This is a genomic window from Ruegeria sp. CH10 (genome assembly GCF_056537125.1).
This window is the reverse complement of sequence record NZ_JBQFQY010000002.1, coordinates 502,269-611,781: the sequence shown is the minus strand read 5'-3', so window position 1 is coordinate 611,781 and position 109,513 is coordinate 502,269. Positions and strand designations below refer to the sequence as shown.

General features: G+C 59.2%; 118 protein-coding genes, 2 tRNA genes and 1 pseudogene (1 of these 121 running past the window's edge). 64 read left to right on the top strand and 57 right to left on the bottom strand.

All coding sequences use genetic code 11. The features are described 5' to 3' along the window. From ACRZ94_RS09400 to ACRZ94_RS09350, 11 genes are all read right to left on the bottom strand, one after another. Positions 1 to 736 carry the 5' portion of a tetratricopeptide repeat protein gene (locus ACRZ94_RS09400; RefSeq protein ID WP_480797192.1) on the bottom strand. 116 nt of this gene lie to the left of the window's left edge, so the window shows 736 of its 852 coding nt (coding positions 1-736); it begins with the start codon at positions 734 to 736; its stop codon lies beyond the left edge, outside the window. 11 nt (positions 737 to 747) lie between these two features. After that, positions 748 to 1,290 carry a tetratricopeptide repeat protein gene (locus tag ACRZ94_RS09395; RefSeq protein WP_480797191.1) on the bottom strand — a complete coding sequence of 181 codons (543 nt, stop codon included), beginning with the start codon at positions 1,288 to 1,290 and terminating at the stop codon, positions 748 to 750. A gap of 61 nt (positions 1,291 to 1,351) precedes the next feature. After that, a complete protein-coding gene (locus ACRZ94_RS09390; RefSeq protein ID WP_480652592.1) occupies positions 1,352 to 2,341 on the bottom strand; it encodes a type II secretion system F family protein in 990 nt (329 codons plus the stop codon). Between the two features lie 10 nt (positions 2,342 to 2,351). Continuing rightward, positions 2,352 to 3,320, bottom strand: coding sequence for a type II secretion system F family protein (locus tag ACRZ94_RS09385; protein WP_480652590.1), 969 nt, complete (start codon positions 3,318 to 3,320; stop codon positions 2,352 to 2,354). 14 nt (positions 3,321 to 3,334) lie between these two features. Further along, positions 3,335 to 4,768, bottom strand: a complete 1,434-nt coding sequence (locus ACRZ94_RS09380; protein ID WP_480652588.1) for a TadA family conjugal transfer-associated ATPase — start codon at positions 4,766 to 4,768, stop codon at positions 3,335 to 3,337. 25 nt (positions 4,769 to 4,793) lie between these two features. Further along, on the bottom strand, positions 4,794 to 6,023 hold the full coding sequence (locus ACRZ94_RS09375) for a CpaE/TadZ family protein (protein WP_480652587.1): 1,230 nt from the start codon (positions 6,021 to 6,023) through the stop codon (positions 4,794 to 4,796). Positions 6,024 to 6,221: 198 nt separating this feature from the next. After that, positions 6,222 to 6,848: an OmpA family protein gene (locus tag ACRZ94_RS09370; RefSeq protein WP_480797190.1), complete on the bottom strand. Its 627-nt coding sequence runs from the start codon at positions 6,846 to 6,848 to the stop codon at positions 6,222 to 6,224. A gap of 16 nt (positions 6,849 to 6,864) precedes the next feature. Then, on the bottom strand, positions 6,865 to 8,271 hold the full coding sequence (locus ACRZ94_RS09365; protein WP_480652583.1) for a type II and III secretion system protein family protein: 1,407 nt from the start codon (positions 8,269 to 8,271) through the stop codon (positions 6,865 to 6,867). 191 nt (positions 8,272 to 8,462) lie between these two features. After that, positions 8,463 to 9,338 (bottom strand): Flp pilus assembly protein CpaB, encoded by an 876-nt coding sequence (cpaB, locus tag ACRZ94_RS09360; RefSeq protein ID WP_480797189.1) that lies wholly within the window; start codon positions 9,336 to 9,338, stop codon positions 8,463 to 8,465. Positions 9,339 to 9,499: 161 nt separating this feature from the next. Then, positions 9,500 to 9,703, bottom strand: a complete 204-nt coding sequence (locus ACRZ94_RS09355) for a hypothetical protein (RefSeq protein WP_480652579.1) — start codon at positions 9,701 to 9,703, stop codon at positions 9,500 to 9,502. A gap of 94 nt (positions 9,704 to 9,797) precedes the next feature. After that, on the bottom strand, positions 9,798 to 10,007 hold the full coding sequence (locus tag ACRZ94_RS09350) for a Flp family type IVb pilin (RefSeq protein WP_480652577.1): 210 nt from the start codon (positions 10,005 to 10,007) through the stop codon (positions 9,798 to 9,800). A gap of 353 nt (positions 10,008 to 10,360) precedes the next feature. Between ACRZ94_RS09350 and ACRZ94_RS09345 the strand changes: the two genes are divergently transcribed. Next, entirely contained in the window at positions 10,361 to 11,227 is an 867-nt protein-coding gene (locus ACRZ94_RS09345) for a lytic transglycosylase domain-containing protein (RefSeq protein ID WP_480797188.1), read from the top strand. Positions 11,228 to 11,279: 52 nt separating this feature from the next. Here the strand turns inward: ACRZ94_RS09345 and ACRZ94_RS09340 are convergent, their stop codons facing one another. From ACRZ94_RS09340 to tldD, 5 genes are all read right to left on the bottom strand, one after another. Continuing rightward, a complete protein-coding gene (locus ACRZ94_RS09340) occupies positions 11,280 to 11,906 on the bottom strand; it encodes a 3-oxoacid CoA-transferase subunit B (protein ID WP_480797187.1) in 627 nt (208 codons plus the stop codon). Beyond that, positions 11,906 to 12,610: a CoA transferase subunit A gene (locus tag ACRZ94_RS09335; RefSeq protein WP_480797186.1), complete on the bottom strand. Its 705-nt coding sequence runs from the start codon at positions 12,608 to 12,610 to the stop codon at positions 11,906 to 11,908. Before ACRZ94_RS09335 ends, ACRZ94_RS09340 begins: the two co-directional genes overlap by 1 nt. Before the next feature lie 92 nt (positions 12,611 to 12,702). Beyond that, positions 12,703 to 15,327, bottom strand: coding sequence for a type I DNA topoisomerase (gene topA / locus ACRZ94_RS09330; protein WP_480652569.1), 2,625 nt, complete (start codon positions 15,325 to 15,327; stop codon positions 12,703 to 12,705). Positions 15,328 to 15,476: 149 nt separating this feature from the next. Further along, the gene (gene dprA / locus ACRZ94_RS09325; protein ID WP_480652567.1) at positions 15,477 to 16,604 is read right to left on the bottom strand and encodes a DNA-processing protein DprA; all 1,128 of its coding nucleotides are present in this window, start codon (positions 16,602 to 16,604) and stop codon (positions 15,477 to 15,479) included. Between the two features lie 228 nt (positions 16,605 to 16,832). After that, complete coding sequence (gene tldD, locus ACRZ94_RS09320) at positions 16,833 to 18,254, bottom strand: metalloprotease TldD (RefSeq protein ID WP_480652565.1); 1,422 nt, start codon at positions 18,252 to 18,254, stop codon at positions 16,833 to 16,835. A 176-nt stretch (positions 18,255 to 18,430) separates the two neighbouring features. Between tldD and coxB the strand changes: the two genes are divergently transcribed. From coxB to ACRZ94_RS09265, 11 genes are all read left to right on the top strand, one after another. Beyond that, positions 18,431 to 19,342 carry a cytochrome c oxidase subunit II gene (gene coxB / locus ACRZ94_RS09315; RefSeq protein WP_480652563.1) on the top strand — a complete coding sequence of 304 codons (912 nt, stop codon included), beginning with the start codon at positions 18,431 to 18,433 and terminating at the stop codon, positions 19,340 to 19,342. A gap of 73 nt (positions 19,343 to 19,415) precedes the next feature. Further along, positions 19,416 to 20,372 (top strand): heme o synthase, encoded by a 957-nt coding sequence (gene cyoE / locus ACRZ94_RS09310; protein WP_480652561.1) that lies wholly within the window; start codon positions 19,416 to 19,418, stop codon positions 20,370 to 20,372. Further along, positions 20,369 to 20,530 (top strand): hypothetical protein, encoded by a 162-nt coding sequence (locus ACRZ94_RS09305; RefSeq protein WP_480652559.1) that lies wholly within the window; start codon positions 20,369 to 20,371, stop codon positions 20,528 to 20,530. The genes cyoE and ACRZ94_RS09305 overlap by 4 nt, the downstream gene beginning before the upstream one ends. Then, positions 20,530 to 21,105 (top strand): cytochrome c oxidase assembly protein, encoded by a 576-nt coding sequence (locus ACRZ94_RS09300; RefSeq protein WP_480652557.1) that lies wholly within the window; start codon positions 20,530 to 20,532, stop codon positions 21,103 to 21,105. Before ACRZ94_RS09305 ends, ACRZ94_RS09300 begins: the two co-directional genes overlap by 1 nt. Positions 21,106 to 21,127: 22 nt before the next feature. Then, on the top strand, positions 21,128 to 21,943 hold the full coding sequence (locus tag ACRZ94_RS09295; RefSeq protein WP_480652555.1) for a cytochrome c oxidase subunit 3: 816 nt from the start codon (positions 21,128 to 21,130) through the stop codon (positions 21,941 to 21,943). A gap of 153 nt (positions 21,944 to 22,096) precedes the next feature. Further along, positions 22,097 to 22,774, top strand: coding sequence for an SURF1 family protein (locus ACRZ94_RS09290; protein WP_480652553.1), 678 nt, complete (start codon positions 22,097 to 22,099; stop codon positions 22,772 to 22,774). Then, positions 22,771 to 24,159 (top strand): threonine synthase, encoded by a 1,389-nt coding sequence (thrC, locus tag ACRZ94_RS09285; protein WP_480652551.1) that lies wholly within the window; start codon positions 22,771 to 22,773, stop codon positions 24,157 to 24,159. Before ACRZ94_RS09290 ends, thrC begins: the two co-directional genes overlap by 4 nt. Further along, positions 24,156 to 25,418, top strand: a complete 1,263-nt coding sequence (locus ACRZ94_RS09280; protein WP_480652549.1) for a M16 family metallopeptidase — start codon at positions 24,156 to 24,158, stop codon at positions 25,416 to 25,418. The genes thrC and ACRZ94_RS09280 overlap by 4 nt, the downstream gene beginning before the upstream one ends. After that, complete coding sequence (locus tag ACRZ94_RS09275) at positions 25,418 to 26,002, top strand: GNAT family N-acetyltransferase (RefSeq protein WP_480652547.1); 585 nt, start codon at positions 25,418 to 25,420, stop codon at positions 26,000 to 26,002. The genes ACRZ94_RS09280 and ACRZ94_RS09275 overlap by 1 nt, the downstream gene beginning before the upstream one ends. Before the next feature lie 103 nt (positions 26,003 to 26,105). Continuing rightward, the gene (locus ACRZ94_RS09270) at positions 26,106 to 26,924 is read left to right on the top strand and encodes an MBL fold metallo-hydrolase (protein WP_480797185.1); all 819 of its coding nucleotides are present in this window, start codon (positions 26,106 to 26,108) and stop codon (positions 26,922 to 26,924) included. A 38-nt stretch (positions 26,925 to 26,962) separates the two neighbouring features. Further along, positions 26,963 to 28,369 (top strand): FAD-binding oxidoreductase, encoded by a 1,407-nt coding sequence (locus ACRZ94_RS09265; protein WP_480797184.1) that lies wholly within the window; start codon positions 26,963 to 26,965, stop codon positions 28,367 to 28,369. A gap of 39 nt (positions 28,370 to 28,408) precedes the next feature. Here ACRZ94_RS09265 and ACRZ94_RS09260 read toward each other — a convergent pair whose 3' ends face one another. The 3 genes from ACRZ94_RS09260 to ACRZ94_RS09250 form a co-directional block, all read right to left on the bottom strand. After that, positions 28,409 to 28,891 (bottom strand): fasciclin domain-containing protein, encoded by a 483-nt coding sequence (locus ACRZ94_RS09260; protein ID WP_480652541.1) that lies wholly within the window; start codon positions 28,889 to 28,891, stop codon positions 28,409 to 28,411. Between the two features lie 168 nt (positions 28,892 to 29,059). After that, positions 29,060 to 29,599 carry an adenine phosphoribosyltransferase gene (locus ACRZ94_RS09255; protein WP_239336031.1) on the bottom strand — a complete coding sequence of 180 codons (540 nt, stop codon included), beginning with the start codon at positions 29,597 to 29,599 and terminating at the stop codon, positions 29,060 to 29,062. Between the two features lie 79 nt (positions 29,600 to 29,678). After that, complete coding sequence (locus tag ACRZ94_RS09250) at positions 29,679 to 29,813, bottom strand: hypothetical protein (protein ID WP_480652538.1); 135 nt, start codon at positions 29,811 to 29,813, stop codon at positions 29,679 to 29,681. 106 nt (positions 29,814 to 29,919) lie between these two features. Here ACRZ94_RS09250 and ACRZ94_RS09245 point away from each other — a divergent pair, with 106 nt between their 5' ends. Continuing rightward, entirely contained in the window at positions 29,920 to 30,093 is a 174-nt protein-coding gene (locus ACRZ94_RS09245) for a hypothetical protein (protein ID WP_480652536.1), read from the top strand. A gap of 3 nt (positions 30,094 to 30,096) precedes the next feature. On the opposite strand, the gene ACRZ94_RS09240 is transcribed toward ACRZ94_RS09245, so the two are convergent. Both ACRZ94_RS09240 and ACRZ94_RS09235 read right to left on the bottom strand, forming a co-directional pair. After that, a complete protein-coding gene (locus ACRZ94_RS09240; protein ID WP_480652534.1) occupies positions 30,097 to 30,726 on the bottom strand; it encodes a LysE family translocator in 630 nt (209 codons plus the stop codon). 51 nt (positions 30,727 to 30,777) lie between these two features. Beyond that, complete coding sequence (locus ACRZ94_RS09235; protein WP_480797183.1) at positions 30,778 to 31,812, bottom strand: DUF418 domain-containing protein; 1,035 nt, start codon at positions 31,810 to 31,812, stop codon at positions 30,778 to 30,780. 215 nt (positions 31,813 to 32,027) lie between these two features. Here ACRZ94_RS09235 and ACRZ94_RS09230 point away from each other — a divergent pair, with 215 nt between their 5' ends. Continuing rightward, positions 32,028 to 32,897 (top strand): alpha/beta hydrolase, encoded by an 870-nt coding sequence (locus tag ACRZ94_RS09230; protein WP_480652530.1) that lies wholly within the window; start codon positions 32,028 to 32,030, stop codon positions 32,895 to 32,897. A gap of 5 nt (positions 32,898 to 32,902) precedes the next feature. Here the strand turns inward: ACRZ94_RS09230 and ACRZ94_RS09225 are convergent, their stop codons facing one another. Continuing rightward, on the bottom strand, positions 32,903 to 33,775 hold the full coding sequence (locus ACRZ94_RS09225; RefSeq protein ID WP_480652528.1) for an S-methyl-5'-thioadenosine phosphorylase: 873 nt from the start codon (positions 33,773 to 33,775) through the stop codon (positions 32,903 to 32,905). A gap of 77 nt (positions 33,776 to 33,852) precedes the next feature. Beyond that, positions 33,853 to 34,410, bottom strand: a complete 558-nt coding sequence (locus tag ACRZ94_RS09220; protein ID WP_480797182.1) for a hypothetical protein — start codon at positions 34,408 to 34,410, stop codon at positions 33,853 to 33,855. Positions 34,411 to 34,577: 167 nt separating this feature from the next. On the opposite strand from ACRZ94_RS09220, the gene ACRZ94_RS09215 reads away from it, so the two are divergent. Continuing rightward, positions 34,578 to 36,212, top strand: coding sequence for a SulP family inorganic anion transporter (locus ACRZ94_RS09215; protein ID WP_480797181.1), 1,635 nt, complete (start codon positions 34,578 to 34,580; stop codon positions 36,210 to 36,212). 135 nt (positions 36,213 to 36,347) lie between these two features. On the opposite strand, the gene ACRZ94_RS09210 is transcribed toward ACRZ94_RS09215, so the two are convergent. Beyond that, positions 36,348 to 36,953, bottom strand: coding sequence for a flavin reductase family protein (locus ACRZ94_RS09210; RefSeq protein WP_480652522.1), 606 nt, complete (start codon positions 36,951 to 36,953; stop codon positions 36,348 to 36,350). A gap of 72 nt (positions 36,954 to 37,025) precedes the next feature. Here ACRZ94_RS09210 and ACRZ94_RS09205 point away from each other — a divergent pair, with 72 nt between their 5' ends. From ACRZ94_RS09205 to ACRZ94_RS09185, 5 genes are all read left to right on the top strand, one after another. Further along, positions 37,026 to 37,520: a GNAT family N-acetyltransferase gene (locus tag ACRZ94_RS09205; RefSeq protein WP_480652520.1), complete on the top strand. Its 495-nt coding sequence runs from the start codon at positions 37,026 to 37,028 to the stop codon at positions 37,518 to 37,520. 53 nt (positions 37,521 to 37,573) lie between these two features. After that, on the top strand, positions 37,574 to 38,317 hold the full coding sequence (locus ACRZ94_RS09200) for an EcsC family protein (protein WP_480652518.1): 744 nt from the start codon (positions 37,574 to 37,576) through the stop codon (positions 38,315 to 38,317). A 121-nt stretch (positions 38,318 to 38,438) separates the two neighbouring features. Beyond that, a complete protein-coding gene (locus ACRZ94_RS09195; protein WP_480652516.1) occupies positions 38,439 to 38,900 on the top strand; it encodes an NUDIX hydrolase in 462 nt (153 codons plus the stop codon). Between the two features lie 70 nt (positions 38,901 to 38,970). Then, on the top strand, positions 38,971 to 39,426 hold the full coding sequence (locus ACRZ94_RS09190; RefSeq protein ID WP_480652899.1) for a DUF1178 family protein: 456 nt from the start codon (positions 38,971 to 38,973) through the stop codon (positions 39,424 to 39,426). A gap of 2 nt (positions 39,427 to 39,428) precedes the next feature. Continuing rightward, positions 39,429 to 40,067 carry an SDR family NAD(P)-dependent oxidoreductase gene (locus ACRZ94_RS09185; RefSeq protein WP_480652514.1) on the top strand — a complete coding sequence of 213 codons (639 nt, stop codon included), beginning with the start codon at positions 39,429 to 39,431 and terminating at the stop codon, positions 40,065 to 40,067. On the opposite strand, the gene ACRZ94_RS09180 is transcribed toward ACRZ94_RS09185, so the two are convergent. Then, on the bottom strand, positions 40,061 to 40,417 hold the full coding sequence (locus ACRZ94_RS09180) for a hypothetical protein (RefSeq protein WP_480652512.1): 357 nt from the start codon (positions 40,415 to 40,417) through the stop codon (positions 40,061 to 40,063). The genes ACRZ94_RS09185 and ACRZ94_RS09180 overlap by 7 nt on opposite strands. Before the next feature lie 163 nt (positions 40,418 to 40,580). On the opposite strand from ACRZ94_RS09180, the gene ACRZ94_RS09175 reads away from it, so the two are divergent. The 6 genes from ACRZ94_RS09175 to ACRZ94_RS09150 all read left to right on the top strand — a co-directional run bounded on the left by ACRZ94_RS09175 (position 40,581) and on the right by ACRZ94_RS09150 (position 49,381). Further along, positions 40,581 to 41,819 carry an aspartate kinase gene (locus tag ACRZ94_RS09175; protein WP_480652509.1) on the top strand — a complete coding sequence of 413 codons (1,239 nt, stop codon included), beginning with the start codon at positions 40,581 to 40,583 and terminating at the stop codon, positions 41,817 to 41,819. A gap of 45 nt (positions 41,820 to 41,864) precedes the next feature. Next, positions 41,865 to 44,108 (top strand): phosphoenolpyruvate--protein phosphotransferase, encoded by a 2,244-nt coding sequence (ptsP, locus tag ACRZ94_RS09170; RefSeq protein WP_480652507.1) that lies wholly within the window; start codon positions 41,865 to 41,867, stop codon positions 44,106 to 44,108. A 141-nt stretch (positions 44,109 to 44,249) separates the two neighbouring features. Further along, positions 44,250 to 45,695: a glucose-6-phosphate dehydrogenase gene (zwf, locus tag ACRZ94_RS09165; protein ID WP_480652505.1), complete on the top strand. Its 1,446-nt coding sequence runs from the start codon at positions 44,250 to 44,252 to the stop codon at positions 45,693 to 45,695. A gap of 2 nt (positions 45,696 to 45,697) precedes the next feature. Then, positions 45,698 to 47,503: a phosphogluconate dehydratase gene (gene edd / locus ACRZ94_RS09160; protein WP_480652503.1), complete on the top strand. Its 1,806-nt coding sequence runs from the start codon at positions 45,698 to 45,700 to the stop codon at positions 47,501 to 47,503. 3 nt (positions 47,504 to 47,506) lie between these two features. Continuing rightward, positions 47,507 to 48,139: a bifunctional 4-hydroxy-2-oxoglutarate aldolase/2-dehydro-3-deoxy-phosphogluconate aldolase gene (locus ACRZ94_RS09155; RefSeq protein ID WP_480652501.1), complete on the top strand. Its 633-nt coding sequence runs from the start codon at positions 47,507 to 47,509 to the stop codon at positions 48,137 to 48,139. 51 nt (positions 48,140 to 48,190) lie between these two features. Then, entirely contained in the window at positions 48,191 to 49,381 is a 1,191-nt protein-coding gene (locus ACRZ94_RS09150) for a pyridoxal-phosphate-dependent aminotransferase family protein (RefSeq protein WP_480652499.1), read from the top strand. A 76-nt stretch (positions 49,382 to 49,457) separates the two neighbouring features. On the opposite strand, the gene ACRZ94_RS09145 is transcribed toward ACRZ94_RS09150, so the two are convergent. Continuing rightward, positions 49,458 to 50,567, bottom strand: a complete 1,110-nt coding sequence (locus ACRZ94_RS09145) for a pyridoxal phosphate-dependent aminotransferase (protein WP_480652497.1) — start codon at positions 50,565 to 50,567, stop codon at positions 49,458 to 49,460. A 122-nt stretch (positions 50,568 to 50,689) separates the two neighbouring features. Here ACRZ94_RS09145 and ACRZ94_RS09140 point away from each other — a divergent pair, with 122 nt between their 5' ends. Continuing rightward, complete coding sequence (locus ACRZ94_RS09140) at positions 50,690 to 51,472, top strand: crotonase/enoyl-CoA hydratase family protein (protein ID WP_480652495.1); 783 nt, start codon at positions 50,690 to 50,692, stop codon at positions 51,470 to 51,472. Continuing rightward, positions 51,469 to 51,837, top strand: a complete 369-nt coding sequence (locus ACRZ94_RS09135; RefSeq protein ID WP_480797180.1) for a VOC family protein — start codon at positions 51,469 to 51,471, stop codon at positions 51,835 to 51,837. Before ACRZ94_RS09140 ends, ACRZ94_RS09135 begins: the two co-directional genes overlap by 4 nt. A gap of 3 nt (positions 51,838 to 51,840) precedes the next feature. Here ACRZ94_RS09135 and ACRZ94_RS09130 read toward each other — a convergent pair whose 3' ends face one another. Next, entirely contained in the window at positions 51,841 to 53,004 is a 1,164-nt protein-coding gene (locus ACRZ94_RS09130; protein ID WP_480797260.1) for a benzoate/H(+) symporter BenE family transporter, read from the bottom strand. A gap of 131 nt (positions 53,005 to 53,135) precedes the next feature. Beyond that, positions 53,136 to 56,189, bottom strand: coding sequence for a valine--tRNA ligase (locus ACRZ94_RS09125; RefSeq protein WP_480797179.1), 3,054 nt, complete (start codon positions 56,187 to 56,189; stop codon positions 53,136 to 53,138). A 140-nt stretch (positions 56,190 to 56,329) separates the two neighbouring features. On the opposite strand from ACRZ94_RS09125, the gene ACRZ94_RS09120 reads away from it, so the two are divergent. Continuing rightward, a complete protein-coding gene (locus ACRZ94_RS09120) occupies positions 56,330 to 58,621 on the top strand; it encodes a xanthine dehydrogenase family protein molybdopterin-binding subunit (protein WP_480797178.1) in 2,292 nt (763 codons plus the stop codon). Further along, the gene (locus ACRZ94_RS09115) at positions 58,599 to 59,675 is read left to right on the top strand and encodes a DUF2235 domain-containing protein (RefSeq protein WP_480797177.1); all 1,077 of its coding nucleotides are present in this window, start codon (positions 58,599 to 58,601) and stop codon (positions 59,673 to 59,675) included. The genes ACRZ94_RS09120 and ACRZ94_RS09115 overlap by 23 nt, the downstream gene beginning before the upstream one ends. A 1-nt stretch (position 59,676) precedes the next feature. On the opposite strand, the gene ACRZ94_RS09110 is transcribed toward ACRZ94_RS09115, so the two are convergent. Both ACRZ94_RS09110 and ACRZ94_RS09105 read right to left on the bottom strand, forming a co-directional pair. Then, positions 59,677 to 60,321, bottom strand: coding sequence for an NUDIX hydrolase (locus ACRZ94_RS09110; protein ID WP_480797176.1), 645 nt, complete (start codon positions 60,319 to 60,321; stop codon positions 59,677 to 59,679). 5 nt (positions 60,322 to 60,326) lie between these two features. Continuing rightward, a complete protein-coding gene (locus ACRZ94_RS09105) occupies positions 60,327 to 60,902 on the bottom strand; it encodes a GcrA family cell cycle regulator (protein WP_480797259.1) in 576 nt (191 codons plus the stop codon). Between the two features lie 125 nt (positions 60,903 to 61,027). Here ACRZ94_RS09105 and ACRZ94_RS09100 point away from each other — a divergent pair, with 125 nt between their 5' ends. After that, positions 61,028 to 61,831: an ABC transporter permease gene (locus ACRZ94_RS09100; RefSeq protein ID WP_480652481.1), complete on the top strand. Its 804-nt coding sequence runs from the start codon at positions 61,028 to 61,030 to the stop codon at positions 61,829 to 61,831. Here the strand turns inward: ACRZ94_RS09100 and ACRZ94_RS09095 are convergent. Continuing rightward, positions 61,813 to 62,703 carry a DMT family transporter gene (locus tag ACRZ94_RS09095; protein ID WP_480652479.1) on the bottom strand — a complete coding sequence of 297 codons (891 nt, stop codon included), beginning with the start codon at positions 62,701 to 62,703 and terminating at the stop codon, positions 61,813 to 61,815. The genes ACRZ94_RS09100 and ACRZ94_RS09095 overlap by 19 nt on opposite strands. A 289-nt stretch (positions 62,704 to 62,992) precedes the next feature. On the opposite strand from ACRZ94_RS09095, the gene ACRZ94_RS09090 reads away from it, so the two are divergent. Beyond that, positions 62,993 to 64,180: an acetylornithine transaminase gene (locus ACRZ94_RS09090; protein WP_480652477.1), complete on the top strand. Its 1,188-nt coding sequence runs from the start codon at positions 62,993 to 62,995 to the stop codon at positions 64,178 to 64,180. Positions 64,181 to 64,255: 75 nt separating this feature from the next. After that, positions 64,256 to 65,182, top strand: coding sequence for an ornithine carbamoyltransferase (argF, locus tag ACRZ94_RS09085; protein ID WP_480652475.1), 927 nt, complete (start codon positions 64,256 to 64,258; stop codon positions 65,180 to 65,182). Here argF and ACRZ94_RS09080 read toward each other — a convergent pair. Together ACRZ94_RS09080 and ACRZ94_RS09075 are read right to left on the bottom strand one after the other, a co-directional pair. Then, on the bottom strand, positions 65,179 to 65,775 hold the full coding sequence (locus ACRZ94_RS09080; RefSeq protein WP_480652473.1) for a ferric reductase-like transmembrane domain-containing protein: 597 nt from the start codon (positions 65,773 to 65,775) through the stop codon (positions 65,179 to 65,181). The two genes, argF and ACRZ94_RS09080, sit on opposite strands and share 4 nt — an antisense overlap. Before the next feature lie 6 nt (positions 65,776 to 65,781). Next, a complete protein-coding gene (locus ACRZ94_RS09075) occupies positions 65,782 to 66,270 on the bottom strand; it encodes a twin-arginine translocation pathway signal (protein WP_480652471.1) in 489 nt (162 codons plus the stop codon). A gap of 176 nt (positions 66,271 to 66,446) precedes the next feature. Between ACRZ94_RS09075 and ACRZ94_RS09070 the strand changes: the two genes are divergently transcribed. The 5 genes and pseudogenes from ACRZ94_RS09070 to ACRZ94_RS09050 all read left to right on the top strand — a co-directional run bounded on the left by ACRZ94_RS09070 (position 66,447) and on the right by ACRZ94_RS09050 (position 69,555). Then, a complete protein-coding gene (locus ACRZ94_RS09070) occupies positions 66,447 to 67,283 on the top strand; it encodes a phytanoyl-CoA dioxygenase family protein (protein WP_480797175.1) in 837 nt (278 codons plus the stop codon). Positions 67,284 to 67,394: 111 nt separating this feature from the next. Beyond that, positions 67,395 to 67,547: pseudogene (locus ACRZ94_RS09065) on the top strand (pirin family protein); the annotation flags it as partial. Between the two features lie 241 nt (positions 67,548 to 67,788). Then, on the top strand, positions 67,789 to 68,187 hold the full coding sequence (locus tag ACRZ94_RS09060; protein ID WP_480652468.1) for a recombinase family protein: 399 nt from the start codon (positions 67,789 to 67,791) through the stop codon (positions 68,185 to 68,187). A 60-nt stretch (positions 68,188 to 68,247) separates the two neighbouring features. Continuing rightward, on the top strand, positions 68,248 to 68,505 hold the full coding sequence (locus tag ACRZ94_RS09055; RefSeq protein WP_480652466.1) for a hypothetical protein: 258 nt from the start codon (positions 68,248 to 68,250) through the stop codon (positions 68,503 to 68,505). Between the two features lie 66 nt (positions 68,506 to 68,571). Next, the gene (locus tag ACRZ94_RS09050) at positions 68,572 to 69,555 is read left to right on the top strand and encodes a 2-dehydropantoate 2-reductase (RefSeq protein WP_480652464.1); all 984 of its coding nucleotides are present in this window, start codon (positions 68,572 to 68,574) and stop codon (positions 69,553 to 69,555) included. Here the strand turns inward: ACRZ94_RS09050 and ACRZ94_RS09045 are convergent. The 3 genes from ACRZ94_RS09045 to hrpB form a co-directional block, all read right to left on the bottom strand. Further along, entirely contained in the window at positions 69,548 to 71,017 is a 1,470-nt protein-coding gene (locus ACRZ94_RS09045; RefSeq protein WP_480797174.1) for an inorganic phosphate transporter, read from the bottom strand. The genes ACRZ94_RS09050 and ACRZ94_RS09045 overlap by 8 nt on opposite strands. A 97-nt stretch (positions 71,018 to 71,114) precedes the next feature. After that, the gene (locus tag ACRZ94_RS09040) at positions 71,115 to 71,573 is read right to left on the bottom strand and encodes an NUDIX hydrolase (protein WP_480797173.1); all 459 of its coding nucleotides are present in this window, start codon (positions 71,571 to 71,573) and stop codon (positions 71,115 to 71,117) included. Between the two features lie 109 nt (positions 71,574 to 71,682). Further along, complete coding sequence (gene hrpB, locus ACRZ94_RS09035; protein ID WP_480652457.1) at positions 71,683 to 74,124, bottom strand: ATP-dependent helicase HrpB; 2,442 nt, start codon at positions 74,122 to 74,124, stop codon at positions 71,683 to 71,685. 120 nt (positions 74,125 to 74,244) lie between these two features. Here hrpB and meaB point away from each other — a divergent pair, with 120 nt between their 5' ends. From meaB to ACRZ94_RS09010, 5 genes are all read left to right on the top strand, one after another. Continuing rightward, positions 74,245 to 75,222, top strand: coding sequence for a methylmalonyl Co-A mutase-associated GTPase MeaB (gene meaB / locus ACRZ94_RS09030; RefSeq protein WP_480797172.1), 978 nt, complete (start codon positions 74,245 to 74,247; stop codon positions 75,220 to 75,222). A gap of 105 nt (positions 75,223 to 75,327) precedes the next feature. After that, positions 75,328 to 76,512, top strand: a complete 1,185-nt coding sequence (locus ACRZ94_RS09025) for a Hint domain-containing protein (protein ID WP_480797171.1) — start codon at positions 75,328 to 75,330, stop codon at positions 76,510 to 76,512. A 119-nt stretch (positions 76,513 to 76,631) separates the two neighbouring features. Continuing rightward, positions 76,632 to 76,919, top strand: coding sequence for a 50S ribosomal protein L28 (gene rpmB, locus ACRZ94_RS09020; protein ID WP_085794823.1), 288 nt, complete (start codon positions 76,632 to 76,634; stop codon positions 76,917 to 76,919). 426 nt (positions 76,920 to 77,345) lie between these two features. After that, positions 77,346 to 77,672 (top strand): hypothetical protein, encoded by a 327-nt coding sequence (locus tag ACRZ94_RS09015; RefSeq protein WP_480797170.1) that lies wholly within the window; start codon positions 77,346 to 77,348, stop codon positions 77,670 to 77,672. Positions 77,673 to 77,709: 37 nt separating this feature from the next. After that, complete coding sequence (locus ACRZ94_RS09010; RefSeq protein WP_480797169.1) at positions 77,710 to 78,189, top strand: copper chaperone PCu(A)C; 480 nt, start codon at positions 77,710 to 77,712, stop codon at positions 78,187 to 78,189. 89 nt (positions 78,190 to 78,278) lie between these two features. On the opposite strand, the gene ACRZ94_RS09005 is transcribed toward ACRZ94_RS09010, so the two are convergent. Both ACRZ94_RS09005 and ACRZ94_RS09000 read right to left on the bottom strand, forming a co-directional pair. Beyond that, positions 78,279 to 78,887: an HdeD family acid-resistance protein gene (locus ACRZ94_RS09005; protein WP_480797168.1), complete on the bottom strand. Its 609-nt coding sequence runs from the start codon at positions 78,885 to 78,887 to the stop codon at positions 78,279 to 78,281. A gap of 69 nt (positions 78,888 to 78,956) precedes the next feature. Beyond that, entirely contained in the window at positions 78,957 to 79,652 is a 696-nt protein-coding gene (locus ACRZ94_RS09000) for an NAD-dependent deacylase (RefSeq protein ID WP_480652896.1), read from the bottom strand. 28 nt (positions 79,653 to 79,680) lie between these two features. Between ACRZ94_RS09000 and ACRZ94_RS08995 the strand changes: the two genes are divergently transcribed. Beyond that, positions 79,681 to 80,124: a low molecular weight protein-tyrosine-phosphatase gene (locus ACRZ94_RS08995; protein ID WP_480652445.1), complete on the top strand. Its 444-nt coding sequence runs from the start codon at positions 79,681 to 79,683 to the stop codon at positions 80,122 to 80,124. Here ACRZ94_RS08995 and ACRZ94_RS08990 read toward each other — a convergent pair. Both ACRZ94_RS08990 and ACRZ94_RS08985 read right to left on the bottom strand, forming a co-directional pair. After that, positions 80,121 to 81,062, bottom strand: coding sequence for a LysR family transcriptional regulator (locus tag ACRZ94_RS08990; protein ID WP_480652443.1), 942 nt, complete (start codon positions 81,060 to 81,062; stop codon positions 80,121 to 80,123). The two genes, ACRZ94_RS08995 and ACRZ94_RS08990, sit on opposite strands and share 4 nt — an antisense overlap. Positions 81,063 to 81,128: 66 nt before the next feature. Further along, entirely contained in the window at positions 81,129 to 81,437 is a 309-nt protein-coding gene (locus tag ACRZ94_RS08985) for a hypothetical protein (RefSeq protein WP_480652441.1), read from the bottom strand. Between the two features lie 62 nt (positions 81,438 to 81,499). On the opposite strand from ACRZ94_RS08985, the gene ACRZ94_RS08980 reads away from it, so the two are divergent. Next, positions 81,500 to 82,228 carry an RNA ligase family protein gene (locus ACRZ94_RS08980; protein WP_480652439.1) on the top strand — a complete coding sequence of 243 codons (729 nt, stop codon included), beginning with the start codon at positions 81,500 to 81,502 and terminating at the stop codon, positions 82,226 to 82,228. 86 nt (positions 82,229 to 82,314) lie between these two features. Then, positions 82,315 to 84,114, top strand: a complete 1,800-nt coding sequence (gene lepA, locus ACRZ94_RS08975; RefSeq protein WP_480652437.1) for a translation elongation factor 4 — start codon at positions 82,315 to 82,317, stop codon at positions 84,112 to 84,114. A 22-nt stretch (positions 84,115 to 84,136) separates the two neighbouring features. Here the strand turns inward: lepA and ACRZ94_RS08970 are convergent, their stop codons facing one another. Then, the gene (locus tag ACRZ94_RS08970; protein ID WP_480797167.1) at positions 84,137 to 84,724 is read right to left on the bottom strand and encodes a hypothetical protein; all 588 of its coding nucleotides are present in this window, start codon (positions 84,722 to 84,724) and stop codon (positions 84,137 to 84,139) included. Between the two features lie 118 nt (positions 84,725 to 84,842). After that, on the bottom strand, positions 84,843 to 85,586 hold the full coding sequence (locus ACRZ94_RS08965) for a DUF488 domain-containing protein (RefSeq protein WP_480797166.1): 744 nt from the start codon (positions 85,584 to 85,586) through the stop codon (positions 84,843 to 84,845). A gap of 168 nt (positions 85,587 to 85,754) precedes the next feature. Between ACRZ94_RS08965 and ACRZ94_RS08960 the strand changes: the two genes are divergently transcribed. From ACRZ94_RS08960 to ACRZ94_RS08950, 3 genes are all read left to right on the top strand, one after another. Beyond that, positions 85,755 to 85,934, top strand: a complete 180-nt coding sequence (locus ACRZ94_RS08960; protein ID WP_480797165.1) for a CTP synthetase — start codon at positions 85,755 to 85,757, stop codon at positions 85,932 to 85,934. A gap of 130 nt (positions 85,935 to 86,064) precedes the next feature. Then, entirely contained in the window at positions 86,065 to 86,514 is a 450-nt protein-coding gene (locus ACRZ94_RS08955; RefSeq protein WP_480797164.1) for a hypothetical protein, read from the top strand. A gap of 97 nt (positions 86,515 to 86,611) precedes the next feature. Beyond that, the gene (locus ACRZ94_RS08950; RefSeq protein WP_480797163.1) at positions 86,612 to 86,869 is read left to right on the top strand and encodes a hypothetical protein; all 258 of its coding nucleotides are present in this window, start codon (positions 86,612 to 86,614) and stop codon (positions 86,867 to 86,869) included. Positions 86,870 to 86,950: 81 nt separating this feature from the next. On the opposite strand, the gene ACRZ94_RS08945 is transcribed toward ACRZ94_RS08950, so the two are convergent. Further along, a complete protein-coding gene (locus tag ACRZ94_RS08945; protein ID WP_480652427.1) occupies positions 86,951 to 87,088 on the bottom strand; it encodes an entericidin A/B family lipoprotein in 138 nt (45 codons plus the stop codon). A 139-nt stretch (positions 87,089 to 87,227) separates the two neighbouring features. Beyond that, entirely contained in the window at positions 87,228 to 87,569 is a 342-nt protein-coding gene (locus ACRZ94_RS08940; protein ID WP_480652426.1) for an ArsR/SmtB family transcription factor, read from the bottom strand. Between the two features lie 301 nt (positions 87,570 to 87,870). Between ACRZ94_RS08940 and ACRZ94_RS08935 the strand changes: the two genes are divergently transcribed. From ACRZ94_RS08935 to ACRZ94_RS08910, 6 genes are all read left to right on the top strand, one after another. Next, on the top strand, positions 87,871 to 88,503 hold the full coding sequence (locus ACRZ94_RS08935) for an ATP-dependent Clp protease proteolytic subunit (RefSeq protein WP_480652424.1): 633 nt from the start codon (positions 87,871 to 87,873) through the stop codon (positions 88,501 to 88,503). Between the two features lie 135 nt (positions 88,504 to 88,638). Further along, entirely contained in the window at positions 88,639 to 89,904 is a 1,266-nt protein-coding gene (gene clpX, locus ACRZ94_RS08930; RefSeq protein ID WP_480652422.1) for an ATP-dependent Clp protease ATP-binding subunit ClpX, read from the top strand. Between the two features lie 62 nt (positions 89,905 to 89,966). Continuing rightward, positions 89,967 to 90,350 carry a Rid family hydrolase gene (locus ACRZ94_RS08925; RefSeq protein ID WP_480652420.1) on the top strand — a complete coding sequence of 128 codons (384 nt, stop codon included), beginning with the start codon at positions 89,967 to 89,969 and terminating at the stop codon, positions 90,348 to 90,350. Positions 90,351 to 90,420: 70 nt separating this feature from the next. Further along, positions 90,421 to 90,804 carry an NADH:ubiquinone oxidoreductase subunit NDUFA12 gene (locus ACRZ94_RS08920; protein ID WP_480652418.1) on the top strand — a complete coding sequence of 128 codons (384 nt, stop codon included), beginning with the start codon at positions 90,421 to 90,423 and terminating at the stop codon, positions 90,802 to 90,804. A 12-nt stretch (positions 90,805 to 90,816) separates the two neighbouring features. Continuing rightward, a complete protein-coding gene (gene mlaD / locus ACRZ94_RS08915; RefSeq protein ID WP_480652416.1) occupies positions 90,817 to 91,269 on the top strand; it encodes an outer membrane lipid asymmetry maintenance protein MlaD in 453 nt (150 codons plus the stop codon). Beyond that, entirely contained in the window at positions 91,266 to 91,634 is a 369-nt protein-coding gene (locus ACRZ94_RS08910) for a DUF2155 domain-containing protein (RefSeq protein WP_480652414.1), read from the top strand. Before mlaD ends, ACRZ94_RS08910 begins: the two co-directional genes overlap by 4 nt. On the opposite strand, the gene aat is transcribed toward ACRZ94_RS08910, so the two are convergent. The 4 genes from aat to ACRZ94_RS08890 all read right to left on the bottom strand — a co-directional run bounded on the left by aat (position 91,589) and on the right by ACRZ94_RS08890 (position 94,815). Then, positions 91,589 to 92,221, bottom strand: a complete 633-nt coding sequence (gene aat / locus ACRZ94_RS08905; RefSeq protein ID WP_480797162.1) for a leucyl/phenylalanyl-tRNA--protein transferase — start codon at positions 92,219 to 92,221, stop codon at positions 91,589 to 91,591. The two genes, ACRZ94_RS08910 and aat, sit on opposite strands and share 46 nt — an antisense overlap. 48 nt (positions 92,222 to 92,269) lie before the next feature. Beyond that, positions 92,270 to 93,619, bottom strand: a complete 1,350-nt coding sequence (gene accC / locus ACRZ94_RS08900) for an acetyl-CoA carboxylase biotin carboxylase subunit (RefSeq protein ID WP_480652410.1) — start codon at positions 93,617 to 93,619, stop codon at positions 92,270 to 92,272. Positions 93,620 to 93,628: 9 nt separating this feature from the next. After that, positions 93,629 to 94,129, bottom strand: a complete 501-nt coding sequence (gene accB / locus ACRZ94_RS08895) for an acetyl-CoA carboxylase biotin carboxyl carrier protein (RefSeq protein ID WP_480652407.1) — start codon at positions 94,127 to 94,129, stop codon at positions 93,629 to 93,631. Between the two features lie 149 nt (positions 94,130 to 94,278). Further along, positions 94,279 to 94,815, bottom strand: coding sequence for a LuxR C-terminal-related transcriptional regulator (locus ACRZ94_RS08890; protein WP_480652405.1), 537 nt, complete (start codon positions 94,813 to 94,815; stop codon positions 94,279 to 94,281). A 205-nt stretch (positions 94,816 to 95,020) separates the two neighbouring features. Between ACRZ94_RS08890 and ACRZ94_RS08885 the strand changes: the two genes are divergently transcribed. From ACRZ94_RS08885 to ACRZ94_RS08865, 5 genes are all read left to right on the top strand, one after another. Beyond that, on the top strand, positions 95,021 to 96,316 hold the full coding sequence (locus tag ACRZ94_RS08885; protein WP_480797161.1) for a short-chain fatty acyl-CoA regulator family protein: 1,296 nt from the start codon (positions 95,021 to 95,023) through the stop codon (positions 96,314 to 96,316). A 78-nt stretch (positions 96,317 to 96,394) separates the two neighbouring features. Beyond that, positions 96,395 to 96,775, top strand: coding sequence for a response regulator transcription factor (locus ACRZ94_RS08880; protein WP_480652401.1), 381 nt, complete (start codon positions 96,395 to 96,397; stop codon positions 96,773 to 96,775). Continuing rightward, entirely contained in the window at positions 96,772 to 97,086 is a 315-nt protein-coding gene (locus tag ACRZ94_RS08875) for a hypothetical protein (RefSeq protein ID WP_480797160.1), read from the top strand. Before ACRZ94_RS08880 ends, ACRZ94_RS08875 begins: the two co-directional genes overlap by 4 nt. Beyond that, positions 97,074 to 99,752: an ATP-binding protein gene (locus ACRZ94_RS08870; RefSeq protein ID WP_480797159.1), complete on the top strand. Its 2,679-nt coding sequence runs from the start codon at positions 97,074 to 97,076 to the stop codon at positions 99,750 to 99,752. The genes ACRZ94_RS08875 and ACRZ94_RS08870 overlap by 13 nt, the downstream gene beginning before the upstream one ends. 78 nt (positions 99,753 to 99,830) lie before the next feature. Continuing rightward, positions 99,831 to 100,931: a FliM/FliN family flagellar motor C-terminal domain-containing protein gene (locus tag ACRZ94_RS08865; RefSeq protein ID WP_480797158.1), complete on the top strand. Its 1,101-nt coding sequence runs from the start codon at positions 99,831 to 99,833 to the stop codon at positions 100,929 to 100,931. A gap of 4 nt (positions 100,932 to 100,935) precedes the next feature. On the opposite strand, the gene ACRZ94_RS08860 is transcribed toward ACRZ94_RS08865, so the two are convergent. Genes ACRZ94_RS08860 through ACRZ94_RS08845 form a run of 4 tightly spaced genes read right to left on the bottom strand, consistent with a single transcriptional unit; the run spans position 100,936 to position 103,111 of the window. Continuing rightward, complete coding sequence (locus ACRZ94_RS08860) at positions 100,936 to 101,367, bottom strand: protein tyrosine phosphatase family protein (RefSeq protein ID WP_480652394.1); 432 nt, start codon at positions 101,365 to 101,367, stop codon at positions 100,936 to 100,938. Between the two features lie 9 nt (positions 101,368 to 101,376). Continuing rightward, a complete protein-coding gene (locus ACRZ94_RS08855; RefSeq protein ID WP_480652392.1) occupies positions 101,377 to 101,808 on the bottom strand; it encodes a DUF6691 family protein in 432 nt (143 codons plus the stop codon). Then, positions 101,808 to 102,230 carry a YeeE/YedE family protein gene (locus ACRZ94_RS08850; RefSeq protein WP_480652390.1) on the bottom strand — a complete coding sequence of 141 codons (423 nt, stop codon included), beginning with the start codon at positions 102,228 to 102,230 and terminating at the stop codon, positions 101,808 to 101,810. The genes ACRZ94_RS08855 and ACRZ94_RS08850 overlap by 1 nt, the downstream gene beginning before the upstream one ends. Before the next feature lie 17 nt (positions 102,231 to 102,247). Further along, positions 102,248 to 103,111, bottom strand: a complete 864-nt coding sequence (locus ACRZ94_RS08845; RefSeq protein WP_480652388.1) for an MBL fold metallo-hydrolase — start codon at positions 103,109 to 103,111, stop codon at positions 102,248 to 102,250. A gap of 243 nt (positions 103,112 to 103,354) precedes the next feature. On the opposite strand from ACRZ94_RS08845, the gene ACRZ94_RS08840 reads away from it, so the two are divergent. After that, positions 103,355 to 103,570, top strand: a complete 216-nt coding sequence (locus ACRZ94_RS08840) for a hypothetical protein (protein ID WP_480652387.1) — start codon at positions 103,355 to 103,357, stop codon at positions 103,568 to 103,570. Between the two features lie 9 nt (positions 103,571 to 103,579). Here the strand turns inward: ACRZ94_RS08840 and ACRZ94_RS08835 are convergent, their stop codons facing one another. After that, positions 103,580 to 103,798, bottom strand: coding sequence for a hypothetical protein (locus tag ACRZ94_RS08835; RefSeq protein ID WP_480652385.1), 219 nt, complete (start codon positions 103,796 to 103,798; stop codon positions 103,580 to 103,582). A 163-nt stretch (positions 103,799 to 103,961) separates the two neighbouring features. Here ACRZ94_RS08835 and ACRZ94_RS08830 point away from each other — a divergent pair, with 163 nt between their 5' ends. Beyond that, a complete protein-coding gene (locus ACRZ94_RS08830) occupies positions 103,962 to 104,231 on the top strand; it encodes a DUF2312 domain-containing protein (protein WP_480652383.1) in 270 nt (89 codons plus the stop codon). Positions 104,232 to 104,355: 124 nt separating this feature from the next. On the opposite strand, the gene ACRZ94_RS08825 is transcribed toward ACRZ94_RS08830, so the two are convergent. Continuing rightward, a complete protein-coding gene (locus tag ACRZ94_RS08825; protein ID WP_480797157.1) occupies positions 104,356 to 105,231 on the bottom strand; it encodes a hypothetical protein in 876 nt (291 codons plus the stop codon). Between the two features lie 182 nt (positions 105,232 to 105,413). Between ACRZ94_RS08825 and ACRZ94_RS08820 the strand changes: the two genes are divergently transcribed. Continuing rightward, positions 105,414 to 105,489, top strand: a tRNA-Thr gene (locus tag ACRZ94_RS08820). A 437-nt stretch (positions 105,490 to 105,926) separates the two neighbouring features. Here the strand turns inward: ACRZ94_RS08820 and ACRZ94_RS08815 are convergent. Then, the gene (locus ACRZ94_RS08815; protein WP_480797156.1) at positions 105,927 to 107,132 is read right to left on the bottom strand and encodes a hypothetical protein; all 1,206 of its coding nucleotides are present in this window, start codon (positions 107,130 to 107,132) and stop codon (positions 105,927 to 105,929) included. A 538-nt stretch (positions 107,133 to 107,670) separates the two neighbouring features. Here ACRZ94_RS08815 and ACRZ94_RS08810 point away from each other — a divergent pair. After that, positions 107,671 to 107,756: transfer RNA gene (locus ACRZ94_RS08810), tRNA-Leu, on the top strand. Between the two features lie 73 nt (positions 107,757 to 107,829). Here the strand turns inward: ACRZ94_RS08810 and ACRZ94_RS08805 are convergent. Both ACRZ94_RS08805 and ACRZ94_RS08800 read right to left on the bottom strand, forming a co-directional pair. Beyond that, positions 107,830 to 108,327: a hypothetical protein gene (locus tag ACRZ94_RS08805; protein ID WP_480652340.1), complete on the bottom strand. Its 498-nt coding sequence runs from the start codon at positions 108,325 to 108,327 to the stop codon at positions 107,830 to 107,832. After that, positions 108,320 to 109,087 carry a helix-turn-helix transcriptional regulator gene (locus tag ACRZ94_RS08800; protein WP_480797155.1) on the bottom strand — a complete coding sequence of 256 codons (768 nt, stop codon included), beginning with the start codon at positions 109,085 to 109,087 and terminating at the stop codon, positions 108,320 to 108,322. The genes ACRZ94_RS08805 and ACRZ94_RS08800 overlap by 8 nt, the downstream gene beginning before the upstream one ends. Positions 109,088 to 109,513 lie beyond the last annotated feature (426 nt).

Genomic DNA, 109,513 nt, shown 5'->3' with positions numbered 1-109,513 from the left:
CTGAGATGGCCATGGTGTTCAACAGCATCGCCCGTTCGACCTGAGACATGGGAACAACCGGCAGGCTGTAATTTCCCTGCGCCGCCCGCGCCAGAACCAGGTTGTTCTTTGCGGTGAACAGGGAATTGTCCTGACGGATCGCATCAGTAAACAGACGTTCGGCTTCCGCATATTGGCCTCGGGTCAGTTTGGAATAACCCCAGTTGTTCATCACGCTGCCGGGGCGCGTGGTCAGGCCAACGGCGGTTTCATAGAAATGATCCGCCCGTTTCCAATCCTGATTTGAGTCCGCCACCACGGCCTCAAGACGATAGCGTTTGAAGCTTTCATAGGTGGGGGGAATGGCGTCCAGAACGGTCTTTGCCTGTTTCCAGTTTCCCGACCGCACCAGCGCATCGGCATATTCGACCCGGTCGATATTCGACACGCCCGACATGGTGGTTACCTTTTTCCACGCCGCGGCAGCCTCGGTGGTGCGTTTGGCGCGGGTCAGGGAAATGGCCAAGCCCCGCTGCAGATCAATCCGACCTGGGTTCTTGGCCGCGGCGCCCTGGAAATATGTTACAGCTTCGTTGGGGTCGGCTGCAGTCAACAGGACTTCGCTCAGGTTGGTTTCGTCAATGACGTCGACTTCCTGAAAGGTCCGTTCGACCTTTTCATCCTCGGTCTCTTTTTCGCATGCGGACAGGATAACCCCGCACACCAGCATTGGTGCAATCAAGAATTGTTGGCGCATTTTTGCGTCCTTTACTGCTCTTGCTCATCTTGTGGGAGCTTGCGAAGCGTGAATTGCCCGTCGCCTTGCTGCTCCAGCGTATATTCTTGCTTTTCTGCCTTAGTATTAACAGGAATTTCCATTTTTGCGAGTGCTAAGCGCAGATTGTCCCGAATTGCGTCACTTTCGCCATCGTTCAGCGCATAGGCGCGTTTAAAGACCTGCGCAGCCTCGGGGAATTCGCCTTGCTCGATCAACAAAACACCCAGATTGTTCCACGCCGCGGACCAGTCCGGATCTTCCTTGACGGCGCGGCGCAACAGGGGTTCTGCCTGCCCCAACCGCCCCAGGCCCAGATTGGCGGTGCCCATCGATGTGAGGATTTCCGGTGTCAGCCCCTGGTCGAGGGCAGCTCGGGAGTAGGATTTCAAAGCCAGTTCATACTCTCCGGCAGCCATTAAACGATGACCGACCGCAATTTCATCAGCACTTTGGCCGTTTCGATCAACGCCGGGGGCTTCGAGGTCGTTAGACAGCCCTGTTTCCGTGCAAGAGGCCACCATGGCGAAAACCACAGCGGCCTTTACAATATGGGGTATCCCGGACGGGAGCCGCCTGTGCCTGAGTGTCATGTGGTTAACCAGAGCCACCTTGATTGACGAAGTCTTCGATCCCTTTTGCCGAAGGGCCAACCAGAATGACCAGCAATGGCGGAACCGTCAGAATCATTGTGGCAAGTGTCATCTTCGTTGGCAACTTGTTCGCGGCCTCTTCGGCGCGCATCACGCGTTTGTCACGCATTTCGCTGGCATAAACCCGAAGTGCTTCGGCAATCGAGGTACCAAAGGTCGCCGACTGGATCATCACCGTCACGAACGAGCTGACATCCTGCACGCCGCATCGGGTGCCAAAGTCGCGCAGAACCGTGTCTTTGTCTTTACCGGCTTTCAATTCATACGCGACGATTTCGAATTCCTGAGCGATATCCGGGTAGGAGACCTTCATCTCGCCAGCAACACGCACAATTGCCTGATCCAGAGACTGACCCGCTTCGACACAGACCAACATCAGGTCTAGCGTATCGGGGAAGCCGGCAGTGATGGCCTCATGCCGTTCAGCGACGCGACGGGTGATCCAATAACGCGGAAGGAAATAGCCCGCTGCAGCTGGGATCAGAACACGGATTGCAACCTGGCTTCCTGTGAATTCCTCACCACCAGACAAAACAGTCACCAGCATCACACCGATCAAAATGCCCACGATACCCAATGCAAATTGTGCAAAATGGAAAAACCGTACAGCGTCTTTCGAATGATAACCCGCCTGACGCAGAGTGAGCTGCATTGCAGACAGCTGTTCTTCATTCTGCGGCTCAAGGAAGTTCGCGAACTTTTCCAGCTGCTCATTGCGACCGGTTGTGCGCAACTTGTCCTTTTTGGATTTTTTGTTGCTTTTCGGCGCCGCGTTGGACTTTTGCAGCTTTTTTAGCGGATCTTCGGGCTGATTCATCATCAGCGATACCGCGATCAGGATCAGGAACAGCCCCAGAACGCCGATGACGATCAGTGGTCCGAACTCACCTAAATGCTGTTTAATCAGGTCATTGATTTGGTTGATAAATTCCATCTCGATACCCTTAAACCTTAATGTTGGTGAGTACACGCATCACGATCAGGTTCAATGTCAGCATGATGCCCACAAAGAAACACAGAGGGATAAACAGCGCGTGATCCAGCACCTCGTCGTAGTAGGTGGGGTCTGTTACCAGAATGAAGAGCAGACAGAACAGTGGGAAGCCGGACAGGAATTTACCGGACCACTGCGCCTCGGCTGTGATTGCTTTTACACGGCGGAACAGGCGGAAACGGGCACGGATCACCTGGGCAAGACCGGCTAGAATCTCTGCAAGGTTACCACCAGATTGTTGCTGAATGCCGACGGCGACCGACAAAAAGCGCATATCCTGCATGTCCAAACGTTCGGCCATGTCTTTCAGCGCCTCGCCCACGTCACGGCCATAGGCGCATTCGTCAGCTATGATGCCGAATTCGGTGCCCAGTGGGTCCTGAATCTCATTCGCGACGATCTGGACCGAGGAGACAAACGGGTTGCCCACGCGTAGCGAGCGTACCATCAGTTCAACCGCATCTGGCAGTTGCTCTTCCATCATGGACAGACGCTTTTTGGCCTTACGGCTCACCCAGGTGTAAACACCGCCGACGCCAATGCCGACCGACAGCGCGATCCGCAAAAGCATTTCCGTTGCCGTGCCGATGGTGAGCGCAACAAAGGCGAAGCCGGACAACAGAACCATAATCATGATCAGCTGCCGTGGAGAGAAGGCAATCGCCGCTTTCTGTGCCTTGTCAGACAGCAATGAATAGAGCGGTATGCTCTGAGACTTCATATGCTGCTGCATTTCCTTGCGCAGCTGTTCCAGAACCTGCTCGCGGCCGACGCCCTTGTCCAGCATGTCCAGACGGCGGTTCACCTTGCTGTTCAGGCTGATGGATTTGCCGAAAGCAACCAGGTAGATGCCTTCGACCAGAGCGAACACTGCGACGAAGATCACGACATATATGAGTGCCTCGATAGGCAATTGCATGATCAGATCTCCTACTACATTGTCGTTGCTTCGTAGATCGAAGCAGGCAGGTCAAAGCCCCACAGGCGGAAGCGCTCGGAATAGTGGCTGCGCACGCCGGTGGCCGTAAAGTGACCGATGATCTTGTTGTCCGGGGTCAGGCCAACACGTTGGAATTTAAAGATTTCCTGCATCGAAATCACGTCGCCTTCCATCCCGGTAATCTCAGTGATCGAGGTCATTCGACGCGAACCATCCTGCAGACGGCTGGCCTGAACGATCAGGTTCACAGCGCTTGAGATCTGGCTGCGGACCGCTTTGATCGGCATTTCGATGCCAGCCATCGCGATCATGTTTTCCAGACGCGAGATCCCGTCACGGGCCGAGTTGGCGTGGATCGTGGTCATCGAACCGTCGTGGCCGGTGTTCATGGCCTGCAACATGTCGATCACCTCGGCGCCACGCGTCTCGCCCACGATGATGCGGTCAGGGCGCATACGCAGGGCGTTTTTCAGACAGTCGCGCGGGCTGACTTCGCCTTTGCCTTCAACGTTGGGTGGGCGGCTTTCCATCCGACCCACATGGGTCTGTTGCAGCTGAAGTTCCGCCGTATCCTCGATGGTCAGGATGCGCTCGGCGTCGTCGATAAAGCTGGACAGGGCGTTCAGCGTGGTCGTTTTACCCGAACCCGTACCGCCCGATACGATGATGTTCAGACGGGTGGACACAGCGGCCTGCAGATAAGCGGCCATTTCTTCGGTGAACGCGCCGAAATTGACCAGATCGTCAATGCCCAACTTGTCCTTTTTGAATTTACGAATCGAAACCAGCGAACCGTCCACCGCAATCGGCGGAACCATGGCGTTGAAACGCGAACCATCTGCCAGACGGGCGTCAACATACGGATTGGATTCGTCGACACGACGACCCACCGCGGATACGATCTTGTCGATGATCCGCATCAGGTGTTTTTCGTCTTTGAACGTGATGTCGCTGATTTCCAGCTTACCATCGCGTTCTACGAAAATCTGCTGAGGGCCATTCACCAGAATATCGTTGACCGTATCGTCCTGCAGCAAGGTTTCAAGCGGGCCTAGGCCCGTGACCTCGTCATACAATTCCTTGTTCAGCTGCGTGCGGTCTTCGCGGTTCAGAACGATGTTACGCGCTTCGAGAATTTCGTTGGAAATGGCGCTGATCTCCGAGCGCAACTCGGACTCGCCAGCATTTTCCAACGCGGCGAGGTTCAGGTTTTCCAGCAATTCGCGGTGAAGCTCGATCTTGATCTCGCCCAGGCGTTCTTTGCGTTTGCGGTCTTTGTCCGCCGCGACCGGCTCGGCCGCTTTCTTCTGCGCGGGTCGGCGCGCCACAGCGTTGGCAGTGGGCGCTTGTTGGGCCGCAGGTTTGGGTGCTGCGGCCGGGGTTTGAACCGGCTGCGCCTCAGACTGTTTCTTGTATCTTGAAAACACGGCGGCTCTCTCCCTTTAAAACTCTTTACGCGGCTTCGGCGTCGCTGCTGCCCAGGCTGTGCAGAGATTTCGCAAGTTTTGCGATTTCACGACGCAGCGGGTTTTTAGCGGCCGCATTTGCCAATGGTTGCCCGTGGTCGCCGCTCTGCATGACCGGCTTGCCACCATCGGGCAGTTGTAAATCAATCGAAATTCCCAGGCTCTCGCCCATACGTTTGACCCGGCCTTTGCCATTCAGGTCGGTAAATTTGGGGGCGCGGTTCAAGGCAAACCGCAGCTTGTTGAACGGCAGTTCCTCTGCCTGCAGCGCGCGTTTCAGGCGCAGCGCATTCTGGGCCGAGCGCATATCTAGCTCGATCATCGCGAAATAGACATGAGCGGCCTGCAAAACGGTCTCGGACCAATGCACAAGGGTCGACGGCATGTCGACAACCACATAATCGAAATGCCTGCGGGCCGTGTCGATCACGCGCTCAATATCTTCAGGGGTGATCAGGTCCAGCGGCACCATATCGGAGGGCGCGGTCAGAACCTGCAATTTGTCTTCATAGCTCTGCAACGCCGTGGCGAAGACTTCCTCGTCCATCGAGGCGGTGTCGGACAACATCTCAAACACAGTCTCGCGGCGCGGCAGGTCCAAATAAGTGGAAACCGTGCCGAATTGAAGGTCCAGATCCAACAGGCACACTGACGGCGCCTCTTTGTCGGATACCGTGGCCAGTTCCCAGGCGAGGTTCACGGCCATTGTGGTCGAACCTACGCCGCCAGCCAGCCCGTGTACGACAAAAAGAGCAGCCTCCTTGGATTCGCCCTGTGTCAGCGGCGCAGCTTGTTGAACGGCCACCGGATCGGGCTGGTTCATCCGGGCGATAGCTTCCTGCAATTCACCTTCGGGCAGAGGGTAGGGGACAAATTCATCCGCCCCTTTGCGCAATAGCTGGTGCAGCGCAGCTGGTGTGACATCCTCGGCGATCAGAACAACTTTGATCCGCTTTTCCTTGGCGCGGGTGATGATCTCACCCATCAGCGACAGGTTGTCTTCGTCTTCGCCGTCAATCGCAAGAGCAACGAATTCCAGTGATTCGGCATCAGGCTGGCTGAAGAACGCCAGAGCCTCGGCAAATCCCAGATCACCCCATCGCTCGCCAAGTGCGGCCTCCATGTCCTCGATCAACAGATCGAAATTCTGGACATCGCGGCTGATGGTACAGGCCTGGATGGCATTTTCATCGTTTCGTGGCGATCCGCTCGTCATAGACACAATCCTCATCGCAGGTGCAGGCAAACGCAGTAAGCCTGATGGCTTTGACTGGTTCGCTTTTGCCCCGGTGCGACCACGATCGGCCGCAAGACACCTAATTGTTGAAAAACTGGCTTGGAACTTAGGCAAGATTTAGGCGCAAAAGAACCAATTGTAGGGAAATGGGCGACGATGCCGCCCATTTCCTAGGGATTATTGTTCACCTGAGGAAGAATCTTCACGCTCAATGTAGCTGTCGCGCTCACCGCTTTCTACATATTCGCGATAGATCACCTCGGCGTATTTGCCATCCAGCAATTGCGGCGCGCGATCAACAAAGCCCGAAACCTCAGTCACCGTGCGGCGGTTGCGACGATCCCGGTTCGGCGTGTCGATCAAAGGCTGCGATTTGCCAAAGGACACGACGGCCTCAAGCCGCGAGCGCGAGATGCCCTGCCGTGTCAGGAAGGCGACGGCCGCATTGGCGCGGCGCTGACCCAGTGCCCTGTTATAGGCAGTCGATCCAACAGCGTCGGTATGGCCGAATACACGGAACCGCGCCTCTGGGAACTGTTTGATCCAGTCCGCTTGACGCAACAGAACCCGCTGTGCCGTTTCATCCAGCTGAGCGCTGTCGAAGGCAAAGTTGATTTGCGTCGGAACTTCGGCCGCGAATCGCTGGCTCAGGATCTGGGCGTAGGTCAGTTCGCCGTTCAACACCTGGGTGTTGTTCAGGGTCGCATTCCCGAAAGCCCCCTGGTCGAGCTCGTACCCGGCCTCACGTGTACACGCGGTGACAGCAACCGAAAGACCCAGTGTAAGTAATGTCCACTTCTGCATTGGTCCTATCCTCCTATCAATCCAGAACGTAGCCGTAAGAGTTGCCAAAGTCCTGTTTGGCTACTTCCGAGGCTGCGCCGGAACCCGGACGCGTTGTACGAGCGGTTTTACCGTTCACGAACAGATCGAATTCGCTGGGTGGTTTCACCCGATCCGTCGGCAGCGCCAGCGCTTCGCCGCGTGTCGGCGAGACCAGATGCGCAGTGACGATGATCACCAGTTCGCTTTGATCACGCTGGTATTCCGCGCTGCGGAACAGGGCACCCAAAATTGGAACATCACCGATCCAGGGAAGCTGGCTGTTCAGGTCCGTGAAGTTGTCCTGAATCAAACCTGCAATCGCAAAGCTTTCGCCATCTCTCAACTCAACCGTGGTTTTTGTATCGCGGCTGATGAAAGTCGGTACGTTGTTGCCGGCAATTGTGAAGCTGGAATTCGGATCAATGCTCGATACCGATGTACCCAGTTCGAGGTTGATCAGATCTCCATCGACCACCCGGGGTGTAAACAGAACCTGAACACCAAAGGCACGGTACTCGATGGCAATGTTGCCGTCATCTGCAGGAACCGGAATCGGCACCTGACCACCGGCTAGGAACTCAGCCTCTTGCCCCGAAAGGGCAGATAGGTTGGGCTCTGCCAGGCTGCGGGCAAGTCCTTTGGATTCAAGAGCTTCAAGCAACAGACGAACCTGTGTCGACCCAGCGCCGAAGCCAAAAAGAATGGCACCTGTGTTTGTCTGCTGGAGCGGGATGTTGTTGTTCAATGCGTTGGCCAAAGCACCGGCATTGTTCAACGTATTGATACCGCCGGTTACATCGCTGCCGCCAAAGCCGAGCGACGCGGTCAGACTTTTCGCGACCGAGCGGTTCATTTCCGCAAAGCGCACTTTCAGCATCACCTGCTGAACACCGCCAACCGACATCAGGTTAGACACGCGTTCTGGTGCATACCGTTCGGCCAGCTCAAGTGCCCGCGCCATCTTTGCGCTGCTGGAAATCGTACCGGAAAGCACGATGCCGTCATTGGCTGTGCGCACTTCAATGGGCTCACCCGGCAGAATCTGCCGCAGACGCTCTTTGAATTCAGACACATCCGGGGACACGCGAACGCGGACGTTTGCCAGCAAACTACCGGTTGCATCAAACAGTGTCAGCGTGGTCAGGCCCGGAGCCTTACCCAATACATAAATCGTCCGATCCGACAGCGACGAAATATCCGCGATGCCCGCATTTGCAATGCTGAGTTCGGCGAAGGGTTCTTCGCTTTCAACGACAATTGCGCGGTTCATGGGAACGTCCAGCGTTTCGGCCGTCCCGTTTTTCACCACGCGCAAAGTTTCAGCCCAAGCCGTATGGCCGACCGGACCAACTGTAAGCGCCAACCCCAGAAGGGTTGCGCTAATCCAAGATGTTATTTTCATGTGACCTGCCTCTCCGATCACGCCTCGTTTTAGGTCTAATGCCCTATGCTCACTAACACTGCGCGAATTACGAATTTATTGCAATAATCAATGGTTTCTGGAATTTTCCTTATGTGGACAATCCGCAACAACCCCAAAAAAACAAGCCGCGCAATTGGCGCGGCTTGATACTGTAACGTTCTGATTTAACGTCAGTTTGTGCAGGGGATTTCCGTTTGAACGGTTTCCGCTCCGCGACGGATGTTGGTATAGCATTTACGCTCTTCAGCTTGGACTGGTTCAGGTGCAATTTCCTTGAGTCCCAACAGTTTCCGTTGGTCTACTTCGACAGCGCTTGCAACTGTGTTGTCCAACACTCCGACCAGAGCGAGCGACAGCCGTCCGGTGTTTTGCGCCTGTGCCAGCGCTGCAATCTCTTCTGGAGTTGCTGCTACCGTTACGGTGCGTGCGATTGTTGCTCCTGCCAGGTCAGAGCCTGCGGTCTGATCGACGGCAATGATTTCGATGTTCGTCTGAATCAGACGGGTAATTTCGCCGCCAGCGCCCTCAAAGTCGCCCCGAATCGAACCTGTCCAGTATACGTCCACATTGTCGCCCGGACGCAAAAATCCAGACACACCAGAGGAAACGTCAACGCTGATAGCAAAGGCGCGTTTGCCTTCCGCGATACGCGATGTCAGGCCGGCGGCCTCCCCAGGATTGGTGACTTTCACCTCCATCAGGGCTTCATCTTTTTCCATTGTCCGCAGCACATAACGATCCCCAATGGCATCTTCGGGGAACAATGCTGCCATGTCGGTGAAGGTGCCTTCTGGGATTGCATCTTCGGGCCAGTTCACGATTCGAACATCCTCGGCGATGATGCGTTCACCGTATTTCATGGGGCGATTCGACACGATGACTCCGACAGTTGGAACCGATTTAACGTTTGCCAGTGCATCCTGTGTGGCCTGACGTTCCGCGGCGAGTTGGGCCTGGTGCTGTGCGATATAGTCGCGCGCCAAGTATACGGCGCCCCCGGCCAAAGCTACCCCGAGAATCAGGACAAGTCCAAATACCAAACGCATTCGCGTCCCCTCATATTATTGGTTTCTGTTTGATCGCTATAGAGTTACCGCGATGATTGACTGATATTAGAGGGAGATTGTGTCGAAAAGGGGGACAATGTCCGTTTTTTTCCGTCTGGCGCTTTTTCAGCACGCTGGGAAATGTATCAGTCGGCGACGGGTTAGTCGAAAGTTATTGTGATCTGCTCCGCCACGTCGATGCTGCGAATCGCAGCTCCGTTTTTGGCGTCGAAGTCTTTTACTGGTTGGCCGAAGAAGACGAAAATGCTTGCAGCAATCCCGACAATAGCAGCTGTCAGAACAACCCAGTCGACGGTTACAGCGCCGTCTTCGTTTTGCAGGAACGCTTTGAAGATGTGTGTCATGGAGCCGCCAGCTTGCAAGTGGTTGCATAAAAAGAGGGGCCCGGCCAAAATTAGCCAGGCCCCACCAAATAATTTTCAGATCAAGCAGTAAAATTTACTGCGGGTTGATCTGAACGCTGCTGACAGCAGTACCAGCAGTGGAGGTCAGAGCAGCGCCGACGTTGTCAGCGATATCTTTGGTGCCGTTACCGATCTGGGTGTAGGCAACTGCGGCCAGGCCAACGATGGCTGCGGTCAGAACAACCCAGTCAACTGTTACGGCGCCGTCTTCGTCTTTGCGGAAGTTCTTGATGAACTTGATCATGGTACGTCCCTCCTAAAGGATCAAAAAGTAATCAAACCTCGGTGTCTAACAGAGCTTTCTCTCTCAGTCCGCTCCCGACCGTCTCGGTGTGGCATTATGTTTGCATGTCAGGCATGGCAGGAATTGGGCCAAACAGCATTTTTTTCCTCCAGAGTTTAACTTTTTGGTAGTTTTTCGGCTAACATGCTGAAAAATAATAAATAAAAACTTGCATTGCCCAGCGGTGCCTTGTGATCTCGGTGCAAAATTACGCCAAATGAGGCGAAATTGCCCCAATTCGACGTGTTTTTCTGGCATTTCAAAGGGATTCGAGGTTCAACTTGTTGAAAAGACGAAAACACGAGGCAGGCAAAATGAAACTCCGGTTCGCAATCACATGCGTCGGCGTTATGGCGTCGATGATGTCGGTGCCGATCTCCGCCGTAGCGACCGAGGTCGAACCGCGCGGTGTATATAAACGTGTAAAAGCGGCGAAGCCCGGCGTTCGGTCCAGACCTCTCGTGCAGATCTCGCCCGAGGAACATGCAGCAGCGCCCTTTGCACCAAGCACTGGCGCAGAAATCGAAGTGCCTGAGATCATCACCCGCACAAAGGTTGTCCCCCCCAGTGTTCCGGGGGCGACCCCCAAGGGCAAACCGGTCGGTTCCTACAAAGCATTTTGGGACAAAATCTCACCCGCGTTGGCCGATTCCAGCACCGGGCGTCTGCCCGAAGCCATCAACGCCCTGGCGGCGACTAATGTGGCGTCCCCACGTCTGCAGACACTGCAGAATATCGCCGAGAAACAGGGGGTCGAAATTCTGCGCTCGACGGTCGGCACCGAAGTTTCGCCCGCGCTTGTTCTTGCGGTCATTTCAGTTGAATCGGCAGGCCGGGTTGACGCCGTCAGTTCAGCCGGGGCGCAGGGGTTGATGCAGTTGATGCCCGCCACGGCCCGTAGATTTGGCGTAAAGGACAGCTTTCATCCGTCGCAGAACATTTCCGGTGGCGTGAAATACCTGAACTGGCTGATGGAGGAATTCGGCAATGACCCGATCATTGTTCTGGCCGGGTATAACGCGGGCGAAGGGTCGGTGCGCAAACATGGTGGCGTTCCCCCATTTGCGGAAACGCGGGACTATGTGCCCAAAGTTCTGGCCGCCTTTCAGATTGCCAAAGCGCTTTGTTCAACCCCGCCAGAGTTGATTTCAGACGGGTGCGTGTTTCAGACGCTCAATTGAAAAAGGCCCGCCGAAACTGGCGGGCCTTTTCCTTTGAAAGCCTGAGAGGCGCTCAGTTGACGATATTGGCCTCCGTCGCGGCGCGAATCTCATCTTCGGTGACGCCTGCGGCGATCTCGACGATCTTGAGCCCGCCCTCAACCACATCAAGAACACCCAGGTTGGTGATCACGCGGTTGACCACCTTTTTGCCTGTCAGAGGCAGGGTGCACTTCTTCAGCAGCTTGGATTTGCCGTGCTTGTTGGTGTGATCCATCACAACGATCACACGGCCCACACCGGCCACCAGATCCATCGCGCCGCCCATGCCTTTGACCAGCACACCGGGGATCATCCAGTTGGCCAGATCGCCTTCTTCATCGACCTCCATCGCGCCCAGCACGGCGGCGGCGATCTTGCCGCCCCGGATCATACCAAAGGACGTGGCGCTGTCGAAATAGGCGGTGCGGGACAGCTCGGTGATTGTCTGCTTGCCTGCGTTGATCAGGTCTGGATCTTCCTCACCTTCGAACGGGAAGGGGCCCATGCCCAGCATGCCGTTCTCGGACTGCAGCGTGATGTCCTTTTCACCCACATAGTTCGCCACCAGCGTCGGAATCCCGATGCCGAGGTTCACATACATGCCGTCTTCCAGTTCCTCAGCCGCGCGTGCGGCCATCTGATTGCGGTCCCAAGGCATTATGCGTCCTCCTTCTTACGAGTGGTGCGCTGTTCGATGCGCTTTTCGTGGCTGCCCTGAATGATGCGGTGCACATAGATGCCGGGCAGGTGGATCGCGTCGGGGTCCAGCGAACCACGGGGCACGATTTCCTCAACCTCGGCCACGCAAACCTTGCCGCAGGTTGCGGCGGGTACGTTGAAATTCCGGGCGGTCTTGCGGAACACCAGATTGCCGGTGTCGTCGGCCTTCCATGCCTTGACGATGGCGAGGTCGGCAAAGATGCCTTCCTCCATGATATAGGTCTCGCCGTTGAAGTCCTTGTGTTCCTTGCCTTCGGCGATCACGGTGCCCACGCCGGTTTTGGTATAGAAACCGGGGATACCGGCGCCACCGGCGCGCATCCGCTCGGCCAGGGTGCCTTGTGGGTTGAACTCCAGCTCAAGCTCTCCGGCCAGATACTGACGCATGAATTCAGCGTTCTCACCTACGTAAGAGCTGATCATTTTCTTGACCTGCTTGGTCTGCAGCAGGATGCCGATGCCGAAATCGTCGACGCCCGCGTTGTTCGACGCAAAGGTCAGGTTCTGCGTGCCCGCATCCTTGATGGCCTCAAGCAGCAGTTCCGGTATACCGCAGAGGCCAAATCCACCTGCCGCGATGAACATGTCGTCATGCAGCAGCCCATCCAGCGCCTCGGCCGCATTTGCATAGACTTTTTTCATGAAAAAACTCCCCCAATGACATGGTGATGGGCAGGTTGTGCCGCCACGTCACGGGGAAGTCAACGAATCCAACGGGGTGGTGGTATTTCTACCTAAGAGGCCGCCTTCTTGGTTGTTTTCTTGGCCGCCGCTTTTTTCTTGGGGGCGGCTTTCTTTTTGGTGCCTTTCTTGGCGGCGCGTTCGTTGACCAGCTCGATGGCCATTTCCTGCGTCACGTCCTCGGGCTTGATGTCTTTGGGGATGGTCGCATTGACCTTTTCCCATTTCACATAAGGCCCATAGCGCCCGTCCAGAACCTGCATCGCGCCCCCGTCGGGGTGGTCACCCAGTTCCTTGAGCGGCTTGGCCGCCGCCCGCCGCCCACGCCCCGGATTGGCGCGTTTTTCGGCCAGCATCTCAACCGCGCGGTTCATGCCGATTTCAAAGACGTCATTGGGGTCTTTGACGTTGACATAAACGGGTTTCGCCTCTTCGGGCAGCTGGTGCATGATATACGGCCCGAACCGCCCAAAGTTCGAGCTGATCATGCCGCCCTCGGGGTGTTCGCCGATCTGGCGGGGCAGCGACAACAGCGTCAGCGCCTTGTCCAGATCCATGTCATCTTTGCTCCATCCACGGGGCAGGGACGCGCGGGGCGGCTTCTTGTTCTCGGGCGTCGGCTCGCCGCGCTGAACATAGGGACCAAACCGGCCGGATTTCAACCAGATCTCATCACCCGCATCCTCGCCCAGCAGACGCTCATCACCCTCGGCACCTTCGCCCGCGATGGGGCGGGTATAGGTGCATTCGGGATAGTTGCCACAGCCAACAAACCCGCCTGTGCGCGAGGTTTTCAGGTGCAACTGACCCACACCGCATTTCGGGCAGACGCGGGGGTCGGACCCATCCTCACGCGGGGGGTACAACTGAGGCGCAAGCGCCTCATCCAGCTTGTCCAGCACCTCGGAAATGCGCAGTTCCGAGGTCTCGCCAATCGCGGCTGAGAAATCGCGCCAGAACTTGCCCAGCAGGTCTTTGTAGTCACGCTCACCGGCGCTGACATCGTCCAACTCGCCTTCCAGATTGGCGGTGAACTCATAGCCGACATATTGCCGGAAGAAATTCAGCAAAAAGATCGTGACGATCCGGCCTTTTTCTTCGGGGATCAGCCGGTTCTTGTCCTTGCGCACATATTCGCGGTCCTGAATCGTGGTCACGATCGAGGCATAGGTGGACGGGCGCCCGATCCCCAGCTCTTCCATCCGTTTGACCAGCGTGGCCTCGGTATAGCGCGGGGGCGGCTGGGTGTGGTGTTGCAAGGCCAGCACGGCCTCATTCTCGGACAGCACCGCCTGTTTGTCGTCGCTGGTGGCCTTGGTGAATTGATCCTTCAGAGAGGTCTTGGCGAACCGCGCCGGATCGCCTTGCATGATCTGCGGCAGGCGTTTGTCGTCGTCATCGGCCACGTCATCGCGGCCTTCCTCATAAACGCGCATGAACCCGTCGAACATCACCACCTGACCGGTGGCGCGCAGGCCAACCTGACCATCGTCGCTGCCGATCTCGACCGTGGTGCGTTCCAGCCGTGCGGCGGCCATCTGACAGGCGATGGTGCGCTTCCAGATCAGGTCGTAAAGCTTGCGCTGATCCTCATCCGTAACCTTCAGGTCGCTGGCATCGCGGGCCATATCCGTGGGGCGGATACACTCGTGGGCTTCTTGCGCGTTTTTGGCCTTGTTCTTATAGATACGCGGGCTGTCGGGCACATATTCCGCGCCGTACCGGTCGGCAATCGCATCGCGCGCGGCAGCGACGGCCTCGGGCGCCATATCGATGCCGTCGGTTCGCATGTAAGTGATGTAGCCCGCCTCGTACAGCCGCTGGGCCACCTGCATCGCGTGGCGCGCGCCCATGCCGAACTTGCGGCTGGCCTCTTGCTGCAAGGTCGACGTCATGAACGGGGCCGACGGGTTGCGCGCCGCGGGTTTGGCCTCGACCGAGGTGACGCTCAGCGCGCGGCTGGTGATCGCCTGAACGGCCAGTTCGGCTTGTGTGGCGTTTTTCAGGTCATGCTTGTCCAGCTTGTTCCCGGCCAAGGTGACCAGACGCGCCTCATAAGTCTGGCCGCGTGGAGTTTCGAACAGCGCTTTGACCGACCAGTATTCAACCGGTTTGAACGCCTCGATCTCCATCTCGCGTTCAACGATCAGGCGCAGGCAGACCGATTGCACGCGACCGGCTGATTTCGCGCCGGGCAGCTTGCGCCACAGGACCGGCGAAAGGTTGAAGCCCACCAGATAGTCCAGCGCACGGCGGGCCAGATAAGCCTCAACCAAAGGCATATCGACTTGACGCGGGTTCTGCATCGCCTCGGTCACGGCGTCCTTGGTGATGGCGTTGAAGGTGACGCGGCTGACCGGCGTATCCTTTTTGATCGAGCGGCGTTTGGTCAGCGCCTCTTGCAGGTGCCAGCTGATCGCTTCGCCCTCACGATCGGGGTCGGTGGCGAGGATCAGGGCGTTGTCTTCTTTGAGCGCGTCGGCGATGGCTTTGACATGCTTGCGGCTGTCGTTGCCAACCTCCCACTTCATCTCGAATTCGTGTTCGGTATCGACCGATCCGTCCTTGGGAGGCAGGTCCCTCACGTGGCCGTAAGACGCCAAAACCGTGTAGTCAGGGCCAAGGTATTTATTGATTGTCTTGGCCTTGGCAGGGGATTCTACAACAACTACAGGCATTTAAGGGGAAACCTCGCTCGACGAATTGGGCGCCTTCTATGATGGTGCAAAATGTGTAGGGCAAGAGGGAATTGTCAATGCGTTCCTTTACAAACCCTAAAATCATGGCGATTTCAGAGCGCTAGGGGGTGGAATCTGTAGCGTGCGGATCAGGCCGACAAGGACAGCAGCCCGCCCGGCTGGCGTTGAATGCGGCCGTCCAACTCCAGATCGACCAGTGCCGGGCCGATCTCACCGGCTGAGGCGGCGACGTCGCGGATCAGCTGGTCTTCGGCGATAGGAGAAGGTCCGAGGCAGGACAGGATCTGCTGGTGCAGCGAGCCAGAGGGGCGCACGGGTTCCGGCGGGGTTTCCGGCTCGATCGGCGTGAACATTTCGGCTTGCCGCTTTGGCAGGGCTTCGATCACATCGTCGGCAGAGCGGATCAGGGTCGCCCCGTCGCGGATCAGCAGGTTGCACCCGGCGGCACGGGCGTCGAACGGGTGGCCGGGAACGGCCAGAACCTCTCGCCCCTGATCCAGCGCGTCGCGCGCGGTGATCAGGCTGCCGGATTTGGCAGCGGCTTCGACCACCACCACCGCCTGCGCCAAACCCGAAATAATCCTGTTGCGGCGCGGAAAATGCCGGGCCTGAGGGGTGACGCCCATCGGCTGTTCCGACAAGCGCAAGCCGGATTTGGCGATATCATGGGCCAGATCGGTGTTTTCGGCGGGGTAAATGACATCAACCCCTCCGGCCATGACCGCCACCGTCCCGGTTTCCAGTGCGGCCATATGCGCCGCGGTGTCGATGCCGCGGGCAAGCCCCGAAACGATGACGTAGCCGTGCTGCCCAAGATCGCTTGCCAATCCGCGCGCCATCCGCGCGCCGAGCGATGAACAATTGCGCGCGCCGACCATGGCGATGGACGGTTTTTGCAGGATCGACACATCGCCCACGGCCCATACCATAGGCGGCGCGTCGTTTAGATCATTCAAAGCCACGGGAAACTCAGCGGACCCAAGGCACAAAAGCCGCGCATTGGCGGCTTTTGCGGCCTTGAGTTCCGCCTCAATCACGCCGGGCGGGCAAACTTCATACCCTTTTATTCCGGCGGCGCGTGCCATTTCAGGCAGCGCGGCCAGCGCGTTCTGCGCTGAGCCATGTTCCCGCATCAGCCGACGAAATGTCGCCGGACCAACCTTGCGAGAGCGCAACAGACGAAGCCAGGAAAACCGATCCTCTTCCGTGGTGGGTGGGAGTGTGGGGTGATAGGAAGAATGCTGCTCTTCGGTCATCCGTCGCTCCGCCTGATTGCAGAACTGGTTTACGGCTGCAGGGGTTAACAGCGTGTAAATCCCGTCAAATTATTCGGATAATTTTCCTGAAATGAGCTGAAGATCCGTTTAGGCGGCTGAAAACAATAAAGAATAAAACGCCCGGCTGAGGGCTCACCTCAACCGGGCGTTGTGCAATGCGCGCTGGATGGCGGTGCTGGGTTAACCCTAATCGCACCCGATTCTGTGTCAGGCCGCCGATCCGCCAACCGTTAGCCCGTCCATCAGAACCGTTGGCTGGCCGACACCGACAGGCACCCATTGGCCGTCTTTGCCACACGTGCCCATGCCCGGATCAAGCGCCATGTCATTTCCCAGACCCCGGATACGTTTGAGCGCCGATGGCCCGTCACCGATCAGCGTTGCGCCCTTGACCGGTGCACCGATCTTGCCGTTTTCGACCCGATACGCCTCGGTGCAGGAAAACACGAATTTGCCGTTGGTGATGTCGACCTGACCGCCGCCAAATCCCACGGCCCAGATGCCATCCTTGATATCCGCAACCAGCGCGGCCGGGTCGGCATCGCCACCCAGCATCACGGTGTTGGTCATCCGCGGCATGGGTTTATGCGCATAGCTCTGACGCCGCCCATTACCGGTGGGCGCAACACCCATCAGGCGCGCATTCTGGCGGTCCTGCATATAGCCGGTCAGGATGCCATCTTCGATCAGAACGGTGCGCGAACTGGGCGTGCCTTCGTCATCGACAGAGATCGAGCCGCGCCGGTCTGCAATCGTCCCGTCATCCACCACGGTCACCCCTTTCGAGGCGATCTGCTGCCCCATCAGCCCGGCAAAGGCCGAGCTTCCCTTGCGGTTGAAATCGCCTTCCAGCCCATGCCCAATAGCTTCGTGCAGCAGGATACCGGGCCAACCGGGGCCAAGCGCGACCTCCATCACACCCGCAGGGGCAGGGATGGCGTCCAGATTGACCAGAGCGATCCTCAGAGCCTCACGCGCTTTGTCCTGCCAATCGGTGGGGTCGATCAACCCGTCCAGACCGACGCGTCCGCCACCGCCTGCCGAGCCGCTTTCGCGGCGGCCATTCTGCTCGACGATGACCGAGATATTCAGACGGGTCATCGGCCGCACATCGCGGACATGGACACCGTCGGGGCGCAGGATTTCGACCTCTTGCACTGCGGCTGTGATTGTTGCGCTGACCTGCACAACGCGCGGGTCCAGATCACGGGCGAAGGCGTCGATCTCGCGCAGCGTTTCGATTTTGACAGGGAAATCCGCAGATTCGATTGGATCTTCGTCCGTATACAGGCGGGTGTTGGTGGCGCGTGGTGCCTCGGCCAGTGTGCCGCCACCATCGCCCACCGCCAGCCGCGCGGTTTCAGCCGCCCGCTTGAGCGCCCCGATCGAGACATCCGTGGAATGCGCATAGCCAGCCACTTCGCCCTGTACTGCGCGCAGGCCGAATCCTTCGGAGGCGTCGTAGGATGCGGTCTTCAAACGCCCGTCATCAAAGACCAGCGCTTCGGATTTCCGGCGCTCGACGAACAGTTCGCCGTCCTCGGCACCAGCAGTGGCGGACTGCAGAACCGCAAGCGCCTCATCACGGGGAAGGGCGCTTTCAAACGGGCGAAACGGGTCGTTGGGCATCAGTTGGGACCTTTCGAGTTTGATCCAGATCAAAAACAGCGTCTGTTTGACGCAAGCATTTTGCTTTATCTACCCTCCGGAATATGGTTTTTAACGCTGCCAAAGACAACGGGATAGGTGCGACCGATTCACACCTTTTCGCCAGGGACGCAAAGATCAAACGATCAGGACAGAACATGAAGAATGCTTTGATGCTTTCGGGCTTTATGACAGCCCTCTCCAGCCTTCCCGCCATGGCTCAAGAACTTGAGATCATTGGCAAACCGGTTGATGGCGGCATGGGTTTTCAGCCCGCAGCCACCGATCTGGCCACCGGGATTCATCGACTGGACGGAATGATTCTGGTGATCATCACCGCAATCTGTATTTTCGTTGCGGGTCTGCTGATTTACTGCATTGTGCGCTACAACCAGCGCGCCAACCCCACACCGGCACGTTTTTCGCACTACACCCCGGTCGAGATCGCCTGGACCCTGGGCCCAATCCTGATTCTGGTGTTCATCGGGGCTTTCTCGCTGCCGGTTCTGTTCAAACAGCAGGAAATTCCGGAAGGTGACGTTGTCATCAAGGTTGTCGGAAACCAGTGGTACTGGACCTACGAATATGTCGATCACGACTTCGCGTTTGACAGCTACCTGCTGGGTCACCCGGCGACGCTGGACGAAGGCGCGCGCCCTGCGGATGCCGACGTGACCCCGTTCGTGCTGGATGACGCGATGCGGGCAAAGCTGGCGGACGCGGGCTACAGCGATGATGAATGGCTGCTGGCCACCGATACCGCCGTTGTTGTGCCGGTCGGCAAGGTCATCGTGATGCAGGTCACTGCATCGGACGTGATCCATTCCTGGACGATCCCCTCATTCGGGGTGAAGCAGGACGGTGTTCCGGGTCGTCTGGCCGAGCTGTGGTTCCAGGCTGACAAAGAAGGTATCTATTTCGGCCAGTGTTCCGAGCTGTGCGGCAAAGACCATGCCTACATGCCGATCACCGTCAAAGTGGTCAGCCAAGAAGCCTATGACGAATGGCTGCAAGGCGCTCTGGAAGAGTATGCCGGTCAACCTGTGCCGTATCAGGTTGCCTCGAACTAAGCCGGTTTCGGTCTAATTCCAAACATGCTAGCTGCGCGGGTTTCGCGCAGCTTTCGCCCCAAAAGGACCCGACATGAGCGACGCAAGCATCAACGCCAGCACCGTTTCTGCGCAGGCCCGCGCGGACGAGGCCAGCTTTGGCGATTATTTCGCCCTGCTGAAGCCTCGGGTGATGTCATTGGTCGTGTTCACCGCGCTGGTGGGCCTGCTGGCTGCACCGGTGCCGGTGCATCCTGTTGTGGGCTTTTGCGCCATCCTGTTCATCGCCATCGGCGGAGGGGCGTCTGGTGCCCTGAACATGTGGTGGGATGCGGATATCGACCGCGTTATGAAACGCACCAAGAACCGTCCGATTCCAGCCGGCAAGGTACAGGAAGGCGAGGCGCTTTCGCTTGGGCTGGCGCTGTCGGGTCTGTCGGTGATCATGCTTGGCTTGGCGACCAACTGGTTTGCCGGGGCTTTTCTGGGCTTTACCATCTTTTTCTACGTCGTGATCTATACGATGTGGCTCAAGCGGTCGACGCCGCAGAACATCGTGATCGGCGGTGCGGCAGGGGCATTTCCTCCGGTCATCGGATGGGTGGCTGCAACCGGATCTATGTCGATTGAGCCATGGCTGATGTTCGCCCTGACCTTCATGTGGACGCCGCCGCATTTCTGGGCGCTGGCGCTGTTCATGCGCTCGGACTACGACGATGCGGGCGTGCCGATGCTGACCGTGACCCATGGGCGTCGCGCAACCCGCTGGCATATCCTGATCTATACCGGTCTGCTGGCGCTTCTGGCCGTTGGCACCGCATTTTCGGGCATTGGCGGCCCGGTCTATCTGACCGTTGCCGTGGTGATGAACGCCCTGTTCCTGCGCGGTGCTTGGCAGATTTCCCGCCGGACCGAAGACGATTCCGAGGCGGACAATTTCAAGGTTGAACGCAGCTTTTTCAAATTGTCGCTGTTGTACCTCTTCCTGCATTTCGGTGCGATTCTGGTTGAAGCCTTGTTGAAGCCTTACGGGCTGGGAGGCTGGTCATGAGCCTGCGCAAGAGCCACGAGTTGCACGAGCGTCGCTTTAGCCGCAACCTTGGGGTCGGCCTGACACTGGCCGCCTTTATCGTGATCATTTTCGGCCTGACGATTGTAAAGGTTTCGGGCACGAGCCTGGGACAACCCGTGCAGGAGGTGCAAAACTGATGGCTTTGTCCGGTCCGCAGAAGACAGTTGCGCAAACCGTGGGTGTGGTTGTTCTTATGGGCAGCCTCGCGTGGGCGGCGGTGCCGTTTTACGACTGGTTCTGCCGAGTCACGGGCTTTGGCGGCACCACCGGCGTGGCCGAAGCAGCGCCTGAGGATATTCTGGACCGTACCGTGACCGTGCGCTTTGACGCCTCCAAAGCCAAGGATATGGCCTGGGAGTTCAAACCGGTCGAGCGCGAGATGGAAGTGCGCATTGGTGAGACCGGTCTGGCCTTCTATGAGGCGTATAATCCCACAGACCGGCCGATCGCGGGGCAGGCGTCTTATAATGTCGCGCCCTATTCGGCGGGCGGATACTTCCAGAAAATCGCCTGTTTCTGTTTTGAAGAGCAGGTGCTTGAACCCGGCGAACGGGTTCAGATGCCGGTTTCATTCTTCGTCGACCCGGAAATGGTTGACGATCTGGAAGCGAAATATGTTCATACGATCACTCTGTCGTATACATTCTACGAAATTGACCTGCCCGAGGGCTATGCCGCCTTGGATGCGCAGGCTGATACAAACACGAACTAACGCCTTTAGGTGAGGGACGCAGATGGCACACGCTAAAAACCACGATTATCACATTCTGCCACCATCGGTCTGGCCATTGTTCAGCGCAGTGGCCGGTTTTGTGATGCTGTTCGGCGCCGTCCTTTGGATGCACGGCGTAACATCGTTTATGTTCTGGGGGGGCCTTGTTGGCGTCCTGTACTGCATGTTCGCCTGGTGGTCGGACGTGGTGGCCGAAAGCCGCGCCGGGGATCACACGCCGGTTGTCCGCATCGGGTTGCGCTATGGCTTTATCCTGTTCGTGATGTCCGAGGTGATGTTCTTCTTTGCCTGGTTCTGGTCGTTCTTCAAACATCGCATGTATCCGATGTACGACTATGCAGGTACCGAGTACATTCAGCCTGACATTCACGCGGTTGACCCGTTTCACCTGCCGCTGATCAACACTCTGGTCCTGTTGCTGTCGGGTTGTGCGATCACCTGGGCGCACCACGCGCTGGTGCATGACAATGACCGCAAAGCGCTGATCAATGGTCTGGCCATCGGTATCGTTCTGGGTATCCTCTTCACTGCGCTGCAGGCCTATGAATATTATGAGCTGCTGGCGCATGAAGGCTGGGAATTCGGTGGCGACCAGTTCTATTCGAACTTCTTCATGGCGACGGGTTTCCATGGTGCCCACGTGATCATCGGGACGATCTTTCTGACTGTCTGCCTGATCCGGGCCTTACGCGGGGACTTTACGCCCGAGAAGCATGTCGGTTTTGAAGCGGCCGCCTGGTACTGGCACTTTGTGGACGTGGTCTGGCTGTTCCTGTTCTTCGCGGTCTACATCTGGGGTCAGGCCCCGCTGTTCTGAGCCGGTCAGAGGATCCAAATGCAAAAGCCGCCCTTGGGGCGGCTTTTTCTCTATTTGGGCGCAAGATTGCGCCCGATACAATTGCGTGGTTGCATTCTCGACCGCTCCGCCCTTAACAAGACGCCGGTTTCTGCAACAAGGTTTCACCAGACTATGCGTCGCATTCTGTTCCTGCTGATCTTTGGGCTCGCCGGTTTGGGCGTGCTGCTGTCACTGGGCGTCTGGCAGGTGCAGCGGCTGGCCTGGAAAGAAGGTATTCTTGCCGAGATCGACGCCCGTATCACCGCAGACCCCGTGAGCTTGCCGCAGACCCCATCCGAGGAGGCAGACAAGTATCTGCCCGTCACGATCTCGGGCGACATGGAGCCGGGGGAGATCCATGTGCTGGTTTCTGTCAAACAGGTTGGGGCAGGGTATCGGATCATTCAAGCGTTTAGCACTGATGACCGGACCATTCTGGTGGATCGGGGATTTGTGCCGACCACCGCAAAGCAAACGGATCGCTTGATTGGCCCGATGGAGGTCACGGGAAATCTGCACTGGCCGGATGAGATCGACAGCTACACCCCCGAGGCGGATATCGACGCGAACATCTGGTTTGCACGCGATGTGCCCAATCTGGCTGCCGCGCTGGGGACAGAGCCTGTCTTGTTAATCGCGCGTTCGCAAACCGACACTGGCATTACGCCATTGCCCGTCGATACGGCGGGCATTCCCAACGATCATCTGCAATACGCAATCACATGGTTTGGTCTGGCTCTGGTCTGGGCCGCAATGACCGGTTATTTCCTGTGGCGCAACCGCGCCCCTGCACAGAGTGAAGAGCAATGAAATACATCTCGACCCGTGGCCAAGCGCCTGAACTGACCTTTGAAGAGGCGATGCTGACGGGCCTTGCCCGCGACGGCGGCTTGTACCTGCCCGCCGAGATCCCGGTGATGAGCCATGATGAGATCGCCGCGCTGGCCGGTCTGTCCTATGAAGAGATCGCATTCCGCGTGATGTGGCCCTATGTCAGCGGTTCATTCACCGAAGATGAGTTCAAGGATATCATTGCCCGCGCCTATGCAGGGTTCGGCCACGACGCCCGTGCGCCATTGAAGCAGTTGAACGAGAACCACTTCTTGCTGGAGTTGTTCCACGGTCCGACATTGGCATTCAAGGACTTTGCAATGCAGCTGATTGGCCAGTTGTTTCAGGTGGCCCTGAAACGGCGTGGGGATCGCGTAACCATCGTGGGCGCGACCAGTGGGGATACAGGTTCGGCCGCAATCGAAGCATTCCGAGGACTGGACGCGGTGGATGTGTTCATTCTGTTCCCCCATGGCCGTGTGTCCGAGGTGCAGCGCCGCCAGATGACCACGCCGGCCGACAGCAATGTGCACTCGCTCGCTGTGGATGGCGATTTTGACGATTGTCAGGCCGCGCTGAAGGATATGTTCAACGATTTCGATTTTCGTGACGGGGTGAAACTGGCCGGAGTGAACTCGATCAACTTCGCACGGGTGCTGGCGCAGATCGTGTACTATTTCTCGGCGGCTGTTAGTGCTGGTGCACCGCATCGCAAGGTCAGCTTTACCGTGCCGACCGGCAACTTTGGCGATATCTTCGCGGGCTATCTGGCCAAGCGTATGGGTTTGCCCATCGACCGTCTGGTTGTCGCGACCAACCAAAACGACATTCTGCATCGTTGCCTCTCGGGCGAGGGGTACTTCAAGGGCGATACAATCCCGTCGATCAGCCCGTCGATGGATATTCAGGTCAGCTCGAACTTTGAGCGTGCGCTGTACTATGCCTATGGCGAGGATGGCAGCGCCGTCGCGCAGTTGATGGATGAGCTGAAGACAGGCGGATTCAACGTGAGCCAAGGCGCGATGGAAGCCCTGCGCGAAAGCTTTGACTCGGGCCGGGTGTCCGAGGATGAAACGCTGGAGACGATCAAACACACGCTGGCCCACAGTGCGGAACTGGTCTGCCCGCACACTGCTATCGGTATCAAGGTGGGCGAAGACCATCGTGCCGCAGACGTGCCGATGATCACGTTGGCCACTGCGCATCCGGCGAAATTCCCGGCGGCGGTTGAGAAGGCGAGCGGGGAACATCCGCCTCTTCCATCCCGCATGTCTGATCTGTATGAACGTCCGGAACGGGTGACACGGATTGCCAATGATCTGGGCGCCCTTGAGGATCATATCAAAGGGCATATCGCCGAGTGACTGTCAGACAAGACCAGCTGAAGAACGGATTTCGGATCGTCAGTGAGAACATACCGGGGCTGCAATCTGCGGCCATCGGCATCTGGGTGACCGCGGGTGCGCGGAACGAGCGGATCGAACAGAACGGCATCGCGCATTTTCTTGAACACATGGCGTTCAAGGGAACCGAGCGGCGATCCGCGCTGCAAATCGCCGAAGCGATTGAGGATGTGGGCGGGTATATCAACGCCTACACATCGCGCGAGGTGACGGCCTATTACGCGCGCGTTTTGAAAGACGACGTGGCGTTGGCGATGGATGTCATCGGCGACATCGTTCTGAACCCGATTTTCGACCCGCGCGAGATCGAAGTTGAGCGTGGCGTGATCCTGCAGGAAATCGGTCAGGCCTATGACACGCCCGACGACGTGATCTTTGACTGGCTGCAAGAGCAGAGCTATCACGACCAGCCCCTGGGCCGCACCATTCTGGGACCGTCTGAGCGGGTCAGCGCGTTTTCGCGCGAAGACCTGTCGGGTTTCGTGGCTGAGCACTATGGGCCCGAGCAGATGATCCTGTCGGCGGCGGGGGCCGTGGATCATGATGCGCTGATGAAAATGGCCGAAGAGATGTTTGGTCATCTGCAACCGCGCAAAGGTTTGATTGCCGAAGCCGCGAAATTCACCGGCGGTGAAGCGCGGCAGGAGAAGGACCTCGAACAGGCCCATTTCGCGCTGGCGCTGGAAAGCCCGGGCTATCGCGACGATGCGATCTATACGGCTCAGATCTATTCCACCGCTTTGGGCGGCGGTATGTCTTCGCGCCTGTTTCAGGAAGTGCGCGAGACGCGCGGGCTCTGCTATACGATCTTTGCGCAGACCGGAGCCTATGCGGATACCGGAACGACGACGATCTACGCCGGAACGTCGGCGGATCAGGTGGGCGAATTGGCCGCGATTACCATCGATGAGATGAAGCGTGCTGCTGAGGATATGGGCCCTGAAGAGGTCGCCCGCGCCCGCGCGCAGATGAAGGCCGGGATGCTGATGGGGCTGGAAAGTCCGTCGAACCGGGCGGAACGGCTGGCGCGGCTGGTGCAGATTTGGGGCAGGGTGCCCTCGCTTGAGGACACGGTCGCCAAGATCGATGCAGTCAGCACAAAGGACGTGCGCGCCTTTGCCGAGACGATGGCGGTGCAGGCCCCGGCGGCGCTGGCGCTTTATGGTCCGGTCTCGGGTGCGCCCACATTGGCGACACTACAGGAGAGGCGCGCGGCGTGATGCTTTTGGGCCGACGCAAGCTGAAACTTGAAACAGCGCGCCTCAGCCTGCGCCCGCCCGTTCATTCCGATTTCAACGACTGGGCGGCGCTGCGGCGGGCCTCGAAAGAGTTTCTGACCCCGTGGGAGCCGATCTGGGCCAAGGATCACTTAAGCCGCAAGTCTTTCACCAACCGTGTCTATTGGGCGCAGCGATCCGTGGCGAGCGGCACGGCGATCCCGTTGTTCCTGTTCCGGCGCGAGGATGATGTGCTGGTGGGGGCGATCACCCTGGACAATATCCGGCGCGGTCCGGCACAGGCCGGGACGCTGGGCTATTGGACCGGTCAGGCCTATGCCCGCAACGGCTATATGCGCGAGGCGATTGGCGCTGTTGTGCATCATGCCTTCACCCGTCTGGACCTGAGCCGGATCGAGGCCGCGTGTTTGCCCGAAAACACGCCCTCACGCGGGTTGTTGGAGCGGTCGGCGTTCAAATATGAGGGCGTGGCGCAATCCTATTTGCAGATCAACGGGCGGTGGCGGACGCATGTTCTGTATGCGTGTCTGCGGTCTGACCGGCGCGGTAAGACCGACGCGGGGTAGTGTGACCCTGCGGGTCATCGGGGCTCTGCCCCAAACCCCGGGATATTTAAGGCCAGATGAACTAGGGGCATGACTTGGCCCGCGTCTGCGCTAATATCAGGTCATGCGCTGGTTGGTTGCGGCATTGATGATGATTTCGGGCGGGGCTGCGGCGCAGGAGCGGCGGCCGAGCCATTGTATTGCCATCGCGGATGCAGCGCCCGGGATTGAGTATCTGCACAAAGCGGCCTGGAATGATCCGGTGCCCGAGTTCTCGGTGCGGATCAGTTACGTTGCCCATGCGTCCTTCCTGATCCAGACGCAGGGCGGATTGAATGCGGTGACGGATTTCACCGGGTTTATCGGCGGCGCGGATCTGATCCCGGATGTGGTGACCATGAACCACGCCCACAGCACCCATTGGACTGCACATCCTGATCCGGCCATTCCTCATGTTTTGCCAGGCTGGGGCGAGTTCGGGCAGGGGATCGAGCATCATCTGGATCTGGGTGAAATGCTGGTGCGCAATGTCTCGACCGATATCCGGTCGGTCTATGGCGGGGTCGAAGAGCGCGGGAATTCGATCTTTGTGTTTGAGATCGAAGGGTTGTGCATCGGCCATCTGGGCCACCTGCACCATGTGCCCTCAGATGAGCAATTCGCTGCGCTGGGGCGTCTTGATGTGGTGATGGCGGCGGTGGATGGGGGCACGACCATGCCGTTGCCCGATATGATCGAGGTGCTGAAACGGCTCAAAAGCTCGGTCATTATTCCGATGCACTGGTTTTCGGGCTTTTCGCTGGATCGGTTTCTGGTCGATATCAGGGATGAGTTTCCGGTTGAGCGGAATGGAGTATCCGAGTTGACTGTATCGCTGCGTACGTTGCCCGACAGGCCCACGGTGGTGGTTCTTGAGCCGCGCTATCTGATTGATCTGGAATAGGGCTTGTCGCGGCCCGGCAGCTTGGGCAAGGAATGGGTATGACACTGAATTCCGCCGATGAAGCCCTTGCCGATCTGATCCGCTCTCAACTGGGTGACGATATTTTGCGTCCTGTGACAGAGCGCTATCTGGAAGAGCCGCGTCGTCGCTTTGCCGGGCAGGTGGGCCTGCTGGCCCTGCCACGCTCGGTCCAGGACGTGTCTGCGCTGGTTCGGCTGGCCGCATCAGCGCGGGTGCCAGTTTTGCCCTATGGCGGTGGTACCGGATTGGTAGGCGGGCAGGTGATGTCCGAGGGACCTGCGCCGCTGTTGATCTCAATGGAGCGCATGAGCGCGATCCGGGCAGTGTATCCAACCGAAAACATCCTGATTGCCGAAGCCGGCGCCATTCTGGCCGATGTGCAGGATGCGGCGGACGCGGCGGATCGGCTGTTCCCGTTGGCGTTGGCTGCCCAAGGGTCGTGTCGGATTGGCGGCAATCTTGCCACCAATGCCGGGGGCGTCAACGTTTTGCGCTATGGTAATGCGCGCGATCTGTGTCTGGGGCTTGAGGCGGTGCTGCCCAGTGGTGAGATTTGGCATGGGCTCAGCCGGTTGCGCAAGGATAACACCGGCTATGACCTGCGCAACCTGTTGATCGGGGCTGAGGGGACGCTGGGGATCGTTACGGCTGCGTCGTTGAAGCTGTTTCCCCGTCCAGCAGAGGTTGGGACCGCGATGATCCAGGTCGCCTCGCCCGAGGCAGCGATTGATCTGCTGGCGCTGGCGCGGGATCAGTTGGGCGACGCGGTCAGTACGTTCGAACTGATCCACAGGCAGGGGCTGCAATTCCTGACCGAAGTCCTGCCGGAGGTACGTCAGCCTTTTGCCGCGCAGCCGGAATGGTGCGTGTTGATCGAACTGGGATTGTTCGCGGGGCAGGCGCCGTCCGAGGCGCTGGAAGCGCTCTATGCGGCGGCGGATGGTCTGGTGGGGGACGCCGTCATCGCGCAGAACGAGGCGCAGCGGGCCGAGCTTTGGGCCGTGCGCGAAAACATACCCGAGGCGAACCGGCTGATCGGATCGGTGTCCAGCCACGACATTTCTGTTCCGATTACAGAGATTCCCGCATTCATTGTGAAAGGTGCCGATGTGATCGGGGCACTGGGGCCGTTCCGCATCAACTGTTTCGGGCATTTGGGGGACGGCAATCTACACTATAACGTTTTCCCTCCGACAGGCCGTGACCGATCTGAATTTGATAACCAGCGGCAGGCCGTCAAAGAGGTGGTGCATGATTTGGTGCACGCCTTTGGCGGATCTGTCAGCGCAGAGCATGGCGTCGGACGGCTGAAAACCGGTGATCTTGAGAAATATGGGGATGGGACCAAATTGACGGCCATGCGCGCCATCAAGACGGCGCTTGATCCGCTGGGAATTATGAACCCCGGCGCGGTTCTGCGATAGAGGGCGCGGCCCGGGTCGAACCCAGCCGCGCCAGAGGGTTTACGAACCCGGCAGGATGACCTTGTCGATCACGTGGATCACACCGTTCGACGTTTCAATATCGGCCTGAACGACATTTGCGTCATTCACCATAACGCCGTTGTCCAGATCGATAGTTATGTCTCCGCCCTGAACAGTGGCGGCTGTCATATCGTCCGACAGATCACCCGACATCACTTTGCCCGGCACCACGTGGTAGGTCAGAACGGCGACCAATTGGTCCTTGTTCTCGGGCTTCAGCAGCGTCTCAACCGTGCCTTCCGGCAGGGCAGCAAAGGCCTCGTCTGTGGGGGCGAATACGGTGAAGGGGCCTTCGCCCTTCAGGGTATCGACCAGCTCAGCTGCCTGAACAGCCGCGACCAGGGTTTCAAAGCTGCCCGCGCCCACGGCGGTGTCGACGATATCTTTGGAGTGACCGTCGGCATAGGCAGAGGTGCTCAGGATCAGACCAGCCACACCGGCGAAAGCAAATTTGCGAAACATGATAGAGTTCCCTTGTTGGAATGTCTCAAATGACATCACCGGGGGTACGCCGTATCCACGCAACAAGATCACTGAATACGTCTATGAAATCTACTTGACCGCAGGCCGAGTGGCGCTAAGTCAGCGCCACCTGAGATTTCCACTCACATTTTTGTGACTGAATGGAGCTCAGAGCCCCTCGAATTCGCACAGAACTTGCACGTCCATGCCCATATCTTCCAGCACCTTTCGCCCACCCAGCTCAGGCAGGTCGATGATGAAAGAACATGACACGATCTCGCCGCCCAGACGTTCGATCAGCTTGATCCCGGCGGCAGCGGTGCCGCCGGTTGCCAGCAGGTCATCGACCACCAGAATTTTCTCGCCGGGTTGAATGGCGTCGTCGTGGATTTCGACGATCGCCTCGCCATATTCCAGTTTGTAATCCTGGCTGATGGTGGTGCCGGGCAGCTTGCCCTTTTTGCGGATGGGAACAAAGCCAACGCTCAACTGATGGGCGATGGCCCCGCCCAGAATAAAGCCGCGCGCCTCAAGCCCGACAACCTTGTCGATCCGTTCGCCCGCATAGGGGTGCAGCATCTGGTCGATCGCCATGCGAAACCCGCGCGGGTCGGCAAACAGGGTTGTGACGTCCCGAAACATGATCCCTTCGTGCGGGAAATCAACGATGGTGCGGATGTAATCCTTGACCGATTTGTTTCTGGACATGGCTGGCCCCTCTGGCGTCAAAATACGCTGGGCTGTTTGGCCCATTGGGGTCAGTCATGCAAGGATTGATTGGTCAGCCTTATTTGTGACGGCCCGTAATCGCGTTCGGCAGGCTCTTGTAGCGGTACAGCGCGGCGGGCAACCACGACAGGTGGGGTTTGCGCCAATTGCGCTGGTCTCGCAAAAGAAATGCCTGAGCAGTATGAAGGTTCATTGCCATATTCCTTTTTTATTGTTAGGTGCTCGATACCTACAATTTCTATGCTATGTATATACAATGAATAGCTGGCGGAATCAAGTGTTCGAAGAGGAAAAACAACGTGGCAAAGAAAGACGGCAAGGGTTCCACCAAGAAAAACAGTCAGTTGGTCCTGCGTCTGGACAAGGATGAGCGCGACGCTTTTGTCGAGCTGTGCAAAGAGCTGGACACATCCGCCGCGCGCGAAATTCGTCGCTTTATCCGCAGTTTCATGAAAGAAAACGCCGAGGACTGATCTTTAGGCCGGGCGGCGCAGCACGGCCGTTGCGATGCCCATACCGATCAGGCTCAACCCTCCGAACCGGGTCAGGTTCGTGATGACATTGGGGCGTCCGATCATGCGACGCAGCTTGTCCGCCAAAAGTGCATAGGCCAGCGCGTTCAGCCAGGCGAGGCCGACGAAGGTTGCGATCAGGATCACAAATTGCGGCCCCAGCGGTTCCGCAGGGCGCAGGAATTGCGGCACAAAGGCGATAAAGAACGCGATGGATTTGGGGTTCAGGGCGGTGACGGCTGCGGCGTGGCCAAACACGCCTCGGGCGGTGACGTTGCGCCCGGTCTCGACGGTTTGCAACCCGCCCGACGGCGCGCTGCGCAGCAATTTGATGCCCAACCAGATCAGATAGGCCGCGCCCGCCCATTTCAGCACTGAAAACAGCGTGGCCGAGGCCAGCACCAACGCACCAAGCCCCAAAAGCGAGGCTGTCATGGCCACCAGATCCCCCGCTGCGACCCCTGTGGCGGATGCAACCGCAACACTGCGGCCTTTGGACAAGGCATAGCTGAGAACCAGCAGAACGGTGGGGCCGGGGACAAGAAGCAGGGCGGTGGATGCGACCACGAAGGTTAGCCAAAGATCAAGGGACATGTGCGATCCTGTGTTGCGATCTGCCCACCAAGCCTTGGCGCGCGCCTCAGGTCAAGCCTTTCCCGGCTCGGTCACGCGGCGCATTGCGGCCTCAAGCGGGCCGCGTTTGAACCGCCGCGCCCACAGCAGGGCAAACCCCGAGGACAAGGCGCAGAACAGCAGGGCATATCCAACAATCTGCGGCGCGCTGAGCGTGCCATCCAGCAGACCCATTTCCTCAAGCACGCCCATCCCGATCAGGATATGCGCCATATAGAGCGTCAGGCTTTGACGCCCCGGTGCCGTCAGGATCGGACCAATGCGCAGGTTCGCAATTTTGGGCCATAGTTTCAGCAGCAGACCGATCACCACGCAGGACGATCCGGTTCCGGCCAGAATATAGAACGGCCCCGGTGGGATGGACTCGGTGCCCAAATAGGCCGCCAGTTCAGGGTTCGCGACCAGCATTGCGGGGAACAGGGCCAGAACCGCCGCACCGTACCCCCACATGATCAACCGGTGCTGAATGCAGATCGTGTGCAGCTCGGACCGGCCGATGGCCATGCCAATCAGCAGGAAGGCGGCCCAGGGCAGGACCGGGTGCCAGCCGTTGAAAAGGGCATTGCGCAGAAACCCGGGCAAGGTCCACAGGTCGGTATAGGTCAGGGTGGCCCAATCCCACCCCCGGTCATAGTCAAAGACTAGGTTTGCCAGAACGGACAACACGACAATCCCCAGCGCGCCCAGCCACAGCCCGCGCGTGGGGGCTGTCAGAAAGGCGGCCCCAATGACGAAATAGAGCGCATAGAAATGCAGGATGTCGGCGTCGAAAACGGACATGTTGATCAGGCCAAGCACAAACAGAAATGCCGCGCGGCGCAGCAAAATCCCGGCTTGGATATTGGACAAACCTATGCCAATGCCCGCTAGGATCACGAACAGCGCCGCCGCCCGTCCTTCTAACGCGTCCACCAGAACCGACGCCCAGTCATGCCCCGACGCCCAGTCATGCCCCGGCGCAACCTGTGCGGCGATGCGGAAGTTCACCAGCACCATTCCGCAGAATGCCAAATACCGCGCGGCGTCCAATGCGTGCAAACGTTTCATCTCGGTCCTTTGTCTTTGCGGCGTGATGCCCCAGATTTGTGGCGCAAATACGGTTCGATGTTTGGTTTTGAGTAAATAATCCGAGAGGCGGGGACTCACCGCCTCGGGCGTTGCTGCAAACAGAAGTTAAAGATTGAGTGAAGAGCGATTCATCTTGCTTGAATCGCAGCCCAAAGCGCCCAAACTGAGATAAATTCACAGGATTGGAGGCACGTGTGACGCAGTCGCATCCCGATTATTCCAAGGTATTCGAACAAATGAACAAGCCCGAGCCAAAATCCGGGCGCACGCGACGTGTGCTTGTCCTGTTGATCCTGATCGGTGCGGTGTTTTACGCGGGCATCCTGGGGTACATGTACGTCAATCAGGACAATCTGCTGTATAAACCGTCCGGCGCGCTGCCGGACCCTACGGCAGTTGGGCTGGCCGATGTTGAGGTGATCTCGATCCCGATGTCGGATGGGGTTGTCCTGACGGCGTGGTCTGCGCCCGCCGCGACCGAAGGCGCGCCAACCGTTCTGTTCTTTCACGGCCAAAGCGGCAATCTGGGGGATCGCGCGGATCGGATACGTGAAATACTCAACAGCGGCTATGGCCTGCTGGCGCCCAGCTATCGCGGCTTTCCCGGTAGTCAGGGCGAGCCGTCAGAACTGGCGTTGATCTCGGATGGGATCGCGTTGTTCGACCGTCTGGACGGCGAAGGCGCGGATGTCGTCCTGCATGGTCAGAGCCTGGGCACCGGTATTGCAGCCGCCGTCGCTCAGGAACGCCCGAACGCGCAGCTATTGGTTCTTGAAGCCCCGTTTACCGCCACTGTCGATGTGGCCTCAGAGCGCTATCCGTTTCTGCCCGTCTCAACCCTGATGAGGGACCAGTTTGCCACGCGCGATGTGATTGACTCGATTACCGTGCCCATCCTGATCTTCCACGGCACCGAGGATCAAGTGGTTCCGCTGCACCACGGTCAGGCGCTGGCGGCAAAGGCGGGTGAGAACGCCCAGCTTTACGTCGCGCAGGGCGGAACCCACAACGATCTATGGACGCATGGGTTGTGGGATCAGGTGCACAGCACGCTGACGCAATAGCCGGGTCACAAAACCCGGCCCGCAACCGCATCCAGCTTGGCCAGCAGTGCCGGGTCGCGTTTTTCCGGCGCGGTCAGGATCGCGTACTCCAAGGCCCGATCGCAGCCATGTTGGCAGGGCGCGCGGTCAGGGCCCAACAGGGCGGGCAGACCTTTGACCAGCGCGCGGCCTTTCTCGGCATTGCCTGTGAGGGTGGCGATGATGGCACTTACGTCGACCTCTCCGTGATCGGGATGCCAGCTGTCATAATCGGTGACCATCGCGATTGAGGCATAGCAAAGCTCTGCCTCACGGGCGAGTTTCGCCTCGGGCATGTTGGTCATGCCAATCACGTCGCAGCCCCATTGTTCGCGATACATTTTCGATTCCGCGAGGGTCGAGAATTGTGGCCCCTCCATCGCCAGATATGTGCCGCCGCGATGTATGGTGACACCTGCGGCTTTGCCCGCAGCCTCGCACGCGTCTGACAGGCGCGGGCAGGTGGGATGCGCCACGCTGACATGGGCCACGCAGCCGGTGCCGAAAAAGCTTTTCTCGCGCGCAAAGGTCCGGTCGATGAACTGGTCGACGATTACGAAATCGCCCGGTGCCATATGTTCGCGGAACGAACCGCAGGCAGAGACCGAGATCACATCCGTGACCCCCAACCGCTTGAGCGCATCGATATTGGCGCGATAGGGAACCTCGGTCGGGGAATGCACGTGCCCGCGCCCGTGGCGGGGCAGAAAGGCCATGTCGACGCCGCCCAGTGATCCGGTCAGAATCTGGTCCGAGGGTCGGCCCCACGGCGTTTCCACGGTGACCCATTCCGAATTCTCCAGCCCGTCAATGTCATAGATGCCTGATCCGCCGATGATGGCAATTCTGGTCTGGGTCACGGGACGTCTCCGATTTCTGGTGGCTGGTCAGAGATTTGTGCGCCGCGATCTGCGGTTTGGCAAGGGGGCGCGACCGCTTAATCCGACTGGAAAAGATCCCGCGCCCGTGCCTGATCCTGAAAATCCTGCCAAGCCTCGTTGAACCCCTGCAACGCCCAGGTCAGATCCTGCGATTGTCCATGCCGGTCCCGGAAAACAAAGCGATAGGCGTCGCCCTGCAGCATGGCCTCGACGATCTCATCGGCCCGGCTGCCTTCGAAGGTACAGCTTAGCCCGGTCAGGCAACCGGGGCGGCGGGTGCGCCAGATGGTGCCATCGGCCCCATCGATCCGAAATCCCGACGGTTGAAACAGCGTGCCCGGCTCCATCCCGAATTCAATCGCAACACCATCGGGGGCAGGGGTAATGAAAACGAACTGAGCCCCGAATTTCGGCCGTAGCGAGAACACCTCGGCCCGTCGGATGTAGCAGCGTTGTTTCAACGCGCCGAATTCTTCGCGCTCATCACAGATCGAGTTCCAGATGCCAAACGCTTGATAGTGGGTCACGCGCCAGTTGCTGGCGGTGTCATTCCCTTGCAAATCCTGCGCCAGTGCGGCCAGCGGCGTCAGAAACAAAAGGATCAACCATCGCATGCTTTACTTGTGCGCATCCGGTAGAGCCTGCGCAACTCACGACTTTGCGAGATAGCCGGTATGCGTCTGACGCATGGCAGCCTCCCGCCTGCTGCGGTGGCTCAGGGGGGCAATGCCGGGTAGAAGACCCCTTTCGCGCGAACCCATCAGACCGACAGGACCGTTCTATGCCCCGAGCTATGCTGGCAAGCTTTGCCTCACGAATTGCCAAACCCGATCTGCGTTGGGTTCCGGATGAGGGGCTGACGGTCTCGCGCCTGCGGATCGAGCTGTTGTCGGGCCTGACTGTGGCGCTGGCGCTGGTCCCCGAAGCAGTGGCCTTTGCCTTTGTCGCCGGCGTGCACCCGCTGGTCGGTCTTTATGCGGCCTTCATGGTGGGTCTGATCACGGCGGTGATTGGCGGACGTCCGGGGATGATTTCAGGTGCCACGGGTGCGCTGGCCGTGGTGATGGTGGCGCTGGTGGCCGAGCATGGCGTCGAGTACCTGTTTGCCACTGTGGTCTTGATGGGCATCCTTCAGGTCATTGCCGGGGCCATGCATTGGGGCCGATTTATCCGCCTGGTGCCGCACCCGGTGATGCTGGGCTTTGTAAATGGTCTGGCGATTGTGATTTTCCTGGCCCAGCTGGGTCAGTTCAAAGTGCCCGGCACGATGGAGAATACCGGCCACGGCGTTGGTGGCGGTGAGTGGCTGTCAGGTCTGCAGCTTTACACAATGCTGGGTCTGGTCGCGCTGACCATGGCGGTGATCTGGTTCATGCCGCGTGTCACCCGGATCATTCCCGCCCCGCTGGCCGGGATCGTGGTCGTGGCAGCACTTGTCATCGGGTTTGGTCTGGACGTGCCGCGCGTGGGTGATCTGGCCTCGATCGAGGGCGGCTTGCCGCCGTTCCACATCCCGATGGTCCCGCTGAACTGGGAAACCTTTGAGATCATTCTGCCATACGCGGTCATTCTGGCCGCAATTGGCCTGATCGAATCCCTGCTGACCCTGAACCTTGTGGGTGAGATCACCGGCAAACGCGGCGGCGCCTCGCAGGAATGTATCGCGCAAGGCTTGGCAAACGTGGCCACCGGCTTTTTCGGCGGTATGGGGGGCTGTGCCATGATCGGTCAGTCGATGATCAACGTGAAGTCCGGTGGACGCACCCGGATCGCGGGGATCGCGGCGGCGGTATTCCTGCTGGTGTTCATCCTGTTCGCCTCACCGCTGATCGAACAAATCCCCCTGGCCGCGCTGGTTGGCGTGATGTTCATGGTGGTGATCGGCACCTTTGCCTGGAACTCGTTCAAGATCATGCGCAAAGTGCCGCTGACCGACGCGTTCGTCATCGTGCTGGTGACCGTTGTTACCGTGATGGAGGACCTCGCGGTTGCCGTGGTTGTCGGCGTCATCGTCTCAGCTCTGGCCTATGCGTGGAACAACGCCAAGCGTATTCACGCAGTCACCCGTGAGTCCGAGACGGAAAAAGGCGCAAAGGTCTATGAAATCCAAGGCCCGCTGTTCTTTGGCTCAACCGAAGGGTTCGTGGAGTTGTTCGACGTCGCGAACGATCCGGAAACTGTCATCGTCGACTTCAACGAAAGCCGCGTTGTCGATCAGTCTGCGCTGCAGGCCATTGAGAACATCGCCGCCAAGTATGAAGCTGCAGGCAAACGTGTGATGCTGCGCCATCTCAGCCGTGATTGCCATCGCTTGCTGAACAAGGCCGGACACCTGATGGTCGACAGCGATGATGACCCGGATTACGAAATCGCCGTGGATTACTCTGTCCGAACCGGCATTCTGGGCGGCCATTGATTCAAGCGAGGCTCTGCCTCGCGCTCCGGGATATTTTTGGACAGATGAAGCAGGGGATCCGGAACTTCATCTGTCTATAAATATCCCGGGGGAGGCGCCCAAAGGGCGGCGGGGGCAGAGCCCCCTTTGCTGTGTTTAATCGTCAGGGCGGCTCAGCGAGAATAGCTCGGTGACAACCGAGTAGTCCCGGTAGCCAAGGCGGGCCAGGGGTTGAAAGCTGGTCACGTCGAACATGCCGTCTTTCAGACAATCGTCGCGCAAGTGGATGCCGACAACCTCACCAAAGACGACCCTGTTCGCCTCACCCGGCAGGTCCACAATCTTTGTCAGTTTGCATTCCAGCGCAGCCGGAGCGCCTTTGACCCGAGCGCATGGGATGGTTTCGCATTCGAGCGGCGTCAGACCGGCATGTTCGAACTCGTCGTGATGTTTCGACAGGCCCGCCGAACTGGCGTTCATTGCGTCCCGATGGGCATTGGCGACAACGTTGACGCAGAACACTCCGGTGGCCTCAATATTCGCAAGGCTGTCTTTGGTGCCGTCCTGATCCGGCTTTGCGCCGGTTGAGGCAAACATGACCTGTGGCGGCGTGTAAGCCACTCCGTTGAAAAACGAATATGGCGCGAGATTATTGACCCCATCTGCGCTGCGGCTGGAGATCCAGCCGATCGGGCGCGGTGTGATGATGGCGTTGAACGGATTGTGCGGCAGACCGTGGCCGTCTTCGGGGCGGTAGAACATCTGAACTCCAAGCGTTTGCCCAAGGCGTACCGAAGTGCTAGGGCGAATGCCAGCAAGGAAAAGAGGGCCGAGGTGCAGCAGTTCGGAATCAGGCCGGAAGAGCCGGACGATTGGTGGGAGGTCGAGGCCCTCTATGACCTGTGTTTTGCGCCCGGACGCGAGGCGCTGTCATCTTACCGTTTGCGCAACGATGTACCCCCGGTTTCCGGATTGTCGTTGGTTGCGCGGGATGGGCAGGGTATTTTGGCTGGGGCCATTCGGTTCTGGCCGGTGCATGTGGGCGATTACGATGCACTTTTGCTGGGGCCAGTGGCCGTGCACCCCACCCATCAGGGCGAAGGGTTGGGCGGGTTCCTGATCCATGAGGGCCTACAAGCCGGTCGCGCATTGGGTTGGGAACGTGTCATGTTGGTGGGGGACGCGCCTTATTACACCCGGTTCGGCTTCTCACACCTCAGTGGGGTCGAGATGCCCCCCCCGACCAATCCGGACCGGGTACTGGGGGTGGAATTGGCACCCGGTACATGGGGCGGCGTTCGTGGCCCAGTGACCCGCTGGAGCCGCTGACCTATTGAAACGTTGCCTCTAAACCCCGATGTCTTATGGGCAGGAGGGCACATATGCAGGACGTGGTTCTTGTTGAGAAACTGGACGCAGACGCCGAGTTGGACAGGCTGGCCGGGTACTATCGCACTGCCGGTGGGCCGGGCGTCAAACTGTTGAACAGCCTAGGAGGGTCGGCAGAAAACCTTTTGGGACAATTGCCGGAACCCATCAGGCAGGGCCTTACAGGCGCGACAGAGCAGGCCTTGTGGCTGGCGATGCACGCGGCCGAAGGGTCTCGCCGTGCGGTGCCCGATCAGCATCCATGGATCAATACCGCCGTGACCACCGCCATGGGTGCTGCTGGCGGAATGGGCGGCGTGACAACGGCGCTGATGGAACTGCCCGCAACCACCGCGATGCTGCTGCGCGCCATCCAGGGGGCCGCCGCGCGTGAAGGGTTCGATCCGTCCGAAGAGGGCGTGAAATTCGATTGCGTGCGCGTTTTGTCGGCTGCCGGGCCACTGGCTGACGATGATGGGGCCGATCTTGGCTTTTACTCCGTCAGGCTGACATTGACAGGACCGGCCATGCAAAAGCTGATCGCGGCGGTGGCACCGCGTTTGTCTGTGGTCCTTGGCCAGAAACTGGCGGCGCAATCCATACCTGTTCTGGGCGCAATAGCTGGGGGTGGAACCAACTATGTTTACACCCGCTATTATCAACAGATCGCGCGTGTTCATTTTGGCCTGCGGCGTCTGGCCATTGATGCCGATATCTCGCATGACGTTCTGGTCCGCAAATTGGCAACTCGGATCTAGCAGCCCGCCAAGGGGTTGGAGGACGACCCTATATATGGTATCCACAGCTTCGACGCCCGGCACATAAGCACAAAACACAGGGCAACAGGCAAAGTTTCCATTGGGATGGGGCACCAGCGTTTTGGACGCAAATCTTGCACCCTTTATCTTTCCGAACACCGGCCAACTGCGGATGCGGCGGCAGGCGGCGGCGCTGTGTTACCGTATTGAGCGGGGCGCCCCCAAGGTCCTGTTGATCACAACGCGAAAATCCCGCCGCTGGATCATTCCCAAGGGATGGTTGATCGACGGTCTGTCACCGGCCCAGACCGCCTGTCAGGAGGCGTGGGAAGAGGCTGGCGTGCGTGGGGTATGCCTGGGGCAGGCAGCAGGTCGGTTCTGGTATCAGAAGAACCGCAGCAAGAAAGGCCCTGTGATATGCGCCGTGGATGTCTTTCCTTTGCAGGTTCAGACGGTCTCAGCTCAGTTCCCCGAACAGCATCAACGCGACAGAAAGTGGTTTTCGCCGGAAAAGGCCGCCTCAAAGGTCAAATCGGATGAATTGGCGCAATTGTTACGAAAGCTTGGGCGGATCAATCACTGAGATGCCCTCGGAAGGGCTTGATCTTGCCATGTCCGTCGGTATCTATTCGGCAACCGACATTGGACGGACCATGATTCAATACGCCTTGAAATGCAGTAACGGCCATACATTTGACAGTTGGTTTCAATCGGCCGCCGCTTACGACAAACTTGCATCCGCTGGCATGGTGACATGCGCGGTTTGCGGGTGCTCGCGTGTCGAAAAGGCAATCATGACGCCCCGTGTGCGTCCGGCCCGCAACGCGGTGGCGAAACCATCTGCCCCCATGCCCGAGGCGGGCACGATAGATGTAGCTACCGCACCGCCGGATGTTGAGCAGGTGCTGGCGGAACTGCGCCGCAAGGTCGAGGAAAACTCGGATTATGTCGGCAAGGATTTTGCCAGTGAGGCGCGCAAGATCCATTTGGGCGATGCACCAGAACGGGCCATCTATGGCGAGGCCAAGCCGGAAGACGCCAAAGCGCTGATTGATGATGGCGTGCCGGTTGCGCCGCTGCCGTTCATCCCCAGCCGAAAGACAAACTGACGATGCATGTTGTGATCACGGGCGCAGGACGGGGTATCGGGAAAACCCTGGCCGGGCGATACCTTTCGCGTGGGGACAGGCTGACGGGCACGGCGCGCGATGGCAGTGCGCAGGTGGTTCTGGATGTGACTGATCCCGAACAGCAAGCCTCGCTGGCAGAGCATATGCAGGGGCAGCCTGTGGATTTGCTGATCTGCAATGCAGGTGTCTATCTGGACAAAGGGCAGGGCATGGATGGCTATCCGCCTGAGATGTGGGCCCAGAGTTTTGCAACCAATGTCACGGGTGTGTTCTTGACGGTACAGGCTTTGTTGCCCAACCTTCGGGCCGCGCGTGGAAGGTTGGTTATCCTGTCCTCGCAAATGGCATCGCACACCCGCGCGCCGGGCGGCAGTTACATCTACCGCGCCTCAAAGGCTGCGGCGTTGAACCTGGGGCGCAATCTGGCAACCGATCTGCGCGCGGATGGGATCGCCGTGGGGATTTATCACCCCGGCTGGGTGCAAACGGAAATGGGTGGGCCCGGGGCCGAGATCACAACAGATCAGGCCGCGGACGGCCTGATAGAGCGGTTCGATGCTTTGTCACTGGACAATACAGGTTGCTTTGAAACCTGGGACGGCCGCCCGCACGCCTATTGACGGATCAGGGCCTCTTTGGGAATTTCATAGACTTCGCCCGGATCTATGAAGACCACCATCAGGTCACCGCGCGTCTCATAGGTCAGCTTGGACGCCGAACTGCTTGAGGTCGGAACGCCGTCGTTGAAATAAATGCTGCGCACTTCGCCTGCGCCCAGCCCGACCGCCAGCGTCGTGGTGCCGTCTTCGTGATGGCGCAGCTCAGCATGGCAACTTTTCAGGGTGTCACCGGAGTTCGCGGCGCAAGGGACCGTGCCAAGGGCATTTGTTCCGTCGGTCCCGGTCAAAGTCGCCACCTGCGCAAAGGCGGGTGAAGACAGTAAGGCAAATGCGATGGCAAGGCGGGACATGGAAAACCTCTTGGAAAATTCGTCACCTAAGGCTGACAGCCAATGTGCCGGATGTAAAGCGGTCCTGTGAAGCCGTCTGATCGGTTTTGGGCTCTTGCCCTTGCGTCCCCCCTCGCATAAGACGCTCGGGACCTGAATTCCAAGGCGCGGAGAGACCACCCCCATGCCCTTACTCGTTATGAAATTCGGTGGCACGTCAGTTGCCAATCTTGACCGCATCCGCCGCGCGGCCAAACGCATCGGCGTTGAGGTGGCCAAGGGATACGACGTCATCGTCATCGTCTCGGCCATGTCGGGCAAGACCAACGAGTTGGTCGGTTGGGTAAACGAGACCTCGCCGCTGTTCGATGCGCGCGAATATGACGCCGTGGTTTCGTCGGGCGAGAATGTGACCGCAGGGCTGATGGCGCTGACGCTGCAGGAAATGGATATCCCGGCGCGCAGCTGGCAGGGCTGGCAAGTGCCGCTGATGACCACCAGTGCCCACAGTCAGGCCCGGATCGAGGAAATCCCAACCGACAACCTGAACCAGAAGTTTGGTGAGGGCATGAAAGTCGCCGTGGTCGCGGGTTTCCAGGGCATCAGCCCCGAAGGCCGCATCACCACCCTGGGCCGGGGCGGTTCCGATACAACAGCTGTAGCCTTTGCCGCTGCGTTCGATGCGGAACGCTGTGACATTTATACGGATGTGGATGGCGTCTATACCACCGACCCGCGCATCTGTGAAAAGGCACGCAAGCTTGACCGTATTTCGTTCGAGGAAATGCTCGAACTGGCCTCGCTGGGGGCCAAGGTGCTGCAGACCCGCTCGGTCGAGCTGGCGATGCGCTACAAGGTGAAACTGCGCGTTCTCTCAAGTTTCGAAGAACAATCCGACGAGGCCGGTACGCTGGTCTGCGACGAGGAGGATATCATGGAATCCAATGTTGTGGCCGGTGTGGCCTATTCCCGCGACGAAGCCAAGATGACCGTTGTATCCGTGGCCGACCGCCCCGGCATCGCCTCGATCATCTTTACCGCGCTCAGCGACGAGGGCGTGAACGTGGACATGATCGTGCAGAACATCTCGGACGAAGGGCGCACGGACATGACCTTCTCGTGTCCCACCGATCAAGTGGCGCGGGCCGAAAAGGCGCTGACGGCGATCAAGGACGCGGGTGAGCTGAACTATGCTGAGCTGGTGGCTGACGAAGACGTCTGCAAGGTCTCGGTCGTGGGCATCGGGATGCGGTCGCAATCCGGCGTGGCGGCGAAAATGTTCAAGGTGCTCTCGGATGAGGGGATCAACATCAAGGTCATCACAACCTCTGAGATCAAAATTTCCGTTCTTGTGGACAGGAAATACATGGAACTTGCGGTTCAGGCACTGCATGATGCCTTTGAACTGGACAAGGCGGCCTGAGCTTTCAGCCAAGGGTTTAGCCTGACACCTTAACGTGGTTGGGCCATGGCGGACGGCACCGAAACAGAATCCCGCAAGCTGCTTGGGCGGCTGCGCGAAGAGATGGCGAGCGAAGCCGCCGGTCAGGAACGTCTTGACCGGATCACCAGCCTGATTGCTGACAGCATCCAGGCCGAGGTCTGCTCGATCTACCTGTTCCGTGATGAGGAAACTCTGGAGCTTTGCGCCACCGAAGGGTTGGCGCCCGAAGCCGTCCACCAGACCCGGATGCGCATGGGCGAAGGGCTGGTGGGCCGCGTTGCAAAATTCGGCAAGGTTGTGAATACGCCCGATGCGCCCTCGGCCAAGGGTTTCCGCTATATGCCGGAAACCGGGGAAGAGCGGTTTTCCTCATTCCTTGGGGTGCCGGTGCAGCGGTTGGGTGAAAAGCTGGGCGTTCTTGTCGTTCAGTCCCGCGATGCGCGCGAATTTTCGGCGGATGAGGTATACGCGCTGGAAGTGGTCGCCATGGTGCTGGCCGAAATGACCGAGCTGGGCGCGTTTGTGGGCGAAGGGGCAGCCTTGTCGCCCCGCCATCAGCAATCGGTTCAGCTGACAGGTGGTCCCGCGCAAGAGGGCGCTGCCGAGGGGCATGTCTGGCTGCACGAACCGCGCGTGGTCGTCACCAACCCGATTGCCGATGATCCCCATCGCGAGCGTGAGCGTCTGTCAGAGGCGGTAGAGGAATTGCGCGTCGGCGTCGACAAGATGCTGGAAATTTCCAAGGACGGCGACACCGAGCAGTTGCAGGTGCTGGAAGCATATCGGATGTTTGCCAATTCCAAGGGCTGGATGCGCCGGATGGAAGAGGACATCGCCCGGGGCCTCAGCGCCGAAGCAGCGGTGGAAAAAGAACAGTCTCAGGCGCGGGTTCGGATGGAAGAGGTGACCGATCCCTACCTGCGTGAGCGTCTGGCCGATCTGGATGATCTGTCGAACCGGCTGTTGCGTATTCTGACCGGGCAGGGAAACACCAATAGTGCCGATTTGCCGCCCGATCCGATCCTGGTTGCCCGCAACATCGGTCCCGGTGATCTGCTTGAATATGGCCGGTCGCTGAAGGGCATCGTGCTCGAAGAGGGCTCGGTTGGGAGCCACGCCACCATTGTGGCCCGGGCGTTGGCCATTCCTTTGGTCGTTCATGTGGGCCGGATCACGGCCGAGGCGCTGAATGGCGATCATATTCTTGTGGACGGGGATCAGGGCGTTGTGCATCTGCGCCCCGAGGATACCGTGGTCAGCGCGTTTCGCGACAAGATCGCCATGCAGGCCAAAGCGCAGGAGCGGTATGCGTCGATCCGCGAAACGCCCTGTGTGACGCGCGATGGCGAGCGGATCAATCTGGTGATGAATGCCGGGCTGATGGCGGATTTGCCATCGCTGAACAACTCGGGCGCCGAAGGCGTGGGGCTGTTCCGCACCGAACTGCAATTCCTGATCCGCAACCAGATGCCCAAACGATCCGAGCTTGTGACGCAGTATCAGCGTGTTCTGGACGCGGCGGGGGACAAGCGCGTGGTGTTCCGTACCCTGGATATCGGGTCGGACAAGGTGCTGCCTTATATGAAACATGTGGCAGAACCCAACCCGGCACTGGGCTGGCGTGCCATCCGGGTTGGGCTGGACAAGCGCGGCGTGATGCGGATGCAATTGCAGGCGCTTTTGCGCGCGGCCAACGGGCGTCCGTTGACCATTATGTTCCCCTTCGTGGCCCAGGCCGAAGAATTCCGCGAAGCCCGTTGGGAGGTCAACAAGACCATCGAACGCGAAAGACGTCTGGGCCACGTACTGCCCGAGACGCTTGAGGTCGGGGCCATGCTGGAAACCCCGTCTCTGGGGTTCTCACCGCAAAAGTTCTTTGATGAGGTGGATTTCATCTCAATCGGTGGCAATGACCTGAAACAGTTCTTCTTTGCCGCTGACCGCGAGAACGAACTGGTGCGCCGCAGGTACGACACGCTGAACGTCAGTTTCCTCAGCTTCATTGAGCGGATTGTGGAACGCTGCAATATCTCGAACACGCCGCTGTCTTTCTGCGGTGAGGATGCCGGCCGTCCGGTCGAAGCCCTGTGTCTGGCGGCCATGGGCATTCGGACCTTGTCGATGCGCCCGGCCTCGATCGGTCCGGTCAAAAGCGTGCTGCTGCGGGCCGATCTGCAGTCGCTGCGCAAGATCATCGCCGATGCGCGCCACCGCGGAGAGCAATCGGTGCGCCCGGCCGTCATGGATTGGCTGCGCAATCAGGGGTGATTACAGCAGCGGCTTTGAATTTTATTTCAAATCCGGTGTTGATTTTTCCCCCGGTTTTTAATACTTCCACCGTGAATGTTAGCGATAACATGGCTGGCGACACCAGAATGAAACGTCAGCGAGCTTTGAAGGAGCCCGTCGATGGTTTCACGCGTAATTCCGGTTAACCCGTTCGACCTGGTGTTGTTCGGCGCAACTGGCGATCTGGCCCAGCGCAAGATCCTGCCGGGGCTCTATCATCGATTTGAGGTCGGGCAGATGCCCGAAGAGGCCCGGATCATCGGTACGGCACGCTCGGATATGGACAGCGAGGCATTCCGCACACAGCTGCGCGCCTCGATGAAAGATTTTGCGCCCGAATTCAAACAGGACGTGTTGGATCAGTTCCTGACCCGGGTCGAATACATTCCGGTGGATGCCATGGGCGATGGGGGCTGGGCCGATCTGGCCAAGGCCCTGCGCCCGGATGTGGTGCGGGCCTTTTACCTTTCGGTGGGTCCCAGCTTGTTTTCCGGCATCGCACAGCGGCTGAACGATCACGGAATGGCCACGCCAGACAGCCGGATCGTGGTGGAAAAGCCCTTTGGCCACGATCTGGCCTCGGCCAAGGCGCTCAACCAAGGTCTGCGCGCCTGCTTCGAGGAACATCAGGTTTACCGGATCGATCACTATCTGGGCAAAGAAACCGTGCAGAACCTGATGGCCCTGCGCTTTGCCAATTCCCTGTTCGAACCGCTTTGGAACGCAACCCATATCGATCATGTGCAGATCACGGTGGCTGAAACCGTGGGGGTCGAAGGGCGCGGGGCCTATTACGATCAATCCGGCGCGATGCGGGACATGATCCAGAACCATCTGGTGCAGCTTCTGTGTCTGACAGCGATGGAGCCGCCCTCGAAATTCGCGCCAAACGCAGTGCGCGATGAAAAGGTCAAGGTGATCGAAGCGTTGGAACCGGTGGGACCCAAGGATATCGCCCGTGGTCAGTACCGCGCCGAAAAAGGCGACGATGGGTATCTGGATCACGTTGGCAATCCCGCCAGCCGGACGGAAAGCTATATCGCGCTTAAGGCCCATATCGGGAATTGGCGCTGGGCGGGGGTGCCGTTCTATCTGCGCACGGGCAAACGCCTTCGGGCGCGGGAATCCGAGATTGCGGTGTTTTTCCGCGATCCACCCCATACTATTTTCCCCAACGTGGGGCCGCTGCACGGCAACGTGCTGGTGATCCGCCTGCAACCGGACGAAGGCATCACGCTGCGAACCACCATAAAGGAACCGGGGCAGGGTGGTTTCCGCCTGTCCGATGTAGCCCTGGATATGAGTTTTGCAGACGCGCTGGGGGATGAGGCCAAATCGCCGGACGCCTATGAGCGCCTGATCATGGATGTCATTCGCGGCGACCAGACCCTGTTCATGCGCGGGGATGAGGCCGAGGCCGCCTGGGCCTGGGTCGATCCCATTATTCAAGGGTGGGAAGAGCGTGGTGACAAACCTGCGAAATACGATCAGGGCAGTTCCGGCCCTGAAGAGGCATTGATGCTGATGCATCGCGACGGGCGTCGCTGGCGTCAGATCGGAGGGTAATCATGGTTCAAACCGTTATCAAAGACGTCACACAACGCATCATTGACCGCAGCGCCGACCTGCGCGGCCCGCATATTGAACGGATGGAGCACGCCCGGTCCAAAGGCCCGGCGCGCACGCATCTGTCTTGCAGCGGGCAGGCCCACGCCTATGCGGGGGCGGGCGAAGATCAGCAATCGATGGCCAGCGGAACTGCCGGAAATCTGGGCATCGTCACGGCCTATAACGACATGCTGTCCGCCCATCAGCCGTTCGAACGCTATCCCGGCCTGATCCGCGATGCCGTTCGTGCAGCAGGCGGCACGGCGCAGGTCGCAGGTGGTGTGCCGGCCATGTGCGATGGTGTCACGCAAGGTGAGGCGGGGATGGAGCTGTCGCTGTTCTCGCGCGATGTGATCGCTTTGGCGACCGGAGTTGCACTTAGCCACAACACCTATGACGCGGCAGTGTTTCTTGGCGTTTGCGACAAGATCGTGCCCGGCCTGATCATCGGGGCCCAGGCGTTTGGCCATTTGCCTGCCGTCTTTCTGCCCGCCGGTCCCATGACCAGCGGCCTGCCAAACGACGAAAAAGCCAAGGTCCGCCAACAATTCGCTGCCGGAGAAGTCGGCCGCGACGCGTTGATGAAAGCTGAGATGGCCGCCTATCACGGCCCCGGCACCTGTACATTCTACGGCACGGCCAACACCAACCAGATGTTGATGGAATTCATGGGCCTGCACCTGCCGGGTTCCAGTTTCATCAATCCCAACACGCCCCTGCGCGATGCGCTGACCGAGGAAGGCGCGCGCCGCGCTCTGTCCCTCAGCGCGCTGGGCAATCACTATACGCCGGTCTATCAGGTGCTGGACGAACGCGCCTTTGTGAACGGGATCGTCGGTTTGATGGCCACAGGGGGGTCGACCAACCTGTTGATCCACCTGATTGCCATGGCGCGTGCGGGTGGTATCGTTCTGGACTGGCAGGATTTCTCGGATATTTCCGCCGTGGTTCCCTTGGTCGCGCGGGTCTATCCGAACGGTCTGGCAGACGTGAACCATTTCCATGCGGCAGGCGGTTTGGGCTTTGCCATCGGTACGCTACTTGAGGATGGGCTGCTGCACCCCGATACCCTGACCGTCGCGGGGCAGGGCCTGCAGCATTACACCAAAGAGCCTAAGCTGAAGAATGGCGAATTGGTCTGGGAAGACGGCGCAGGCCACAGCCTGAACGAAAAGATCGTCCGCCCCGCCAAGGACCCGTTCCAGCCCACTGGCGGTCTGTCGCGCCTGACTGGCAATCTGGGCACCGGCGTCATGAAGGTTTCCGCCGTCGCCCCCGAACACCAAGTGGTCGAAGCCCCCGTGCGTGTTTTCCACGATCAGGACGACGTAAAAGCCGCTTTCAAAGCCGGAGAGTTCAAGGGTGACACCATTGTTGTCGTCCGCTTTCAGGGGCCCAAGGCCAACGGCATGCCCGAGCTGCACTCGCTGACGCCCATGTTGTCGATCCTGCAGGGCCGGGGGCAAAAGGTGGCGCTGGTCACTGATGGCCGCATGTCTGGTGCGTCGGGCAAGGTTCCCGCCGCGATCCATGTCTGCCCCGAGGCGTTGGATGGCGGTCCCATCGCTTACCTGCAGGACGGTGACCTGCTGCGCGTGGATGCGGTGAAAGGCGAGTTGGAAATCCTCACCCCCGGCGTGCTGGACCGGGCCCCGGCTGTTGCCGACCTGTCCGCAAACCAACACGGTGTTGGCCGCGACCTCTTCGCCGCTTTCCGCAACACAGTCGGTTCTGCCGACACTGGTGCCAGTATTTTCGGAGCTTAACCCATGTCCAAAACGCAACGCACCCGCGAAATCTGCGCCCTGGCCCCTATCGTGCCCGTTCTGGTGGTGGATGACGCGGCCCAGGCCCGCCCTCTGGCCGAGGCGCTGGTGGCAGGCGGCTTGCCCGCGCTTGAGGTCACATTGCGCACGCCCGCTGCACTGGACGCGATCCGCGCCATGGCGCAGGTCCCCGGTGGGGTCGTCGGGGCTGGTACGCTGGTGACACCCGAAGATGTACGCGCCGCCAAAAAGGCGGGGGCGCAGTTCGGCGTCTCACCCGGCGCAACCGATGCGCTTATCGCCGCCTGCGAGGCCGAAGACCTGCCCCTGTTACCCGGCGCCGCCACCGCCAGCGAAGCGATGCACCTGCTGGAACAAGGCTATGACATGCTGAAATTCTTCCCGGCCGAGGCTTCGGGCGGTGCCCCCGCCCTGAAAGCCATAGGCGCACCGCTGCCGCAGATCACCTTTTGCCCCACTGGCGGCGTATCCCCCGCAAATGCGCGAGACTACCTGTCCCTGTCCAATGTCGCCTGCGCTGGCGGCAGTTGGGTCGCTCCAAAACAGATGGTTCTGGATGGCGACTGGGCGGGGATCGAAAGCCTTGCCCGCGAGGCGTCCAAGCTGATGGATTGACGCGGCTTTTTGCTGCGTTAGGGTGGGCGTCAATTCATACAGGTTGATCCCATGACAAACCCCATCTCTCTCGCGCAGGGGCGCGGGTATTTGGCTATTCCCGGCCCTTCCGTCATGCCTGACGCGGTTCTGCAGGCCATGCACCGCCCCTCGCCGAACATCTATGACGGCGAACTGATCGATATGATGCCCGCCCTGACCCGCGACCTGCGCCGCGTCGCGGGAACCGAGCATCACGTGGCCATCTACATCGCCAACGGGCACGGCACGTGGGAGGCCGCCCTGTCCAACGTGATCGCCCCCGGCGAAACCGTTCTGGCCCCGGCGTCCGGCCGGTTTACCCATGGTTGGGCGGAAATGGCCGAGGGGATCGGCGCCAAGGTCGAGCTGCTTGATTTCGGGTCTGCGGCACCGTGGGATATGGACCGTATCGCCGAGGTACTGCGCGCCGACGAACGGCGCGACATCAAAGCGGTTCTGGCCGTCCATGTGGATACGTCCAGTTCGATTCGCAATGACGTGCCCGCACTTCGGGCGCTGCTGGATGACCTAAACCACCCAGCATTGCTGATGGCGGATTGCATCGCATCTCTGGGGTGCGAGCGGTTTGAGATGGACGCCTGGGGCGTCGATATCATGGTGACCGCGTGCCAAAAGGGGCTGATGACGCCGGCGGGTGTCGGGTTTGTCTTCTTCAACGACAAGGCACAGGCCAAACGCGCGCAAATGCGCCGTGTTTCGCAGTATTGGGACTGGCAGCCGCGCGCGGAACCAGACCTGTTCTACCAGTATTTCAACGGCACGGCACCGACGCATCACCTCTATGGCCTGCGCGCGGCGCTGGACCTGATCCATGCTGAGGGCATGGAACATGTCTGGGCCCGCCATGAACGCCTCGCCACCGCCATTTGGACGGCCTGCGAAGTCTGGGCCAACGGTGGGGCGCTACACCTCAATGTCGCGGATAGGGCTCATCGCAGCCATGCCGTCACCACGCTCAGCCTGACGGACGGGCGCGGCACCCCGCTGCGCCAGTTCACCGAAACTCAGCTGGGCCTGACGCTGGGCATCGGTCTGGGTATGCCGGATTGGGACGGGTTTTTCCGCCTCGGCCATATGGGGCATGTGAATGCTCAGATGGTGATGGGGATGCTGGGCGGGATTGAGACGGCAATGGCAGCCCTGAACATCCCCCGCGGCACCGGCGCGTTGGAGGCCGCCGCCGCGGTTCTCTCGCAATAACCCAAACCCGCCTGCTTCATCTGTCCAAAAATATCCCGGGGGAGTCGCCCAAAGGGCGGCGGGGGCAGAGCCCCCTTTACCCTTCGCCTTCCCGCGCCGCCGCCAAAGCTTCTGGCAGTGCCGCTGCAAACGCGTCCAAATCCGCCGCTTCTCCACAACTGACGCGGATACACCGGTTCTGCGGGGCAACAAATGGCATCCGAACAAAGATGCCCGCTTTAACCAGATTTTCCAGAACGGCCTTTGCAAAGGCTCCATCCTGACCGCAGTCAATGGCGACGAAATTGGTGGCCGAGGGCAGGGGCGTGAGCCCATGATCCCGCGCAATCTCGCTGAGGCGTTCTCGGGCTGCATCGATCTGTGCCTGCACATGGTGCAACCAATCGGTATCCTGTAGCGCGGCCAGCGCGCCAGCCTGAGAAGCCCGGTTCATGCCGAAATGGTTGCGCACCTTGTTGAAGGCCGAAATCAAACCGGGCGCGCCTATTGCGTATCCGACGCGTGCTCCGGCCATTCCGTAGGCTTTGGAAAACGTGCGCATTCGGATGAGGCGCGGATCATCCGCCGCCACCGGTGCGGCGGTGCCGTCGGGCGCGCATTCCACATAGGCTTCGTCCAGCACCAAAAGACACCCTTCGGGCAGCGCTTCCATCGCATCAACGATTTCCGCGCCAGTGTGCCAACTGCCCATCGGATTGTCGGGGTTGGCGAGATAGACAAGCTTTGCATCTACCTCGGCGGCCTTGGCAAACAAGGCTTTCGGATCTTCGTGATCCCTGCGATACGGCACCTTGTGCAAAACGCCTCCAAACCCTGCGACGTGGTAGTTGAAGGTGGGATAGGCGCCGTCCGAGGTGACAACCGCATCCCCAGGCGCAACAAGCAATCGCACCAGATACCCCAGCAACCCGTCGATGCCTTCGCCCACGACAATATTGTCCGGCGTTACCCCGAGGTGGGTCGCCAGCGCGTGTCGCAAGTCAAAGCTCTCGGGATCGCCATATTTCCAGATCTCCGCTGCCGCCATCGCCTCGGTCGCGCGGGGCGACGGGCCAAAGATGCTTTCATTCGCGCCAAGCCGCGCCTGAAAGGGCGTGCCGCGCTGGCGCTCTTGTGTTTCTGGTCCGACAAAGGGCACGGTTGCGGGCAGGGACAGGGCAAGCGGGGTATAACGTGGGTCAGTCATGTGGCGACTTAAACGCATGGTGGCATGGCAGGCAACACCCATACCAAACCTGCCCTAACGTTGCTGTGGAACTTGGCGTACCTTCCGGGCATGGTTGCCTGAACAGAGTTTGGGAGGTCCACATGACGCGTGTGTCCGTCGAGTATAAACACCACATTGCCCATGTCACGCTGACCCGTGGCGACAAGATGAACGCGCTGGACGATTCCATGATCAAGGCGCTGTTATCTGCGGGGCAAGAGGTTGCGGCCTCGGGCGCGCGTGCCGTGGTTTTGTCGGGTGAGGGCAAAAGCTTTTGTGCCGGGCTTGATATGGCGAGCTTTGCCAAGATGGCGCATATGGACCCGACCGAATGGCTGATGTCCCGCAGCCACGGGGATGCCAATGAGATGCAGGAGTTGGCCCTGATCTGGAGGCGCGTGCCCGTTCCGGTGATTTGCGCGATTCAGGGCGTGGCTTATGGTGGCGGTCTGCAAATCGCGCTGGGCGCCGATATTCGCATCGCGCACCCTGAGGCCAAGCTGGCGGTGATGGAAATGAAGTGGGGCATCATTCCGGATATGGGGGGGATGGTGTTGCTGCCCCAGCTTGTCCGCTCGGACGTGTTGCGGCTGCTGACCTACACAGCGCGCCCGATCGGGGCGCAACAGGCCGCTGACTGGGGGCTGGTCACCAAGCTGTCCGATGATCCGCATACCGAGGCCCTGGCGCTGGCCGAAAACATAGCAGGCAACAGCCCATCCGCGATCCGGGCCGCCAAACGCCTGATCGAGACCGCCGAGACCAAGTCCCGCGCCGAGGTTCTGTTGGCGGAATCCTCAGAACAGGTTGAGCTGATCGGCAAGCCTGACCAGATGGAGGTCGTCATGGCGCAGATGCAGGGCCGCAAGCCCGAGTTCAAATGACCCGGCCCGCCGTCACTCGTCTTATCCTCTACACCAAGAGGATGGATGACATGGTGCGGTTTTACCAAATGCATTTCGGCTACACGGCGCACCGCCAGGACGGGGATCGACTGGTTGAGCTTGTGCCCCCAGCGGGCGGTGTCCATTTGCTGCTGCACCCGGCCAGCAAAGCAGCGCGTGAGGGGCAGGTGGCTGTGAAAATCGTCTTTGATATTCGCGACGTGCCTGCCTTTGTTGAAGAAGCCCGGTCTTTGGGATTGGAGTTCGGTCCCGTTCATCAGGCGGACGGGTACGTGTTTGCAAATGCCAAAGACCCGTCCAAGAACGCGATCTCAGTGTCCAGCCGGGCATTTGTGGGGCAATAGGCCCTATCTGTTGGTCACAAGATAGACGATACCGCCTGCCAGCAGCCCCCAGACCGCCGCGCCCAGGCCAAAGACAGAAATGCCAGATGCGGTGATGGCAAAGGTCAGGATCGCGGCTTCACGCTCTGCCGGAACCTCAAGCGCGGCATGGGTGGCATTGGCCATGACACCGATCAGGGCGATGCCCGTCAGGGTTCCCATCAGCAGGGGATCGGCATGGATGGCAAAGCCGGTGATGGCCACGGCGAACACGCCGAACAGGCAATAGAACACACCTGCCATCACGGCGGACCAATAGCGTTGGTTGGGGTCAGGGTGGCTGTCTTCGTTCGAACACATCGCGGCGGTGATCGCAGCAAGACATGTGGCCGGAGCGCCAAAGGGCGCGGACAACATGCTGGCCGCGCCCACGGACGAGAACAGTTTGCCCGGTGCTGGCGCATAGCCAAAGCTGCGCATCACTGCGATTCCGGGGATGTTTTGCGTGGCCATGGTGACGATGAATAGCGGGATGCCAATGCCGATGATCGAGGCCAGCGAAAAGGACGGAAGGCCCAAAACCGGTGCCGAGATCAGCTGAGCCGGGGCCACGGACTGCCCTTTGGCGTTCAGGACAACAACGATCGCTGCGGCAATCACTGCGGCGGGGACGGCAAACAGGCGGTTGATCCGCCCGGCAATAAACCAGGTTACGATTACTGGCAGCGCTTGCCAGGGCAGCGCAACCGCCGCCTGAAAGGGAATGATGCACAGGGGCAGCAGGACGCCCCCTAACATCGCTTGGGCCAGTGTGGTCGGGATCGCCGCCGCCAGCCGCCCCAACGGACGCCAGAGCCCGGCCAGAACGGTCAGCGCTCCGGCGCATAGGAACGCGCCTGTCGCTTCGGCAAATCCGGCAGCCGGCATTGCAGAGACAGCCAGCAATGCGGCTCCGGGTGTTGACCACGCAACGCTGATCGGTTGCCGATACCACAGGCTCAGTGCGATGGCGGTCAGCCCCATGGCGATGGCAGCCATCATGAGGCCGGATGCGGATTGGGCTTGTGTTGCGCCCATCGCGGCCAGCCCCTGCAGCACGATGGGAAATGAGCTGAAGAACCCGACAATGGCGACCACCAGACCGGTTGAGATGGTCTGAAACGGAGGGAGTGTGCGGGGCATGTTGATCTCAGCTTTTGTTGCCTGATCTTGCTAGCAGGGGTTTGCTTTTTGGGGCAAGGTCTTTGATCGCAAAAGAAAACCCCGCCGATGTCTATGCGGCGGGGTTCGGGATTTCCGTATTTGGAACGAGAAGAAGATCAGGCGATTTCAGCCAGACGGGCGAGGGCCTCGTTCAGTTTTGCTTCTTCTTCCTCGCGGGCGGCGAGGTTGGCTTTGGCTTCTTCAACCACCTCTTCCGGGGCCGAGGCTACGAATTTGGGGTTGTTCAGACGCCCGCGCAGGCCGCCGAGTTCCTTGGCCAGTTTGCCTTTGGCTTTTTCCAGCCGTTCCTTTTCCACGCCGATGTCGATGATATCCGCCAGCGGCAGGCCGAAGGACGCGCCGGGGGCGGCGATTGAGATCGTGCCTTTGGGGAGTTCATCCGCTTTGGTCAGGCTGTCGATCCGGGCCAGACGTTTGATCAGCGCCTCGTTGCGGTCCCAGGCGGCCTGGCCGTGGGCGTCGATCTCAGTCACCAGCATCGGCACATAAAGGCCAGCTGGAACGCGCATCTGCGCGCGGGCCGAGCGGGTGTTTTCGATCACCGAGATCACCCAGTTCATTTCCCGATCCGCATCCGCATCGACCAGTTCGGTGCCATAGGTGGGCCAGTCGGCGTGGACGACCATTTTCGCGCGGGTGCCGGTCAGACCCCAGAGTTCTTCGGTGATGAACGGCATGATCGGGTGCAGCAGGACCATGCACTGATCCAGAACCCAGCGCATGGTGGCGCGAGTCTCGGCCTGTGCCTCGGCGTCGTCGCCTTGCAGCAGGGGTTTAGACAGTTCCACATACCAGTCGCAGACCTTGCCCCAGACAAAGGCATAGAGCCCGTTGGCCGCGTCGTTGAACCGATAGCTTTCCAGCGCCGCGTCAACCTCGGCCCGCACGCGGGCGGTTTCGCCGATGATCCAGCGGTTCACGGCCGCTTTGGGCTTCAGGTCGGCCACGTCCAGTTGAGGGACGGCGTCGGTGAAGACCTCATTCATCTCGGCAAAGCGGACGGCGTTCCAAAGCTTGGTGCCGAAGTTGCGATAGCCGGTGATGCGGTCGCGGGACAATTTCAGCACGCCGCCAATCGCCGCCATCGAGGCGTTGGTAAAGCGCAGCGCGTCGGCGCCGAACTCGTCCACAATCTCAAGCGGGTCGATAACGTTGCCGGTGGTTTTGGACATCTTCTTGCCCTTCTCGTCGCGGACGAGCGAGTGCAGATAGACGGTGTGGAACGGGATTTCGTTCACCACGGCCAGTTGCATCATCATCATCCGCGCGACCCAGAAGAACAGAATATCCGCGCCGGTGATCAGAACGTCGGTGGGGAAGTAACGCTCCAGTTCCTCGGTCTGCTCGGGCCAGCCCAGAGTGCCGATCGGCCAGAGACCGGAGGAGAACCATGTGTCGAGCACGTCGGGGTCGCGATAGATTGCAACCGTGTTGCTTTCATCGCCCTCAAAACAGTTCTTTCCGAATGCATCGTTCCAATCGGTTGCGGCAACAACATTTGTTACTGCGTCTCCGTAGTATGCGCGTGCTTTTTGCAGAGCTTCCTCTTCTGTAGCTCCACAGAATTGAACTGTGAAATCCGCAATATTTGTGGTTTGTTGCCATTTTTCTTTCTCGGGGCCGAACCAAACCGGAATCTGATGCCCCCACCACAGCTGGCGCGAAATGCACCAGGGCTCGATGTTTTCCAGCCAGTGGTAATAGGTCTTCTCGCCTGACTCGGGGATGATCTTGACCGTGCCGTCCTTGACCGCGTCCAGCGCGGGGCCAACGACCTTTTCAGCGTCGACGAACCACTGGTCGGTGAACATCGGCTCGATCACCACTTTTGAGCGGTCGCCGAAGGGCTGCATGATCGGTTTGCTCTCGACCAGCGGGACCAGCGCCGTCGGGTCGTCATCCTCGCCCAGCTTGGTGCCCAGACGCGGGTCGTCCGCGCGGGTCATGACGGCCAGACCGTCGGCAGTGATTTCCTCGACAACCTTCGCACGCGCCTCAAACCGATCCAGCCCGCGCAGGTGATCGGGGATCAGATTGATCGCGTCGATCTCGTTTTCGGTAAACGCTTTGCCGCGCGCGTATTCCTGCGCCTTGCCAGCCTCTTCGGCGTAAGGCGCGCCATCGGCCCGCATCGCGCCTTTGGTGTCCATCAGGCGGTACATCGGGATGCCGCCGCGCTTGGCGACCATGTTGTCGTTGAAGTCATGCGCGCCGGTGATCTTCACCGCGCCCGAGCCGAAATCGGGGTCGGGATACTCATCCGTGATGATCGGAATTTGACGGCGATGCTCTTTCGGACCAACCGGGATTTCACAGAGTTTCCCGACGATTGGCGCGTACCGTTCATCCGATGGATGAACCGCAACAGCGCCGTCGCCCAGCATGGTTTCGGGGCGGGTCGTGGCGATGGAAATATAGTCGCGCTCTTCCGTCAGCACGATGTTCCCGTCCTCGTCCTTTTCGACATAGGTATAGGTCTCACCACCCGCCAGCGGGTATCTGAAGTGCCACATATGGCCCGGCGTTTCGATATTCTCGACCTCAAGATCCGAGATCGCGGTCTCAAAATGCGGGTCCCAGTTGACCAGGCGCTTGCCGCGATAGATCAGGCCCTTTTCGTACATATCGACGAAAACCTTGATCACCGCGTCGTGAAAATTCGCAGAATTTTCGTGGCCGGTGCGCGGGTCACGCGGCGCGCCCGCCATGGTGAAGGCGTTGCGCGACCAGTCGCAGCTGGACCCCAGCCGTTTCAGCTGTTCGATGATGGTGCCACCATATTCGCCCTTCCATTCCCAGACCTTGTCCAGAAACGCCTCGCGCCCCAGTTCGCGGCGGCCGGGTTGGCCAGTGGCGGCCAGCATCTTTTCCACCTGCATCTGCGTGGCGATGCCCGCGTGGTCCTGACCGGGCTGCCACAGCGTGTCGAACCCGCGCATCCGGTGCCAGCGGGTCAGGATGTCCTGCAGCGTGTTGTTGAACGCGTGTCCCACATGCAGCGCGCCCGTCACGTTGGGCGGGGGGATCATGATGGTAAAGCTTTCGTCGCGCGAGCGGTTCGCGCCTGCCTTGAAGGCTCCGGCCTGTTCCCAGGCCTCATAGATGCGGGCCTCGGCCTCGGCCGCGTTGAATGTCTTTTCCATCGCCATGGGGTGCGTCCTGCGTCATCAATGCTTGGTCAGCGCCTGCAATAACGAAACGCGGCGCGAAGTGGAAGGGTCTGCGGACGCTCTGGACAACGATCAGGGGCAGCCTAATGTCGCGTGCAGGGCAGCGACAGGAGCAGGCAATGGAAAAGTTCGGAAAAAGCCAGCCGGTGAAACGGACCGAAGATGTGCGGTTCCTGACCGGGCAGGGGCGGTACATGGACGATGCCGTGCCCGAAAACGCGCTGTTCGCTGCGTTCTTTCGCAGCCCTGTGGCCCATGGCCGGATCACCGCGTTGGATCTGGATGCGGCCCGCGAGGCCGATGGTGTGCGTCTGGTCATGGCGCTGGAAGAATTGGCCGAGACGGGGATCGATACGGTGATGAACGCCGCGACCGTGCAGAACCGCGACGGATCGAAAGCGGCAGCGCCCGCACGGCACATTTTGGCCAAGGGCAGGGTGCGCTTTGTCGGTGAGCCTGTGGCCGTGGTCGTTGCCGAGACGCAGGTGCAGGCCCGCGACGCAGCCGAGATGATCTGGATGGAGACAGATGAGCTGCCCGCCAAGCTGGATGTGGATGCCGGAGGCGAAATGCTGCACCCCGAGGCGCCTGACAACCGCGCCTTTGACTGGGGGTTGGGGGATGAGGACGCGACGGAGGCGGCGTTCAAGGCTGCGGCCCATACCGTGTCTTTGAACGTTGTGGACAACCGCATCATCATCACCTCGCTTGAGCCGCGCGGCTGTCAGGCCAGCTGGTCGGAGGGGCGTCTGAACTTTGCCTATGGCGGTCAGGGTGTCTGGGCCATGCGGGCGCAACTGGCGCAAAAGCTGAAGCTGGACGCCGAGGCGATCCGTGTGACCACACCGGATGTAGGCGGCGGGTTCGGGATGAAGGTCATGCCATACCCCGAATATTTCTGCGTCTCTGTGGCGGCGATGCAGCTGGGTCAGCCCGTGCATTGGATGTCGGACCGGTCCGAAGCGATGCTGTCGGATCATCATGGCCGCGATCTGACCTCATTGGCCGAACTGGCCTTTGACGCGGATCACCGGATCACCGCGTACCGGGTGCACAGCAAGGTCAATCTGGGCGCGTATAACAGCCATTTCGGTCAGGCGATTCAGACCAATCTGGCCAGCAAGGTCCTGATGAGCGTGTATGACGTTCAGACCACCTATATGCGGGTTGAGGGGTTTTACACCAACACCACTCAGGTCGACGCCTATCGCGGGGCCGGACGGCCCGAGGCGATCTATGTGCTGGAACGCGTCATGGATCGGGCTGCGCGTGAACTGGGCGTGGACCCGTGGGCGCTGCGGCGCAAGAACTTCATCCGGCCCGAGAGTTTTCCCTATACCTCATCCACCGGTGAAACCTATGACGTAGGCGATTTCGATATGGTCCTGACCCGCGCAGGCCAGCAGACGCTGGGTTTTGCTGATCGCAAAGCCGCCGATGCCGAACGCGGCCTGATCCGGGGGCAGGGCCTGTGTTACTATATCGAAAGTATTTTGGGCGACCCTTCTGAGAACGCGAAAGTCGAGTTCTGCGAGGATGGCACCGTGAACCTCTATGTCGGCACCCAATCGAACGGGCAGGGGCATGAGACGGTCTATGCCCAGTTCCTGTCCGATCAGACCGGCATTCCGGTGGATCGGATCAATGTGGTGCAGGGCGACAGTGATCAACTGCCCCACGGGGGCGGCACTGGCGGGTCACGCTCGGTCACGGTGCAAAGCACCGCCACGCTGGCCACAATCGACGTGATGATCGCCGCATTCACGCCCTATCTGGCCGATAAGATGGGGGTTGAGGAGAGCGATGTGCGCTTTGACCACGAAACCTTCCGTGCGCCGGGGTCGAACCTGACGCCAACCCTGACCGAGGCCGCCGATATGGCCCGCGCCGATGGCCGCACCGATCTGCTGAGCCATCACGCCCGCGCAAACCTGGATGCACGAAGTTACCCCAACGGTGCGCATGTTGCCGAAATCGTTATTGATTCTTACACTGGGGAAACCTGGGTCGACCGGTATACGGTGGTTGATGATTTCGGCAATCTTATCAACCCGATGCTGGCCGAAGGGCAGGTGCATGGCGGCGTCGTGCAGGGCATCGGTCAGGCCCTGACCGAGCATGTTGTGCATGATGCGCACGGGCAACTGCTCACGGCTTCGTTGATGGATTACGCCTTGCCCCGGGCGGCTGAGATACCCATGATTAAGTTTACCTCGGCGCCGGTTCCGTCAACTTCCAACCCGATGGGGATGAAAGGTTGCGGAGAGGCCGGCACCGTGGGCGCGCTGGCCGCAGTGGCAAACGCGGTTCAGGACGCGCTTTGGGATCACGGGGTGCGGCAGGCAGATATGCCTTTCACTCCTCAGAAAGTATGGGAATTGCTGACACATGGTTCTGTCGCGGCTGAGTAAAAAGGTACTGGGATGGCTCGGACGGCCTCTGCGGTCCGAACACTCGGCCGAGTCGCGCCATCGCGAACCGATCAGCCATGTCATTATCCTGGACGGCACCATGTCGACGCTGGAGCCGGGCCGCGAAACCCATGCTGGTCAGACCCTGCGCCTGTGTTGCGAAATGGGCAGCAAGGTCTCGGTCTTTTACGAGGCGGGCGTGCAGTGGGAAAGCTGGAAATCCTCTCTGGACGTCATGATGGGGCGGGGGATCAATCGTCAGATCAGACGCGCCTATGGCTATCTGGCATCGCGCTATAAACCCGGCGACCGGATCTATTTTATTGGCTATTCACGTGGTGCCTACGGCGTGCGCAGCCTTGCGGGTGTGATCGATGCCATTGGGCTGCTGCGGGCCGAGCACGCGACAGAGCGCAACATCAAACAAGCCTATCGCCACTATGAATGTAACGCGAACGGGTCCGCCGCTGCAGATTTCCGCCGTGCCTTCTGCCATGAGGACGTGGCGATTGAGATGGTCGGCGTCTGGGACACGGTCAAAGCGCTGGGCCTGCGCCTGCCGCTGCTGTGGCGCTGGGCCGAGGAACGGCATTCTTTCCACAACCACCAGCTGGGCCCGGCCACGCGGCACGGCTATCACGCCATGGCGCTGGATGAGACCCGCGAAGTGTTCGAACCGGTGCTGTGGAAATGTACCCCGGATTTCAAGGGCCATGTGGAACAAGTCTGGTTCCGCGGCACCCACGGAGACGTCGGCGGCCAGTTGAACGGGTTCGAAGAGGCGCGCCCGCTCAGCAACATTTCCCTGATCTGGATGCTGGACAAGGCCGAGTTGCACGGTCTGCCTCTGCCCGAAGGCTGGCGTGACCGTTTCCCGACCGCCACAACCGGCCCCTCGGTCGGCACATGGCGCGGCTGGGGCAAGATTTTCCTGTTGCGTAAGCACCGGAAAGTAGGGCGTGACCGGTCCGAGAGGCTGCATGTCTCGGTCTCACCTGATGATCTGCCGGGCTGGGTGCCGATGCCGGATTTGCCGTCGCATCCGGCGCAATAGGTTAATCGAACAGAACTGTGGGCTGGCCCTGCGTATAGGCCTGAAATGCGGCCGAAATGTCGGCGTGAATATTTCTGGTCAATGATAGCTCGGGCATTGCATCCTCGGCAAAAAAGGCGGCCTCGCTGGTTTCAACCCCCGGCTGCGGAGTGTCTGCACCAACCTCATTACACAGGAAAAACAGCTTATAGAAATCCCGCGCGTCAGGCGGGTAGGGATGCCGTGCCTTGTGACGCAGGGCGTAAAGGTACCTCGCCCGGACGTGCAGCCCGGCTTCTTCTAAGACCTCACGCTCGATGTTCTCCGCCGGTGAGCTGCCGATATCTGCAAACCCGCCAGGCATGGCCCATTTGCCGTCGCTGTGTTCGCGTACAAGCAGGATGCGCCCCTCACGAATGACCGCACCGCGGATGTCGATGCTGGGCGTGGCATAGCCACCCGTATGCGGTGGGAACAGTCCGATGATTTTGGAAAGTGGCACGTTGCCGAGATCCGCCAGCATGGCCCGCGCCATCCCGGCGATCTCATCATAACGTTCGCGGTCAAACGGGTCTTTGGAAAAGTGCTGGCCGGTTTCGGCCAGCGCCAACAGGCGTTTCGCACGGGTCAGCCAGGTATCCTCTGTCGCAGTCGGATCCTGGTGCACAGCCTTTACCGCCGCCGATCCCGGCGGGAACTCATGGGCTGGAAGGCCACGCCGACATGCGCCTCGCAGTACGGCTTACCCGCTTCAACCGGCAGACCGCAGAACCAGAAATCCTCGGTCGCGGGGTCGCCGACCGGCCATTTGCAGGTTTTCTCGGTCAACTCCATCAGGGTCAACTTCTTGGCCTTTTTCTCGATCTCGTTGACCTTGGCCAGCGCCTCGGGGCTGATTTCGTTGGCCGAAGGCTGTGGCGGCAGCGGTTGACCGGCCGGAATGATCTGACGGCGGGCCGGCACGGCGGGTTTCGCTTCGGCCGCCGGGGCAGGGGCCGGGCGTGCGGGTTCTGTTTTGGGCGCGGGTTTGGGCTTGGCCTCGGTCTTGGGCGCGGGCGCCGGTTTTTCCTTGGGCTCGGCCTTGGCGGGCGAGGCACCTGTGGCGCGGTTCGACAGGCCCAGACGGTGCACCTTGCCGATCACCGCGTTGCGGGTCACGCCGCCCAGTTCCTTGGCGATCTGGCTTGCCGACTGGCCCTCGCCCCACATTTTTTTCAGCAGCTCTACACGCTCGTCAGTCCACGACATCATTTGCCTTTCAAAAGCGGAAAGCGGCCCCGGATTCGGGCCGCCTTGGGAAATCGTCTCAGCCCCCTATTTTAATCACTGCCGCCCGAGTTACAAGCGGTCTTCGAATCAGGTATGGGGCTCCTATGCAGAATCTTACGGATCAGGATGCGCGCCGGTTTGGTGCGGTGAATTGGCTGGGGCTTTTTACGCTGGCTCAACGCGAAACGATGCGGTTTATGTCCGTGTGGACACAGACCGTCATGGCCCCTCTGGTCACGGCAGGACTGTTCCTGATGATCTTCACGATCGCTGTGGGTCCGGGCCGACCGGATGTCATGGGGGTGCCGTTTCTGATCTTTCTGGCCCCGGGTATCATGATGATGACGGTGATCCAGAATGCATTTGCCAACACATCTTCGTCCATCATCGTGGCCAAGGTTCAGGGCAATATCGTTGACACGCTGATGCCGCCGCTGTCGCCGCTGGAAATCCTGCTGGGCTATCTGGCGGGGGGTATTGTCCGCAGCTCTTTGATTGCCTTTGTGTTGGGGGCGGCCTTGCTGGTGTTCTTCTCGATCGTGCCGCAGAATCTGTTCATCACCCTGGTTTTTGTTGTTCTCGGCGCCGCATTCATGGGCGCGCTGGGCGTATTCGCCGGTATTTTCGCCAACAAATTCGACCAGATGGCAGCAATCACCAATTTCATCGTCACGCCGTTGGCCTTTCTGTCGGGGACGTTCTACTCGGTCCAGGCCCTGCCGCCGGTGTTGAATTGGCTCAGCCATCTGAACCCGGTTTTCTATCTGATTGACGGTTTGCGCTATGGGATGATCGGGGTATCTGACAGCTCGCCCTATCTGGGCATGGCAATCTGCGGCGTGTCGACCGTGCTGATCGGCGCTGTGACCTGGCAGATGTTGCGCTCGGGCTATCGGCTCAAGCCGTGACGCTGGCGCGCTTCGCGCCAGACCAGAACCATCCCTCCGGTCAGGATGATGGCCGAACCGATCATGCTGATGCTGTCCGGGACCACGAAGAAGACCACAAAGTCGTAGAAGGCCGCGAAGACCAGCGTGGCATAGCTGATCGGCGCAACAAATGAGGCATCCGCCCGGGCCATTCCGTTGACGAAACACGCCTGCGCGCAGGCCATCAGAACGCCGATGCCGGCCAGTGCCGCCCATTGCGGCGCGGTGGGCATCTGGAACACAAAGCTGACCGCGATGGTCGCAATCGTCAGGCCCATCGCGTTGTTGATCAGCAAAATCTGCAGCGGGATTTCGCGACCCGACAGCTTCTTGATGAATATCAGCTCCATCCCGATCGAGACCGCCGCCGCCAGGGCCAGCAGTGCGGCGGGCTGAAAGCTGTCGGGCGTCGGGCGCAGCAGGATCAGCGCACCGGTCAGCGCGACCCCGGCGGCCAGCCATCGCCAAGGGCCCACGCCCTCTTTCAACAGCGGGACGGCCAGAACCATGGCAAAAACCGGGTTGAGGAAGGAAATCGCGGTGGCATCGGCAAGCGGGATGAACGCGACCGAGGCGAACATCAGCGTGATCCCAACCCACCCGAAACTGGTCCGCCCGATATGCAGCCCCCAATGCGGACGGCTGAACCGCGGGCGCAAAACACCTACTGCGCTGACGATCACCAGAAACGCGAACAGAAATCGCCCATGGCTGATCTGCATCGGATGCAGGGCAGGGCCCAACACATCTGTCCCCAGCGCTTTGGCGAGCAGGGTAGTTCCCGCCATCAGGGCGCTGGCCGCAAGGATCAAAGCAGCGGCAAGGGGCGGGTTGTGCTGAGCAGGCGTCATGCCCAAGCGGTGCGCCAGCCTGAACTGAATAGCAAGCGGCAAATGGACCAGGGCGCAAAAATAGCCCCGCGCAAAATTTCAGGCTTTTCAGAACAGGCGCGGCCCGTTATACGCGCGGCATGATCAAAACCGCTCATATCCTGCGAGTCCGACGCCGACGCTTTGCTGCGTAACCGGCCCGTTTGATCCATTGCGCGCTGTAAATGCGCGTGAACCCCACCAAATCAGTTGACGAACCCGGCCTTCGTGTATCACTCACGGGGCTTAACATATCGAAAAGGATGATCCGATGATCCCGTCCGTTCTGCCGACCTATAACCGCGCGCCCCTGACGTTTGTGAAGGGCGAAGGCGCTTGGCTGACCGAGGCGGATGGCCGACGTTTTCTGGACCTCGGCGCCGGGATCGCCGTGAACGCGCTGGGCCACGCCCATCCCGCGCTGGTCAACGCCCTGACCGAACAAGCCCATGCCCTGTGGCACGTGTCGAACCTCTATCACATCCCGCAGCAACAGGCGCTGGCCGACAAGCTGGTGGAACACACTTTTGCCGACACGGTGTTCTTTACGAACTCCGGCACGGAATCCTGCGAGCTGGCCGTGAAAATGGCCCGCAAGTATTTCTATGACAAAGACCAGCCTGAGCGGGTTGAGATCATCACCTTCGACGGTTCGTTCCATGGCCGGTCCTCGGCCGGGATCGCCGCCGCCGGGTCCGAGAAGATGACCAAAGGCTTCGGCCCGCTGCTGCCCGGCTTCGTGCATCTGACCTTCGGCGATCTCGACGGTGTCACCAATGCCATCACCGAGAACACCGCAGCCATCATGATCGAACCGGTTCAGGGCGAAGGCGGCATCCGCCCGGTCCCCGATGCTGACCTCAAAATCCTGCGCCAGATCTGCGACGAACATGGCCTGCTCTTGATTTTGGATGAGGTCCAATGCGGTGTCGGCCGTACCGGCAAGCTGTTTGCCCATGAATGGGCGGGCATCACCCCCGACATCATGATGGTCGCCAAAGGTATCGGCGGCGGATTTCCCCTGGGCGCGGTGCTCGCCACCGAAGAGGCCGCCAGCGGCATGACCGCAGGCACCCATGGATCGACCTATGGGGGCAACCCTCTGGGCTGCGCCGTTGGCTGCGCGGTGATCGATCAGGTCGCGGCACCTGCGTTTCTCGAAGGCGTCAACCGCAAGGCGGGCCTGCTGCGCCAAAAACTCGAAGGGTTGATCTCCGATCATCCCGACGTGTTCGAAGAGGTGCGCGGCGCGGGCCTGATGCTGGGTCTGAAATGCAAACCCACCAATCTCGACGTGGTGAATGCAGGCTATGACAATCAGGTCATCACCGTCCCCGCCGCCGACAATGTCGTCCGCCTGTTGCCGCCGCTGACCCTGACCGAGGACGACATTGCACAAGCGGTGATCCGTCTGGAAAAAGCAGCGCAACAGGTCGAAGCCAAACTCGAAACCGCCTGATCCTTCTTCTTGTCCCAAATACGGCGGGGGTGTGGGGGCTGGCCCCCACCTGCAACCAGATAAAAGTGAAACGATATGAAACACTTCCTTGATATCCATAAAACTGACGCGGGCGATCTGCGCGGCATGATTGATCAGGCAAGCGCCATGAAACAGGCCCGCCTTGGGCAGCCCAAAGCGGCGCTGGACGCGGAACAGCCACTTAAGGACCGGATGGTGGCACTGATCTTTGAAAAACCGTCCACCCGGACCCGCGTCTCGTTTGACGTCGGCGTGCGCCAGATGGGCGGGCAAACCATGGTGCTGTCCGGCAAGGACATGCAACTGGGCCATGGGGAAACGATCGCCGACACCGCCCGCGTCCTGTCGCGCTATGTTGACATGATTATGATCCGTACCTTTGATGAGACGATCCTGACCGAGATGGCGGAATATTCCGACGTTCCCGTGATCAACGGCCTGACCGATCGCACCCATCCCTGCCAGATCATGGCCGATGTGCTGACATTCGAGGAACACCGCGGCCCCATCGCGGGCAAAAAGGTGGTCTGGACCGGTGACGGCAACAATGTCTGCGCCTCGTTTCTGCACGCGGCGGGGCAGTTCGGGTTCGATCTGACCTTTACCGGCCCCGCACAGTTTGACCCCGAGGAAGAATTCATGGGCTTCGCACGGCAGAAGGGCTCAACAATTGTGGTTGAGCGTGACCCGTTCAAAGCGGTTGAAGGGGCTGATCTGGTGGTGGCGGACACCTGGGTGTCGATGCACGATTCCCAATCCGCCAAGGAACGCCGCCATAACCTGCTGCGCCCCTATCAGGTCAATACCGAACTGATGTCGCACGCCAAACCCGACGCGTTGTTCATGCACTGCCTGCCCGCCCACCGCGAAGAAGAAGCCACATCCGAGGTCATGGATGGCCCGAACTCAGTCATCTTTGATGAGGCTGAAAACCGTCTGCACGCCCAAAAGGCGGTGATGCGCTGGTGCCTTGGGCTTTAACGCCTGCGCACATCCCAAACCCGCAACTTGGTGAGCGCCCGTGCGCTCGCCAACAAAACCAGTATGCAGAGGGCGGTTTTGGTCATAATCTCCATCGTGCCCTCGATCAGCATGGCATGCACAACGCTGCCGATGACGGTGACCAGCGCTAGGCTGGTGTGCCCCAGCCGCCAAACCCGGAACCGCAGCTTTAGACGCTGGCGGTAAATCCCCAGCGCAGCCGCCGCAAAGGCCGCCCACATGGCGGTAACACCCCAGGCCGAAAATGGGGTGGGTGAAACGAACAGCAACGCATCGACAACATCTGGCGGGCTGGTGATCCACAACCCAATCAGATGCACCAGCACGGCCACAACCAGTGTTACACCGACCCGGCGATGCCACCGACGGCTGTTTAGCGGAGACAGCCCGGGCAAATCCCGCGCAGCCAGAAGCGGTTGCAGCAACAGGAGCCCCATGCAGATCACGCCTGCAAATCCTGCGATGATGTAAATGGGATCACGCCATTGCAGCAACGGGCTGTAGGCCGCCGCAATCACAGGAACGGTCAGCGCCAGAGCCAAACCGCTCCAGATCAAAAAGCTGCGCGTCACGAAAGGTCAGATGGGCTGCAGCACAAAATGCGCAGCAAGGGTTGTGTCTTTGGAACTTGCCATAAGGGGCCGCAGAAAGACCGTTTGAAACTCTCCGCTGTCATAGGCCAAATGTGCATGTGGCTGTCCAAAGGCGGGCACGATCTGAGGCATTTCAAGGCGAAACTCACCCTTGGCATCCGTCAGCGTCGCGCCATGGCTTTGCGGGTCACGCTCGTGCCCCTCGGTCGTGTGGGCCCAAATCTGGATACGTTGATTGGGCAGGGGGGCGCCATCCCCCGCGCGGCGCACAGTGCCGGTCATCCAGAACCCACCGCCACCGATCCGCTCTACGATGGGCGCGCCGGGGCGATAGTTGTTGGACCCGCCCCGCATGGACGGCGTCGGCGCAAGCCCCGCTGCGCTTGCAGGGGTCAACAGGCCGGCCGAACCGGTGGCCAGAACGGCACCGCCCAGTGCGATCACAGACCGGCGGGAAAGCGGGGATTGCGTCATGTCAGAACCTCTTGCTGTGCGAAGCCTTTCGTCGGGTTTCCTTAAAGATAGCATGTTCCTCCCCGTTTCCGAGGTCATCCTCACGCGTCTGTGAACGCTGTGGGCGCCCACGATTTATTTTGACGCCGCGCCGAGACGGATGCCATCCTTCCGGCATCGATCTGAAAGGTTGAGATATGGACAATATGCAAACAGTGTCTCCCGAAGAAATCGCAGCTTTCCAACGTGACGGGGCTGTTGTTTTGCGGTCCAAGTTCTCGGGCGATTGGCTGTCTGCGCTGCGTCAGGGGATTGATGCTGATCTTGCCAACCCGACCGATAACTTCACCCGCCACACCAAAGACCCCGACGTACCGGCGTATTTCGAGGATTTTTGGGCGTGGCAGAAAATCCCGCAATTCAAGGATTTCGTCCATAATTCCCCCTGCGCCCCGCTGGCCGCGCAGCTTTTGGGCGCACCGTCGATCAACCTTGTTATGGACAACTGGTTCCTGCGTCAGGCCGGATCGACCTCACGCCCGCCTTTCCATCAGGACCTGGCCTATTTCGATTTCGAAGGCACCATGTGTGTCCTCTGGCTGCCGCTGGAGCCCGTAAGGAAAGAGAATGGTATCGCTTTCGTCAAAGGCTCTCATCTGTGGGACAAGCTGTTCATGCGGGTCCGGTTTGCCGATGGGCATCCCAGCTATGACCCGACAGAGGTTGCCGGGCAGACCTATCATCCACCTCCGGATATCAACGCTGATCCCGGCGCTTATGAGTTGCTGCAGTGGGATATGGAGCCCGGAGATTGCATCTTTTTCGACATGCGGACCCTGCATGGGGGGCTGTCCTCGGTCACGCCCAGTGAAACGGTCCGGCGGTTCACACTGCGGATGACAGCGCCCGACGGGATCATCCGCTATCGCGGTGACTGGGCAAAAGACGAGCGCGCGCAGTTCGAAGCGGCGGGGTATCGGGAAGGGGACCGTATCGACGGTCCGTTTTTTCCAAGGCTTTGGCCACGGGGTTAGGAATAGAAAGCGCGCTGCACCGTTTGTGTGCAAAAATACGGATAACAGTGCGGAAATTCGATCTATATCCTGCATCAGTGAACTGAAGCCATTGAAAGCAGGAGAGCCGGAATGAGTTGGAATCCCACGCACAGCCCCGAATGCCTTTCGGAAAACGCGGCCCTTGAAACCCTGATCATTCCGCGCGCGCGGGACCTTGGCGGGTTCGAAGTGCGCCGCGCGCTGCCTTCGCTCAAACGTCAATTGGTGGGCCCGTTCATCTTTTTGAAGTATAATCGTAAAAACCCTACCACTAAGTAGGCCCGAGGTTGCTTGGTGTGTGCATGAGGTGGTTCGATCTCCTCTTTCGTTCATGTCCTTTCCTGCGTCCTCGGTCAAAGACTTAAACCAAGGGTAACATCGCAGGTACACTTGACCATGATAGGCCTCATCTCCAATAGATCACGCGGAGATATTGGGCCGATCATCCAGGGTGAGCCTGCAGGGATAGCAAAGGCGAAGAACAATGAACGACGGATACGATAGACCTATTGCGTTCAGTTACGTGCGCTGGTCATCTGACCAACAGCGCGACGGTGACAGCTTGCGCCGACAGACTGCAGCGGCAGAGAAATGGTGTGTTGAGAACGGCTACACGCTTTCGTCGTCCAATTTCGTTGATGACGGTGTGTCGGCTTTCGCTGGTCGGAATGCCGGTGCTGACGGTAAGCTAGGAGCCTTTCTGGAAGCCGTGAGGGCGGGGGCAATCCCCAAAAGGTCCACACTCCTAATCGAGAACCTTGACCGTCTTTCTCGAGACAAGATCAGACGAGCGCGGAATACTCTCGAGAACATCCTCGATCTCGACATTGACATCGTCACACTGAGTGATGGAAAAGTCTATACTCGAAAAGACCTCGATTAAGACCCCTTGGTCTCTGTGATGATCCTTTTGACTTTCACTCGGGCAAGAGAAGAGTCCGTGATGAAGTCGAAGCGCCTTACCGCTGCTTGGTCCACGAATACCCAAGATACCATTACTGGCACCCGTGTGCGCTCGTCTCAGACACCGGCATGGATCAAGGTAATTGGTGACCCCAAGACATCCAGAGAGTTCGAGGTGATCGACGACAAGGCTGATCTGGTCCGTGACGTATTCGAGAGATTTGCCAACGGTGACCGCCCTGTCGGTATTGCCCGTGATCTGGCCGCTCAGGGTACCCGCCCGCGTCTTGCCCGCTGACCAAACGTCAGGGGGCCTTGCCCGGCGCGCCTATCCCGGCGATCCTTTGGGTCAAGGAGGGGTGCTATGAAGATCGTGATCGCAGGCGCAGGCAGCATAGGTTGCTATTGCGGGGCGCTGCTGGCCCATGCGGGGCATGATGTGACCCTGCTGGGCCGCGCGCGTGTGCTCGACCCTATTCGGGATCGAGGCCTGACGGTTACGGATTTCGCGAGCCTGAAACGTCACGTACCGGCGCAGACCCTGACCCTCAGCGAAGATCCGGCCAGTCTGGGGGATGCCGAACTGGTCATCGTGACCGTCAAAACCGGCGCGACGGCTGAAATTGCCGCGCAGATAGCCAAAAACGCGCCTGGCTTGGTCCCAGTGCTGTCCTGGCAAAACGGCATGGAGAATGCCCGCATTCTGCGCGCGGCCCTTGCAGGCCATGATGTGCGGGCCGGAATGGTGCCGTTCAATGTGGTTCCGACGGACCCGGGGAGTTTCCACCGGGCGACCTCGGGCGAGATCGTGATCCAAAGCGGGCCGGGGGCGCTGGGGCAAAGCCTGAGCAGCGATGATCTGCCGGTTGTCGAAAGCGATGAGATCGACGCCGTGCAATGGGGCAAGCTGGTGATCAACCTCAACAACGCGCTGAATGCGTTGTCGGGGCTGACGTTGAAACAGCAATTGCTGGATCGGAACTGGCGGTGCCTGATGGCGGATCAGATGGCCGAGGCTCTGGCTGTTCTCAGGGCGGCAGGGCATCCGGTGGCGTCGACTACGCCTCTGCCAGCCTGGATGACACCGCATATCCTGCGGTTGCCGACGCCGGTGTTCACCCGGATCGCGGCACGGATGCTGACTATCGACCCCAACGCGCGGACCTCGATGGCCTATGACCTGATGGCCGGGCGAGCCACCGAAATTGGCAGCTTGCAAGGCGAAGTTGTCCGCTTGGGTGCCGAGGTCAGCGTGGCGACCCCGATCTGTGCCAAAGTCCTCAGGTTGGTGGAACAGGCCCCCAGCGTCGGAATGTCCCCTGATCAGATCGCGCGAAAGGTCAGATAAAGGCCGTCAGGAACAGGAAAATAGTCGCTGACATCGCTGCGGCTGCCGGAACAGTAATGACCCATGCGGCAACGATTGTCATGAAGTGTGAGCGACGGACCAATTTGCGGCGCTGATGCTCTTCGCGGGCCAGCCGCATTTGGGGGGGACGCTGTTGATTTGACTGTTTCCAGCGCCGATCCGAATGCCATTCCCGATAGAACCCAACCCCGAAAACCGCGCCCACCGCGATATGGGTTGAGCTGACCGGAAGGCCCAGCCAACTGGCCACGATCACGGTGATCGCCGCCGACAGCGCCACGCAAAAGGCGCGCATCGGGTTCAGTTTGGTGATCTGACTGCCCACCATGCGGATCAGCTTGGGGCCAAACAGGAACAGGCCAAAAGAAATCCCAAAGGCTCCGATCACCATGACCCATGTCGGGATTGCCACCTTGGACGCGAAATCCCCGAATTCGGCTGTATGGACGATGGCGGCCAGCGGGCCAACAGCGTTGGCCACGTCATTGGCCCCATGCGCAAAGCTCAGAAACGCGGCCGAGATCACCAAGGGCAGGCCGAACAGTGTTTTCAGCGACTTGGTGCGGTTCTCCAACCCTTCGGATTTGCGCCGCACCCAGGGCACCGTCACCGACCAGACCAGCAGGCCCGAGGCCAAACCGATCAGCAGCGCCATCTCAAGCTCGATCTTCACAATCCGCTTCAGGCCCTTGACCGAGAGGTAGGTGGCAAAGGCCGCCGCCATCACGGCCACCAGGATCGGAACCCAACGCCGCGCGGCTGCGATCTTGTCGTCCTGATACTGGATCTTGGCCTTGATCAGCGCCAAAAACCCAGCGGCAATTACGCCGCCCAGAACGGGCGAGATCACCCAGCTTGCGGCGATGGCGCTCATTGTGCCCCAGCTGACAGCGCTTATCCCTGCGGCCGCAATTCCCGCACCCATGACGCCGCCCACAACGGAATGAGTGGTCGAGACGGGCGCGCCGAACCATGTGGCGATGTTGACCCACATCGCAGATGAGATCAGCGCCGCCATCATCGCCCAGATGAACACGTTGCTGTTCTGGACCGAGGTCGGGTCGATGATCCCTTTTGAAATGGTTGAGACCACGTCGCCCCCGGCCAGCAGCGCCCCTGCGCTTTCGGCAATGGCCGCGATGACAATCGCACCACCCATCGTCAGGGCGTTCGCGCCAACGGCAGGGCCCATATTGTTCGCCACGTCGTTGGCGCCGATATTGATCGCCATATAGGCCCCGAACGCCGCAGCCGCGACCACGATCAACCCGCCGTCAGCGCGCCCAAAAAAAACAGCAGCAGCCAGGCCCGCCAGCACGATAAACGCCAGCGCGATGCCAGGGGCCAGCATCGGACGCGACACATAGGCATTGGCGCTTTCAACGCGGGAAATTCGGTGAAGGTCGCTGTCCAGCGCCTGCCAACGGTTTTTTAAGGTCATATTCGAAGGTTTTCACGCAGCTTGGTAGATGACATGGGCCGCTAGAGGGTTTCACCGCGTTAGGCAACAGCATTGCCGTCAGATTGTTGCGGAACCGTTACAATTGCCGCAGCAGGTCGCGCAATTCCGGCTCGGCGACGCGTTCGGCTGCCGTTTGGGGCGTGACCCATTCCCGTGTGCGCTGGCCGACCTCGGGGTAGTCTTCTGCCAGTGCCTGAACCTCGACCCGGTAGACAGTTGTCAAGACCGGCTGGGCCGAGCCGTCCTTGAGGATCTTGTCATAGGTGAAGTGGCCGACCGGCGCTTTGGCAGGGCTGGATGCGCGTACGCCAGCCTCTTCCCACGCTTCTTGCAGGGCAGTTTCAGCCCCGTCCTTGCCGTCGATGGGCCAACCTTTGGGAATGATCCAGCGCCCGGTATCGCGGCTGGTGATCAGTAGGACCTGCAGGCCATTTTCACTTTGTCGCGTGCACAAAGCTGCAAACTGCACCCGGCGGGGGCGCAGGAAGATCGGTCTGCCAACCTTTTCCCAGAGTTTTCTCAGCCGTTGCCACATCTTTGTGCCGTTCTGTGACCTTCTATTTTCAAACTGTCGTGACATAACAGGCGGCAGTTTGGTTTACAATGTTTCCGGAGTTCGCCTGATATTTCCTATCGGAAATCGTTTATCCCCGCCTTTTGGCGCGCAGGGTAGGGTCGGCCTGGGTGGGGTCTTCGGGCCAGGGGTGTTTGGGATATTGCGCGCGCATGTCCTTGCGTACATCCGCGTATGACCCTGCCCAGAATCCGGGCAGATCGCGGGTGATCTGGATCGGGCGCTGCGCCGGGGACAAAAGGGTGATTTTCAGCGCCTCGCCCCCCACAACGGGGTGGCGGGTGACACCGAAGAGTTCCTGCAGGCGCACTGAAATCTCGGGGACTGCCCCGCCATAGTCGATGGGCACCTTGCGGCCAAGCGGGGTCTGAAATGCACCCGGTGCGCGGCGGTCCAGCTCTTGTGTCTGGGTCCAGTCCAGACGGGCGCGCAGGGCTGGCAGCAGGTCGAACCGCTTCCACTCTTCGGCATTGCGCACGTTTGACAACATCGGCAGCAGCCAGTCGTCCAGAGTTGCCATCAGCCCTTCGACTGTGAAATCGGGCAGGTCCACGCCCTCTGCGCGAACCAGCTCGACCCGCGCCGCCAGCCGCGCCGCCGCGCCGTCCAGCCGCAAGCCCAGATCGCGCACACCATCAAGCATGGCTTGTGCCACAGCGTCATCGGGCACGTCTTTCCATATCCGGTCGCTGAGGGTGATCGCGCCGAACCTCTCCTGCTGCCGCGCCACGACGCGACGCTCACGTTTCGACCAGATGCAGCTGTCGACCCATTCGATCTGGTCCGCGAACAGATCGCGGATTTCACGTTCCGAGATCTGGGCCGCCAACCGAACACGCGCCTCACGCGGGTTGCCGTCGGTATCCGTGACCACAAGGTAGGGTGCAGCGGCCAGCGTGTCGCCCGCGTCCAATACAACGCCCTTGCCGCCTGACAGGACATAGCGTGGCACGTCCCCCTTGCGGCGTTGTCCGATCCGGTCGGGGTAGGCCAGCGCAGCCATGGCGGCAGGGCTGAGGTCAGAGGACCCTCCCTTGCCGCGCAGCCGTTTGGTCTCGGCCTTGATCCGATCCACAGCGCCCGCGTTGACCTGCCAGACCCGGTTGCGTTGAAATGCGCGCAGATCACGCAGCGCTTCAAGCCGCAGCAGCATGTCCACCGGCGCGCCTTTCAGCGGATCACGTTCGGCCATCAGCGCGGCCAAAACGGCGGCGTCGGGCCCGGTTTGGACCAGCATATGCCCCAGACGCGGGTGCAGAGGCAGGGCAGACAGGGCGCGCCCGTGTTCCGTGATCCGCCCCTTGGTATCCAATGCGCCCAGCATTTGCAGCAGGGCTTTGGCCTCGGCCAGTGTTCCCTCGGGCGGAGGGGTCAGGAAGGCCAGATCACCCGGCTCAGCACCCCAAAGCGCCAATTCCAGCGACAGGCCGGTCAGGTCGGCAGCCTCGATCTCGGCCGGAGGATAGGCGGCCAAAGCGCCTTCTTCGCCCTTGGACCAGAGCCGATAACAAACCCCTTCGGCCACACGCCCGGCACGGCCCGCGCGCTGGGTGGCCTCGGCCCGTGTCACGCGTTCGGTCACCAGCCGGGACATGCCCGATCCGGGGTCGAACCGCGCCCGCCGGGCCTGTCCCATGTCCACAACCACACGGATGTCGGGAATGGTCAGAGAGGTTTCGGCGATCGACGTGGCCAGCACCACTTTGCGTCCCTCTTTCACCGGCGCAATCGCGGCGCGCTGGGCGGCAAAGGGCATGGCTCCGAACAAAGGGCGCAGAACGCAATCCTTAGACAGTCGACCGGAAAGCGCGCCCTCGGCCCGTCGGATTTCGCCCTCACCGGGCAGAAAAACCAGCACGCCGCCACCGGTTGCGCGCGTGTCGCGTTCGGCCCGAACCACCAGATCGATCAGCGCATCCAGCCGCCGTGCCTGTGCGCCCAAGGGGCGATCCAGCCAGCGGGTTTCAACCGGATAACTGCGGCCCTCCGAGGTGATCAGAGGGGCCCCCATGAGCCGTCCCACAGGTTCGGCGTCCAGCGTAGCGGACATGGCCAGCAGGATCAGGTCATCGCGCAGCGCGCCGGTTACCTCAAGGCACAAAGCCAGCCCCAGATCGGCGTTTAGCGAGCGTTCGTGGAATTCGTCAAAGATCACCGCGCCGATGCCGGGCAGGTCCGGTTCCGATTGCAGCATCCGGGTCAGGATACCTTCGGTCACAACCTCGATCCGGGTGGATTTCGACACTTTCGCCTCACCGCGCACGCGGTAGCCGACCGTCTCACCTGCGCGTTCGCCCAGAGTTTCGGCCATCCGCTCGGCTGCGGCGCGCGCCGCCAGCCTGCGGGGCTCCAGCATCACCATCTTACCTTGGCACAAATCGGCCTCCAGCATCGCCAGAGGCACCCGTGTCGTCTTACCCGCCCCCGGAGGGGCCTGCAGCACAGCGCGGCCCGTAGCCCTGAGGGCCGCAAGCAGGTCGGGAATGGCGTCGTCGATGGGCAGGCGTGTCATGCGGGCTTTATCCGTCAACCATCCGCCAAGGTCCAGTTCCGACGCACTATAAGACTTGGTACTGGACAATACCCGTTTTGCTACGTCATCTAGGCGCAAAAGTCGGGTAGGGGGCATGCAATGGACACCGCTGAGCTGAGCGACAGGATTTTGAACGGCGAGCGTCGCGCGCTGGCCCGAGCCATCACTCTGGTCGAGAGCGGCCGTGCGGATCACCGGGCTCAGGCGGCTGAACTGCTGGGGCATCTGGCCAAGTCCAAACGTCAATCCCTGCGGATTGGGCTCTCGGGCACGCCGGGGGTGGGTAAATCCACTTTTATCGAAAGCTTTGGCATGATGCTGATCGGGCTGGGGCTGCGCGTTGCGGTTCTGGCGGTTGACCCCAGTTCTACCCGGTCGGGCGGCTCAATCCTGGGCGACAAAACCCGGATGGAGCGTCTGAGCCGCGAGAAAAACGCCTTTATCCGCCCGTCCCCCAGCCAATCCCATCTGGGCGGCGTGGCCCGCCGCACGCGCGAGGCGATCGCCCTGTGCGAGGCGGCCGGGTTCGATGTGGTCCTGATCGAGACGGTTGGCGTCGGGCAGTCGGAGACCGTGGTGTCCGAGATGTCGGACCTGTTCCTGCTGCTGCTGGCCCCGGCCGGAGGGGACGAGTTGCAGGGTGTCAAACGCGGCATTATGGAAATGGCCGATATGATTCTGATCAATAAAGCGGACGGAGACCTCAAGGCCACGGCCACAAGGACCTGCGCCGACTATGCCGGGGCCCTGCGTCTGTTGCGCAAACGCCCGCAGGATCCCGAAGGGTTTCCCAAGGCGATGACCGTATCGGCAGTCGAGGAGCACGGGCTTGAGCGCGCCTGGGAAGAGATGCAATCCCTGACCCAAGCGCGCCGTGATCTGGGCCATTGGGATGCGAACCGGGCGGCACAGGCGCAGTATTGGTTCGAGCAAGAGGTGCGCACAGCGCTGTTGGCCCAATTGTCAACGTCGCAAGCCCGCGCCGACATGGCCCGGTTGGGTGCCCAAGTGCGTGATGGTAGGCTAAGTCCTTCCGTGGCGGCGGATAGGATGTTGGCCGCGCTGATCATTCGCTAATTGCTTGTTTTTTTCAGGCTAATTTCCGCCTAAGGTTGTTGCTCTGGATGCCTTTGCACCAGAAGTGTGGTACTCTCCTCATCTGGGTAGAGGGGACTCACAAGCATGCCCCGGATCAATGGGACAAACGGCGACGACGAAATCGACGTCACAAATGACAGCGGGTCTTTGAACGGATCACCGCAGGGGTCTCCGATTGACGATATCCGGGGGCGGGCTGGCGACGACGACATAACCGTCACCGACAGCACGATTGCTGAAAACGTGATCGGCAATGCGGGCAACGACACCATAACCGTGACCAACAGTACCGTCGGCGGACGTGTCGCAAGCGGATCGAATGCCGATACCGTTGATATCAGCGGCTCGACCGTGGGTACCATTCGTTTAGGGGCAGGCAACGATACTCTGACCTTCAGCAGTACCAGCGTCGATCAAGACATCCGGGGTGGCAGCGGCACCGATACGCTGAACCTTCCGGTGGGAACGGTGATCAACGACAACGTCTTTGGCACGATCACCGTCGAAGATGGCGTGGGTTACTCGGTATCCAGTGGTACGTTTACGCTGCCTTCCGGCATCGTCGTGACCTATTCCGCCTTTGAAAATGGCACGGGCGTGCCGTGCTTTACCCGGGATACTGCGATTTTGACCCCGGCGGGCCCGCGCCCTGTGCAGACGCTGCGGATCGGGGACAGGATTCCCGTCATGGGATATGCAGCGCAACCCATCCGCTGGATCGGTCGCCGCGGGTTCAGCCGGAGGGAATTGCTGAGCAAGCCGAAGCTTTGGCCTGTTCGTATTCTGGCAGGTGCTTTGGGAAACAACCTGCCGCGCCGCGACCTTTTGGTGTCCCGTCAACACCGCATGCTGGTGCAGTCGAAGATCGCCGAGCGGATGTTCGGCACGTCCGAAGTACTGATCCCGGCGATCAAGCTTGTCGTTTTGCCGGGCATCTTCGTCGATGACTCGGTTGCCGAGGTTGAGTATTTTCACCTGCTGTTCGACTGCCACCAGATTATTTTTGCCGAGGATGCGCCAACTGAAAGCCTGTTCACGGGTGTTGAGGCGCTGAAGTCGTTGGGGCCCGAGGCCCGGCAAGAGATTTTCGAGATATTTCCGGAACTCGACCAGCTGCGGTTGCAACCGAAACCTGCGCGCTTAATCCCGATTGGAAGACAGCAAGTGCGCTTGCTTGAGAGACATCGCAAAAACCTCAAACCTCTGCTGCAAGGGGTGGCACGCCCGGTTGAAGATATTGGGTTAAAGAATTCGCCTGATCCGTCTTGACCCTTCCGGCGATTCCCACTACACGCATCCAACCAGTTTTCGGGCGCGACTTCGGGTTGCGCCCCTTGTGATTTGGCTGTGGGTATCATGCCCGGCCTCCAGAAACAAAGGAAGAAACCATGTCGCGCCGTTGCGAACTGACCGGAAAAGGCCCGATGACTGGCAACAATGTCAGCCACGCCAAAAACAGAACTCGTCGTCGTTTCCTGCCGAACCTGAACGACGTTACCCTGCAGTCCGAGACCCTGGGCCGTGGCGTCAAGCTGCGCATCTCGGCGGCTGCGTTGCGCTCGGTCGACCACCGTGGTGGTCTGGACGCGTTCCTGGCCAAAGCCAAGGACGAAGAGCTGTCGGCAAACGCGCTGAAAGTGAAAAAGGAAATCGCCAAGGCACAAGCCGCGGCCTAAGTCCTTTCGCACGAAAAAGAATTTAGCCCTGTACCGCAAGGTGCAGGGCTTTTTCGTTGATCTGGCTGTTCCTGAAATGGATATAAGCCTGCCGGATCGGTGACATTGTTCACATACACCCCGCCTTAGATGAATTATGTTTGCTCATATTCATCTGGCGGAGTTTGATCTCATGTCTTTTAAGCTGTCTGACTTTTTAGCCCTGTTGGCGACACGTTTTGGTAAGTCGTTCGGGACATGCTTTCGGATGCAACGACAGGTGAACAGGCTGCATACCAGCCTGACGAAAGGTTCGGTCAAACGACCGGGTCTGGATCGCTGACAAAACCTCGGCTCACGGGTTTTTGTCGCATCCGACAGCGCTTGAAGCGCGCTGTGCGCCGGGGGTATATCCGACACAGGATGAAATTGGTTCTGAACAGATTCTTGCCTTTTGGACTTGCGCTGCTGGTTATACTGACGGGGCAGGGGTTGGCCGTGTCGCGCGGTGTCGATCAGGTCGCAGGACAGATGGTTCTGTGTACCGGCGAGGGGCCGGTGGTCGTTTATATGGACGCCGAAGGCCAGCCAACAAGTGCGCCGCATTTCTGTCCTGACTATGCGCTGAACCTGCTGGGGGCGATTGATCCCGCCGCGCCTGACCTGCCTGCGGCACCCGAGGCTGCCCGTCTTGCGCCCCAGCGTACAGCTGGCAACCTGATCGCACTTCCTGTCCCTCATATGCCTGCGCGGGCGCCTCCTGTGCTGATGTGAAACCCGATTCCATCAGTTTTCAGCAAGGAGAGGCATAATGTCCTTCACATCCAAAGTCCTGGCCGTATTGGCCGTATCCACCCTGGCAACGTCGGCATTTGCGCAGGGTACAATCACCGTTGATGACGCCTATGCGCGGTCCTCTGGCAAAACCGCCAAGGCCGGGGCGGCGTTTATGATGATCCAGAATACCGGTGACACCGATGATCGTCTGATCGCCGTCAATTCAGATGCGGCGGCGCGGATCGAGCTGCACACCCATGAGGTCGACGACAATGGCGTGGCCAAGATGGTGCATGTCGAAGAAGGGTTCGTGATCCCGGCGGGCGAGACATACACGCTGCAACGGGGCGGGGCGCATGTGATGTTCATGGGTCTGACGGCTCCGTTTGAACATGGTGCGACCGTGCCGGTGACGCTGATCTTTGAGGAGGCGGGCGAGGTTGTCCTTGAGGTGCCGGTCGATCTGGAGCGCAAAGACGCGGGCGGGCACGGGTCTCATTCGCATTCGAACTGAGCGAACACCTGTCTTCGGGCCGCGTTGCGGCCGTCATCCATGTGTCAGGTCGGGCTTTGCCCGGCCTGATGTCGTTTCTGAGGGTCGGTTCAGTGATTGACCACGCGCATTGCGACGCGGTCATGGGCACGTTTGAATCGCGCGGTCAGCCAGAACATCACGGCCGAGAAGGCCAGCGCCCCGAACGCGATTGCCCAGCCGAGCGCGACCATGCCGGTGCCGGGCCAGAAAATCAGCGCCAGACCGATCACCAGCGCCACAATGCCCGAATTGCGGACCGAGCCCGCGTCGGGATGCTGACCCGACATTTGCCGCCAGGCCATCAACGACCCGACGCCCATGATCAGCGCCCACGCGCCCAACAGGAAAAAGGTCAGCCGCGCAACACCTTCGGGCCAGATCAGTAGCACCAATCCGATCAGCAATGCGCCGATCCCGACGCCTCCGATCAGGCCGCGCCGGCCAAAGCCCAGCAGGGTCAGGCCACCGTCCAAAACCAGCATAAACCCCAATAGGCGCAGCAAGAGCGAGATGCTGCCCGTCGGCCAGAACAGCGCGGCAATGCCAAGCGCCCCGGCAAACAACCCGCGCAACAGGAATGTCCACCACAGCCCCGCAAGCTGGTCGCCCAATGCGTCGCGGGCGTCCTGGCTGTCGCTTTCAAGGATTTCTTCGCGTGGGGGTTGAGGGTCTGTCATCGTGCTATTCCGGTTGGTTAGGCCTTTACTATAAACAGCAAAACCCGATCCTGTCTGCCGGAATTGCGGTCAGCGTTGGTCCAGCAGGCGGTCGACCCAATTCGGGACAGTTTCCGAGGCCGGGCCCAGTATGACCTCGTCAAACTGCGATGCGCCCTGCGACGGCTCAAGGTTCAACTCGACGGTCTGCGCGCCCGAGGCTTTGGCCTCGTGCACGAAGGCGGCGGCGGGATAGACCTGTCCTGATGTGCCGATGGCGGCAAACAAGGTGGCGCTGGTCAGGTGGTCGTAAATCGTGTCCATGTGATAGGGCACTTCGCCGAACCATACGATGTCTGCACGCGCAGCCGGGGCGTTGCAGGCGGGGCAGGTATCGCCCACAGCCATCTCGGCCGGGGCGGGCCAACGGTGGCTGCATGCGGCGCATAGCGCGCCTGCCAGAGTGCCGTGCATGTGCAGCACATCCGATGCGCCGCCCGCTTCGTGCAGGCTGTCGACGTTCTGAGTGATGATGACGACCTCACCATCCAATTCCCGCTGCATCCGGGCCAGCGCCCTATGTGCCGCGTTGGGCGCGGCCTCTGCCGCCTTTGCCCGGCGCATATTGTAGAACCGGTGGACCAAAGCGGGATCGCGGGCAAAGGCTTCGGGGCTGGCGACGTCCTGAACCCGGTACCCCTCCCACAGCCCGCCTGCGCCGCGGAACGTGCCCAGCCCGCTTTCGGCGGAAATTCCGGCTCCTGTCAAAATGACGACCTTTTCCATCTGTGCCCCACACGTTACATCTTGGCCCATGACACACCGTATCCTCTTTGTCTGTTTGGGCAATATCTGCCGTTCCCCGGCTGCCGAGGGCGCCTTTCGCGCCCGTGCACCACATCACAGCACGGATAGCGCTGGCACGTCGGGCTGGCATATCGGCAATCCGCCCTACGGCCCGATGCAGGCCGCAGCGCGGGCGCGCGACATCGATCTGAGCGATCTGCGGGCCCGGCAATTCGTGGCCGAGGATTTTGACCGGTTCGATCTGATCATAGGGATGGATGCGGACAATATCCGAAACATCGAACAGCTTCGGCCCGCCGGGAACCAGACGCCGGTTCATTTACTGACGGAATTCGCGCCCGATCTCGGGGCTGACCATGTCCCTGATCCTTATTACACTAGGGATTTCGACGGGGCACTGAATTTGATTGAGGCGGCTGTCGCGGGCCTTGACGCACATCTGGCGGGTTAACCCATCACCTTGAGCCGATCCGTCAGCCAGGGCAGTTGCGCCAGCGCGGGATCGACAATCTGGTTGCGCATCAGTCGGCGCATCATATCAGCAACCTCTTGCGGCACGTGATCGGACCAGTCGGTCCGGGTGAACAGCGAGATTGTCCGCGAGAAATCCCCAAACGGGGCCGGGTGCGCCTCAATCCCTTCGTGAAAGCGGGCGGCCCGCATATATCCAAGCGGAGTGGTGATCGCCCAGCCAAGCCCACGCGCCACCATGGCCATCAGGGCAAGGTGCGAGCCGATCTCGAACCGTTCTTCGTAGTCCAGCCGCTGCCGCGCCAGATGGGCCTCGATCTGGCGACTGATCAGCTGTTCGCGGGCATAGCGCAGGAAGGGCAGGTCCTGAACGGCATTGCTTGCGCCCTTGGGCGTGACCAGAATGAAAGGGTCTTGTACCAGCGGATACTCAACCACGCCTTCCAGCACCTCGCCGGAGTGGGCCGAGACCATCAGGTGCAGGCGCTGGGCCTCAAGTTCCTGAAACAGATCAAGGCTGGGCAGGGTGATCAGCTTGAATTTCGACCGGGTCAGGCTGTCGGCTAGCAGGGTCGCCAACCGAGGGGTCAGGTCATTGTCGAAATCGTCGATCAACCCGATGGAGAGGGTGTTCAGATGCCCCAGATCCATCACCGTCAGTTCGCTTTGGGCCATCTGCAGCTCGGCCAGAACGGCTTCGGTTCGGGCCAGAAAGCTGCGCCCGGCTTGCGTTAGCCGCATGGGTCGCCGCCCGTGATCGACCAGATCGGTGCCAAGGGCGTTTTCCAGATTGCGCAATTGCTGACTGACCGAAGGCTGGCTGAGCCCTGTAATCTCGGCCGCCTGCGCCACCGATCCGGTGCGCGCCAGTGCCTCGAAAACCTCAAGGCCCCGCAGAGTCAGCCCTTTCATCACCATCGCACATCCCTTTCGCTGCGCCTTTTCTGGGGCGCAGGGCGGGTCAGGTCAAGGATTGACAGGGGGTTAGCTGCAGATCGCCTGTGCCATCTGGCCAAAGTTCCGATAGCGATCCCACAGCGCATCATCGCGCGCCGTGCGCGACATCTTGAGTTCCTGCGCCTGATGTGGGTCCGCGAACCATTTGGCGACGGTCTTCTGATCGCTGCGCGTCAGGGCCTGATCAGCTACGTGCTGAATGCAACTGCACCGATCCCGCGTTGCCGCGGACCGGTCCGACGCCAGACACGCCCGCTTGATTTGCGCGGCCTCGACAGCCAGCGGGGTGGTCGCCACAGAGGCGGCGCAAAATGCGATTAAGAGGAACTGTTTCATGCTCATTGCCTCGTTTTGCCTGCCCGGAGGAGTCTAACGCCCCTCTCGGTCTTTGGCAGAGTATGAATCAATCTGGAATCGGGATCAATCATGCGTTGCGAAAAAGTGATTGCGCACAGTCGCGGTTTCTGTCCAAACTTTGCTCTCCCATCGGTAATGGTGCCAAGATGCTGAAAAAATACGGACGCACGTTTCACCTGCCGCAATCACCGGGTGCCACGAGTGACGACAAGATCATGTCCGACACAGCCGATTTGGTATCGGCTGTCGAGGTGGTCTTTACCGAAAAGATGGACGGTGAGAATACAACGATTCACAGCCAAGGGTGTCATCCCCGCAGCATTGATGCGCGGTATCATCCATCAAGGGATTGGGTGAAGGCGTTCGCCGCAGGAATTGCACCACAGCTTGCCGAGGATGAGCGTATTGTCGGCGAATATCTGTTTGCCCGCCATTCCATCGCCTATTCAACGCTGCCCACTTATTTTCTTGGTTTTGCCTGGGTTAAAGGGGATGTTGTTCAGCCTTGGGAAGCAACGCTTTCCCGCTTTGCTGAGCTTGGGGTCCAACCTGTTCCCGAATTACATCGTGGAAAATTCACGCCGGAAACCGTTGATGATGTGATCAAAGGTTTGGATTTGGACAGGCAAGAAGGGTTTGTCGTTCGTACAATCGCGGCTTTCAAGGAAGAAGACATGCCCACGCATCTCGCGAAATACGTTCGCGAAGGGCATGTCCAAAGTGAGACGCATTGGATGAATGCGGAGCTGGTCAAAAACGGGCTGGCCTGACGACACGTGGACCCGACAAACAAAGGGTTTGACGGGATGCGGTCCGACCTTGACCAGCGCCCGTTTTCGAACCATATCCCGTCGCTATGACAGACCTCGCTCATATCCGCAATTTCTCCATCGTCGCGCATATCGACCATGGCAAATCCACCCTTGCTGACCGGCTCATCCAAGAGACCGGAACGGTCAAGGATCGCGACATGAAGGAACAGCTGCTCGACAGCATGGATATCGAGCGCGAGCGTGGCATCACCATCAAAGCCAACACGGTTCGCATCGACTATACCGCCGACAATGGCGAGGCATATGTGCTGAACCTGATCGACACCCCCGGCCACGTGGATTTCGCCTATGAGGTCAGCCGGTCGATGCGCGCGGTCGAGGGCTCGCTGCTGGTTGTGGACTCGACCCAGGGGGTCGAGGCGCAGACGCTGGCGAATGTGTATCAGGCTATTGATGCCGATCATGAGATCGTGCCGGTGCTGAACAAGATCGACCTGCCTGCCTCCGACTGTGACCGCGTGGCTGAACAGATCGAGGATGTGATCGGCATTGACGCGACCGACGCCATTCAGGTCAGCGCCAAGACGGGGCAGGGCATCCATGAGACGCTTGAGGCCATCGTCACCCATCTGCCCGCGCCGCAGGGTACTCTGGACGCGCCGCTCAAGGCGATGCTGGTGGATTCGTGGTACGACGCCTATCTGGGCGTCATCGTTCTGGTCCGGATCATGGACGGCACGCTGAAAAAGGGGATGCGGGTCAAGTTTATGTCGAACGGCACCCTTCACCACGTCGACCGCGTCGGTGTCTTCCGGCCCGAGATGGAGATGGTCGACAGCCTCGGCCCCGGTGAGATCGGGTTCCTTACGGCGTCCATCAAACAGGTCCGCGACACCCGCGTGGGTGACACGATCACCAATGATCGCAACGGGACCGAGGACGCGCTGGACGGGTTCAAACCCGCGCAGCCGGTGGTGTTCTGTGGCCTCTTCCCCGTCGACAGTTCCGAATTCGAAGACCTGCGCGATGCGATCGACAAACTGGCGCTGAACGACGCCTCGTTCAGCTTTGAGATGGAAACCTCGGCCGCGCTGGGCTTTGGCTTCCGCTGCGGCTTCCTCGGGTTGTTGCACCTAGAGGTCATCCGCGACCGCATCGAACGCGAATATGATATCGAGCTCATCACCACCGCACCGTCGGTGATCTATCACGTCTACATGAAAGACGGCGAGATGATCGAGCTGCACAACCCCGCCGACATGCCCGACCCGTCGAAGGTTGACCATATCGAGGAACCGCGCATCAAGGCGACCATCCTTGTGCCCGACGAATACCTGGGCGACGTGCTGAAACTCTGTCAGGACCGCCGTGGTATCCAACTGGACCTGACCTATGCGGGCTCCCGCGCGATGGTCGTCTATGACCTGCCGCTGAACGAGGTTGTCTTTGACTTCTACGACCGCCTGAAATCGGTGACAAAGGGCTATGCGTCCTTCGACTATCAGATGACCGGTTATACCGAGGATAATCTGGTCAAGATGTCGGTGCTGGTGAATGACGAGCCGGTGGATGCGCTGTCGACCATGGTTCACCGCGACCGGGCCGAGATGCGGGGCCGGGCGATGTGCGAAAAGCTCAAAGACCTGATCCCGCGCCACATGTTCAAAATCCCGATCCAGGCCGCCATCGGAGGCAAGGTCATCGCCCGCGAGACCCTCTCGGCGCTGCGCAAGGACGTGACCGCGAAGTGCTATGGCGGGGATGCGACGCGGAAACGCAAACTGCTGGACAAGCAGAAGGCGGGTAAGAAAAAGATGCGCCAGTTCGGGAAGGTAGATATCCCGCAGGAGGCGTTTATTTCAGCGTTGAAAATGGACAGTTAGGGCTGTCCGACCGCGTGATTGTTCAGAGGTCAAACAGGTCTTTTTGAATTGGTTCCTTAACTGGAAACACTCCAAGAAGTTGCCACGTTTGGGGGCGTCTCTTCATGTTCCCAAGCGCCAACACCAATCCGGTGCCGACATATTCTTCGCAATAGGTTCGTTGTAGATGCTGGAGAACTTCGAGTTCAGAGTAAGAGTGGCGAAGGCTAAAATACGCGGCTGATGTCTCCCAATCTGCACAGGTCTTGGTATGTTCACCATCGGCATCTTTGTACCGAAGCTTAAACTTGAAAGGGCAAGGTTCGTAGGACGCAAGCTCTTCTTCTAAAAGCGATAGCTGCTTAGCTTGATCTGCAAACTTCTGCCGGTCAGCTTCAATTTCAGATTTGGATAGGCGCTCCCAAGATAGCGAAACATCGGTTGGCCGAACGAGAGCTAACGAATGGCCGCGCTCAATCGCCGACTTTTCCGAAGGCTGAATAGCTCTTTCAATGAGACTAGATTTTTCTTCTGATCGTTTGCACTTGCCTACAATTTTAATGCTTTCTTCGTGCACCCTGCAACTCTCGGTCCGATTGTCATCTCTTGGAGGGCTATAGGTAAAATCCACGATGTCCCACCGCGAAAAAGCTTGACTGCCAGCTAGGCGCCTAAAGCGAATGGGAAAAAGTCTCTTCCAAGTCCCATCTTCGCGCAAACCCGCACAGCAAACTGTTTCTGAGTGTTTCTTACTCGGCTGCGGCGAGGCTTTGACGAGGATGGTAACGCGGGATTTGAATTCCATCTTGTTGATACTGCTCTGGTTTGTCTGCGACTAAATTAAATATTTCAAAGTTTTCACATGCAGCCGCATCCGCAATGTAGGAGCGATGGCAATGGGTTGCGCATCTTTCAAAGCACATCATGCAAGTTTTTTCGTCGGCAGCAATCATGAGAAGCTCACTGAATGCATCTTGCGCATTTTGAGTTTCAAAATGGTTAAGAAAAATGGATTCAAATTTAGTAAAGTTACCGGATTTGGCTGCCTCGCGACCTTCCTTGGGGTCTCCCAATGCTCTGAAGTGTATGTATTTAATGCCTACTTCACCCAAACGTTCTGCAAGCTTGTTCTTCGAAAGCCCTTTTTTTCTCGAAATCGGCAACTCACGAACGTCTGCCAGCACCTTGATCTGCAATGCGACAAGCGTTTCGATAAGGTTCTCGACTGAGGAACCTTCATATCCGATGGTATATAGTTCCTTCATTGTGCCCTCACATTTTTCTGTTTGCAGAACGATAAACGAAATTGTGCCAATAGTAGGTTTTTCTTTGCTTGAAAACACAGAGTGATGCGCGGTTGCAATTTGCTTTGCGCGGAACGCACCCGCTCGGCGGCACCGCCGGGCCGCGTCATCCTGACAGCATGCCTCCGGCAAAACGGGCGGCGCGTTTGCGCCCCGGGGCTCCGCCCGTTCGGCCCTGAAACGGTCCACTGGACCGGTTCCGAGACGGGCCTCACCCCCTCGGTTCCCTGCTGCCCAAACATCTGCTGATCAACCGAAAAACCTCATACATCACCGCAGGTTCTGACCCAGATCAAGGACCGCCCGTGGCCTCCGATCTAACCTCGGCCCAAACACACAGGTAACACCGAGGTCCCCATGTCGCCGCTTACATTGATCCTTCACATCTTCCTTGGCTCCACCCTTGCCGGGTCCGCCGTGATTGCGGTTCTGGTCATGGGCTATGCGTCGTGGACGGCCCTGCTGATCGCGGCGGTTGTCGGGTTTGTAGCGGCCTTCCCGGTCTCATATCTGGTGGCGCGCAAGCTGGAAAGCTGAGCGGTGGCCGCGTCTGCGGGGCTACATTAACGCTTCATGAAGCTTCCTTTAGGTAAGTTGTAACCGGTCCTCTCCCTCCCAATCTGTTGAACAAGGCCAATGACGGCCTCAACCTCAGGGAGGAGAGACCATGACCAGATTTATGACTGCCGGAGCAGCCGCTCTGGCCACGAGCCTCACCCTTGCCACCTCGGCCATGGCCGACACACCGGACCTGCGCGGGACGTGGGTGGGCAGCTACACCACAGTGGGTCCGAACCGGACCACCACCGGTGACGCGCCGCGCTTTAACAGCGCCGAGTGGGTGCTGGATATCCAGAAACAGAAGGACAATGTGTTCTGGGGCCCCAGCAAGTGGCGCTCGAACGTCGCCCAAAGCTGGCGGGTTTTGGATGCGACCGGCACCATCAGTCTGGATGACCCGAACCGGATCAGCATGGTCGAAAGCTCGGCCAATCCCGAGATCGGGGTGAATGCTCTGATCGATGCCCGGTATGAAGACGGCAAAATCTATGCGGATTTCCGTAGCCTGCGTCGTGGAACGACCTACAGCACCGTTCTGGAACGTCAGGTGAACTGAAGCGTCTTCGGCCCGGTCGGTCTGTAGGGGGTACTGGCTGCGATGTTATGCAGCCGATAGTAGGTAATCCCGGCCGGGTCGAAGCGCTTCTCAGGAAATGGAATCAGGGTCGGGCGATCCAAGCGCCCGATGCGACAGGGTCCGGTTGTTTGCAGGCCGGATCGCAGCGATCCAGTTGGACCTCGTGACCCTTCAGCGCGATGTCGTACCGGTTCTGCCGGACCTGGTTCCGTTTCTGCCCCGTGCGGGGGTAATCGAATCGCGTATTTTGGTAATCAGTTGGGTCGCAGGGGGCTGGATACAGACCTTGTTGCGGTTATGCGGCCCGGATTTTGGCCTTGGGGATCTGATCTGACGTGGGCCAAAAAAAGGGGGTCTTGCCTGCGAGCAAAACCCCCTTTGTCACATCAATGATGCGCGGGCGCGAGCCGCGGCGTTACAGTTGTTCCTGAACGTCGGTCGCTGCGCCCTGAATGGCGTCACCAGCTTTTTCGATGTCTTTGCCGGCGCCCTTTGCGGTTTCGCAGGCGGTCAGGGTGAACAGGGCAAGCCCAATCAGAATTGCACGGATCATTGGTGTCTCCATCAGTGTTGGTCACCTGATGCCTAGCAGTTTTCCAATAGCGAAACCAGTACCCTAAGGGTTGTTTGGGCGCGGTGTGGTTCCGACCGGTTCAGCGGGCCATTCTGACGGGGTGCAAGAGCCTGTACCGTCAGGTTTTCTGGTCACCGCAGAACATGTCATGGACCAGTTCCAGCATCCGGCGCGGGCGATCATCGGCCAGACGGTAGTAGATCGCCTTGCCCTCGCGGCGGGGCAGGACCAGACCCTCAAGACGCAGCCGCGACAATTGCTGCGAGACAGCGGCCTGACGGGCAGAGAGCAGTTCCTCCAACTCGGTGACAGATTTTTCGCCGGATACCAGATGGCACAGGATCATCAGCCGACCCTCATGACTGATGGCCTTCAGAAAGTTGGATGCGCGGGCCGCGTGTTCGACCATGTCGTCGAAGGTTTCCGGGGCCGCATCTTGCGAGAGCTGGTGTAGCGCCATTGGTTCTTCCTCGTCTGCCCGGGAACCGGGGTCATGTCGTTCTAGCAGGTCTTTTGATGTAGGGACCTTGGGTACATATCTTGAGCATGTATTTCCATATGCACGGATCAAAATGGCGTGATGTGAAGCGTGAGCAGGGTGCATGTCACGTGGTTTGAAAACTCGGGCTGCGTCCGTGAAACCGCGCCACACAGTACGAAGTCACCGGCCCCCCTTGCAGCCCCCCTGTGGCGACACTAAGACTCGGGTAACGTTTATTCGGGTATTGTCCCGATCCATAGCAAAGCAGGCAGGTTCAAAAATGTTCGATCCAGTTGATACCTATATGAATACGCTCGTCCCGATGGTGGTCGAACAGACCAGCCGGGGCGAACGCGCCTACGATATTTTCTCGCGCCTGTTGAAAGAGCGGATCATCTTCATCAATGGTCCGATCCACGACGGGATGAGCCATCTGGTCGTGGCCCAGCTGCTGCATCTTGAGGCGGAAAACCCCAGCAAAGAGATTTCGATCTACATCAACTCGCCCGGTGGTGTGGTGACCAGCGGTTTGTCGATTTACGACACAATGCAGTATATCAAGCCGAAATGTTCCACATTGGTGATCGGTCAGGCGGCCTCGATGGGGTCGGTTTTGCTGGCCGGTGGTGAGAAAGGGATGCGCTTTTCGCTGCCCAACAGCCGTATCATGGTGCACCAGCCCAGCGGCGGCTATCAGGGTCAGGCCAGCGACATCATGATTCACGCGGCCGAGACGCAGAAACTGAAAGATCGCTTGTATGACATCTATGTACGCCATACCGGCCAGACCAAAAAGGCCGTGGAAAAAGCGCTGGATCGCGACAATTTCATGAGCCCGGAGGAGGCCAAGGATTGGGGGCATATCGACGAAATCGTTGAAAACCGCGCAAAAATGGACGGCGAAGACGCCTGATTGTAGCTTCCTGCGCCACCGGCGCAGGGCGCATTTTGAGATTGTAGCCGCCCCGGTGCTAGCCTAAGCTGCACCAACAGACGGCAAAGGTGGCCCCGGCGTGGGCCGCCAGAGACGAAGCCCGAAAGGTAGAACATGGCGACGAATTCAGGCGGTGACGGCAAGAACACGCTCTACTGCAGTTTCTGCGGCAAGAGCCAGCATGAGGTGCGCAAGCTGATTGCTGGGCCGACCGTGTTCATCTGCGACGAATGCGTCGAACTGTGTATGGACATCATCCGCGAAGAGACGAAGGCCAGCGGCCTGAAATCCTCGGACGGGGTGCCGACACCGAAAGACATTTGTGAGGTGCTGGACGATTATGTGATCGGTCAGGCCACCGCCAAGCGGGTTCTGTCGGTTGCTGTTCACAACCATTACAAGCGTCTGAACCACGCCCAGAAGGCCGGCAGCGATATTGAGCTGGCAAAGTCCAACATCCTGCTGATCGGCCCGACGGGCTGCGGCAAGACCCTGCTGGCGCAGACGCTGGCGCGGATTCTGGATGTGCCGTTCACCATGGCCGATGCAACCACGCTGACCGAAGCGGGCTATGTGGGTGAGGATGTCGAGAATATCATCCTGAAACTGTTGCAGGCGTCGGAATACAACGTTGAACGCGCGCAGCGCGGCATCGTCTATATCGACGAGGTCGACAAGATCACGCGCAAGTCCGAAAACCCCTCGATCACGCGCGACGTGTCGGGTGAGGGCGTGCAGCAGGCGCTGCTGAAGCTAATGGAAGGCACTGTGGCCAGTGTTCCGCCGCAGGGTGGGCGCAAACATCCGCAACAGGAATTCCTGCAGGTGGATACCACGAATATCCTGTTCATCTGCGGCGGTGCGTTTGCTGGTCTGGACAAGATCATCGCGCAGCGCGGCAAGGGCTCGGCCATGGGCTTTGGAGCCGATGTGCGCGACAATGACGAACGCGGAGTGGGTGAGATTTTCAAGGATCTGGAACCCGAAGACCTGCTGAAATTCGGCCTGATCCCGGAATTCGTCGGTCGTCTGCCGGTTCTGGCTACGCTGGAAGATCTGGATGAGGATGCTCTGGTCACCATCCTGACCAAGCCCAAAAACGCTCTGGTCAAGCAATACCAGCGCCTGTTCGAGTTGGAAGATGCTGAGCTGGCCTTTACCGATGACGCGCTGAAAGCGATTGCCAACAAGGCCATCGAACGCAAGACCGGCGCGCGCGGGCTGCGCTCGATCCTTGAGGACATCCTGCTGGATACGATGTTCGAGCTGCCAGGCATGAAAAACGTAACCGAGGTTGTGGTCAACGAAGAGGCGGTTTCATCCGACAAGCAGCCCTTGATCATATACGCGGATGCGGCGGAATCGGCCTCGGCCGGGTAAGATAAAATCACGTTTGCAGAGCGGCGCGGTTCATACCGCGCCGTTTTTCTATGGAGGGTGGCATGAAAATCAGACGCATTTCCTCAGGTGGCGAGTATGAAGCCAAGGTCGGTTACTGCCGTGCGGTGGTGGCCAACGGGTTTGTTTTTGTCGCGGGTACCTGCGCGCAAGGCGACAACATACCCGAGGATATCGTCGGTCAGTGCAAATCGGCCCTTGATGCAATCGGGCGCGCGCTTGCAGAGGCCGGGACGGGATTCGAAAACGTGGTCCGTGTAAACTACTACCTCCCGGATATGACTGAATTCGAGCTGTGTTGGCCGCTGCTGAAGGATGCGTTCGGGGCAAACCCTCCGGCGGCCACGGTTATCGAGTGCAATTTGATAACGCCGCAAGACCGGATCGAGATCGAAGTAACAGCTTATTTGCCGGAAAAGCAGGTGTGACCGTAGGGGTACTGGACCTCGGCATGGCTTTGGTCCATATCTGCAGGAACAGCAATGCCGGAGGCAGCCGATGGGTATCCTGAACAATCTATTGCGGGCCGTTACCTGGTGGAACGGGGCCACCCTGAACACGCAGATTTTCACTGCGCGCAAGGGGGTCAAGGTCGGTGAAGACAACGAAGGCAACGTGTTCTACCGCACGGCAGATGACAGCAAGCGCTGGGTGATCTTCAACGGTGAGGCCGAAGCCAGCCGCATTGATCCCGATTGGCATGGCTGGTTGCACCGCACCTGGGATGAGCCGCCAACCGAAAAGCCTTTGGCGCATAAATCCTGGGAAAAACCGCATCAGGAAAACCTGACCGGCACTGCACTGGCCTATGCGCCTGCGGGGTCTCTTCGCCGCGCCGACCCGATCGAGCGCACCGACTACGAGGCCTGGAGCCCGGAATAAACGAGGCAATCTATGTCGAGCTACAACGTTACCGAAGTTTTTGTCGGTGGTGCCGTATTGGCCTGTGCCGTGGCTTTTGGCGTTTATGCCAGCCAGTCCACTGGCCTGTCGCAAAGCAGCGCGGGCTATCCGCTGGGCGCGTCGTTTCGATCGCTTGAAGGGGTTGGTGTCGGCACAGATGTGCGATTGGCCGGTGTCAAAATTGGCACTGTGACCGGTGTGACGCTCAACCCCGAGACCTATCGCGCGGACACGACCTTTACCATCCGCGACGGCATTCTGGTGCCCGATGACAGTGCCATTGTGATCTCGTCCGAGGGTTTGCTGGGCGGTAATTTCGTCGAGGTCATGCCGGGTGGTTCGCCCTTTTTCTTTGAACCGGGCGATCAGGTCGAGGACACGCAAGGCGCGGTCAGCCTGATTTCGCTGCTGGTGAAATTTGTGGCCGGGGATGGCGGCGAATGAAGCATCTGGCGCTGATTGCAACCTTGCTGGCGGCCACCGGGGCGGTGGCGCAGCAAAAGGTCGAGTCCGGCCCCGGAGCGATACTGCGCGGGTTGGACAAGGTCAGCGGTCAGACCATCGACGTGGAAATGCGCAATACCGAGAGCGCCGAAATTTTTGGTCTGGACGTGGCCCTGGGCGATTGCCGCTATCCGGCCGAGAACCCAACCGGCGATGCGTTTGCCTATTTGACGATCTGGGAAACCGGTAAGCCGGATGAGCTGTTTGACGGCTGGATGATTGCCACGTCGCCTGCGCTGAATGCGCTGGATCACGCGCGTTATGACGTCTGGGTGATCCGCTGTATGACGCCTTCGGGGGATTGAGCCAGCGGCGTGGTGAAGTCTGCGCTGCCTTTTAGGGCGCCCTCTAATTCCTTCTGGTATGTCGCGCGGGGTATCTCAATCGCCCCAAGGGATGCTAGATGCGTGGTCAGGAATTGCGTGTCGAACAGTTGGAACCCAGTTTGCCGAAGTCGATCCACCAGATAGGCGAGCGCGATTTTTGACGCGTCCCGCTGACGCGAGAACATGCTCTCGCCAAAAAACGCAGCCCCCAGTGTCACGCCGTACACTCCACCCACCAGATGGCCGCCGTCGCGGATTTCCAGTGAATGGGCGTGGCCTGCGTGATGGATCGTCAGGTACAGCTCGCGCAATTCTTCGTTGATCCAGGTGTCCGCGCGATCTGCGCACCCATCAACGACACCTGCAAAGTCCTGATTGATCGTGACTGAAAATCCGCAATTGCGCATGCGCCGGGCAAGACTGCGCGAAATGTGAAACCCGTCCAGCGGAAAGACACCCCTGCGTTTGGGGTCGACCCAGAACAGCTCGTCCGCGTTGCGGTGTTCGGCCATCGGGAAGATGCCGATGGAATAGCCGTGCAGTAAGAGGTCCGGGGAAAGGCTCATGCAGAATACTCAAAGGGCGAAGGATGGTTGTCCTTCGCCCCTGAAATGTCAGTCGGCCATGTTCTGGGCCAGCCAGTGTTCCAGCCAGTGGATGTTATAGTCGCCACTATGCAGATCCGGTTCCTGCAACAGCGCATGGAACAGGGGAACCGTGGTGTCGATGCCGTCGACAATCAACTCGCCCAAGGCGCGCTGCAAACGCGCCAGCGCCTCTGGTCGATCACGGCCCTGCACAATCAGCTTGGCAATCAGCGAGTCGTAGTAGGGCGGGATCGAATACCCGTCATACAGCGCCGAATCCATCCGCACGCCCAGACCGCCGGGCGCGTGATACGCGGTGATCTTGCCGGGGCAGGGCGAGAAGTTGGGCAGTTTTTCCGCGTTGATCCGAACCTCGATGGCGTGGCCGTTGATTTCCAGATCATCCTGACCGAACGACATGTCCTCACCGGCGGCGACGCGGATTTGTTCGCGCACCAGATCGACGCCAAAGATACCCTCGGTCACCGGGTGTTCCACCTGCAGGCGGGTGTTCATTTCAATGAAATAAAACTCGCCGTTTTCATACAGGAACTCGATGGTGCCCGCGCCGATATAGTTGATCTTGGCCACGGCATCGGCGCAGACCTTACCGATTTTTGCGCGTTCTTCAGGGGTGATGCAGGGACCTGGGGCCTCTTCGAACACCTTCTGATGGCGGCGCTGCAAGGAACAGTCGCGTTCACCCAGATGGACCGCCTTGCCTTTGCCGTCGCCAAAGACCTGAATCTCGATATGGCGGGGCGTGGTGAGGTATTTCTCGATATAGACCTCGTCATTGCCGAAGGCGGCCTTGCCCTCGGCCCGCGCGGTCATGAAGGCGCTTTCCATCTCATCGGCATTCATCGCGACTTTCATGCCGCGCCCGCCGCCACCGGCGGTGGCCTTGATGATGACGGGATAGCCGAATTCCTCACCAATGCGCTTGGCATCGGCCAGCGTGGGAACACCACCGTCCGAGCCGGGAACACAGGGCACACCCAGTGCCTTCATCGTATCCTTGGCGGTGATCTTGTCGCCCATGACACGGATATGTTCGGCGGTGGGGCCGATGAAAGTGATGCCGTGATCTTCGACGATCTGCACGAATTCGGCATTCTCGGACAAAAAGCCATAGCCGGGGTGGATCGCCTGCGCGCCAGTGATCTCGCAGGCCGAGATGATGGCGGGTACGGACAGGTAGCTTTGCGGGCTGGGCGGAGGGCCAATGCACACCGATTCGTCCGCCATGCGCACATGCATCGCGTCGCTGTCGGCGGTGGAATGCACGGCAACCGTTGCAATCCCCATCTCGCGCGCGGCGCGGATGACGCGCAGGGCGATCTCGCCTCGGTTGGCAATCAGGATCTTGTCGAACATGGGCCCGCCTTACTCAACAATGACCAGAGGGGTGCCGAATTCCACAGCGTCGCCATCACCCACCAGAATACGCTTGATGGTGCCCGCTTTGGGCGCGTGGATGTGGTTCATGGTTTTCATCGCTTCTACGATCAGCAGCGTGTCGCCTTCGGACACCGATGCACCGACCGAGATGAACGCGGGCGCGCCGGGTTCGGCCTGCATATACACAGTGCCCACCATGGGTGACGTCACTGCACCGGGATGGCTGGCGGGGTCTTCCTGCGCTGCGGGGGCTTCGGCGGCGGCAGGGGCCGGTGCTGCGGCAGGGGCAGCTGCAGGTGCTGCAGCCGGGACCGCAACCTGAACCGGAGCAGCTGCGACCTGGGACATGCGGCTGACGCGTACGTTCAGGCTGTCTTCTTCGCCGTATTCGCGTTTGACCTGCAACTCGGTCAGGTCATTTTCGCGCAGCAATTCAGCCAGTGCCTTGATGAATGCCACATCCGCTTCGTGTTTGGTGTCTGTCATGAGTGTCCTCGACGGTTCCCCTATGCCCGTCTGTTTCGCGCGGGCTTTGGTTTGATTACGCAGCGTTATAAGCCATGCGCACGGTCATGAAAAGCGCAGTCTGCCCTTGTGTGACAAGGGTTTTTGCAAGTTTCCAGGCGCAAATGGAGCTAGAGCGGCATTCCCGAAAGCTTCGCCACCAGTTCGGGCAGTTTGCGGGCGCCGAATTTCTCAAGCAACCGGGCGCGATAGGCTTCGATCGTGCGATAGCTGAGGCCCAGTTCAACGCCGATTTCCTTGGCTGAAAGGCCGCGACAGGACAGGATTGCAACCTCACGCTCGCGGGCGGTTAGCTCGACCAAAGGGCGCTCTTCCGAGATGTCGGAAAAGCTCCAGATACCGTGGCGGAACGGGTCGTCGGGTGTCAGGGATCGCCCGCGCGCCCGGCACCAGAACAGGTCGCTGTTGCGCCGCCGCATGACGCGCTCGTCGGTGTAATAGCCGGTGTCGCGCATCACCTGCAGGCTGCGGGCCCCGATCCTCTCCCAATCAGCGACCGAAGGGTAAAGGTGCAGCAGTGGCATGTTGCGATAGTCTGTAACCTCGCCGCCGAAGGTGCGGGCAAATTGCAGATTGCAGCGCCGGATCACGCGGTTTTCCAGTTCTACAAGGCCGATGGGCGCATATTCGAAGGCGGGGTCGCTCATCCGTGTATCGTGACGGGAATTGAAGGAAATGAGAAGGGGGCGTGACCAGATTCAGGCGTGGATCATCTGGACAGGGTGGTTGCCGGCTTTGTTAATCATGTAAAGGGTCTTTGAAAACTGGTCTTTAACCAATAGAAATACAATGAGAGTTCTGAAAACTGATCAGGACTGAGTGGGACAAGCGCCGCAATAAAGGGGGGTGGACATGCGCGACACGCTGACGGGCAGTCGCATTCGGGAACGGCGTCAGATCGCAGGTTTGCGGCAGGCGGAACTTGCCCGCCAGGTGGGTATTTCCGCGTCCTATCTGAACCTTATCGAGCACAATCGCCGCCGGATCGGAGGCAAGCTGCTGGTCGATATCGCCACCGCTTTGTCCGTTGAACCATCGGTGCTGACGCAGGGGATCGAAGCCACCCTGATCTCTGCCCTGCGCGAAGCTGCGGCCGAGGCGGTGGGTCATGACGCGGAACTGGACAGCCTTGAGGAATTCGCGGGCCGCTTTCCCGGATGGGCCGGCGTGCTGGCGCAGATGCACCGCCGGGTCGTGTCGCTTGAGCGGACGGTGGAAACACTGTCGGACCGGCTGACCCATGATCCGCATCTGGCCGCATCGATGCATGAGGTCCTGTCGACCGCCGCAGCGATTCGTTCAACCGCCGCCATTCTGGCGGATACGCAGGATATAGAACCTGAATGGCAGGACCGCTTTCACAGCAACCTGCATCAGGATGCAGAACGGCTGGCCGAAAGCTCGAAATCATTGGTGGCTTATCTGGATGAGAGCGATTCCGACGGCGAGCATCGCGGTGTACCCATTGAAGATGTCGAAGCGTTTTTTGAGGCCAACGGTCACCATTTTCCCCAGATTGAAACAGGCGGCGCCGAGGCGGAAATCGACCTGAGCGATCTCGAAACCGCCGCGGCAAAGTCGGTAACGCGCGATTTTCTGGACATATACGCAGCGGATGCGCAGGCCATGCCAATCAAACAGGTTCAGGCCGCTTTGGCCGAAGCCCCGCTGGACCCGTTGCAGCTGGCGGCGCGGTTTACTGTGGGCGTGGAAACTGTGCTGAGGCGCCTTGCAGCGTTGCCGGACGGCTATCTTGGCCGCCCGACCGGATTGGTGGTGTGTGATGCGTCGGGCAGTATCCTATTCAGCAAATCGTTGCCGGGGTTTGCCATGCCGCGCTTTGGCGAGGCTTGCCCGCTATGGCCCATCTTTCAGGCGTTGAACCGCCCTTTGGTGCCGATCCGAAAACGGGTTGTTCAACTGGGGCGTACGGCGGCTGTTTTTGATTGTTATGCTTATGCCTGGCCGCAGCACATATCCGGATACGACGAGGGGCCGGTTTACCGCTCGGCCATGCTGGTCCGTTCCGTCGAGGACGTCGTGCAAGAAGATCAGACCGTGGCGCGGGTTGGGCCAAGCTGCCGTGTCTGCCCCAGCAGCGGCTGCGACTCTCGTCGCGAACCTTCAATTCTAAGCGAAGGTTTTTGACAGTTTCCTGACACTGCGCGTAAGCTGGCCCGGACAGGTTTTCAGATTGATAACGTGTCACGGGGAGGACAGATAATCATGAGCCGTAAGGTTCTGCTAATTGAGGATGAGCCGAATATCGCAGAGGCCATTCGCTTTGTGCTGTCGCGCGAAGGGTGGCAGGTGGAAACCCACGCCGAGGGCAGCGATGCGCTACAGGTGATCCGGGCTGCGAACCCGGACTTGGTGATTCTGGATGTCATGCTGCCAGGCAAAAGCGGGATGGAGATTTTACGCGACCTGCGAGAACTGGAAGAGCTGCAGAGCCTGCCGGTTTTGATGCTGACCGCGCGCGGTCAGTCCCGAGATCGCGAGATGGCCGAAAACGCAGGGGTCAGCCGTTTCATGACCAAACCTTTCTCAAATACCGAGATGCTGACGGCGGTGCGCGATCTGCATGCGCAGGCAACGCAGTCATGACCGCGGGCAAAGACCGACCACCTTCGGGTGCGCGCCCTTCGGTCTTTCTTGAACGGCAGAGCTATCGCAGGCGCAGATTGACGGATGCCGCGCGCCTGCTGCCCGTTCTTGGCGCAGCGTTGGTGACCGTTCCGTTGCTCTGGCCCGATGGCAGTGGCACGGCTGAGGGTGTCACCTTGTCCTCGGCGATCGTATATATCTTCACCTGCTGGATCGTTCTGATCGTGGTCAGCCTTGTTTTTGGCATCGCCGCCCGACGTCTGGGGGCCGTTGATGACACCGAAGCCGAGACGGACAGATGGCAACGCTGAACGTCCTGATTCTGGTCTGCCTTGGCTATGTTGTGCTGCTCTTTGGTGTGGCTTTTGCCGCCGACCGGCTGGCCGCCGCGGGCCGGGGTGCGTGGCTGCGGTCTCCGCTGATTTACACGCTGTCGCTGTCGATTTACTGCACCGCCTGGACGTTTTATGGCGCCGTCGGTAGCGCCGCGCGGTCAGGGTTGGAGTTTGTCACGATCTACCTGGGCCCGACACTGGTGATGATCAGTTGGTGGTGGGGCTTGCGCAAACTGGTGCGTGTCGGGCGCAGCCAGCGCGTGACCTCGATTGCTGACCTGATCTCGGCCCGGTATGGCAAGTCCAACACGCTTGCAGTTTGTGTGACGATTCTGGCCGTTCTGGGCGGCACCCCCTATATCGCGCTGCAATTGCAATCCATCACCCTGTCATTCTCGATTTTCGCTGAGGCCGACCCCTCGGGGTTGTACCGCGAAGGCTCCAGCGTGTTCTGGGTGGCGACCGGGCTTGCGGTGTTCGCCATCCTGTTCGGAACCCGAAACCTGGACGCGAATGAACGGCACCACGGCGTGGTCATGGCCATCGCCCTGGAATCGGTGGTGAAACTCTTTGCCCTTCTTGCTGTGGGCGCTTTTGTCGTTTGGGGGATTGCCGGGGGCGTGGGGCCGATGATTGAGAGGATCGACGCCTCGGAAATCAGCCACTGGAATGTGGATTCCGGGCGCTGGATGACGTTGATCTTTCTGTCAGCTGCCGCATTCGTCTGCCTGCCGCGGATGTTTCAGGTCATGGTCGTGGAAAACGCGGATGAGGGTCATTTGCGCACTGCCGCCTGGGCCTTTCCCCTCTATCTGTTGCTGATGAGCCTTTTTGTGGTTCCCATCGCTGTTGTCGGTCTGGATCTTTTGCCTCAAGGATCGAACCCGGACCTGTTCGTTCTGACGGTGCCGCTGTCGCAGGGCAATGATTGGCTGGCGATGCTGTCCTTTATCGGCGGGTTTTCTTCTGCCACATCCATGGTCATCGTAGCGGCAATGGCCCTGTCGACGATGGTTTCGAACCATGTGGTCATGCCGATCTGGCTGAGCCAGCAAGAGGGGGCAGGCTCGGTCTCGGGTGACGTCAGAAACGCGGTGTTGGTGGCGCGGCGGGTGTCGATCGCGGCCATCATGGCGCTGGGCTATTTCTACTATCGCTTGTCCGGCGGCGGCGCGGCGCTGGCGTCAATCGGGTTGATCGCATTTGCAGGGGTTTCCCAGATTCTGCCTGCACTGGTTGGGGGGCTGTTTTGGCGCGGGGCGACACGGACCGGGGCGCTGGTGGGGTTGACCGTAGGCTTCCTGCTGTGGATTTACACGTTGCTGTTGCCCGGTATGGGCGGTGCTGTGATGCCGGATGACGTCGTTCAAAATGGCCTGTTTGGATGGGGTTGGCTGCGCCCACAAGCCCTGTTTGGGATTGAGGGGATGGACCCCATCGTTCACACTGTGTTGTGGTCACTGTCGCTGAACACAATCGCGTTCTGCGTGGCCTCGATGCTCAGCTTCCCAAGCCCGCTGGAGCGTTTGCAGGGCGCGCAGTTCGTTGACGTCTTTGACCATTCGGTCGCGCTGCGGGGCTGGTCGGGTTCCGTTGCACAAAGCGAAGATCTGATGATCATGACCCAACGGATTCTGGGCACGGCCCCCGCGCAGGAATTCTTTCAAGCCGAAGCCAAGCTGCAGGGCGGGCGCACCGGTTTGCCCGAACCCACCCCTGCCTTTCTGGAACGGTTGGAGCGTGAACTCAGCGGCTCGGTCGGGGCGGCCACGGCTCATGCGATGATCGGTCAGATTGTGGGCGGATCGACCGTTTCGGTCGAGGACTTGCTTGCGGTTGCAGACGAATCCGCGCAGATGCTGGAATACTCCAGCCAGCTTGAGGCGAAATCAGGCGAGTTGACCCGGACTGCCCGCCAACTGCGTGAAGCCAACGCCAAGCTGACCCAAATCTCAGAGCAGAAGGACAGCTTCCTCAGTCAGGTCAGTCACGAACTGCGCACACCCATGACCTCGATCCGCGCGTTTTCCGAGATCATGCGCGACACGGACGGATTGAGTGCGGAAGAGCAGACGCGCTATGCCGCCATCATCCACGATGAGGCCCTGCGCCTGACCCGGTTGCTGGACGATCTGCTGGACCTGAGCGTTTTGGAAAACGGACGCGTCAGCCTGAATGTGGGTGATGACACTTTGCGGTCAGTTCTGGATCGGGCTGTCTCAAGTGCATTGGCGGGGGCAACGCGGCAGCTGACCGTCAAACGCACCAGATCGGCCGAGCGTATTGCGCTGCAAACCGATTTGGATCGGTTGGGGCAGGTTTTCATCAACCTGATCTCGAACGCGCAGAAATACTGTGATGCTGATGAGCCGGTGTTGACGATCTCAGCCCATGATGTCGGGGGGCAGGTCGTGATCGACTTTGTGGACAATGGCAGCGGTATCCCACACGAAGCCCGGTCCATGGTGTTTGAAAAATTCGCGCGTGTCGGCGTCGACAAGGCGGGTGGTGCGGGGCTGGGTCTGGCGATCTGCCGCGAGATCATGCAGCGGTTGGGTGGCGAGATTTCATACCTGCCGGGGCAGGGCGGTGCGGCCTTTCGGGTCAGGTTGCCGCTGGCCTTCCAACAGGCGGCGCAGTGAGGCGTTTGTAAAGGGGTTGGTAACCTGACCCGGGTTAGACCGGATGTCAGACACACCAACCAACAGCGGTTTTCCGGTATGACGCAACCTGTCAGCGCGGCCCTGGCGCGCAAGCTTTCAGTCGGGCAAGAGGAACAGGGCGACAAGCCCCGTTCAGTCCTGCGGGCGTTGCGCCTGGCTTTTGCGCGGGCTGCGGGGGATCGGTTGCAACTGCCGCTTGCGGTAATCGGCGCGCGGCAATCCCATCGTACACCGGAAACTCTGACCGAGCAGATCGGTGAAGATTGGCTGTTGCTGCAATTGGCGAATGACGCGGGGGTGACCGCGGCTGTTTGCATGGATATGGGTGCGGTGTCTGCGATCGTTCAGGTCCAGACCATTGGCGAGGTTCTGGCCGAAGATCCGGCGCCCCGTCCCTTTACCCACACAGACGGAGCCATGGCTGCGCCGTTGGTCGAAGACGCGCTGGGTCGCGCTGTTGGATTGGTAGAAACGCCTGCAGACCAGACCAGCCTCTCGGGTTTTGAATTCGTCGCGCGTTTCGCAGATTTGCGAACTCTGACACTGGCTATGGCTGAGGCGGTCTATCGCGTGTTTGACCTGACCATAGAACTGGGGGGCGGGTTGCGGCAGGGGCAGATATCGGTCTTTCTGCCGGATCGTGCGGATGATGTCGAAGGCGAGGCGGTGCACGAAGAGGCGGGGCCAAATCTTGAACAGGCATCAGGTGTATTGCGGGCAGAACTGAACACTGTGATTTGCCGTATGTCTCTGCCTTTGGCCACGCTTTCTCACCTGAACGCGGGCGATGTTTTGCCCCTGACCGGCGCACGGCTGGACAAGGCAGAGGTTCTGGCGATTGACCGGAGCCGCGCTGCGATTGGCCGTTTGGGGCAATGCGGCGGCATGCGCGCGGTCCGTCTGAACGAATACACAACCCCGGCGACGGTCACACAATCCGAAGCCCTGGAATTCACCGAGGCCCGTTCGACAGCGCTGTCCAGGCTGGATCCCGATCTTGCTGCAACGACCGAAATCACACAGACTCAAATCCCCTTTGGTCCATCAGCGGACAGCACAGGCGATGATCTGAATTTTGAAGACTCGGAACAGATGGTCGCAGAAATCTCGCAACTGGCGGGTCTGAGTCTTTCGGACACAAACCCGGACGATCGGTGATTGCTTAGCCAGAGTTGCCGCGGATCTGATCCAGGGCGGGGCGTAGATTTTCCAACGCGTAGCCTGCCTTGGTGGTGGCATCCAGAATGTCGTCCGTGCTCATCCGGTCGCATTGACCCAAGGCCCACACCACCGAACAGCGCGTGCCTGACGCACAATAGGCCAAAACCGGACCGTCGCAGGTTTCGGCGAGTTCGCGTTGCAGCGCAACGTTCTCGGGCGTCATGGTCTGATGCGTCAGCTCCAGCACCTCGTATTCCAGACCCGCGGCACGCACAGCCTCGCCGATGGCGTCGGATTGCAGATCGGCCGGGACTTCGACATTGGGCCGGTTGCAGATCACTTTGACAAAACCGGCCTCGGCAATGGCGGGAACATCCTCGACCGTGATTTGCGGTGAGACGGCGTAGCGGGGGGTAATCGGGCGAATCTCCATGGCAATTGATTAGGCCGCGTTTGCAACGCTGTCCAGTTTCACGCCAAGGGTCGGGGCCGCATACATCCCCGCGATCATCGACAGCAGAAAGACAACCCCGCCAATCCCGCCATAGCTGATCGACGCGAGGGCAGGGCCGGGGCATAGCCCGGACAGGGCCCACCCCATGCCAAACAGAACGGACCCTGCGATCAAACGGCGATCCAACTCGGGCGCGGCAGGGCGCGGAAACTCTCCGCCGGTCAAAGGCTGCCGGTGCGCCGTCAAGCGCCACGCAACCAGCATCGGCAGGATGGCGCCGCCCATGACAAAGGCCAGTGTCGGGTCCCATTCCCAGAAAAAATCCAACCAACCCTGCACCTTAGTGGTGTCGGTCATCCCTGATAACAACAGGCCCGTACCGAACAAAGACCCTGCAAGCAATGAAATCAGATTGCGCATCAGATCAACCCCAACACATGACGAAACAGGGTCAGCGTCAGCACTCCGGCCCCGATATAGATCAGGGTGGCGACGATGCCGCGCAGCGAGAACCGGGAAATCCCGCAAACCCCGTGACCCGAGGTGCAACCGTTTGCGATGCGTGTCCCGGCCCCCACCAGCAAACCCGCGATGATCACAACTGCGAGATTGCCGGTCAGATGAGTTTGGGGAGGAGGTGAGATCAGGAATTTCAGCAACAGCGGCGCGCCGATTAGACCCGCCAGAAAGCTCAGCCGTTCCAGTGATCGGTCGGTCTTGTCGATCAGCCCGCCCAAGATGCCGCTGGCCCCCATGATGCGCCCGTTGCCCAAGAGGTAGAGCGCGGCCCCCAATCCAATCAATAGGCCCCCGCCGAAGCCCCATATCCAGTCCATGTGCATAATGCTGTGATCCCGCGTTAAAGCTTGTTGATGGGCAGTTTCAGAAACACATCGCCTTGTTCATCGGCCGGAGGCATCTGACCCGCGCGCATATTGACCTGCAGCGACGGCAGGATCAGGCGCGGCATGCCTAGCGTCGCATCACGGGCATTCCGCATCTGTACGAATTCCTCGACGGGGCGGCCCTGGCCTATATGTACGTTCAGGGCCTTTTGTTCGCCCACAGTGGTTTCCCACGCATATTCGTCCCGCCCCGGAGCTTTGTAGTCATGACCCACGAACACGCGGGTGTTGTCGGGCAGGGCCAGTATTTTCTGAATCGAAGCATAGAGCGTCTCGGACGACCCGCCGGGAAAGTCGCAGCGCGCGGTTCCGAAATCCGGCATGAACAGGGTATCGCCGACAAAGGCCGCATCGCCGATTACATAGGTCAGACACGCAGGCGTATGCCCCGGCGTATGCAGAACATCGCCCCGCATCTGGCCAATGTGAAAACTGTCGCCCTCGCGAAACAGCGCGTCGAACTGGCTGCCGTCGCGCTGGAACTCGGTCCCTTCGTTAAAGATTTTGCCAAAGGTTTCCTGAATCGTCACGATCTGATCCCCGATCCCGATCTTGCCGCCCAGTTCCTGCTGAAGGTAGGGGGCTGCCGACAGATGATCGGCGTGGACATGGCTTTCCAATATCCACTCAACCCGCAGATCGTTCTGACGGATATAATCAATGATCTGATCGGCTGATCCCGTCTGTGTCCGCCCCGAAGCATGGTCAAAATCCAGCACACTGTCGATGATCGCGCAGGCAAGCCCTTCGGGTTCCTGCGCAACATACGAGACGGTAAAGGTCTCGGGGTCGAAAAACGCTTTTACTTTGGGTGTCATTTGGTCCTCCGACTGTGTGTGCTATTCATATATTAATTGCGGAATGTGATGTAATCAACACTGCGTGACTTGATGCCGGTCAAAGCAGAATACGCAAAAACCGAGTAAAGTTTGATCAGAATGCGCCCAGCGGCTGTAACCGTGGGCCAAACAGGCGGTTTCCTGCGCGTTCGTCCGCTATCCTGTGCAGGTCTTAAAACCGTTACCTATATCAGGATAAGTGAAGCTATTAGGGAGGATGAAATGTCAGCAGTCAATTTGTACTCTGAAGCCGAACAACTGGAGCAAAAGCTGCAAGGTGCCTGCCTTGATACGCGTCTGGCGCTTCAGCCAAGTGTCACCAAAGTGATCGAACGCATGCGCCAACAGGGTATGCATGTGCCATCGCGCCTGCGCCGTCTGGATGCCGCGCTGTGCGAGGACGCAATGGAAGCTCAGTTCGATAATCTGCCCATCTGAGCCGGGTCATCAGCCGAACGAAATCCCCACGATCACGACCATCAGGCCAATGACCGACAGAAAAAGCGAGGCCAAATTCCAGGGCAGAACGCTTTGAACCATGGCGCGCAGCTCATCATCCGACAGCCCGGATTTGCGCGCCTTCATCACACGAAAAATACACCAGACCAGTCCCAGAAGCCCGGCAAGCGACAGGGCGGCACCGCCCCAGGTGATGTATTCGAACATGGGTCCCCACATTTTCTTGTGACCTGCCTCAGCGCTTAGCCGAGAACCTGTGTACGTACAAGCCCCGGGGGTGATAGGGCGCTTGCGGCGCGCGCGGCGGCAATGTATCCGGCGTAGAGCCCGCCGGGACAGCATCTGAAATCCACCTCTGGGAGAGACGTAAATGGAAGACATGACCGAAGATCAGGCCTCTGCCAACTATCGTGTGACCGCAGGCGAACTGCGCCAGTTCATCGAACGGTTCGAGCGTCTGGACGCCGAAAAGAAAGATCTGGCAGAGCAGCAAAAAGAGGTGATGGCCGAGGCGAAAGCGCGCGGCTACGATACCAAGGTCATGCGCAAGGTCATTGCCCTTCGTAAGCGGGACAAGGACGATATTGCCGAGGAAGAAGCCGTGCTTGAGATGTACAAAGAAGCGCTGGGTATGAGCTGATTCAGCCTGCCAGTTTTGTCAGACTGAAAACGATCTTGCGCCCTTTGAAGCATCACAGTCTTTGAGGGCGCATGAATTTCTTACTGCGGGCTGTTTGTAAAGCGTTTGCGAGGCCAAGGGTGATCTAGGGCTGAATAACCCTTACACCGGACATATTGGCCAGGCGCTCAATATCCTGGTCGTACAATTCGGAAAACGCATCGACGATGTCGGTGCTCCAACCCGGAAAGTCCAACTCTTCCTCGATGCTGTCTGGCAACGCGTGTTCTTCAAAAACATGCGCCAGATCTTCGCGTAAGGCTGCTGGGCTTGCCACATTGCTTTGTGCGGTCAGGGAATGAATCTGGTTTTTGCCGGTCTCGTCCAGCAGGGATAGAAGCAGATCATGCTCGTCCTGAACCGGTGTGTCTTTGTCAAGCCCTGCGACGGCACGCATGATGTCACCCCATACAAAGGGCGTATCCTCAAAGCTCCACAACGTGACTTTGACATTGGGGGCCAAGTCGCGGATGTCCTCGACCATACCGATCCAGCTCAGGCAGCTGAGATCGGTGTTTCGAAGCGCATCGGCGCGCTGCTCTTCCGGCAACAGCATCAGCAGTTTGGGCAACAGGCTGCCCGGGCTTCTCAGCGCCATGAACAACTCGACCGAGTGATCCTGAAAGCTCTGTTCCAGAAACGCCATCCGACGGCCTGCATAGGGATATAGCTGCCCGTTCGACAGCGCGGTTTCGGGGGCGCCGGCAAAGTGTGCGGTTGAATAGATGACACGTTTGGTATCTTTGCCGGCAGGTAAGAGACCTTTCAGGTCCTGGTGAGGTACCGGTTCAACGGGTTCGGCATCCACTGTGTCCAGGGCGGGCTTGAACGCAAGTTTATACCGGCGATGACCAAAATACGTGACACCATTTGCGATCACCTTGCTTCTGTTCTTCTTCAGCGAGTTCAACACCCGCCCTTCGTCGGTAAACGCCGCCCCAGCGTGGATGACAACCTGCATTTTGGGTTCTGTTCTCTGGCTTTTCGCTTTGTTTTCGGGGTTACAGGCTGCGGCCCGAACAGTCAAATCTGCGCGTTTGTTCAGAGCGCAATTGTTGATTGCGCGTAGAAGGAAAAAACTCGACCCTATCACGAAAATATAGGCTTGCAGTCGCGCACAAGAGAAAGTAATCGACACCCAGTGCCCCTATAGCTCAGCTGGTAGAGCAACTGATTTGTAATCAGTAGGTCCGCGGTTCGAGTCCGTGTGGGGGCACCATTTAATTCATAAAAATTAAAGCCTTACGGAAATGACGCGGTGCTTCTGGTAATGCATTCGTGCGAAAGCAGACATATAGCAGACATTGCGCGATTCACATTCAGTACATCCTCGCATCTCGCTCCTTGATACGTCTTGTAAAGCTGGGCTCGGAAGAAACTCTTGTTTTGTAACGGGATTTTCCATTTATTTTCAGCGTGTTGATATGCTTTGATATGAAAGTATGCAGTTGATTGAGATTTCAAAAGCTAACTCAAACTGTCGGTGACGCAAAGACGATCGATGCCATGTAAGAAGCTCGGCATTTCTATAATCTTGATATCAACACGTTGTTTTTCAACGGATACTCGAAACACCGCGTTAACCATTTTTTTGATGCTGTTGTCGTTCTCGTGCACCTAAATTACCCGTTGGCCAATTCGAACTCTTTCTGAGCATCATGCCTCCTCTGTATCGCTGCCATCGTCCTCATCGCCTGCTAGGGGCGTCAATTCGATTCCGACCTTTTTGGCTAAGGTATGAATACGTAGCGGCTCGAATTCGGACCGAACGCTTTCAATTACTTCCACGAAGTGGCCCCTTTGTTCGTCGCCGACCTTAGATAGAGCTGACTTCAACGATCTAGAGTGTCTCTCTACAAAACTCGCACCCTGCTCAGTTGCAGAAGCGATGGCTGGCGTAGCAAAGTTTCTTACTTTTGAGTCGTCAGATGATTTGGAGAATACGTTGTCGATCAGGTCCGAGAACTTGGCTTGCACGTATCCAAAGGTTTCCTTGTTTGTGGAGACCCCTCCCGTACGATCGGCAATCGCCTTCGGCATCGCTGCTCTTGCCTTAGGGGGGATCGTGTCCAAAAGTCCTCCCGTCAGGTTCGGTCGCTCGCTCAATTCCGCCTGTCCAGACAGCAATTCGATAATTAGATCTGACAGGGGTTCTTTGAATCTATGGGCGGGAAGCTTGAAGCCTCTTAACGTCGCCTCTACCGATAAAACCCCGAGCACGGCGCTGTCTGTTGTCAGGTGGGTTTTCCAATCCTCGTCCGAAATCTTCGTTAGGGCGTCTTCAATTGCGGTATGGAACAGCTTCCAGCCATCTTCTTTGCGAGTTGCTGTGTCCCGCAAAAGTGTAATCGGGATTGACCTCAGGTCTAAATCTTCAACATGATCTTCATGCACGACCCCACCTGTACGTTCCAAAACTAATTCGGTCTTGTTTCCAAACGTGCTTCGGATGAGGCCATAGTGGTTTAGCAGTGTTCTTAGGGGTAGTGGATTTAAGTCGTCTTTCTCTCTCAGGCTTTCGACAACAGCGCGGTAAACCTTTTGGCATGGAGAGTCTGCGGCGGCAAATTCTATCCAATCCGCAGCCCTTTTCTGACGAACAACATGGGAAGCCAATTCACTAACAACAGCGTCTGACAGTTCGATTGAACCAGTCAAATTTTGGCTCAGCCATTGTCTTGCTGGATGGAGATTTCCAAACGGGGGTTGGTTTGTGTTTGCGCCGATCTCATACGAACCCGTCTTAACGTGCTGCAATGTCAGCCAAATTGAGGCGGCCAAGGTTCTGTCTGCTTCGCTTGATTGTTTCGTGGCGTTCGCGTGCCATGCAAGTGTGCCGTTGGTCACAACCTTTTCAAGCAAATCTCCAGCTTTCTTTTGGTTAGATATAGGACCATACGCTCGCAACCACGGCGATGAGAGTGGCGGTTAGCGTAATTGCCTCCATCCAGTTGTTTTGAAACCATGAGATCAAATTAGACACGACGGCACCTTATGTAGATATTCTTATTCAACTGTATCTACATATGGTGCCACGGATGCCCGATCACAAGCCCGCCCCACTACTTCAAACGACCCTTGCAAAATCCTTGTAACGCCGAATGCCCACCGCAACTAACGCTTTGCCAACAAGCGGTTAGCGTCTAGCCCTAGGTATTTGTAATCAGTAGGTCCGCGGTTCGAGTCCGTGTGGGCGCACCATTTCACGACAAATTGGAAGCTTGTCATCTTCGCTGTGTGGCTTGATATGCGGACTCCATGCTTGTGCTAAACCTAGACAGTTAGCGGTGTTTGCTCCGATGTTGAACGCATCAGGTAGACAATGGCCAAATTCATTCGCAAAGCGCATTGTATTCATTGCCTTGTGCCCTTAGTGATTTCGTCAGGCCCAAAGTGCTTTGCCCGCGTGGTGGAATGGTAGACACAGGAGACTTAAAATCTCCAGGCGGAAACGCCGTGCCGGTTCGAGTCCGGCCGCGGGTACCAAACCTATCTTGTTTGGATGGGGGGCAGCGCCGTCGGGCGGGCAGGGTAGGGCCCTGAAATACCGCCCGCCGTCTTAAACCGGAAAGCCCAGTTTTTTGATCAGGTTCCAGATGTCTCGGTTTGCCGCCGAAAGCTGGGAAACGATGTTCTCAATTTCCTGTATCGCCTGTTCGTCGACGGTATCCTCGCGGCCCAGTTTTATGTCCGTTTTCCGATCCGCGATTCGCATCAGAATGGTCTTTGGATTTCCGCTGTCGGCATCGAAGGAATAGATGCAATGGTTGTACCGGTTCCGGATCGACGACAGCTTGCTGAGCCGCTGGGTGTGTTCAAGGATTGGGTCACGAATCTCTGCCGGGCGCCCCTCCATCTTGGCCAGCCGTTCGACCAGATCGATCCGGGCGCGCGTGGTGTTCAGCGTCAGAAAGATGATGACGGCCACATCTTTATTGGTGTTGCTGAGCCCTGCAATCAGGTGGATCAACAGGCTTTCCGTGTTGGTCCACATGTAGTTCAGCCTGCCGACCAGCAGGATGAGACGGTCAAACCGGGTTTCAAGCGTCTCAGTCAACGGTCTGACCCGTCTGTTCGTTTGAGGTGACTTCGAAATAGAACTGCGCCGCCGCCGTTCTGTTGCTGACCCCAATCTTTCCCGCCACATTGTGCATGTGCAGCTTTACCGTGTGTTCGGTAATACCAAGGTTTGACGCTATGATCTTGTTACTTTGCCCTTTCGAGACAAGTTGAAGGACCTGCTTCTCCCGCTTTGTCAGCCGCTCATAAGCCGGATGCGACGCCCTTGGTTCAGATGTCGCGCCAAAGTTGGAGCCGTCGAGCGCGCGCGGTTTGGTCTGCGGGCGCGTGTCGGGCACGCAGTCTGCCAGGAAACTGGGCAGGTACAGCTCTTCGTGCATGAGCAGCCTCAGAATCGAACGCCATACATCCGGCGCCACATTCATCGGTAGGTAGCCGATATCGCCATACAGACGACGGTCCCATGCCTTGAAAAGCGATCGTGCTGCACTGTCTTTGCGATAGGCAAAGGCCAGGCAGCCAGTGCCGGCGAGTTCGGAATAGACCTCGGGGCGGGTCAGCAGATCATCCAGCATGATCTGATCGACGACCACGACCTGACCGGCGCCGAATCCCGAGGTGCCAGCCGCTTTCATTTGGGCGATGTCATCAAAGCGATGCGCGGACACGCCAAACTCTGACTGCACACTACGAAGAGTTGGATTTGAAAAGAAGAGTTCCTTGCCGATGAAATTGATCGAGAAATCTTCGGGACTTACATGAATTTGGGCAACACTATCCTGCAGCGGACTGCTCATTACTTCCCCCTATAAACCACACCGCACAAAAAAAGCGGCGAAATCGTAAACAACACGCGGAGCGTAAATTAACGGTAAATTAACTGTTATTGCCTGAGCACTATACCGGAAAGTCTAAATCTCATCAACAATTCGTGTTGTCCTGCCAATTGGAACTAGAACTTTCGGTTAGGTATTTTGCGCCGAATTTGGCAAAAAAGCAGCAATATTATGGCGTTAACAATTTTGCCGAAATCTTGCCTTATTTTTATGGGCCGATCCTGAAAGTTACCAAGATAGTGGTTAATAATTGTTTAAAAACAACAGCATGGCTTGTCTAATGCTTTAGGGCAGCTATTCAGGTCACTTTCCTGCTGCGACCATGATCCTGCTTCAATTTGAGAAGCGTGGTTACTGACTTGCCTGCGAATCGCGAATTAGCGCGTT

What these genes read in the sequence shown, in the direction of transcription:
- ACRZ94_RS09115 (WP_480797177.1), top strand. Translation starts at nt 58,599, where the DNA reads ATGGTTCTGTCGCGGCTGAGTAAAAAGGTACTGGGATGGCTCGGACGG.
- ACRZ94_RS08955 (WP_480797164.1), top strand. Translation starts at nt 86,065, where the DNA reads ATGACCAGATTTATGACTGCCGGAGCAGCCGCTCTGGCCACGAGCCTC.
- ACRZ94_RS09175 (WP_480652509.1), top strand. Translation starts at nt 40,581, where the DNA reads ATGCCCTTACTCGTTATGAAATTCGGTGGCACGTCAGTTGCCAATCTT.
- ACRZ94_RS09145 (WP_480652497.1), bottom strand. Translation starts at nt 50,567, where the DNA reads ATGACTGACCCACGTTATACCCCGCTTGCCCTGTCCCTGCCCGCAACC.
- ACRZ94_RS09255 (WP_239336031.1), bottom strand. Translation starts at nt 29,599, where the DNA reads ATGTCCAGAAACAAATCGGTCAAGGATTACATCCGCACCATCGTTGAT.
- ACRZ94_RS09370 (WP_480797190.1), bottom strand. Translation starts at nt 6,848, where the DNA reads ATGCAGAAGTGGACATTACTTACACTGGGTCTTTCGGTTGCTGTCACC.
- ACRZ94_RS09000 (WP_480652896.1), bottom strand. Translation starts at nt 79,652, where the DNA reads ATGGAAAAGGTCGTCATTTTGACAGGAGCCGGAATTTCCGCCGAAAGC.
- ACRZ94_RS09180 (WP_480652512.1), bottom strand. Translation starts at nt 40,417, where the DNA reads ATGTCCCGCCTTGCCATCGCATTTGCCTTACTGTCTTCACCCGCCTTT.
- ACRZ94_RS09295 (WP_480652555.1), top strand. Translation starts at nt 21,128, where the DNA reads ATGGCACACGCTAAAAACCACGATTATCACATTCTGCCACCATCGGTC.
- ACRZ94_RS09010 (WP_480797169.1), top strand. Translation starts at nt 77,710, where the DNA reads ATGTCCTTCACATCCAAAGTCCTGGCCGTATTGGCCGTATCCACCCTG.
- ACRZ94_RS09355 (WP_480652579.1), bottom strand. Translation starts at nt 9,703, where the DNA reads ATGACACACATCTTCAAAGCGTTCCTGCAAAACGAAGACGGCGCTGTA.
- ACRZ94_RS09105 (WP_480797259.1), bottom strand. Translation starts at nt 60,902, where the DNA reads ATGTCGTGGACTGACGAGCGTGTAGAGCTGCTGAAAAAAATGTGGGGC.
- aat (WP_480797162.1), bottom strand. Translation starts at nt 92,221, where the DNA reads ATGAGCCTTTCCCCGGACCTCTTACTGCACGGCTATTCCATCGGCATC.
- ACRZ94_RS09365 (WP_480652583.1), bottom strand. Translation starts at nt 8,271, where the DNA reads ATGAAAATAACATCTTGGATTAGCGCAACCCTTCTGGGGTTGGCGCTT.
- ACRZ94_RS09075 (WP_480652471.1), bottom strand. Translation starts at nt 66,270, where the DNA reads ATGACGCAATCCCCGCTTTCCCGCCGGTCTGTGATCGCACTGGGCGGT.
- ACRZ94_RS08990 (WP_480652443.1), bottom strand. Translation starts at nt 81,062, where the DNA reads ATGGTGATGAAAGGGCTGACTCTGCGGGGCCTTGAGGTTTTCGAGGCA.
- ACRZ94_RS09290 (WP_480652553.1), top strand. Translation starts at nt 22,097, where the DNA reads ATGCGTCGCATTCTGTTCCTGCTGATCTTTGGGCTCGCCGGTTTGGGC.
- ACRZ94_RS08950 (WP_480797163.1), top strand. Translation starts at nt 86,612, where the DNA reads ATGGAATCAGGGTCGGGCGATCCAAGCGCCCGATGCGACAGGGTCCGG.
- ACRZ94_RS09040 (WP_480797173.1), bottom strand. Translation starts at nt 71,573, where the DNA reads ATGTGGCAACGGCTGAGAAAACTCTGGGAAAAGGTTGGCAGACCGATC.
- ACRZ94_RS08910 (WP_480652414.1), top strand. Translation starts at nt 91,266, where the DNA reads ATGAAGCATCTGGCGCTGATTGCAACCTTGCTGGCGGCCACCGGGGCG.
- ACRZ94_RS08940 (WP_480652426.1), bottom strand. Translation starts at nt 87,569, where the DNA reads ATGGCGCTACACCAGCTCTCGCAAGATGCGGCCCCGGAAACCTTCGAC.
- ACRZ94_RS08885 (WP_480797161.1), top strand. Translation starts at nt 95,021, where the DNA reads ATGCGCGACACGCTGACGGGCAGTCGCATTCGGGAACGGCGTCAGATC.
- ACRZ94_RS08935 (WP_480652424.1), top strand. Translation starts at nt 87,871, where the DNA reads ATGTTCGATCCAGTTGATACCTATATGAATACGCTCGTCCCGATGGTG.
- ACRZ94_RS08945 (WP_480652427.1), bottom strand. Translation starts at nt 87,088, where the DNA reads ATGATCCGTGCAATTCTGATTGGGCTTGCCCTGTTCACCCTGACCGCC.
- ACRZ94_RS09350 (WP_480652577.1), bottom strand. Translation starts at nt 10,007, where the DNA reads ATGATCAAGTTCATCAAGAACTTCCGCAAAGACGAAGACGGCGCCGTA.
- ACRZ94_RS09200 (WP_480652518.1), top strand. Translation starts at nt 37,574, where the DNA reads ATGCAGGACGTGGTTCTTGTTGAGAAACTGGACGCAGACGCCGAGTTG.
- ACRZ94_RS09235 (WP_480797183.1), bottom strand. Translation starts at nt 31,812, where the DNA reads ATGAAACGTTTGCACGCATTGGACGCCGCGCGGTATTTGGCATTCTGC.
- ACRZ94_RS09335 (WP_480797186.1), bottom strand. Translation starts at nt 12,610, where the DNA reads ATGAAAAAAGTCTATGCAAATGCGGCCGAGGCGCTGGATGGGCTGCTG.
- ACRZ94_RS08845 (WP_480652388.1), bottom strand. Translation starts at nt 103,111, where the DNA reads ATGACACCCAAAGTAAAAGCGTTTTTCGACCCCGAGACCTTTACCGTC.
- ACRZ94_RS09005 (WP_480797168.1), bottom strand. Translation starts at nt 78,887, where the DNA reads ATGACAGACCCTCAACCCCCACGCGAAGAAATCCTTGAAAGCGACAGC.
- topA (WP_480652569.1), bottom strand. Translation starts at nt 15,327, where the DNA reads ATGCCTGTAGTTGTTGTAGAATCCCCTGCCAAGGCCAAGACAATCAAT.
- ACRZ94_RS09150 (WP_480652499.1), top strand. Translation starts at nt 48,191, where the DNA reads ATGACAAACCCCATCTCTCTCGCGCAGGGGCGCGGGTATTTGGCTATT.
- ACRZ94_RS08825 (WP_480797157.1), bottom strand. Translation starts at nt 105,231, where the DNA reads ATGCAGGTTGTCATCCACGCTGGGGCGGCGTTTACCGACGAAGGGCGG.
- ACRZ94_RS09210 (WP_480652522.1), bottom strand. Translation starts at nt 36,953, where the DNA reads ATGTTCTACCGCCCCGAAGACGGCCACGGTCTGCCGCACAATCCGTTC.
- cpaB (WP_480797189.1), bottom strand. Translation starts at nt 9,338, where the DNA reads ATGCGTTTGGTATTTGGACTTGTCCTGATTCTCGGGGTAGCTTTGGCC.
- ACRZ94_RS09300 (WP_480652557.1), top strand. Translation starts at nt 20,530, where the DNA reads ATGGCTTTGTCCGGTCCGCAGAAGACAGTTGCGCAAACCGTGGGTGTG.
- ACRZ94_RS08880 (WP_480652401.1), top strand. Translation starts at nt 96,395, where the DNA reads ATGAGCCGTAAGGTTCTGCTAATTGAGGATGAGCCGAATATCGCAGAG.
- ACRZ94_RS08890 (WP_480652405.1), bottom strand. Translation starts at nt 94,815, where the DNA reads ATGAGCGACCCCGCCTTCGAATATGCGCCCATCGGCCTTGTAGAACTG.
- argF (WP_480652475.1), top strand. Translation starts at nt 64,256, where the DNA reads ATGAAACACTTCCTTGATATCCATAAAACTGACGCGGGCGATCTGCGC.
- ACRZ94_RS09060 (WP_480652468.1), top strand. Translation starts at nt 67,789, where the DNA reads ATGAACGACGGATACGATAGACCTATTGCGTTCAGTTACGTGCGCTGG.
- ACRZ94_RS09055 (WP_480652466.1), top strand. Translation starts at nt 68,248, where the DNA reads ATGAAGTCGAAGCGCCTTACCGCTGCTTGGTCCACGAATACCCAAGAT.
- ACRZ94_RS08865 (WP_480797158.1), top strand. Translation starts at nt 99,831, where the DNA reads ATGACGCAACCTGTCAGCGCGGCCCTGGCGCGCAAGCTTTCAGTCGGG.
- ACRZ94_RS09045 (WP_480797174.1), bottom strand. Translation starts at nt 71,017, where the DNA reads ATGACCTTAAAAAACCGTTGGCAGGCGCTGGACAGCGACCTTCACCGA.
- lepA (WP_480652437.1), top strand. Translation starts at nt 82,315, where the DNA reads ATGACAGACCTCGCTCATATCCGCAATTTCTCCATCGTCGCGCATATC.
- ACRZ94_RS08800 (WP_480797155.1), bottom strand. Translation starts at nt 109,087, where the DNA reads ATGAGCAGTCCGCTGCAGGATAGTGTTGCCCAAATTCATGTAAGTCCC.
- ACRZ94_RS09240 (WP_480652534.1), bottom strand. Translation starts at nt 30,726, where the DNA reads ATGTCCCTTGATCTTTGGCTAACCTTCGTGGTCGCATCCACCGCCCTG.
- zwf (WP_480652505.1), top strand. Translation starts at nt 44,250, where the DNA reads ATGGTTTCACGCGTAATTCCGGTTAACCCGTTCGACCTGGTGTTGTTC.
- ACRZ94_RS09025 (WP_480797171.1), top strand. Translation starts at nt 75,328, where the DNA reads ATGCCCCGGATCAATGGGACAAACGGCGACGACGAAATCGACGTCACA.
- ACRZ94_RS09390 (WP_480652592.1), bottom strand. Translation starts at nt 2,341, where the DNA reads ATGGAATTTATCAACCAAATCAATGACCTGATTAAACAGCATTTAGGT.
- rpmB (WP_085794823.1), top strand. Translation starts at nt 76,632, where the DNA reads ATGTCGCGCCGTTGCGAACTGACCGGAAAAGGCCCGATGACTGGCAAC.
- ACRZ94_RS09265 (WP_480797184.1), top strand. Translation starts at nt 26,963, where the DNA reads ATGACACTGAATTCCGCCGATGAAGCCCTTGCCGATCTGATCCGCTCT.
- ACRZ94_RS09155 (WP_480652501.1), top strand. Translation starts at nt 47,507, where the DNA reads ATGTCCAAAACGCAACGCACCCGCGAAATCTGCGCCCTGGCCCCTATC.
- ACRZ94_RS08870 (WP_480797159.1), top strand. Translation starts at nt 97,074, where the DNA reads ATGGCAACGCTGAACGTCCTGATTCTGGTCTGCCTTGGCTATGTTGTG.
- ACRZ94_RS09215 (WP_480797181.1), top strand. Translation starts at nt 34,578, where the DNA reads ATGCCCCGAGCTATGCTGGCAAGCTTTGCCTCACGAATTGCCAAACCC.
- ACRZ94_RS08925 (WP_480652420.1), top strand. Translation starts at nt 89,967, where the DNA reads ATGAAAATCAGACGCATTTCCTCAGGTGGCGAGTATGAAGCCAAGGTC.
- ACRZ94_RS08980 (WP_480652439.1), top strand. Translation starts at nt 81,500, where the DNA reads ATGAATCAATCTGGAATCGGGATCAATCATGCGTTGCGAAAAAGTGAT.
- ACRZ94_RS09135 (WP_480797180.1), top strand. Translation starts at nt 51,469, where the DNA reads ATGACCCGGCCCGCCGTCACTCGTCTTATCCTCTACACCAAGAGGATG.
- ACRZ94_RS08830 (WP_480652383.1), top strand. Translation starts at nt 103,962, where the DNA reads ATGGAAGACATGACCGAAGATCAGGCCTCTGCCAACTATCGTGTGACC.
- ptsP (WP_480652507.1), top strand. Translation starts at nt 41,865, where the DNA reads ATGGCGGACGGCACCGAAACAGAATCCCGCAAGCTGCTTGGGCGGCTG.
- ACRZ94_RS08920 (WP_480652418.1), top strand. Translation starts at nt 90,421, where the DNA reads ATGGGTATCCTGAACAATCTATTGCGGGCCGTTACCTGGTGGAACGGG.
- ACRZ94_RS09305 (WP_480652559.1), top strand. Translation starts at nt 20,369, where the DNA reads ATGAGCCTGCGCAAGAGCCACGAGTTGCACGAGCGTCGCTTTAGCCGC.
- accC (WP_480652410.1), bottom strand. Translation starts at nt 93,619, where the DNA reads ATGTTCGACAAGATCCTGATTGCCAACCGAGGCGAGATCGCCCTGCGC.
- ACRZ94_RS09090 (WP_480652477.1), top strand. Translation starts at nt 62,993, where the DNA reads ATGATCCCGTCCGTTCTGCCGACCTATAACCGCGCGCCCCTGACGTTT.
- thrC (WP_480652551.1), top strand. Translation starts at nt 22,771, where the DNA reads ATGAAATACATCTCGACCCGTGGCCAAGCGCCTGAACTGACCTTTGAA.
- ACRZ94_RS09140 (WP_480652495.1), top strand. Translation starts at nt 50,690, where the DNA reads ATGACGCGTGTGTCCGTCGAGTATAAACACCACATTGCCCATGTCACG.
- clpX (WP_480652422.1), top strand. Translation starts at nt 88,639, where the DNA reads ATGGCGACGAATTCAGGCGGTGACGGCAAGAACACGCTCTACTGCAGT.
- cyoE (WP_480652561.1), top strand. Translation starts at nt 19,416, where the DNA reads ATGAGCGACGCAAGCATCAACGCCAGCACCGTTTCTGCGCAGGCCCGC.
- ACRZ94_RS08985 (WP_480652441.1), bottom strand. Translation starts at nt 81,437, where the DNA reads ATGAAACAGTTCCTCTTAATCGCATTTTGCGCCGCCTCTGTGGCGACC.
- ACRZ94_RS09340 (WP_480797187.1), bottom strand. Translation starts at nt 11,906, where the DNA reads ATGCCTTGGGACCGCAATCAGATGGCCGCACGCGCGGCTGAGGAACTG.
- ACRZ94_RS09385 (WP_480652590.1), bottom strand. Translation starts at nt 3,320, where the DNA reads ATGCAATTGCCTATCGAGGCACTCATATATGTCGTGATCTTCGTCGCA.
- ACRZ94_RS08835 (WP_480652385.1), bottom strand. Translation starts at nt 103,798, where the DNA reads ATGTTCGAATACATCACCTGGGGCGGTGCCGCCCTGTCGCTTGCCGGG.
- ACRZ94_RS09260 (WP_480652541.1), bottom strand. Translation starts at nt 28,891, where the DNA reads ATGTTTCGCAAATTTGCTTTCGCCGGTGTGGCTGGTCTGATCCTGAGC.
- ACRZ94_RS09190 (WP_480652899.1), top strand. Translation starts at nt 38,971, where the DNA reads ATGATTCAATACGCCTTGAAATGCAGTAACGGCCATACATTTGACAGT.
- coxB (WP_480652563.1), top strand. Translation starts at nt 18,431, where the DNA reads ATGAAGAATGCTTTGATGCTTTCGGGCTTTATGACAGCCCTCTCCAGC.
- ACRZ94_RS09270 (WP_480797185.1), top strand. Translation starts at nt 26,106, where the DNA reads ATGCGCTGGTTGGTTGCGGCATTGATGATGATTTCGGGCGGGGCTGCG.
- hrpB (WP_480652457.1), bottom strand. Translation starts at nt 74,124, where the DNA reads ATGACACGCCTGCCCATCGACGACGCCATTCCCGACCTGCTTGCGGCC.
- ACRZ94_RS08850 (WP_480652390.1), bottom strand. Translation starts at nt 102,230, where the DNA reads ATGCACATGGACTGGATATGGGGCTTCGGCGGGGGCCTATTGATTGGA.
- ACRZ94_RS09375 (WP_480652587.1), bottom strand. Translation starts at nt 6,023, where the DNA reads ATGACGAGCGGATCGCCACGAAACGATGAAAATGCCATCCAGGCCTGT.
- edd (WP_480652503.1), top strand. Translation starts at nt 45,698, where the DNA reads ATGGTTCAAACCGTTATCAAAGACGTCACACAACGCATCATTGACCGC.
- tldD (WP_480652565.1), bottom strand. Translation starts at nt 18,254, where the DNA reads ATGCCCAACGACCCGTTTCGCCCGTTTGAAAGCGCCCTTCCCCGTGAT.
- ACRZ94_RS08860 (WP_480652394.1), bottom strand. Translation starts at nt 101,367, where the DNA reads ATGGAGATTCGCCCGATTACCCCCCGCTACGCCGTCTCACCGCAAATC.
- ACRZ94_RS09070 (WP_480797175.1), top strand. Translation starts at nt 66,447, where the DNA reads ATGGACAATATGCAAACAGTGTCTCCCGAAGAAATCGCAGCTTTCCAA.
- ACRZ94_RS09050 (WP_480652464.1), top strand. Translation starts at nt 68,572, where the DNA reads ATGAAGATCGTGATCGCAGGCGCAGGCAGCATAGGTTGCTATTGCGGG.
- ACRZ94_RS08855 (WP_480652392.1), bottom strand. Translation starts at nt 101,808, where the DNA reads ATGCGCAATCTGATTTCATTGCTTGCAGGGTCTTTGTTCGGTACGGGC.
- ACRZ94_RS09250 (WP_480652538.1), bottom strand. Translation starts at nt 29,813, where the DNA reads ATGAACCTTCATACTGCTCAGGCATTTCTTTTGCGAGACCAGCGCAAT.
- meaB (WP_480797172.1), top strand. Translation starts at nt 74,245, where the DNA reads ATGGACACCGCTGAGCTGAGCGACAGGATTTTGAACGGCGAGCGTCGC.
- ACRZ94_RS09125 (WP_480797179.1), bottom strand. Translation starts at nt 56,189, where the DNA reads ATGGCGATGGAAAAGACATTCAACGCGGCCGAGGCCGAGGCCCGCATC.
- mlaD (WP_480652416.1), top strand. Translation starts at nt 90,817, where the DNA reads ATGTCGAGCTACAACGTTACCGAAGTTTTTGTCGGTGGTGCCGTATTG.
- ACRZ94_RS08875 (WP_480797160.1), top strand. Translation starts at nt 96,772, where the DNA reads ATGACCGCGGGCAAAGACCGACCACCTTCGGGTGCGCGCCCTTCGGTC.
- ACRZ94_RS09345 (WP_480797188.1), top strand. Translation starts at nt 10,361, where the DNA reads ATGAAACTCCGGTTCGCAATCACATGCGTCGGCGTTATGGCGTCGATG.
- ACRZ94_RS09185 (WP_480652514.1), top strand. Translation starts at nt 39,429, where the DNA reads ATGCATGTTGTGATCACGGGCGCAGGACGGGGTATCGGGAAAACCCTG.
- ACRZ94_RS09120 (WP_480797178.1), top strand. Translation starts at nt 56,330, where the DNA reads ATGGAAAAGTTCGGAAAAAGCCAGCCGGTGAAACGGACCGAAGATGTG.
- ACRZ94_RS09100 (WP_480652481.1), top strand. Translation starts at nt 61,028, where the DNA reads ATGCAGAATCTTACGGATCAGGATGCGCGCCGGTTTGGTGCGGTGAAT.
- ACRZ94_RS09095 (WP_480652479.1), bottom strand. Translation starts at nt 62,703, where the DNA reads ATGACGCCTGCTCAGCACAACCCGCCCCTTGCCGCTGCTTTGATCCTT.
- ACRZ94_RS08960 (WP_480797165.1), top strand. Translation starts at nt 85,755, where the DNA reads ATGTCGCCGCTTACATTGATCCTTCACATCTTCCTTGGCTCCACCCTT.
- accB (WP_480652407.1), bottom strand. Translation starts at nt 94,129, where the DNA reads ATGACAGACACCAAACACGAAGCGGATGTGGCATTCATCAAGGCACTG.
- ACRZ94_RS08995 (WP_480652445.1), top strand. Translation starts at nt 79,681, where the DNA reads ATGACACACCGTATCCTCTTTGTCTGTTTGGGCAATATCTGCCGTTCC.
- dprA (WP_480652567.1), bottom strand. Translation starts at nt 16,604, where the DNA reads ATGACCGAAGAGCAGCATTCTTCCTATCACCCCACACTCCCACCCACC.
- ACRZ94_RS08840 (WP_480652387.1), top strand. Translation starts at nt 103,355, where the DNA reads ATGTCAGCAGTCAATTTGTACTCTGAAGCCGAACAACTGGAGCAAAAG.
- ACRZ94_RS09275 (WP_480652547.1), top strand. Translation starts at nt 25,418, where the DNA reads ATGCTTTTGGGCCGACGCAAGCTGAAACTTGAAACAGCGCGCCTCAGC.
- ACRZ94_RS09220 (WP_480797182.1), bottom strand. Translation starts at nt 34,410, where the DNA reads ATGCGATGGTTGATCCTTTTGTTTCTGACGCCGCTGGCCGCACTGGCG.